The 113,880-nt window shown below is 64.3% G+C and carries 106 protein-coding genes and 1 tRNA gene (1 of these 107 only partly in view); 51 read left to right on the top strand and 56 right to left on the bottom strand.

Going from position 1 to position 113,880, the window contains the following annotated elements; all coding sequences use genetic code 11:
* From JW897_RS20835 to JW897_RS20820, 4 genes are all read right to left on the bottom strand, one after another.
* Positions 1-768, bottom strand: partial view of an ATP-binding cassette domain-containing protein gene (locus tag JW897_RS20835; protein ID WP_205467484.1) — the 5' portion only. The gene continues 27 nt to the left of window position 1, outside the view; 768 of the gene's 795 nt are visible here — the first part of the coding sequence; the start codon lies at positions 766-768; its stop codon lies off the left edge, out of view.
* Positions 755-904, bottom strand: a complete 150-nt coding sequence (locus JW897_RS20830) for a hypothetical protein (RefSeq protein ID WP_205467483.1) — start codon at positions 902-904, stop codon at positions 755-757. The genes JW897_RS20835 and JW897_RS20830 overlap by 14 nt, the downstream gene beginning before the upstream one ends.
* Positions 901-2,046 carry an ABC transporter permease gene (locus tag JW897_RS20825; RefSeq protein ID WP_240352314.1) on the bottom strand — a complete coding sequence of 382 codons (1,146 nt, stop codon included), beginning with the start codon at positions 2,044-2,046 and terminating at the stop codon, positions 901-903. The genes JW897_RS20830 and JW897_RS20825 overlap by 4 nt, the downstream gene beginning before the upstream one ends.
* Before the next feature lie 68 nt (positions 2,047-2,114).
* Positions 2,115-3,158 (bottom strand): sugar ABC transporter substrate-binding protein, encoded by a 1,044-nt coding sequence (locus tag JW897_RS20820; RefSeq protein ID WP_205467482.1) that lies wholly within the window; start codon positions 3,156-3,158, stop codon positions 2,115-2,117.
* Positions 3,159-3,361: 203 nt separating this feature from the next.
* Between JW897_RS20820 and JW897_RS20815 the strand changes: the two genes are divergently transcribed.
* From JW897_RS20815 to glpQ, 4 genes are all read left to right on the top strand, one after another.
* Entirely contained in the window at positions 3,362-4,228 is an 867-nt protein-coding gene (locus tag JW897_RS20815) for a MurR/RpiR family transcriptional regulator (RefSeq protein WP_205467481.1), read from the top strand.
* On the top strand, positions 4,221-5,210 hold the full coding sequence (gene iolG, locus JW897_RS20810; RefSeq protein ID WP_205467480.1) for an inositol 2-dehydrogenase: 990 nt from the start codon (positions 4,221-4,223) through the stop codon (positions 5,208-5,210). The genes JW897_RS20815 and iolG overlap by 8 nt, the downstream gene beginning before the upstream one ends.
* 402 nt (positions 5,211-5,612) lie before the next feature.
* A complete protein-coding gene (locus tag JW897_RS20805; protein WP_205467479.1) occupies positions 5,613-6,629 on the top strand; it encodes a Gfo/Idh/MocA family oxidoreductase in 1,017 nt (338 codons plus the stop codon).
* A gap of 419 nt (positions 6,630-7,048) precedes the next feature.
* On the top strand, positions 7,049-8,125 hold the full coding sequence (glpQ, locus tag JW897_RS20800; RefSeq protein WP_205467478.1) for a glycerophosphodiester phosphodiesterase: 1,077 nt from the start codon (positions 7,049-7,051) through the stop codon (positions 8,123-8,125).
* A gap of 23 nt (positions 8,126-8,148) precedes the next feature.
* Here glpQ and JW897_RS20795 read toward each other — a convergent pair whose 3' ends face one another.
* On the bottom strand, positions 8,149-8,598 hold the full coding sequence (locus JW897_RS20795; RefSeq protein ID WP_205467477.1) for a GFA family protein: 450 nt from the start codon (positions 8,596-8,598) through the stop codon (positions 8,149-8,151).
* Positions 8,599-8,743: 145 nt separating this feature from the next.
* Between JW897_RS20795 and JW897_RS20790 the strand changes: the two genes are divergently transcribed.
* From JW897_RS20790 to dcuC, 3 genes are all read left to right on the top strand, one after another.
* Positions 8,744-9,370, top strand: coding sequence for a DUF5610 domain-containing protein (locus JW897_RS20790; protein ID WP_205467476.1), 627 nt, complete (start codon positions 8,744-8,746; stop codon positions 9,368-9,370).
* Between the two features lie 178 nt (positions 9,371-9,548).
* On the top strand, positions 9,549-10,070 hold the full coding sequence (locus JW897_RS20785; protein WP_048415731.1) for a DUF5610 domain-containing protein: 522 nt from the start codon (positions 9,549-9,551) through the stop codon (positions 10,068-10,070).
* A gap of 178 nt (positions 10,071-10,248) precedes the next feature.
* Positions 10,249-11,598, top strand: a complete 1,350-nt coding sequence (gene dcuC, locus JW897_RS20780) for an anaerobic C4-dicarboxylate transporter DcuC (protein ID WP_048415730.1) — start codon at positions 10,249-10,251, stop codon at positions 11,596-11,598.
* Positions 11,599-11,718: 120 nt separating this feature from the next.
* On the opposite strand, the gene JW897_RS20775 is transcribed toward dcuC, so the two are convergent.
* Positions 11,719-12,831: a M35 family metalloendopeptidase gene (locus JW897_RS20775; RefSeq protein WP_205467475.1), complete on the bottom strand. Its 1,113-nt coding sequence runs from the start codon at positions 12,829-12,831 to the stop codon at positions 11,719-11,721.
* Positions 12,832-13,195: 364 nt separating this feature from the next.
* Here JW897_RS20775 and queC point away from each other — a divergent pair, with 364 nt between their 5' ends.
* The 10 genes from queC to JW897_RS20725 all read left to right on the top strand — a co-directional run bounded on the left by queC (position 13,196) and on the right by JW897_RS20725 (position 20,367).
* Positions 13,196-13,894 carry a 7-cyano-7-deazaguanine synthase QueC gene (queC, locus tag JW897_RS20770; RefSeq protein ID WP_048415729.1) on the top strand — a complete coding sequence of 233 codons (699 nt, stop codon included), beginning with the start codon at positions 13,196-13,198 and terminating at the stop codon, positions 13,892-13,894.
* A 1-nt stretch (position 13,895) separates the two neighbouring features.
* Positions 13,896-14,915: a 6-carboxytetrahydropterin synthase gene (locus JW897_RS24720; RefSeq protein ID WP_205467474.1), complete on the top strand. Its 1,020-nt coding sequence runs from the start codon at positions 13,896-13,898 to the stop codon at positions 14,913-14,915.
* A gap of 52 nt (positions 14,916-14,967) precedes the next feature.
* A complete protein-coding gene (queE, locus tag JW897_RS20760) occupies positions 14,968-15,603 on the top strand; it encodes a 7-carboxy-7-deazaguanine synthase (protein ID WP_205467473.1) in 636 nt (211 codons plus the stop codon).
* A gap of 309 nt (positions 15,604-15,912) precedes the next feature.
* Positions 15,913-16,173: a BufA1 family periplasmic bufferin-type metallophore gene (locus JW897_RS20755; protein ID WP_043590359.1), complete on the top strand. Its 261-nt coding sequence runs from the start codon at positions 15,913-15,915 to the stop codon at positions 16,171-16,173.
* A 151-nt stretch (positions 16,174-16,324) separates the two neighbouring features.
* Positions 16,325-16,600 carry a BufA1 family periplasmic bufferin-type metallophore gene (locus JW897_RS20750; RefSeq protein WP_048415726.1) on the top strand — a complete coding sequence of 92 codons (276 nt, stop codon included), beginning with the start codon at positions 16,325-16,327 and terminating at the stop codon, positions 16,598-16,600.
* 45 nt (positions 16,601-16,645) lie between these two features.
* Complete coding sequence (gene bufB, locus JW897_RS20745) at positions 16,646-17,473, top strand: MNIO family bufferin maturase (protein ID WP_240352313.1); 828 nt, start codon at positions 16,646-16,648, stop codon at positions 17,471-17,473.
* Positions 17,460-18,200 carry an HvfC/BufC N-terminal domain-containing protein gene (locus JW897_RS20740; RefSeq protein ID WP_205467471.1) on the top strand — a complete coding sequence of 247 codons (741 nt, stop codon included), beginning with the start codon at positions 17,460-17,462 and terminating at the stop codon, positions 18,198-18,200. Before bufB ends, JW897_RS20740 begins: the two co-directional genes overlap by 14 nt.
* A gap of 249 nt (positions 18,201-18,449) precedes the next feature.
* Complete coding sequence (locus JW897_RS20735) at positions 18,450-18,920, top strand: DoxX family membrane protein (RefSeq protein WP_205467470.1); 471 nt, start codon at positions 18,450-18,452, stop codon at positions 18,918-18,920.
* Between the two features lie 60 nt (positions 18,921-18,980).
* The gene (gene serB, locus JW897_RS20730) at positions 18,981-19,829 is read left to right on the top strand and encodes a phosphoserine phosphatase SerB (RefSeq protein ID WP_205467469.1); all 849 of its coding nucleotides are present in this window, start codon (positions 18,981-18,983) and stop codon (positions 19,827-19,829) included.
* A 25-nt stretch (positions 19,830-19,854) separates the two neighbouring features.
* Entirely contained in the window at positions 19,855-20,367 is a 513-nt protein-coding gene (locus JW897_RS20725; RefSeq protein ID WP_048415723.1) for a hypothetical protein, read from the top strand.
* 365 nt (positions 20,368-20,732) lie between these two features.
* Here the strand turns inward: JW897_RS20725 and JW897_RS20720 are convergent, their stop codons facing one another.
* The 4 genes from JW897_RS20720 to phhA form a co-directional block, all read right to left on the bottom strand.
* Entirely contained in the window at positions 20,733-21,797 is a 1,065-nt protein-coding gene (locus JW897_RS20720) for an ABC transporter ATP-binding protein (protein WP_231589333.1), read from the bottom strand.
* Between the two features lies 1 nt (position 21,798).
* Positions 21,799-23,409, bottom strand: coding sequence for an ABC transporter permease (locus JW897_RS20715; protein ID WP_205467468.1), 1,611 nt, complete (start codon positions 23,407-23,409; stop codon positions 21,799-21,801).
* Positions 23,410-23,520: 111 nt separating this feature from the next.
* Positions 23,521-24,513 (bottom strand): extracellular solute-binding protein, encoded by a 993-nt coding sequence (locus tag JW897_RS20710; RefSeq protein WP_048415721.1) that lies wholly within the window; start codon positions 24,511-24,513, stop codon positions 23,521-23,523.
* A gap of 313 nt (positions 24,514-24,826) precedes the next feature.
* Positions 24,827-25,720, bottom strand: a complete 894-nt coding sequence (gene phhA, locus JW897_RS20705; protein WP_205467467.1) for a phenylalanine 4-monooxygenase — start codon at positions 25,718-25,720, stop codon at positions 24,827-24,829.
* A gap of 131 nt (positions 25,721-25,851) precedes the next feature.
* On the opposite strand from phhA, the gene JW897_RS20700 reads away from it, so the two are divergent.
* The gene (locus JW897_RS20700) at positions 25,852-26,334 is read left to right on the top strand and encodes an Lrp/AsnC family transcriptional regulator (protein ID WP_231589332.1); all 483 of its coding nucleotides are present in this window, start codon (positions 25,852-25,854) and stop codon (positions 26,332-26,334) included.
* Positions 26,335-26,376: 42 nt separating this feature from the next.
* On the opposite strand, the gene JW897_RS20695 is transcribed toward JW897_RS20700, so the two are convergent.
* The 7 genes from JW897_RS20695 to JW897_RS20665 all read right to left on the bottom strand — a co-directional run bounded on the left by JW897_RS20695 (position 26,377) and on the right by JW897_RS20665 (position 33,409).
* Complete coding sequence (locus JW897_RS20695; protein ID WP_205467466.1) at positions 26,377-28,689, bottom strand: Tex family protein; 2,313 nt, start codon at positions 28,687-28,689, stop codon at positions 26,377-26,379.
* A 123-nt stretch (positions 28,690-28,812) separates the two neighbouring features.
* Positions 28,813-29,175, bottom strand: coding sequence for a SpoIIAA family protein (locus JW897_RS20690; protein ID WP_048415463.1), 363 nt, complete (start codon positions 29,173-29,175; stop codon positions 28,813-28,815).
* A gap of 67 nt (positions 29,176-29,242) precedes the next feature.
* Positions 29,243-29,770, bottom strand: a complete 528-nt coding sequence (locus tag JW897_RS20685) for a ClbS/DfsB family four-helix bundle protein (RefSeq protein ID WP_205467465.1) — start codon at positions 29,768-29,770, stop codon at positions 29,243-29,245.
* A gap of 36 nt (positions 29,771-29,806) precedes the next feature.
* A complete protein-coding gene (locus JW897_RS20680; protein WP_048415455.1) occupies positions 29,807-30,619 on the bottom strand; it encodes a DMT family transporter in 813 nt (270 codons plus the stop codon).
* Positions 30,620-30,764: 145 nt separating this feature from the next.
* A complete protein-coding gene (locus JW897_RS20675; RefSeq protein WP_048415454.1) occupies positions 30,765-31,655 on the bottom strand; it encodes a DMT family transporter in 891 nt (296 codons plus the stop codon).
* On the bottom strand, positions 31,652-32,179 hold the full coding sequence (locus JW897_RS20670) for a hypothetical protein (RefSeq protein WP_048415453.1): 528 nt from the start codon (positions 32,177-32,179) through the stop codon (positions 31,652-31,654). The genes JW897_RS20675 and JW897_RS20670 overlap by 4 nt, the downstream gene beginning before the upstream one ends.
* Before the next feature lie 120 nt (positions 32,180-32,299).
* A complete protein-coding gene (locus JW897_RS20665; RefSeq protein ID WP_205467464.1) occupies positions 32,300-33,409 on the bottom strand; it encodes an aromatic ring-hydroxylating oxygenase subunit alpha in 1,110 nt (369 codons plus the stop codon).
* 671 nt (positions 33,410-34,080) lie between these two features.
* Between JW897_RS20665 and pta the strand changes: the two genes are divergently transcribed.
* Positions 34,081-36,174, top strand: a complete 2,094-nt coding sequence (gene pta / locus JW897_RS20660; protein ID WP_019100264.1) for a phosphate acetyltransferase — start codon at positions 34,081-34,083, stop codon at positions 36,172-36,174.
* A 343-nt stretch (positions 36,175-36,517) separates the two neighbouring features.
* The gene (locus JW897_RS20655; RefSeq protein ID WP_205467463.1) at positions 36,518-38,002 is read left to right on the top strand and encodes a methyl-accepting chemotaxis protein; all 1,485 of its coding nucleotides are present in this window, start codon (positions 36,518-36,520) and stop codon (positions 38,000-38,002) included.
* A 58-nt stretch (positions 38,003-38,060) separates the two neighbouring features.
* On the opposite strand, the gene JW897_RS20650 is transcribed toward JW897_RS20655, so the two are convergent.
* The 3 genes from JW897_RS20650 to JW897_RS20640 form a co-directional block, all read right to left on the bottom strand.
* The gene (locus JW897_RS20650; protein WP_019100266.1) at positions 38,061-38,531 is read right to left on the bottom strand and encodes a hypothetical protein; all 471 of its coding nucleotides are present in this window, start codon (positions 38,529-38,531) and stop codon (positions 38,061-38,063) included.
* Positions 38,532-38,533: 2 nt separating this feature from the next.
* Positions 38,534-40,324, bottom strand: a complete 1,791-nt coding sequence (locus JW897_RS20645; protein WP_205467462.1) for a S8 family peptidase — start codon at positions 40,322-40,324, stop codon at positions 38,534-38,536.
* A gap of 603 nt (positions 40,325-40,927) precedes the next feature.
* On the bottom strand, positions 40,928-41,617 hold the full coding sequence (locus JW897_RS20640) for a Bax inhibitor-1/YccA family protein (protein WP_048407763.1): 690 nt from the start codon (positions 41,615-41,617) through the stop codon (positions 40,928-40,930).
* A 166-nt stretch (positions 41,618-41,783) separates the two neighbouring features.
* Here JW897_RS20640 and JW897_RS20635 point away from each other — a divergent pair.
* A tRNA-Leu gene (locus tag JW897_RS20635) sits at positions 41,784-41,868 on the top strand.
* Positions 41,869-42,074: 206 nt separating this feature from the next.
* Here the strand turns inward: JW897_RS20635 and JW897_RS20630 are convergent.
* The 4 genes from JW897_RS20630 to JW897_RS20615 all read right to left on the bottom strand — a co-directional run bounded on the left by JW897_RS20630 (position 42,075) and on the right by JW897_RS20615 (position 46,298).
* Entirely contained in the window at positions 42,075-43,391 is a 1,317-nt protein-coding gene (locus JW897_RS20630; RefSeq protein ID WP_205467461.1) for an L-cysteine desulfidase family protein, read from the bottom strand.
* Positions 43,392-43,457: 66 nt separating this feature from the next.
* Positions 43,458-44,774 (bottom strand): SLC5/6 family protein, encoded by a 1,317-nt coding sequence (locus JW897_RS20625; protein ID WP_156187953.1) that lies wholly within the window; start codon positions 44,772-44,774, stop codon positions 43,458-43,460.
* Positions 44,775-44,900: 126 nt separating this feature from the next.
* Positions 44,901-45,533: a helix-turn-helix transcriptional regulator gene (locus tag JW897_RS20620; RefSeq protein ID WP_205467460.1), complete on the bottom strand. Its 633-nt coding sequence runs from the start codon at positions 45,531-45,533 to the stop codon at positions 44,901-44,903.
* A 231-nt stretch (positions 45,534-45,764) separates the two neighbouring features.
* A complete protein-coding gene (locus tag JW897_RS20615; protein ID WP_205467459.1) occupies positions 45,765-46,298 on the bottom strand; it encodes a GNAT family N-acetyltransferase in 534 nt (177 codons plus the stop codon).
* Between the two features lie 162 nt (positions 46,299-46,460).
* On the opposite strand from JW897_RS20615, the gene JW897_RS20610 reads away from it, so the two are divergent.
* The gene (locus JW897_RS20610; RefSeq protein WP_048415444.1) at positions 46,461-47,777 is read left to right on the top strand and encodes a replication-associated recombination protein A; all 1,317 of its coding nucleotides are present in this window, start codon (positions 46,461-46,463) and stop codon (positions 47,775-47,777) included.
* A 26-nt stretch (positions 47,778-47,803) separates the two neighbouring features.
* Positions 47,804-49,090: a serine--tRNA ligase gene (gene serS / locus JW897_RS20605; RefSeq protein WP_048415443.1), complete on the top strand. Its 1,287-nt coding sequence runs from the start codon at positions 47,804-47,806 to the stop codon at positions 49,088-49,090.
* A 57-nt stretch (positions 49,091-49,147) separates the two neighbouring features.
* Here serS and JW897_RS20600 read toward each other — a convergent pair whose 3' ends face one another.
* Complete coding sequence (locus JW897_RS20600) at positions 49,148-51,643, bottom strand: EAL domain-containing protein (protein ID WP_205467458.1); 2,496 nt, start codon at positions 51,641-51,643, stop codon at positions 49,148-49,150.
* 366 nt (positions 51,644-52,009) lie between these two features.
* On the opposite strand from JW897_RS20600, the gene hypF reads away from it, so the two are divergent.
* Positions 52,010-54,301: a carbamoyltransferase HypF gene (hypF, locus tag JW897_RS20595; RefSeq protein WP_205467457.1), complete on the top strand. Its 2,292-nt coding sequence runs from the start codon at positions 52,010-52,012 to the stop codon at positions 54,299-54,301.
* A gap of 58 nt (positions 54,302-54,359) precedes the next feature.
* On the opposite strand, the gene rimO is transcribed toward hypF, so the two are convergent.
* A complete protein-coding gene (gene rimO, locus JW897_RS20590; RefSeq protein WP_048415460.1) occupies positions 54,360-55,685 on the bottom strand; it encodes a 30S ribosomal protein S12 methylthiotransferase RimO in 1,326 nt (441 codons plus the stop codon).
* Between rimO and JW897_RS20585 the strand changes: the two genes are divergently transcribed.
* Positions 55,684-55,860, top strand: coding sequence for a hypothetical protein (locus JW897_RS20585; protein WP_205467456.1), 177 nt, complete (start codon positions 55,684-55,686; stop codon positions 55,858-55,860). The two genes, rimO and JW897_RS20585, sit on opposite strands and share 2 nt — an antisense overlap.
* Positions 55,861-56,031: 171 nt before the next feature.
* Here the strand turns inward: JW897_RS20585 and JW897_RS20580 are convergent, their stop codons facing one another.
* Complete coding sequence (locus JW897_RS20580) at positions 56,032-57,345, bottom strand: tetratricopeptide repeat protein (protein WP_205467455.1); 1,314 nt, start codon at positions 57,343-57,345, stop codon at positions 56,032-56,034.
* 369 nt (positions 57,346-57,714) lie between these two features.
* Positions 57,715-58,281: a polyhydroxyalkanoate synthesis repressor PhaR gene (phaR, locus tag JW897_RS20575; RefSeq protein ID WP_048415441.1), complete on the bottom strand. Its 567-nt coding sequence runs from the start codon at positions 58,279-58,281 to the stop codon at positions 57,715-57,717.
* A gap of 199 nt (positions 58,282-58,480) precedes the next feature.
* Between phaR and JW897_RS20570 the strand changes: the two genes are divergently transcribed.
* Positions 58,481-59,035: a phasin family protein gene (locus JW897_RS20570; RefSeq protein WP_019101299.1), complete on the top strand. Its 555-nt coding sequence runs from the start codon at positions 58,481-58,483 to the stop codon at positions 59,033-59,035.
* Positions 59,036-59,174: 139 nt separating this feature from the next.
* The gene (locus JW897_RS20565) at positions 59,175-60,305 is read left to right on the top strand and encodes a M14 family metallopeptidase (RefSeq protein ID WP_205467454.1); all 1,131 of its coding nucleotides are present in this window, start codon (positions 59,175-59,177) and stop codon (positions 60,303-60,305) included.
* A gap of 66 nt (positions 60,306-60,371) precedes the next feature.
* Here JW897_RS20565 and JW897_RS20560 read toward each other — a convergent pair whose 3' ends face one another.
* A complete protein-coding gene (locus tag JW897_RS20560; RefSeq protein ID WP_205467453.1) occupies positions 60,372-61,019 on the bottom strand; it encodes an HAD family hydrolase in 648 nt (215 codons plus the stop codon).
* A 63-nt stretch (positions 61,020-61,082) separates the two neighbouring features.
* Complete coding sequence (ilvA, locus tag JW897_RS20555) at positions 61,083-62,612, bottom strand: threonine ammonia-lyase, biosynthetic (RefSeq protein WP_048415458.1); 1,530 nt, start codon at positions 62,610-62,612, stop codon at positions 61,083-61,085.
* 228 nt (positions 62,613-62,840) lie between these two features.
* Here ilvA and JW897_RS20550 point away from each other — a divergent pair, with 228 nt between their 5' ends.
* From JW897_RS20550 to JW897_RS20525, 6 genes are all read left to right on the top strand, one after another.
* Positions 62,841-63,986 (top strand): D-alanyl-D-alanine carboxypeptidase family protein, encoded by a 1,146-nt coding sequence (locus JW897_RS20550; protein WP_048415438.1) that lies wholly within the window; start codon positions 62,841-62,843, stop codon positions 63,984-63,986.
* Positions 63,987-64,170: 184 nt separating this feature from the next.
* A complete protein-coding gene (locus tag JW897_RS20545; RefSeq protein ID WP_019101294.1) occupies positions 64,171-64,437 on the top strand; it encodes an HP0495 family protein in 267 nt (88 codons plus the stop codon).
* 16 nt (positions 64,438-64,453) lie between these two features.
* Positions 64,454-65,077, top strand: a complete 624-nt coding sequence (lipB, locus tag JW897_RS20540; protein ID WP_019101293.1) for a lipoyl(octanoyl) transferase LipB — start codon at positions 64,454-64,456, stop codon at positions 65,075-65,077.
* Positions 65,074-66,021 (top strand): lipoyl synthase, encoded by a 948-nt coding sequence (gene lipA / locus JW897_RS20535; RefSeq protein ID WP_019101292.1) that lies wholly within the window; start codon positions 65,074-65,076, stop codon positions 66,019-66,021. The genes lipB and lipA overlap by 4 nt, the downstream gene beginning before the upstream one ends.
* Positions 66,022-66,207: 186 nt before the next feature.
* Positions 66,208-67,077, top strand: a complete 870-nt coding sequence (locus JW897_RS20530; protein ID WP_205467452.1) for a hypothetical protein — start codon at positions 66,208-66,210, stop codon at positions 67,075-67,077.
* A 12-nt stretch (positions 67,078-67,089) separates the two neighbouring features.
* Positions 67,090-67,395, top strand: a complete 306-nt coding sequence (locus tag JW897_RS20525; RefSeq protein ID WP_048415436.1) for a hypothetical protein — start codon at positions 67,090-67,092, stop codon at positions 67,393-67,395.
* Between the two features lie 93 nt (positions 67,396-67,488).
* On the opposite strand, the gene speB is transcribed toward JW897_RS20525, so the two are convergent.
* Positions 67,489-68,439, bottom strand: a complete 951-nt coding sequence (speB, locus tag JW897_RS20520; RefSeq protein WP_205467451.1) for an agmatinase — start codon at positions 68,437-68,439, stop codon at positions 67,489-67,491.
* A gap of 299 nt (positions 68,440-68,738) precedes the next feature.
* Between speB and JW897_RS20515 the strand changes: the two genes are divergently transcribed.
* A complete protein-coding gene (locus tag JW897_RS20515) occupies positions 68,739-69,635 on the top strand; it encodes a LysR family transcriptional regulator (protein WP_205467450.1) in 897 nt (298 codons plus the stop codon).
* Between the two features lie 91 nt (positions 69,636-69,726).
* Here the strand turns inward: JW897_RS20515 and JW897_RS20510 are convergent, their stop codons facing one another.
* The 5 genes from JW897_RS20510 to htpX all read right to left on the bottom strand — a co-directional run bounded on the left by JW897_RS20510 (position 69,727) and on the right by htpX (position 75,751).
* On the bottom strand, positions 69,727-70,818 hold the full coding sequence (locus JW897_RS20510; protein ID WP_205467449.1) for a porin: 1,092 nt from the start codon (positions 70,816-70,818) through the stop codon (positions 69,727-69,729).
* 494 nt (positions 70,819-71,312) lie between these two features.
* Positions 71,313-72,764: an ATP-binding protein gene (locus JW897_RS20505; RefSeq protein WP_048414929.1), complete on the bottom strand. Its 1,452-nt coding sequence runs from the start codon at positions 72,762-72,764 to the stop codon at positions 71,313-71,315.
* Complete coding sequence (locus JW897_RS20500; RefSeq protein WP_107732453.1) at positions 72,761-73,480, bottom strand: response regulator; 720 nt, start codon at positions 73,478-73,480, stop codon at positions 72,761-72,763. The genes JW897_RS20505 and JW897_RS20500 overlap by 4 nt, the downstream gene beginning before the upstream one ends.
* 301 nt (positions 73,481-73,781) lie before the next feature.
* Entirely contained in the window at positions 73,782-74,768 is a 987-nt protein-coding gene (locus tag JW897_RS20495) for a TerC family protein (RefSeq protein WP_048414927.1), read from the bottom strand.
* A gap of 101 nt (positions 74,769-74,869) precedes the next feature.
* Complete coding sequence (htpX, locus tag JW897_RS20490) at positions 74,870-75,751, bottom strand: protease HtpX (protein ID WP_048414926.1); 882 nt, start codon at positions 75,749-75,751, stop codon at positions 74,870-74,872.
* Positions 75,752-75,878: 127 nt separating this feature from the next.
* Here htpX and JW897_RS20485 point away from each other — a divergent pair, with 127 nt between their 5' ends.
* Complete coding sequence (locus JW897_RS20485; RefSeq protein ID WP_019101281.1) at positions 75,879-76,769, top strand: LysR family transcriptional regulator; 891 nt, start codon at positions 75,879-75,881, stop codon at positions 76,767-76,769.
* Positions 76,770-76,817: 48 nt separating this feature from the next.
* Here the strand turns inward: JW897_RS20485 and JW897_RS20480 are convergent, their stop codons facing one another.
* From JW897_RS20480 to JW897_RS20465, 4 genes are read right to left on the bottom strand one after another with little or no spacing between them, the layout of a single operon-like run.
* Entirely contained in the window at positions 76,818-77,528 is a 711-nt protein-coding gene (locus JW897_RS20480) for an ABC transporter ATP-binding protein (RefSeq protein ID WP_019101280.1), read from the bottom strand.
* The gene (locus tag JW897_RS20475; RefSeq protein WP_019101279.1) at positions 77,525-78,295 is read right to left on the bottom strand and encodes an ABC transporter ATP-binding protein; all 771 of its coding nucleotides are present in this window, start codon (positions 78,293-78,295) and stop codon (positions 77,525-77,527) included. Before JW897_RS20475 ends, JW897_RS20480 begins: the two co-directional genes overlap by 4 nt.
* A 2-nt stretch (positions 78,296-78,297) precedes the next feature.
* On the bottom strand, positions 78,298-79,398 hold the full coding sequence (locus tag JW897_RS20470; RefSeq protein ID WP_019101278.1) for an ABC transporter permease subunit: 1,101 nt from the start codon (positions 79,396-79,398) through the stop codon (positions 78,298-78,300).
* An 18-nt stretch (positions 79,399-79,416) separates the two neighbouring features.
* Entirely contained in the window at positions 79,417-80,340 is a 924-nt protein-coding gene (locus tag JW897_RS20465) for a branched-chain amino acid ABC transporter permease (RefSeq protein WP_043594245.1), read from the bottom strand.
* A 222-nt stretch (positions 80,341-80,562) separates the two neighbouring features.
* On the opposite strand from JW897_RS20465, the gene JW897_RS20460 reads away from it, so the two are divergent.
* From JW897_RS20460 to JW897_RS20445, 4 genes are all read left to right on the top strand, one after another.
* A complete protein-coding gene (locus JW897_RS20460; RefSeq protein WP_205467448.1) occupies positions 80,563-80,886 on the top strand; it encodes a hypothetical protein in 324 nt (107 codons plus the stop codon).
* Between the two features lie 257 nt (positions 80,887-81,143).
* Positions 81,144-82,010 carry an MBL fold metallo-hydrolase gene (locus JW897_RS20455; protein ID WP_205467447.1) on the top strand — a complete coding sequence of 289 codons (867 nt, stop codon included), beginning with the start codon at positions 81,144-81,146 and terminating at the stop codon, positions 82,008-82,010.
* The gene (locus tag JW897_RS20450) at positions 82,004-82,702 is read left to right on the top strand and encodes a DsbA family protein (protein WP_205467446.1); all 699 of its coding nucleotides are present in this window, start codon (positions 82,004-82,006) and stop codon (positions 82,700-82,702) included. The genes JW897_RS20455 and JW897_RS20450 overlap by 7 nt, the downstream gene beginning before the upstream one ends.
* A gap of 179 nt (positions 82,703-82,881) precedes the next feature.
* Entirely contained in the window at positions 82,882-84,957 is a 2,076-nt protein-coding gene (locus JW897_RS20445) for a prolyl oligopeptidase family serine peptidase (protein ID WP_205467445.1), read from the top strand.
* Between the two features lie 248 nt (positions 84,958-85,205).
* Here the strand turns inward: JW897_RS20445 and JW897_RS20440 are convergent, their stop codons facing one another.
* Complete coding sequence (locus tag JW897_RS20440) at positions 85,206-85,991, bottom strand: enoyl-CoA hydratase (RefSeq protein ID WP_048414922.1); 786 nt, start codon at positions 85,989-85,991, stop codon at positions 85,206-85,208.
* Positions 85,992-86,299: 308 nt separating this feature from the next.
* Here JW897_RS20440 and JW897_RS20435 point away from each other — a divergent pair, with 308 nt between their 5' ends.
* On the top strand, positions 86,300-86,965 hold the full coding sequence (locus tag JW897_RS20435) for a sulfite exporter TauE/SafE family protein (RefSeq protein ID WP_205467444.1): 666 nt from the start codon (positions 86,300-86,302) through the stop codon (positions 86,963-86,965).
* Here the strand turns inward: JW897_RS20435 and JW897_RS20430 are convergent.
* Genes JW897_RS20430 through JW897_RS20405 form a run of 6 tightly spaced genes read right to left on the bottom strand, consistent with a single transcriptional unit; the run spans position 86,958 to position 91,040 of the window.
* Entirely contained in the window at positions 86,958-87,863 is a 906-nt protein-coding gene (locus JW897_RS20430; protein WP_205467443.1) for a metal ABC transporter solute-binding protein, Zn/Mn family, read from the bottom strand. The two genes, JW897_RS20435 and JW897_RS20430, sit on opposite strands and share 8 nt — an antisense overlap.
* 22 nt (positions 87,864-87,885) lie before the next feature.
* A complete protein-coding gene (locus JW897_RS20425; RefSeq protein WP_197083069.1) occupies positions 87,886-88,758 on the bottom strand; it encodes a metal ABC transporter permease in 873 nt (290 codons plus the stop codon).
* A gap of 2 nt (positions 88,759-88,760) precedes the next feature.
* Positions 88,761-89,504, bottom strand: coding sequence for a metal ABC transporter ATP-binding protein (locus tag JW897_RS20420; RefSeq protein ID WP_048414918.1), 744 nt, complete (start codon positions 89,502-89,504; stop codon positions 88,761-88,763).
* Positions 89,501-89,671 carry a hypothetical protein gene (locus tag JW897_RS20415; RefSeq protein WP_205467442.1) on the bottom strand — a complete coding sequence of 57 codons (171 nt, stop codon included), beginning with the start codon at positions 89,669-89,671 and terminating at the stop codon, positions 89,501-89,503. The genes JW897_RS20420 and JW897_RS20415 overlap by 4 nt, the downstream gene beginning before the upstream one ends.
* A complete protein-coding gene (locus JW897_RS20410; RefSeq protein ID WP_205467441.1) occupies positions 89,668-90,585 on the bottom strand; it encodes a CobW family GTP-binding protein in 918 nt (305 codons plus the stop codon). Before JW897_RS20410 ends, JW897_RS20415 begins: the two co-directional genes overlap by 4 nt.
* A gap of 20 nt (positions 90,586-90,605) precedes the next feature.
* Positions 90,606-91,040 (bottom strand): Fur family transcriptional regulator, encoded by a 435-nt coding sequence (locus JW897_RS20405; RefSeq protein WP_205467440.1) that lies wholly within the window; start codon positions 91,038-91,040, stop codon positions 90,606-90,608.
* Between the two features lie 172 nt (positions 91,041-91,212).
* Here JW897_RS20405 and JW897_RS20400 point away from each other — a divergent pair, with 172 nt between their 5' ends.
* The gene (locus JW897_RS20400) at positions 91,213-91,641 is read left to right on the top strand and encodes a c-type cytochrome (protein WP_205467439.1); all 429 of its coding nucleotides are present in this window, start codon (positions 91,213-91,215) and stop codon (positions 91,639-91,641) included.
* Between the two features lie 91 nt (positions 91,642-91,732).
* Positions 91,733-92,170 carry a c-type cytochrome gene (locus JW897_RS20395; protein WP_048414915.1) on the top strand — a complete coding sequence of 146 codons (438 nt, stop codon included), beginning with the start codon at positions 91,733-91,735 and terminating at the stop codon, positions 92,168-92,170.
* Between the two features lie 80 nt (positions 92,171-92,250).
* On the opposite strand, the gene JW897_RS20390 is transcribed toward JW897_RS20395, so the two are convergent.
* A complete protein-coding gene (locus tag JW897_RS20390) occupies positions 92,251-92,910 on the bottom strand; it encodes a cytochrome b/b6 domain-containing protein (protein ID WP_205467438.1) in 660 nt (219 codons plus the stop codon).
* A gap of 287 nt (positions 92,911-93,197) precedes the next feature.
* Between JW897_RS20390 and tyrS the strand changes: the two genes are divergently transcribed.
* A complete protein-coding gene (gene tyrS, locus JW897_RS20385; RefSeq protein ID WP_205467437.1) occupies positions 93,198-94,472 on the top strand; it encodes a tyrosine--tRNA ligase in 1,275 nt (424 codons plus the stop codon).
* A 58-nt stretch (positions 94,473-94,530) separates the two neighbouring features.
* On the opposite strand, the gene JW897_RS20380 is transcribed toward tyrS, so the two are convergent.
* From JW897_RS20380 to radC, 6 genes are all read right to left on the bottom strand, one after another.
* Positions 94,531-95,094: a flavin reductase family protein gene (locus JW897_RS20380; protein ID WP_205467436.1), complete on the bottom strand. Its 564-nt coding sequence runs from the start codon at positions 95,092-95,094 to the stop codon at positions 94,531-94,533.
* Positions 95,095-95,284: 190 nt separating this feature from the next.
* Positions 95,285-96,517 carry a DUF3443 domain-containing protein gene (locus JW897_RS20375; protein WP_205467435.1) on the bottom strand — a complete coding sequence of 411 codons (1,233 nt, stop codon included), beginning with the start codon at positions 96,515-96,517 and terminating at the stop codon, positions 95,285-95,287.
* Positions 96,518-96,534: 17 nt separating this feature from the next.
* Positions 96,535-96,984 carry a DUF2844 domain-containing protein gene (locus tag JW897_RS20370; protein WP_205467434.1) on the bottom strand — a complete coding sequence of 150 codons (450 nt, stop codon included), beginning with the start codon at positions 96,982-96,984 and terminating at the stop codon, positions 96,535-96,537.
* A 254-nt stretch (positions 96,985-97,238) separates the two neighbouring features.
* Positions 97,239-97,616 carry an oxidoreductase gene (locus JW897_RS20365; RefSeq protein ID WP_019101158.1) on the bottom strand — a complete coding sequence of 126 codons (378 nt, stop codon included), beginning with the start codon at positions 97,614-97,616 and terminating at the stop codon, positions 97,239-97,241.
* A gap of 156 nt (positions 97,617-97,772) precedes the next feature.
* Positions 97,773-98,024, bottom strand: a complete 252-nt coding sequence (locus JW897_RS20360; protein ID WP_019101157.1) for a hypothetical protein — start codon at positions 98,022-98,024, stop codon at positions 97,773-97,775.
* 100 nt (positions 98,025-98,124) lie between these two features.
* Positions 98,125-98,799 (bottom strand): RadC family protein, encoded by a 675-nt coding sequence (radC, locus tag JW897_RS20355; protein WP_048414911.1) that lies wholly within the window; start codon positions 98,797-98,799, stop codon positions 98,125-98,127.
* Between the two features lie 157 nt (positions 98,800-98,956).
* Here radC and coaBC point away from each other — a divergent pair, with 157 nt between their 5' ends.
* The 3 genes from coaBC to JW897_RS20340 all read left to right on the top strand — a co-directional run bounded on the left by coaBC (position 98,957) and on the right by JW897_RS20340 (position 101,808).
* Positions 98,957-100,141: a bifunctional phosphopantothenoylcysteine decarboxylase/phosphopantothenate--cysteine ligase CoaBC gene (gene coaBC, locus JW897_RS20350; RefSeq protein ID WP_048414910.1), complete on the top strand. Its 1,185-nt coding sequence runs from the start codon at positions 98,957-98,959 to the stop codon at positions 100,139-100,141.
* A gap of 48 nt (positions 100,142-100,189) precedes the next feature.
* Positions 100,190-100,645 (top strand): dUTP diphosphatase, encoded by a 456-nt coding sequence (gene dut / locus JW897_RS20345; protein ID WP_019101154.1) that lies wholly within the window; start codon positions 100,190-100,192, stop codon positions 100,643-100,645.
* Positions 100,646-100,794: 149 nt separating this feature from the next.
* Positions 100,795-101,808, top strand: coding sequence for a GGDEF domain-containing protein (locus tag JW897_RS20340; RefSeq protein ID WP_205467433.1), 1,014 nt, complete (start codon positions 100,795-100,797; stop codon positions 101,806-101,808).
* A gap of 79 nt (positions 101,809-101,887) precedes the next feature.
* On the opposite strand, the gene JW897_RS20335 is transcribed toward JW897_RS20340, so the two are convergent.
* Positions 101,888-106,699, bottom strand: coding sequence for an NAD-glutamate dehydrogenase (locus JW897_RS20335; RefSeq protein ID WP_205467432.1), 4,812 nt, complete (start codon positions 106,697-106,699; stop codon positions 101,888-101,890).
* Between the two features lie 515 nt (positions 106,700-107,214).
* On the opposite strand from JW897_RS20335, the gene JW897_RS20330 reads away from it, so the two are divergent.
* The 5 genes from JW897_RS20330 to JW897_RS20310 all read left to right on the top strand — a co-directional run bounded on the left by JW897_RS20330 (position 107,215) and on the right by JW897_RS20310 (position 111,471).
* A complete protein-coding gene (locus JW897_RS20330) occupies positions 107,215-107,979 on the top strand; it encodes an ABC transporter substrate-binding protein (protein WP_205467431.1) in 765 nt (254 codons plus the stop codon).
* A 163-nt stretch (positions 107,980-108,142) separates the two neighbouring features.
* Complete coding sequence (locus tag JW897_RS20325; protein WP_205467430.1) at positions 108,143-108,832, top strand: ABC transporter permease; 690 nt, start codon at positions 108,143-108,145, stop codon at positions 108,830-108,832.
* The gene (locus JW897_RS20320) at positions 108,829-109,560 is read left to right on the top strand and encodes an ABC transporter permease (RefSeq protein ID WP_259042472.1); all 732 of its coding nucleotides are present in this window, start codon (positions 108,829-108,831) and stop codon (positions 109,558-109,560) included. The genes JW897_RS20325 and JW897_RS20320 overlap by 4 nt, the downstream gene beginning before the upstream one ends.
* Positions 109,561-109,587: 27 nt before the next feature.
* Entirely contained in the window at positions 109,588-110,376 is a 789-nt protein-coding gene (locus JW897_RS20315) for an ABC transporter ATP-binding protein (RefSeq protein WP_205467429.1), read from the top strand.
* A gap of 90 nt (positions 110,377-110,466) precedes the next feature.
* The gene (locus JW897_RS20310; RefSeq protein WP_205467428.1) at positions 110,467-111,471 is read left to right on the top strand and encodes a GlxA family transcriptional regulator; all 1,005 of its coding nucleotides are present in this window, start codon (positions 110,467-110,469) and stop codon (positions 111,469-111,471) included.
* 4 nt (positions 111,472-111,475) lie between these two features.
* Here the strand turns inward: JW897_RS20310 and JW897_RS20305 are convergent, their stop codons facing one another.
* The gene (locus JW897_RS20305) at positions 111,476-113,671 is read right to left on the bottom strand and encodes an ATP-binding protein (protein ID WP_205467427.1); all 2,196 of its coding nucleotides are present in this window, start codon (positions 113,669-113,671) and stop codon (positions 111,476-111,478) included.
* Positions 113,672-113,880: the final 209 nt, after the last annotated feature.

The raw sequence follows: 113,880 nt of genomic DNA, 5'->3' as shown, positions 1-113,880 counted from the left end.
CATCAGTTTCTGCATTTCCGCGCCGCCGGCCATCATGTCCAGCACCTCCTCCTTGCTGACCGCGTCCTTGGCGTAGGTGCCGAGCGAACGGCCGCGATTGAGCAAGGTGAAGCGGTCGCCTATCGGATAGGCGTGGTTGACGTTGTGGGTGATGAAGATCACCGAGATGCCCTTGTCGCGCGCCTTGGAAATCAGCTTGAGCACATTGACGCTCTGCTTGACGCCCAGCGCGGCGGTGGGTTCGTCCAGGATCAGCACCCGCGCGCCGAAGTAAATGGCGCGGGCGATGGCCAGACACTGCTTCTCGCCGCCGGACAGCGTGCCTATCGCCTGATGCGGATCGCGGATGTGGATGCCCATTTCCGCCAGCTTGTCGCGCGCCACCTCGCCGGCCAGCTCCAGGTCCAGCACCGGCAGCAGGCCCAACCATTTCTTCATCGGCTCGCGGCCCAGGAAGAAATTGCGCGCCACCGACATCAACGGCACCAGGGCCAGGTCCTGGTAGACGGTGGCGATGCCCAGATCCAGCGCCTGGCGCGGCGAGTCGAAACGCACCAGCTGTCCGTCCACCCGGTATTCGCCGCCGCTGGGCCGGTGCACGCCGGCCAGGGTCTTGATCAGCGTCGATTTGCCGGCGCCGTTGTCGCCCAGCAGGCAATGCACCTCGCCGCGGCGCAATTGCAGGTCCACCTTCTGCAAGGCGATCACCGAGCCGAAGGTCTTGCTGACCTGGTCCAGCTCCAGGATGTAGTCGTCACGCGATTTCATATTCGACTCCTTGCGGCCCGCGGCCGGGCTTGTTCGGCGCAGCGGCCGCGGCAAAACGCGCCGACGCGGACAATGCATTGAGTACGGCAAGGAGGCGCAACGCGGCCGCAGGGATTTTGCCGGTCGTGACCATCATTTGGCCTCCGTGACGCGGCGTCTGACATAGTGATTGAACAACACCGCCATCAGCAGCATCAGGCCGAGGAAGACGCGGAACCAGTCGGAGTTGATATTGGTGTAGGTGATGCCGATCTGCACCACGCCGAAGATCAGCGCGCCGACGCAGGCGCCCACCACCGAGCCGTAGCCGCCGGTGAGCAGACAGCCGCCTATCACCGCGGCGATGATGGCCTCGAACTCCTTTTGCAGGCCGCGGTCGGCGGCGGCGGAGCCCACGTCGCACACTTGCAGCACCGCGAACAGGCAGGCGCAGAAGGCGGTGAACATGAACAGGCCTATCTTCACCTGCTTGACCGGCACCCCCACGTTCTTGGCGGCGTTGGCGTCGCCGCCGGCGGCGAAGATCCAGTTGCCGATCCGGGTGCGCGCCAGCACGAAGGCCGCGATCCCCGCCAGCGCCAGCCACCACAGCAGCACCTTGGGCACGCCGGCCGCCGCCGCGCCGCCGTCCGGCAGGGAGGCGATGGCGCCGATGCCGGCCAGCCAGTGGAACAGGCCGCCGCCGACGTGGCCGACGAACAGCCATTGCGCCAGCGGGTCCGCCGCCGCCAGGTCGCCGACGCCGCTGACGATGGTGCGGTTGGCGAACAGGATGGACAAAGCCAGCGTCAGGCCGCGCAGGATGAACAGAAAGGCCAGGGTGACGATGAAGGACGGCAGCCGGGTCTTGAGCACCAGGTAGCCGTTGAGCCAGCCCACCGCCAGCGAGCCGGCGAAGGCGAACAGGATGGCCAGCCAGAACGGCCAACCGAAATACAGCGGCGGGATCGCCACCATCATGCCGGCGAAGCCTATCATCGAGCCCAGGCTCAGATCGAACTCGCCGGCTATCATCAGCAGGCAGGCGCCGATGGCGATGATGCCGAGATAGGCCGCCACCTGCGACCAGTTGACGATGCCGTCCACCGCGAACATGCCGGAACCGCCGGCGCCGACGCCGAACACCGCGAACACCAAAACCGCGCCGGCGACGGCGGCGAATTCCGGCCGTCCCATTAGCCGGTCGAACAGCGACAGCCGCCGTACTCTTTCATCGTCGCCGGGCGGCGCCATGCGGATGCCCGCGGCCTTGCCCGGACTGGCCTTGCTCATGCTCATTGCTCTGCTCCTCGCCCCGGGCGGCCGATAATTCCGCGCCGGGCGTCAGATCCATCGGAAAACGGCGGCTAGCGGTACTGCCCGGCGTATTTCTCCACCTTGGCGATATTGTCCTTGGTGACGAAGCCGGGGCCGGAGTTGATGTGGCGGCCCTTGTAGAGGGGCGCCAGCCCGTACTCCTTCAGCCTGGCCTGGAATTTGGGATTGGCCTTGAGCGCGGCCTCCACCTTGACCGGGTCCGTGGTCTTGTCGCGCTTCATGATGGCCAGCGCCGCCACCGGGATATAGCCCTGCAGATAGGGCTGCTGGTCGATGGCGAACTTGACGGTGCCGTCCTTGATCGCCTTGGAAATGTCCTCGGACAGATCGAAGGTGGCGAAGTAGAGCTTGCCGGCCAGGCCCATCTTCTTCACCGCCTTGATCGTCGGGCTGGCCGAAGTCGGCCCCAGCGTCAGCAGCGCCTGGGTGCCGGGGTTGTTGCGCAGATAGGCGCTGACCTTGCTTTCGATGCCGGTGGGGTCGTCGCCGGCGTCCAGCGTGGACTTGCGCACATCGGCGCCGATGGCGTCGGCGAAACCCTTGCAGCGCTCGAAGGAGGCCGGATTGGTGGCGTAGTGGTTGACGCAGAGGAAGGTCTTGATGCCGGCGGCCTTGGCCTGCTTGCCGGAATCGAAGCCGGCGTCGTACTCCGGCTGGCCGACGTGCAAGGCCGCGCCCAGGCTCTCGCTTTGCTTGACGGTGCCGGAGTTGATGGTGATCAGCGGGATCTTCTTGGCCACCACCTGGCCCAGCGGCCGCTTCAGCACGTCGTAGTCGGCGATGCTGGCGATCACGCCGTCGTAGCGCCGCGCCGCCGCCTGCTCGATCAGCCGCGCCATGTCGGCCAGATCGCCGTTGGGCGGATTGCGGTAATCCACCTGCACGTTGAAATCCTCGCCAGCCTGCTTGATGGCGTTCTTGATGGTGTTCCACCAGGCGTCGGAATCCGGCGCGTGGCTGACCAGCACGAAACGGGCATCGGTCGCCAAGGCCGGCTGGGCCAGCGCGCAGAGCGCCAGCGCCGCCGCGGGCAATGCCCGCTTCCACTTGCACTTCCAGGATCGCTGCTGCATCTCTCTCCTCCTTATTCTCCGCCGGCCCATCGTGGAGCCCGCTATGGTGTCGACCGCGGCCGCATCGGCGCCGGGCGTGAAATCACCTTAAGAGCTTTCGCTCTACTCTGCAAATAATTTTCCAAAATTGATTTTCAATAGAAAAATATTTTCGAACATCAACACAAAACGTATACTGGCCAAAACCTTAGGAAAGCCCGCCCATGGCCAACACCGCTCCCGCCGAAGAATTGATGCAGCGCATCGCCGCCGAGTACGACACGCTGAGCAAGCAGCTGAAAGTGATTGCCGGCTATGTGGAGCGGCACCGGGGCACGCTGATGCTGCAACGCATTACCGACATCGCCCAGGCCTGCGAGGTACAGCCCTCGGCCATCGTCCGCTTCGCCCAGCGCTTCGGCTTTGCCGGCTTTTCCGAAATGCAGGCCGTGTTCCGTGACGCATTTACGCCACAGGGCGCGCCGCAGCCCAATTACCGGCAGCGCATCCAGAGCCTGATCGCCAACCGCGACGAGCAACGCTCCGCCGCCGGCATGACCCGCGACTTCATCGCCGCCTGCCAGCAAGGCCTGCAAGAGCTGGACGCCACGCTGGACGAGGCGCAGCTGGAAGCGGCGGTGGAGCTGCTGTTGAACGCCGACAACATCTACGTGGCCGGGGTGCGGCGCATGTTTCCCATCGCCTCCTACATCGCCTACGCCTTGCAGCACACCGCCAAGAAAGTGCATCTGCTGTCCGGCCTGGGCGGCATGTTTCCGCAGCAGATCCGCAGCATTGGAGAACAAGACGTGCTGATCGCCATCAGCTTCCAGCCCTACGGCAAGGAAAGCCGTTATTGCGCGCGGGTGGCGGCGCAGCACAAGGCCAAGCAACTGGTGATCACCGACAGCCAGCTCAGCCCGCTGGCGCGCGGGGCCGACGCGGTATTGACGGTCAGGGAAGGCTCCGCCTTCGCCTTCCGTTCGCTGACCAGCACCATCTGTCTGTGCCAGGCGCTGTTCATCGCGCTGGCCTGCCGGCTGGAGCTGAACATAGAAGAAACCAAGGAGACTGGAGGATACGATGATTGACACAGCGCTGTTCGGGGCCGGCCGCATCGGCAAGATCCACGCCGCCAACCTTGCCCGCCTGTCGGGCATGCGGCTCAAATACGTGGTGGACAGCCACGCGCCGGCGGCGCGGGAGCTGGCCGCCGCCCACGGCGCCGAAGCCTGCTCCGCGGAACAGGCGCTGGACGATCCGGCGGTGCGCGCCGTTGTCATCGCCGCCAGCACCGACACCCACGCCGAACTGATCCTGGCCGCCGCCGCGCGCGGCAAGGCCATCTTCTGCGAAAAGCCGGTGGACCTGGAGCTGGAACGCGCGCGCCAGTGCGCGCAAGCGGTGGCCGCGGCCGGCGTGCCTTGCCTGATCGGCTTCCAGCGCCGCTACGACCCCACTTTCGCCGCGCTCAAGGCCAGGCTGGCCACCGGCGAGATCGGCGCGCCGGAAATGCTGATCGTCACCAGTCGCGACCCCGGCGCGCCGCCGCTGGACTATATCCGCCGCTCCGGCGGCATCTTCAAGGACATGCTGATCCACGACTTCGACATCTGCCGCTGGATTCTGGACGACGAAGTCCTCAGCGTGCACGCCAGCGCCAGCGCGCTCAGCGACCCGGCCATCGCCGCCGCCGGCGACGCCGACAGCACGGCGGTGACGCTGCGCACCCGCCAGGGCCGGCTGTGCCAGATCAACACCAGCCGCCGCGCCGCCTACGGCTACGACCAGCGCTTCGAAGTGCTGGGCAGCCGCGGCATGCTGCAGGCCGGCAACCACCGCCCCACCGAGGTCACCGCCTACGGCGAGCGCGCGGTGGCCGCCGACCTGCCGGAGCCCTTCTTCCTGGAACGCTACCGCCAGGCCTACGCCGCCGAGATGGCGCACTTCCTGGAAGTCATCCGCGACGGCGCCGCGCCGCTCACCACGGTGGAGGACGGCGTGCGCGCGCTGGAGCTGGCCGACGCCGCCACCCGCTCCTGGCGGCTGGGTCAGGTCGTCGAATTGGGGTAGAGCCTGTAACGGGCTTGTTATCAGCGGGTTGCAGCATCGTTAATACAAAGGAAGCCGCGTATTCGATGCGCCCCGGGTCCCTTCAAGACTGCCGTCGGGTGGCAGGCCCGAGGTCTTAAGCGGCTGCTTGTTCGAGCAGCGCGACGTTAGCGCGCCATCACTGAGCGAATCAAAGATTCGCACGTAGAGAGTTCAGCCGCGCCTCGGGCCTGGATATTTTGAACAGGCTGTTAGAACCTGCTCAAAGTCTCGCGAGCAAGGGCGAGACAAGGCGAAAACGGCAGAGGAAGCGGAATTTACAAGTGGTAAATGAGCATTCCGAAGCCGTTTTCAACGCCGTATCGCCGAAGCGCAGCAGACTTTGAACAGATTCTTAGATCAAGCAGAGCCAGGAGGCTTTATATGTCTACATTGAACCTCGGCGTCGTCGGCCTGGGCCGGCTGGGCCGCCGCCACGCGCTCAATCTGCGCGACCGCATCGCCGGCGCGCGCGTGATCGCCGCCTGCTCGCCGCTACAGGAAGAGCGGGACTGGGCGCGGCGGGAGCTGCCCGACGCCGCCGGCCACGCCGCGCTGGAGAGTCTGCTGGCCGAACCGGGACTGGACGCGGTGCTGCTGGCCACGCCCACCGCGCTGCACGCCGATCAGATCATCGCCTGCCTGGACGCCGGCAAACACGTGTTCTGCGAAAAACCGCTGGCGCTGAACCTGGACGATTGCCTGCGGGTGGAGCGCGCCGCCGCCCGCCGCCCGGAGCTCAAGGCCATGGTGGGTTTCGTCCGCCGTTTCGACCCCAGCTACCAGGACGCCGCCGCCAAGCTGGCGCAGGGCCTGGTGGGCCAACCCTATCTGCTGCGTTCGCAAACCTGCGACCTCAACGACGACAGCGGCTTCTTCGTGCAGTTCGCGCCCGGCAGCGGCGGCATCTTCATGGATTGCAGCATCCACGACATCGACCTGGCGCGCTGGCTGCTGGGCTCGCCGCGCCCGCTGCGGGTATGGGCCAGCGGCGTCAACGCGGTGCACGGCGCGCTGGCGCAATACGGCGACGTGGACAACGGCGTGGCGATGTGCGAGTTCGAAGGCGGCAAGCTGGCCTGCTTCTACGCCTCGCGCACCCAGGCGCACGGCCATGAGACGCTGACCGAGATCTTCGCCACCCAGGGCCGGCTGAGCGTGGGCGTCAATCCGCGCGCCAACCGGGTGGAGATCAGCGACCGCCACGGCGTGCGCAATGAGTGCGTGACGGACTTCTACCAGCGCTTCGCCGAAGCCTTCGCGCTGGAGCTGCAGCACTTCGTCGACGCCGCGCGCCTGGACCAGCCGCTGGCCTTGAGCCTGGCCGACGCCCGCGAAGCCACCCGCATCGGCCTGGCCATTACCGAGGCCTTGCGGACCCGGCAGGCGGTGGAGTTGTAGAACCTGTTTACGATCTGCTGCGCGTCGGCGATACGGCGTTAAAAACAAGCTCAAAATGCTCATGTACCACGTGTACATTCCGCTTTTTCGCTCATTTTCGCCTTGTCTCGCCTTAGCTCACGAGATCGTAAACACATTCTAATACCTGTTCACGCTCTGCCGCGCGCCGGCGGGAGCAAGGAAGAAAGACGTGAAAACGGCTTGCCTCGCGGTCGCCGCAAAGGTGTGAGCACCTTCAAAACTACCGCGCCGGGGGGCTTGCCGCCGGCGCGGCGATACCCTATCGTCCTACTCCTTTCAGCCAAAACAAAACCATGGCGATGCCGATGAACTGACCGGCTTTCATCACGCCGACATCCGCGCATCCGATCATGGCGTCGCGCCAACGCCCGTTGCGAACTCATATAAAAGGAGAACCCATGTCATTCGCTTGCAAACCCCTGCTCGCCGCCGTCGCGCTGGCCATCGGCCTGGCCGCGTCCGCCCAGGCCGCCGACAAGATCGTCATCGCCCACCGCGGCGCCAGCGGCTATCTGCCGGAACACACGCTGCCGTCCAAGGCGCTGGCCTACGCCCAGGGCGCGGACTACCTGGAGCAGGACCTGGTAATGAGCAAGGACGACAGGCTGATCGTGCTGCACGACCATTACCTGGACCGCGTCACCGACGTGGCCGAACGCTTTCCCGAGCGCGCGCGCAAGGACGGCCGCTATTACGCGATCGACTTCACCCTGGCCGAGATCAAATCGCTGCGCTTCACCGAAGGCTTCGACATCGACAAGGGCGTCAAGCGTCAGAGCTACCCCGGCCGCTTCCCGATGGGCAAATCCGATTTCCGCATCCACACCTTTGAAGAGGAAATCGAATTCATCCAGGGCCTGAACCACTCCACCGGCCGCGACATCGGCATCTACCCGGAAATCAAGGCGCCGTGGTTCCACCGCCAGGAAGGCAAGGACATCACGGTGAAGGCGCTGGAAGTGCTCAAGCGCTACGGCTACACCGGCAAGAACGACAAGGTCTATCTGCAGTGCTTCGACTTCAACGAACTGAAGCGCATCAAGACCGAGCTGATGCCCAAGGCCGGCATGGACCTCAAGCTGGTGCAGCTGATCGCCTACACCGACTGGCAGGAAACCTTCGAGCAGAACGCCGCCGGCCAATGGGTGAACTACAGCTATGACTGGATGTTCCGTCCGGAAGGCATGAAGGAGATCGCCAAGTACGCCGACGGCATCGGCCCGCAGTACCCGATGCTGATAGACAAGACCTCGACGCCGGGCAAGATCAAGCTCACCGGCATGAGCCGCGCCGCGCACGCCAACGGCCTGGTGATCCACCCCTACACCTTGCGCAAGGACGCGCTGCCGGCCTACGCCAAGAATATGGACCAGCTGCTGGACGCGGTGTACAACCGCGCCCAGGTGGACGGCGCCTTCAGCGACTTCCCGGACCTGGCGGTGAACTTCCTGCGCACTCAGAAGCAGCACCGCTAAGCCCGCCGTCGGGCCGGCGCGGGCTAGTCTTGCCCGGAGCCGGCCTCATCCACTTGCTCCCGCCACCACGCCGGCTTGCCGTCCGCGAAAGCATGGGCGGCTGGCGCCAGCTCGGGCGGGTGGCAATCGTCCAGCCCGCCCAACAGCAAGGCTATCGTCGGCGCGTCGTCAACCGCGCCGACGGAGCTGCCGCAACGCGCGCAGAAGGCCCGGCTGGAATACGCCGACGAACGATACACGGCGGGCGCGCCCCCCGGCCCGGTCCACTCGACGCGATCGCGCGGGAACTCCAGCCAGACCGCGCTCAGCGCCCCGGTGTGCCGCTGGCAGTTCTTGCAAGAACAGGCATGCGGATTGTCCGCCGGCGCGGCCGCCCGAAACCGGATCCAGCCGCACAGGCATCCCCCCTGATAATGCTTTGTCGTCACCGCCACCCCCATCTCCTCGCTCATTTCGCGCCAGCGCGGAATCAAGCCTCAAGTTTCCGCCGAGCGCGCCGAAAATATGGCCATACTGAGGGACTGGCATCCCTCCGCATTGTTGCGCCCATAGGCGCGACCAACCACAAGCATGCATGGCTTCCGTGCCTACACGCCCTTTATCGCTTAGGAGCGCAACATGTCCGTCAATCCCGTGAATAGCCAGGTCGGCGCCGACCTTCCGCTGAAACAAAGCGGCCAGAGCGGCGCCGCCGCGCAAACCGGCAGCAGCACCGTCACCGCGCGCAATCAATTGAACGCGCAGCTGGTGGCCAATCTGGACGTCTCCACCAACACCGACGGCAAATCGCTGTCCCTGCTCTACCGCACCGCGATCGACAGCATCAATCAGATCCTGTCCGACCAGCTGAACGCCAGCGGCGGCGGCGCCGCCGACGACGCGCAAGGCGCCCAGGGCGCGCAGCAAACGCCCAATATCCTGCAGCAGAAGTTGAGCGAGGACAATTCGCCGGAAGGCACCTCCCAGCGCATCCTGTCCGGCGCGCTCAGCTTCTTCAGCACCTACGCCAAGCAGCACCCGGAGCTGAGCCAGGAAGATCAGGCCAAGAATTTCGTCGACATCGTGCGCGGCGGCTTCGAAAAAGGCTATGCCGAGGCCGTGGACATCCTCAACGGCCTCAAGGTGTTCAACGGCAATATCGCCGACGAAATCAAGAAGACCCGAGATCTGGTCAACAAGGGCTTCGACGATTTCGTCGCCAGCATGAAGCCCCAGCAGCAGAGCGACGCCGCCGCCGCCAGTTGACGGCTATCGGCCCTTGCATCAAATTTTGTTTAAACTTCATAAAACGATAAATTAAAAATAAAGTTTCCGCCGGCCGTGCCGAAAATAGGGCATGGCCGGGGAAGCGAAACCGATACAGACCGCGTTTCCGGCCGAACGCCGCCAGCCAGACCGGCGGCACGCTCGCAAGGAGACCGTCATGCCCATCCTGCCCGTTACCCTGACCCAGGCCGGCCGCGCCGCCGGACACCAGCTCTCGCATCAGGAGCGCGGCGGCAAACAAGACCGCCAGCGCGAGCCCGCCGCCGCCGCCGTCCAACCCGCCGCCGACAGCCGCTTTTCCGCCGACAAGCAATTCCTGGACCTGTTCCACCACGCGGTGATGGACCCGCTCAGCTGCGCGCTGGACCTGCCGCTGATGGGCAAGGACCCGCTGACCGGCCTGGGCCTGGAACACAATCCCGGCTACGCGGCGGAACGGATCGTGCGCGACTTCTACCAGCTGTTCGCCCTCTACCGCCAGCAACACCCCAAGCAATCGCCGATGCAGCAGCTGTTCATCTTCCTGGCCGTCGCGCGGCAAAGCCTGGACTGCGGCTTCAATGAAACCCACCAGGTGCTGGAAAGCCTGAACATGCTGCACCTCGCCTACCACGAGCTGGTCTCGGCCAAGGAACAGGTGACGGTGGCGCTGATCAACTTCGGCCAGCCGCCGGCCTAGCCAAACGCTCGCGCTCTTGCCCGCGAGACGGCGCGGCTTCCCCGCTGCGCCCTTCCCCCGCTTTCCAAACGCGGCCGCGCGCCGCGTTCTTGCCCCATATCAATTTTGATTCATCTAAAAATATGCTCATTCGTATTTTTTAGTAAATTATAATTTCATTATTTACATTGAGCTGGATATGGAATTACTGATAGGCACGATAATCACGCTGCTGGTGGGCCGGGCTATCTTCAAAGGCTACTCCGCCACCGGCGTGCTGATGCTGGGCGGGCTGGCCCTGCTGATCGCCACCGCCTTGCAAGGCTTGCCGGTGCTGCCCAAGAACGTGGCCGCCACCGGCCACGCGGCCACCGACATCGCCGAGTTCGTCAAATCGCTGCTCAGCAGCCGCGCCGCGGACCTGGGCCTGATGGTGATGGCGCTGTGCGGCTTCGCCGGCTACATGACCCACATCGGCGCCAACGACATGGTGGTCAAACTGGCCTCCAAGCCGCTCAGCCGCATCAAATCGCCGTATGTGCTGATGGTGGCGGCTTATTTCGTCGCCTGTCTGCTGTCGCTGGCGGTGTCCTCCGCCACCGGCCTGGGCGTGCTGCTGATGGCCACGCTGTTCCCGCTGATGGTGAATATGGGCATCAGCCGCGGCGCGGCGGCGGCCATCTGCGCGTCGCCGGCGGCGCTGATCCTGTCGCCCACCTCCGGCGACGTGGTGATCGCCGCCCAGGCCTCGGGCATGCCGCTGATCGACTTCGCCTTCAAGACCACGCTGCCCATCTCGCTGCTGGCCATCGCCGGCATCGGCTGCGCCCACTTCTTCTGGCAGCGCTACCTGGACCGCAAGGAAAACCTGCCGCTGACGCGCCAGGACGTGCACGAGATCGTCACCGACGCGCCGGCCTTGTACTGCCTGCTGCCCTTCACCCCGATCGCCGGCGTGCTGGTGTTCAACGGCAAGCTGGCGCCGGAACTGCACATCGTCACCGTGCTGATCCTGTGCATCGCGCTGGCCGCGGTGGTGGAATTCCTGCGCCATCGCCGCGCCGCGCCGGTGTTCGCCGGCCTGGAAGTGGCCTACAAGGGCATGGGCGACGCCTTCAGCAGCGTGGTGATGCTGATCGTGGCCGCCGGCGTGTTCGCCCACGGCCTGTCCGCGCTGGGCTTCATCAACCAGCTGATCGGCCTGGCGCAGTCCTTCGGCTCCGGCGCCATGGTGCTGATGCTGGTGCTGGTGGCGATCACCACGCTGGCGGCGCTGACCACCGGTTCCGGCAACGCGCCCTTCTACGCCTTCGTGGAGCTGATCCCCAAGCTGGCGGCCGAAGCCGGCATCAACCCGGCCTTCCTCGCCATCCCCATGCTGCAGGCGTCCAACCTGGGCCGCACCGTGTCGCCGGTGTCCGGCGTGGTGGTGGCCTGCGCCGGCATGGGCCAGGTGTCGCCGTTCGAGATCGTCAAGCGCACCTCGGTGCCGGTGATCGTCGGCCTGGTGATTGTGGTGCTGGGCACGCTGGCGCTGGTGCCGGCCTGAGAACCCGTTCGATATCTGCCGCGCGTCGGCGGAATGGATGGAAACGCCGCTAAACCCGGCTTCCACCGAAGAGAAAACGGCCGCCCTCCGGCGGCCGTTTCTCATGGCTAGGGGAAGCGCTCACTGCTGCGCCGGGGTGTTCTCGGCGAAGTATTCGTGGTTGTCGGCGTTGTTCAAAGCCTGGGCGGGATTGGTTTTCGCCAGGTTCTTGGCGCCGGCCTGACCATAAACGTGGTCGTCGGTGCCCGCCACCACGGTGAAGTGGGACAGCTCATGCACCAGGGTGCCGCCCTTGGAGTCGGTGCCGCTGGTCGGCGCGTTCCAGAAAGCGCCGCACAGATAGATCTTGTACGGCTGCGCCGGGTAGACGTAGGCGTAGGTGCCGGCCTGGGTGCAACCGCAATCGATGCTGATCGGCTTGGTGTCCAGCGCGTCCTTGATGCTGACGTAGTGGGATTTGGCGGTGTTCCAGTTGGCCAGCGCGTACTTGCCGAACCAAGTGGTGTAGCGCGGAGTGCCGGACGGCGAGCCGGACAGATAGCTGACCGAATCGTTGGTCATATTGATGGCCGCGCTGACGCCGCCGTTGGTCTGGCTTTGCTGGGTCACCGAGCAATTGGCCGCGTAAGTGACGCTGGAAGCGGCGGCCTTGCGGCTGAGGATGGACCATTCGCGCTGCGCGTCCAAAGACTGCTTCAACAGCTTGCTGCTGCGGCCGGCCACCGACACGCTGGCGGTGTTGGAGCTCAGCACCTCGTCGGCGGCGACGGCGGCGTCCGCGCCGGAGGCGATCTTGGCGTTCAGCTGCGGCGCGGCGCGGTTCAGCACGCGGGAGCTGGCCGCCTGGAAGCGCACGTCGAAACGGCCGCTCTTCGACATATCGTAGTAGTCGGACACCTTGACCTTGACGCTCAGCGAAGCCCCCGGCGCCAGCGCCACGGTGTCCTTGATGGTGGGCACCGCGCGCTTGTAGCGCGGCCCCAGATAGCTGACCGGCTTGCCGTCGCGGCTGACCTCGAAAATCTGTTCCTGCAAATCCTGACCCGGCACATACCACTTGTAGATGTGCAGCGTCTCCTTGCCGGTATTGCGGTAATTCAGCACCACCTCGACGTCCTGATCCGCCGCCACCGCGGCCTGCTGCTTGGCCACGCTCACTTGCAGATCATGCGCCTGGGCGAAACCGCCCCCCAAAGCCATCACCAACAACGGAATCGGCAACAATTTTTTCATTGATCTTCTCCTGGTGGAAACACCGGCCAGTCCCGCCGCGCTTGTGGCCCGGCAAGGCTGTCCCAGCCCTTCCAACCCCTTTGTCATCACGTGTTTATTAAAATGGATCGCAAACATATTTCGAATGCGAAAGTCATTAATTACATGACGAAGACATGATTTCAATCAAGAAAAGCGCCCTTGCCGACACGAAATCGGCGGCTGTCTGTTTTTTGGCACGCTTCATCAAACAGCCTGTTCTAGGTTAAAGTGTCGGGTTGCCCTGCTTGGTGAGACCGATCCAGGCAGGCGACATGCCGGCAGGCCCGCGCCGCGCCCGGCTCCGCATCCACAACCTTCGACTGTTTATCGAATGGCGAACACAATGAATCAGACTCCTGAAAAGGCTCTGGTCGTCCTTTCCGGCGGCCAGGACTCCACCACCTGCCTGTATTGGGCCTTGCAAACCTTCGGCCGCGGCAATGTCGAGGCGGTGACCTTCGACTACGGCCAGCGCCACCGCGTGGAGCTGGACTGCGCGCGCAAGATCGCCCAACTGGCGGGCGTGCGCCAGACGGTGCTGCCCATCGACACCTTCGCCGCCATCGGCGGCAACGCGCTGACCGACGCCGACATCGCGCCGGAAGACGGCGCCCGCGACGACGACGCGCTGCCCAACACCTTCGTGCCGGGCCGCAACCTGATCTTCCTGACCTTCGCCGCCGCGCTGGCCTACACCCGCGGCGCGCGCCACCTGGTCGCCGGCGTCGCCCAGACCGACTATTCCGGCTACCCCGACTGCCGCGAAAACACCCTCAAGGCGCTGGAAGTGGCGCTGCGGCTGGGCATGGACAGCCGGGTGGAGCTGCACGCGCCGCTGATGTATTTGTCTAAGGCGGAAACCGTGGCTTTGGCACAACAAGTTGGCGCCATGGACGCATTATCCTGGAGCCACACCTGTTATAACGGACAGGTGCCGCCTTGCGGCCATTGCGCGTCCTGCGAGTTGCGCGCCAAGGGTTTCGCCGAAGCCGGCGTGCCCGACCCGCTGATCGTCCGCTGCCAAACCCGCCGGGAGGACTGAGATGCACAGCTCCAACCTGATCGCCGGCGCCCGCTTCGAAGCCGCCCGGCAGGTGAGCGGCGCGTCCGATCTCACCGCCCGCCCCCACGGCCACAGCTTCCGCGTCATCGCCCGCGCCGACGCCCAATATCCCGGCCACGAGCGGCTGCAAACGGCGCTGGACGCCGCCGTCGCGCCGCTGGACTACGCCGACCTGAGCCGGCAACTGGCCCAATGCGACGACCTGGCGCTGGCCGCCCACCTCGCCGCCGCCCTGCCCTGCCCGGCGGCGCTGAGCCTGCAAAGCTCGCCGCAGCGCGGCGTGACCCTGGATGGCGAGCTCGCCCTCAACTGGATACAGGTGCAGTTCGAAGCCGCCCATCAACTGCCCCATGTGCCGGCTGGCCACAAATGCGGCCGTCTGCACGGCCACGGTTTCGGCGTGCGCCTGGCCGCCGACGCCAGACTCAGCGGCCACCCTGAGCTGGAAGCCGCCTGGCGGCCGCTGTTCCTCGCGCTCAACCACCGCTACCTCAACGACATCGCCGGCCTGGACAACCCCACCAGCGAAGTGCTGGCGCAGTGGCTGCACCAGAAGCTGGCCGACGCGCTGCCGGGCCTGGCCTGGGTGGAAGTGCGCGAAACCCATAGCGCCGGCAGCCAGTTCGACGGCCGGCGCTTCCGCATCTGGAAGGAGCAGCGCTTCGAAAGCGCCCGGCCCTTCGACGATCAGGGCGGCTACACCGGCCACAGCTATCTGGTGCGGCTGATGCTCAGCGGCGAACTGGATCAGGCCATGGGCTGGCTGCTGGACTTCGGCGACGTCAAGGACCGCTTCAAGCCCATCTACCGCCAGCTGGACCACAATCCGCTGGACCAGCTCAGCGGCGTGCGCGGCGGCGACAGCGCCTCGGTGGCGGAATGGGTGCACGCCCACCTGTCCCCGCTGGTGCCGGAACTGGCGCGCATCGATCTGATGGAGCAGGAACAGCGCGGCGTGTCGCTGATGTTCCGCGACGATATGCGCTGGCCGCTGTTGTGAGCCGCCGGAACATCGCCCCCGCCTCCCCCGCCATTTACTTAGAGAACGCGCTGTGACGACTTACACGGTCAAGGAAATCTTCTACACGCTGCAGGGCGAGGGCCGCCAGGCCGGCCGCGCCGCGGTGTTCTGCCGCTTCGCCGGCTGCAATCTGTGGTCCGGCCGCGAGGAGGACCGCGCCAAGGCGGTCTGCCAGTTCTGCGACACCGACTTCGTCGGCGTCGGTCCGGACGGCGGCAAATTCAAGAGCGCGGCGGCGCTGGCCGAGCGCATCGCCGCCGAATGGCCAGCCGGCGCCGGCGGCACGCCCTATGTGGTGTGCACCGGCGGCGAGCCGCTGCTGCAGCTGGACGCCGAGTTGATCGCCGCGCTGCACCGGCTCGGTTTCGAAGTGGCGGTGGAAACCAACGGCACCGTGGCCGCGCCGCCGGGGCTGGACTGGATCTGCGTCAGCCCCAAGGCCGGAGCGGAGCTGCTGCTGCGCAGCGGCGACGAGCTGAAGCTGGTCTATCCGCAGGCGACGCAGCTGCCGGAAACCGTCGAGCAGCTGGACTTCGACACTTTCTATCTGCAACCGATGGACGGCCCGGACCTTGCCGCCAACACCCGCGCCGCCATCGCCTACTGCATGGCGCATCCGCGCTGGCGGCTGTCGGTGCAGACACATAAAGTTACCAATATCCGCTGAACTTGCCGGGCCCCGCGGGGCCCAATCCTTATCCGCCCCCTCGCTCCCCCTTCTTCCCTCCCCAAAAAAAATCGCATCTCGCCGTAATGAGGCCGCCTTGCCGCCGACTCATGGGCAGCAAGGACTGTCGAGCACATCCGGCGCCGCAATCAAAAAAATCGCGGCTACAGTGTAAGAAGCCGGAAACCGCCGCGACTCAATGGATGTCCGGCCCGGCAAACTTTCGCAATGCGGAAGTCCGGCAGACTGGCTCGTTTATAATCCCCCTCATCATGATTCGGCCACCGGCCGTTAAACAGGAGAAACACCATGAGCACCAGCAAAACCCTGATCGCCTCCGCCCTCGGCGCCGTCGTAGCCCTCGGCGCGCTGGCCTCCGCTCCGGCAGCCGCCGCCGACAAAGAGAAGTGCTACGGCATCGCCCAGGCCGGCAAGAACGACTGCGCGTCCGCCACCGGCGCCCATTCCTGCGCCGGCCAGGCCAAGATGGACAAGGACCCGGGCGACTGGAAATACGTGGCCAAGGGCAGCTGCGAGAAAATGGGCGGCAGCACCGCGCCCAAGAAGTAAGCCGGACCCGGCCGGAGCGCGGCCGTCGCCGTCGCGCTCCGGCTGAAGTCTGAACGAAATCTGAAAGAACGAATTTCAAATCCATGTAGTCTCAGCGGGGTTCGCCAAACCGCCCGTCCGAGGGCGGTCGCACATCCCACAGGAGACTGATATGAACGCCACTCGCAAACTGCTTGCCACCGCCGTCGGCGCCGCCATCGCGCTGGGCGTGGCCGCCTCGGCCCAGGCCGAAGACGCGCCGCAGCCCAAGGAAAAATGCTATGGCGCCACCCCGGCCGGCAAGAACGACTGCGCGTCCGCCGACGGCGCCCATTACTGCGCCGGCGAGGCCAAGGTGGACAACGATCCCAACGAGTGGCACTACGTGCCCAAGGGCACTTGCGAGAAACTGGGCGGCCGCACCGCGCCGCCGCCCAAACAATCCTGATCGCGCCGCCGGGCAGCCCGGCCGGGCGACCCGAGGTGAATGACGATGGAAACCAAGCTTCCCGCGGTCTGCGGCATCGGCCTGCGCGCCCCGCATTACCGCGAAGCGCTGGACAGCCGCCCGGACCTGGGCTGGGTGGAAGTGCACAGCGAGAACTTCTTCGACGGCGGCATGCCCTGGAGCATGCTGCAGGAAGTGGCCGCCTGTTGGCCGCTGTCCCTGCACGGCGTCGGCCTGGGCCTGGGCTCGGCCGCGCGCCCGGACCCGGCCCATCTGGCCTCGCTCAAGCGGCTGGTGGACGCGCTGCAGCCGGCGGCGGTGTCGGAGCACCTGTCCTTCAACCATTCCGAGCGCCGCTTCGTCAACGATCTGCTGCCCATCCCCTACACCCGCGAATCGCTGGCGGTGATCGCCGGCCACGTCGCGGAGACCCAGGACGCGCTGGGCCGCCCCATCCTGCTGGAAAACCTGTCCAGCTATCTGGAGTTTCCCGGCAACGAGATGCACGAGGGCGAGTTCCTGGCCGAACTGGCGCGCCGCACCGGCTGCGGCATCCTGCTGGACATCAATAATCTCTACGTCAACCGCGTCAATCTGGGCGTGGACACCGACGCGGTGCTGGACGCGCTGCCGGCGGCGGCGATAGGCGAAATCCACCTGGCCGGCTATAGCGAACGCGAAGGCATGCTGGTGGACACCCACAGCCAGCCGGTGCACGACGGCGTCTGGCAGTTGTACCGCGAGGCCATCGCCCGGCTGGGCCCGCGCCCCACGCTGATCGAATGGGACCTGGAGATTCCGCCGCTGGCCACCCTGCGCGGCGAGGCCGCCAAGGCCCAAGCCATTCTGGAGGCCGCGCATGAACTGGTCTGATTGGCAGGCGGAGCTGCTGGAGCAGATCGCCGACCCGGCGCGCGCGGCGGCGGCGCTGGACCCGGCCGGACTCGCGGTCTACCGCAACAACTACCGGGTGGGCTTGATCGACACCCTGGCCTTCATCTATCCGGTCTGCCGCCAACTGGTGGGCGAAGACTTCTTCACCGGCCTGGCTCGCGTCTTCATCGGCGGCCATCCGTCGCAAAGCGGCAATCTGCACCTGTACGGCGCCGGCTTCGGCGACTTCGTCGCCGGCTTCGAACACGCGCGCGAACTGCCCTATCTGGCCGACGTCGCGCGGCTGGAATGGCGGGTCCACCGCGCCTACTACGCCGCCGATGCCGCGCCCGCCGACAGCGCGGCGCTGGCCGCCTTCCCGCAAGCGCGCTGGGGCGAACTCAGGCTGCGGCCGCTGCCCGATGTCGCCGCCCTGCTCAGCCCCTGGCCGGCGGCGTCGATCTGGCTGGCCCACCAGCGCCAGCCGGTGGAGCTGAACGTGGACCTGCACCGGCAGCCGGAGGCGATGCTGGTCCGCCGCCTCCAGGGCCGGGTTGAGGTCGACATCGTCGGCGCCGGCCTGGCCGCGCTGCTGCGGGCCTTCCTCGACGGCGCGACGCTGGAAGCCGCGGTGGAACAGGCCTTGGCCGCCGAAGCGGGCTTCGACCTGCAGGCCGGCCTGCTGCGGCTGTTCCAGCAGAGGCTGATCCAGAACATCAAACTTTAAGCCCTTATTAAACCCTGACCTCAAAAACACGACTCACGATCTCGCGAGCTAAAGCGAGACAAGGCGAAAACCGCTGAGAAAGCGGAATGTACATACGGTACATGAGCATTTCGAAGCGGATTTCAACACCGTATCGCTGACGCGCAGCAGATCGTGCTCGGGCCCGCGCGCGCCCGGCGGGGATCCGTACGCCCTCGATTTGCCATCCGTCGCCGCTGAACCATACTCAACACACAGGAGACACCCGCCATGAACCCCTTGACCTGCTCTCGCTTCACCGCGCCCTACCGCTGGCTGATCCGCGGCGGCGACCTGCTGCAGCCGCTGCTCTTGCTGCTGTTCCGGCTGTGGATCGCCAATGTGTTCTTCAAGTCCGGCCTGACCAAGATAGACGACTGGGACACCACCCTCCTGCTGTTCACCGAGGAATACCACGTGCCGCTGCTGCCGCCCGCCGTCGCCGCGGCCCTGGCCGCCGCCGGCGAACTGGGCCTGTCCGCGCTGCTGGCGCTGGGCCTGGGCGGGCGCTTCGCCGCCGCCGGCCTGTTCATCCTCAACGCGGTGGCGGTGATCAGCTATCCGGGCCTGACCGAGGCCACCCGCGAATTCCATTACTACTGGGGCATGCTGATCGCCGTGGTGCTCGCCTTCGGCCCCGGCCTGCTGTCCGTGGACGCGCTGCTGCGGCGCTGGGCCCGGCGCTGCGCGGCAAGGGACTGAGCCGGCCGCCGACGCGGCGTGGCATAATGCCGGTTCCGACACGCATTGACCCGCCACGCCATGAGCCTCGCCTACACCCTGGTGATCCAAGCCGACGCGCTGGACCCGCACCATCTGCATGAACTGGCCCACCTCGTCGAGGCCACCCATATGGACCATCCCAGCCCCAGCGTGGCGCGGCTGCGCGGCGCGGCGCCAACGCAACGGACCGCGGCGCTGGCGCTGTGCGAGCAATGGGGCTACGACGGCGCCTATGTCGAAGCCGGCCGCAGCTTCGCCGATTTCGGCCTGCTGGTGTCGGACATGGACTCCACGCTGATCACCATCGAGTGCATAGACGAAATCGCCGACATGAACGGCCTCAAGCCGCAGGTGGCGGCCATCACCGAGCGCTCGATGCGCGGCGAGCTGGATTTCGCCGCCTCGCTGGCCGAGCGGGTGGCGCTGCTGCGCGGCTTGCCGGAAAGCGCGCTGGAACAGGTCTATCGTGAGAGAGTCAGGCTGATGCCGGGCGCCGAGGCGCTGCTGGCCGCCTGCAAGCGCCACGGCGTCAAGTTCATGCTGGTGTCCGGCGGCTTCACTTTCTTCACCGAAAGGCTGAAAGCCGAGCTGGGCCTGGACTTCGCCTACGCCAATCAGCTGGAGATCGAAAACGGCGCCTTGACCGGCCGGGTGCGCGGCCCCATCGTCGACGCCGCCGCCAAGAAGCGCTTGCTGATCCAGCAACGCGAGGCGCTGGGACTGAAGCCGGAACAAGTGCTGGCGATGGGCGACGGCGCCAACGATTTGCAGATGCTGGCCGAGGCCGGCGTCGGCGTCGCCGTGCACGCCAAGCCGGTGGTGCGCGCCCAGGCCGACATCGCCGTCAACCACGGCGGCCTGGACCGCATCCTGAACCTGTATCACTGAACGGCCACACCGCGGGAGCCGACCGATGAGCTTATTTCCCGAACTGGGCAGCGCCAGCTTCGACGCCGAACTGCCGTTCTCGGTCCAGCCCCTGCCGGGCGGGATCTGTCCGGCGCGCCAGGAGCGCGAAACCCGGCTGGCGCTGCGGGTGCTGGCCGCGCCCACCGAAACCCTGGCCGAAGCCGACCCGATGCTGGTCAGGCTGGAGGCCAAGCTGGACCTGGCGCTGGAGGTGTCGCTGCTGTCGCGCCATCCGGAGCGCCCGCCGCTGACGCCGTGCCGGCTGGGCCTGGATTGCATCGCCTGGATTTCGGACCACGCCAACCACGGCAGCGAACCGGTGCTGGTGGCCTTGTGCCCCAATCCCGATTCCGCGCTGCTGCTCTTCCTCGCCGCCCGCATCACCACGGTGACGCCGGGCGAAAACGGCAATTACCTGATCTGCGCCGACATCGGCTGCGCCTTCGACGACGCCACCCGCCAGCTGTGGGAGAAATGGGTGTTCCGCCGCCACCGCAAGGCGATACTGGAACGCTAAGAGCGTGTTCATCATCTTTCCGAGTGATGGCTCCAAGCCATGGAATCCGCTGCGCGGATAATGACTTTCATTGCCGGGGCTGCCCGGCGAGCAGGGAGGGGATATTTGCTTGGCCAAATATCCCCTCCACCCCTAAAGGCCACCCTGCAAGCCAGGCCTACGGCTTCCCGCCGGTTCCCGCCAGGTCCGAGGCGCGGCTGAACTCGCAGCGCGCTACCGTCGCGCTGCTCGAACAGGCAGCCGCTTAAGACCTCGGACCTGCCACCCGACGGCTGGCCTGAAGGGACCCAGGGCGCGTCGGATACGCAGCTTCCTGTGCGCAAAACCATGTTTCAAAGCACAGACAAAAGATCGTAAACAGGTTCTTAGCCCTGACGCGGAAAGGCGATCAAATGATCCAGCTCCAGCCGGATGCCTATCGCCTCGCCCACCGCGTGGTCGTGATGGCTGGGCACCTGGGCCAGCACCCGCTGGCCGGACGGCAGCGCCAGCGTGTAATGGAACTCCGCGCCGCGGAACACCTTGGCGCAGACCAGCGCCCGCGTCGGGCTGGCGTCGTCGTGCTGCACATCGTCGGGCCGCACCAGCACGTCCACCTCGTCCCCGGTCTCGAACTGCAGGGGCACGATGCCGCAGAATTCGCCTATCTCCAGCGCCACGCAGCGCGGCCCGGTCACCTTGCCGGCCAGGAACACGCCCTGGCCGATGAAGTCGGCGATATAGCGAGTGGCCGGCTCGTGATAAAGCCGGTACGGCGTGTCCCACTGCAATAGCCGGCCCTGCTGCATCACCCCGACGCGGTCGGCGATAGCGAAGGCCTCGTGCTGATCGTGGGTCACCATGATGGCGGTGGCGCCCTGGCTTTTCAGGATCTCGCGCACCTCGCGCGACAGGCGCTCGCGCAAATCCACGTCCAGATTGGAAAACGGCTCGTCCAGCAACAACAGGCTGGGCTTGGGCGCCAGCGCGCGCGCCAGCGCCACTCGCTGCTGCTGGCCGCCGGACAACTCGTGCGGATAACGCCGCGCCCACTCCGCCAGCCCCACCACCTCCAGCATCTCGGCCACCCGCGCCGCGCGCTGGCCCTTGGGCAGGGCGTCCAGGCCGAAGCCGACGTTGCCGGCCACGGTCAGGTGCGGAAACAGCGCGTAGTCCTGGAACACCATGCCGATGCGGCGCTGGTGCGCCGGCGTCTGCTCGCGAATGGAGCTGATCACCTGGCCGTTGAGCCGGATCTCGCCGCCCAGCAGACTCTCGAAACCGGCGATGCAGCGCAACACCGTGGTCTTGCCGCAGCCGGAGCTGCCCAACAGGCAGGCGATCTCGCCCGCCTGCAACTCGAAACTCATATTGTCGACCACGCGGGTCTCGCCGTACTTCTGGCTGACCAGGTCGAACTCCAGCAAAGCTTGCATATCCATCCGCTTCATCTCAGGCCGCATCCTTCTGCCGCGACAACACCCATACCGGCAGCAGGCCGGCCAGCACGATGGCCACCGCCGGCAAGGCCGCGCGCTCCCATTCGCCCTCGGTGGTCAAATTGAAAATCCTCACCGCCAGCGTGTCCCAACCGTATGGCCGGGTCATCAGCGTGATCGGCATTTCCTTCATCACGTCGACGAACACCATCAGCGCCGCGGTGAACAAGCCGCCGCGCAGCAGCGGCAGATGCAGCCGCGCCAGCAGCCGCAGGCCGCTATAGCCCATATTGCGCGCCGCCTCCTCCTGGCTGCGGCTGATGCGGTGCATGGCCGCGTCCACCGCGGAGTGGCCCACCGCCAGGAAGCGCGCCACATAGGCCAGCATCAGCACCAGCAAAGTGCCCTTGATCACCGCGCTGGCGTCCGGCGCCAGCCAGGGCCGCAGCCAGTCCAGCAACAGATTGTCGAACCAGGCCACCGGCACGAACACCCCCACCGCCAGCACCGTGCCCGGCACCGCGTAGCCCAGCGTCGCCAGCCGGCTCCACAGCCGGGTCCAGCGCGTCGGATCGCGCCGCGTCGCGTAGCTGAGCAGCAAGGCGGTCAAGGCCACCAGCACGGCGGCCAGCGAGGCCAGCAGCAGCGAGTTGGCCACATGGCCGAGGAAATCCGCGTCCAGGTCCTCGGCCAGGTGCGCGCCGGCCCAGACCAGCAGCTGGCCGAAGGGCAGCGCGAAGGCCAGGATCAGCACCAGCGAGCAGGCGGCGGCGGCCAGCCAGCCGGCCGCTCCGCCCAGCCGCAAGCGCGGCTGCGGCGCCGCCTTGCCGGCCTGGGTATAAGCGCGGCGGCCGCGCGAGCGCTGTTCCAGCCACAGCAGCAGCAGCACCATCAACACCAGCAAGGACGCCAGCTGCTTGGCCGCCGGCAAGGAGAACAGGCTGAACCAGGCCTTGTAGATGGCCGAGGTGAAGGCGTCGAAATTGAAAATGGCCACGGTGCCGAAATCCGCCAGCGTCTCCATCAGCGCCAGCATCAGGCCGCCGGCGATCCACGGCCGCGCCATCGGCAAGGCCACGCGGCGGAAGCCCTGCCAGCGCGACAGGCCCAGCGACTGCCCCACTTCCAGCGCGCGCCGGCCCATGGTGGCGAAGGCGTTGCGCGCCAGCAGATAGACATAGGGATAGAAGGCCAGCGACATCACCAGGATCACGCCCGGCGTGGAACGGATATTGGGCACCCAGGACGAATCGCCGAAACGCTCGCGCAGCCAGGTCTGCACCGGCCCGGTGAAGTCGAACAGGCCCAGTTGCGAAAACGCCAGCACATAGGCCGGCATCGCCAGCGGCAGCATCAGCGCCCAGTGGAAGAAGCGGCGGCCGGGAAAGTCGTGCACCGCGGTCAGCCAGGCCAGCGGCACGCCCAGCAGCAGCACGCCGGCGCCGACGCCCAGCGTCAGATACGCGGTGTTGAGCAACAGCTCCGGCAGCGTGTAATCGTACAGATGCCGCCACACCTCCCAGTCCGGCGCCAGCAGCGACCACAAAATCACCAGCAAGGGCGCGACGGTGAGCAGGCTGACGCCAAAGGCCAGGCCGCGCCAGGGCGACAGAGAACGGATCATCGGCGGAGAAACCATGTCAAAAACGCGGGGAAACAAGCAAAGACAGCCTGCCGGGGCTTTGGTGCCCGACAGGCTGTAAAAAAATGCGGGCCGTCGCCGGCCCGTCGCGGTTTATTTGTAACCGACGCGGTCCATCAGCTTCACCGCCTCCGCCTGGCGCGAACCGGCGTTGGCCACATTGATGTAGCTGTGCTTGAAATCGCCCCAGGCGGCCACGCGCGCGTCAGGCTTGACCTTGGGGTTGACCGGGAATTCCATGTTCACGTCGGCGAACATATTCTGCGCCTTGGCGCTGGACAGCCATTCCAGGAACTTCAGCGCGCCCTTCTCGTTCTTGGCGTGCTTGACCACGCCGGCGCCGGAAATGTTCACATGGGTGCCCTTGCCCGCCTGATCCGCCCAGAAAATGCCCACCGGCAGGTTCGGCGATTTTTCCATCAGCCGGCCGTAGTAATAGGTGTTGGCGATGCCCACCTCGCACTGGCCGGCGGCGATGGCCTCCAGCATCTTGGTGTCGTCCGGGAATTCGCGGGTGGCCAGATTATCCACCCAGCCCTTGACCACTTTCTCGGTCTTCACCGGGCCCAGATCGGACAACATCATCGCCACCAGCGACTGGTTGTAGACCTTCTTGGAGGTGCGCAGACACAGCTTGCCCTTCCACTTGGGATCGGCCAGGTCGGCGTAGCTGGACAGCTGGCCCGGCTTCACTTTCTGGGTGTTGTAGAAAATGGTGCGCGCGCGGATGGACAGGCCGTACCACTCATTGCCCGGGTCGCGCAGATAGGACGGGATGTTGGCGTCCAGCAACGGCGACTTCACCGGCTTGAACAGGCCCATCTTGGCCGCCTGCCACAGATTGCCGGCGTCCACGGTCAGCAGCAGATCGGCCGGGCTGTTGCTGCCTTCGGCGCGCAGGCGCTCCATCAGCGGACCTTCCTTGTCCGACACCAGCTTGATGTTGACGCCGGTTTCCTTCTTGTAAACCTCGATGATGGGCTTGAGCAGTTGCTCGGCGCGCGCGCTGTAAACCACTACGTCTTCCGCCATGGCGTGGCCGGCGAAACCCGCCAGGACGGCGGCAAGCATCAGGTGCGTTTTCAAGGTGTGTCCCCTGTTGGGTGAGCGATCAGAATCGGAGTCTCAATCTAAGAACCTGTTTACGATCTGCTGCGCTGCGTGGAGCGTTACACGGTGAGTACGGCGTCGAAATGCTCATGTACCGTGTGTACATTCCGCTTTCTCAGCCGTTTTCGCCTTGTCTCGCTCTTGCTCGCGAGATCGTAAACGGACTCTAACAAAAATGAGAATGCTTATCAATCTAGTAAACACTCGTATATTTGTTTTAATCGGAACAAATAAAACGACCCGCCGCGGCGGGTCGTTTTACGGCATCCAGACGCGATCCGCCCTGGCCTCACACATCCTCGGAATCGCCCCAGCCGCTGCGGTCGCCGACATTGAACACCTTGTCGTCCGGGGCCACGTCGCCGGCGCCCAGCGTCGGCGCCGCCGCCAGCCGCGCGTAGATGGGCGCGAAGTCCGGCGCGGTGGCGTCGAACAGCTGCTGGAAGCTGTCGATGACGAAATAGGTTTTCTGGAAGGTGTCGATGCGGTAGCGGGTGCGCATGATGCGCTCCAGATCGAAACCGACGTGGTTGGGGCTGGCGCTGTCCAGGCAGTACACCGACTCGCCCTTGCTGGACACGATGCCGGCGCCGTAGATGCGCATGCCCTTGGGGGTGTTGATCAGGCCGAACTCCACCGTGTACCAGTACAGACGCGCCAGCATCGGCAAGGCGCCCAGCGCCTTGGCCTTCATGCCGCCCTTGCCGTAAGCCTCCAGGTAGTCGGCGAACACCGGATTGATCAGCAGCGGCACGTGGCCGAACAAATCATGGAACACGTCCGGCTCTTGCAGATAGTCCAGCTGATGCGGCTCGCGCAGCCACCAGGTGACTGGGAAGCGGCGGTTGGCCAGGTGTTCGAAGAACACGTCGTCCGGAATCAGGCCCGGCACCGCCACGATTTTCCAGCCGGTGGCGGCCATCAGCTGTTCGTTCAGCTTGGCGAAGTCCGGCACCCGGTCCGCGTCCACGCCCAGGCGCTCCAGGCCTTCCAGGAACTCGTCGCAGGCGCGGCCCGGCAGCATCTCGCTCTGGCGGCGATACAGCGTGGCCCAGGTGGCGTGGTCGGCGGCGGTGTAGCGTTCCAGCGGCTGCGGCAGGGTGAAGTCCGCGCTGTCGTGGCTGAGTCCGACATTCTTGCGGGTGGTGATGTCGGGCACGACGAAATCGGCTCGGTCGTTCATGGCGGTGGGTCCGGATATTTAGATGGATAACTCTAGTTTAGGCCCGTAGCCATGCGGGAAGACCGCAAAATTTGCCTGTCAGCGATTTTTTTTGCACACTTGCCGCATATAAACCCATCCGAATGCTCATCATGCGCAAAATTGAATTGGACCGCTTCGATTACCAGATTCTGGACGCGCTGCAGCACGACGCCCGCAGCACCCATCAGAAGTTGGCGCAGCAAGTGGCCTTGTCCGCGTCGCAGATCGGCCGCCGCATCCAGCGCATGGAGGACGTCGGCGTGATCCAGGGCTATCAGGTGGCGCTGAAGCCGGAACAGGTGGGACTGTCGGTGATGGCTTTCGCCCACGTCAGCCTGGAGCGCCACAGCGAAAGCGCCTTGCAGGAATTCGCCCAGGCCATCAACGAGCTGCCGGAGGTGCTGGAATGCTACGCCGCCGCCGGCGAGGCGGACTATCTGCTGCGCATCGTGGTGCCGGACCTGCCCTCGCTGTCCACCTTCGTGATGAACCGGCTGATGCGGCTGTCCCTGGTGCGCAGCGTCAAATCCACCATCGCCTTGAACGCGATCAAACAGACGATGAAACTGCCGCTGTCCTCGGTGCCGGAATGAAAAACGGCGGGGAATCCCCCGCCGTTTTTGACTTCAGCCCCCTCAGCGCTTGAGCTTGGCGAAGGCCGCCGCCATCGCGGTATCGCCGGCCGGCTGCTGGCCGCGCTGGCGGTCGCCGCCGCGCCGGTCCTGGCCGCGCGGGCCGTCGTTGCGCGGGCCGCGGCTGTTGCCGGCGCCCGGCGCGTCGTCCAGCCGCATGGTCAGCGCGATGCGCTTGCGCGCCGCGTCCACTTCCATCACCTTGACCTTGACCACGTCGCCGGCCTTGACCACCTTGCGCGGGTCGTCGACGAATTTATTGGACAGCGCCGAGATGTGGACCAGGCCGTCCTGATGCACGCCGATGTCGACGAAGGCGCCGAAGTTGGCGACATTGGTGACCACGCCCTCCAGCACCATGCCCGGCTGCAAGTCCTTGATGTCCTCGACCCCGTCCTGGAAGGTGGCGGTCTTGAACTCCGGACGCGGGTCGCGGCCCGGCTTGTCCAGCTCGCGCAGGATGTCCATCACCGTGGGCAGGCCGAAGCGCTCGTCGGTGTAATCCACCGCCTTCACCGTTTTCAGGAAGCCGGAATCGCCCAGCAGCGACTTCATCTCGCGGCCGCTCTTGAGCACGATCTGCTCCACCACCGGATAGGCTTCCGGGTGCACGGCGGAGCCGTCCAGCGGATGGTCGCCGTCGCGGATGCGCAGGAAGCCGGCAGCCTGTTCGAAGGTCTTGTCGCCCAGCCGCGGCACTTTCAGCAATTGCTTGCGGTTGCGGAAGGCGCCGTTCTGATCGCGGTAGGACACGATATTGGCCGCCAGCGTGGCGTTGAGGCCGGAGATGCGGGTCAGCAGCGGCGCCGAGGCGGTGTTGACGTCGACGCCGACGGCGTTGACGCAATCCTCCACCACCGCGTCCAGCGCGCGCGCCAGCTGGCTTTGGTTGACGTCGTGCTGGTACTGGCCGACGCCGATGGACTTGGGATCGATCTTCACCAACTCGGCCAGCGGGTCCTGCAGACGGCGGGCGATGGACACCGCGCCGCGCAGCGACACGTCCAGCTCCGGGAATTCCCGCGCCGCCAGTTCCGAGGCCGAGTACACCGAGGCGCCGGCTTCGGACACCACGATCTTGGTCATGCCCAGTTGCGGATAGGCGCGGATCAGCTCCTGCGCCAGCTTGTCGGTTTCGCGGCTGGCGGTGCCGTTGCCGATGGCGATCAGATCGACATGGTGGCGCGCGCACAAGGCGCCCAGCACCGCCAGCGAACGGTCCCAGTCGCGGCGCGGCTCGTGCGGATAAATGGTGGCGGTGTCCAGCAGCTTGCCGGTGCCGTCCACCACCGCCACCTTGCAGCCGGTGCGCAGGCCCGGGTCCAGGCCCAGGGTGGCGCGCTGGCCGGCCGGGGCCGCCAGCAGCAGGTCGTGCAGATTGTCGGCGAACACCTTGATCGCCTCGGCGTCGGCGGCGTCCTTGAGCCGCGACACCAGCTCCAGCTCCAGCGACAGGAAGATCTTGGCGCGCCAGCACAGGCGCACGCCGTCCAGCAGCCATTTGTCGGCCGGGCGGCCGGCGTCGCGCACGTCGAAGCGCGCGGCGATCAGCTGCTCGTAGGCGGAGCGTTCGGTGATCGGGGTTTCGTCCGGCTGATACTTCAGCGTCAGGCTGAGCACGCCCTCGTTGCGGCCGCGCAACAGCGCCAGCGCGCGGTGCGAGGGCGTGGAGCGGATGGCTTCGCGGTGTTCGAAATAATCGGAGAACTTGGCGCCCTCGCTCTCCTTGCCGGCCACCACCTGGCCGGCCAGCTCGCCCTCGTTCCACAGCTTTTCGCGCAACTGGCCCAAGAGTTCGGCGTCTTCGGCGAAGCGCTCGATCAGGATGGCGCGCGCGCCGTCCAGCGCCGCCTTGGCGTCGGCCACGCCGGCCTCGGCGTCGACATAGGCCGCGGCGGCGGCGTTGGGGTCCTGGCTAGGATCGGACAGCAGGCTGTCGGCCAGCGGCTCCAGCCCGGCTTCGCGCGCGATCTGCGCCTTGGTCCGGCGCTTGGGCTTGTAGGGGAGGTAGAGGTCTTCAAGCGTGGTCTTGTTGTCGGCGGCGTAGAGCGCGGCCTCCAGTTCCGGACTCAGCTTGCCTTGCTCGGCAATGCTGCCGAGGATGCTGACGCGGCGCTCGTCCAGCTCGCGCAGATAGACCAGGCGCTCGGCCAGGGTGCGCAATTGGGTGTCGTCCAGACCGCCGGTGGCTTCCTTGCGGTAGCGGGCGATGAAGGGAACGGTGGCGCCGCCGTCTATCAGGTCGATGGTGGCGGCCACTTGCGCCTCGCGGACGGAGAGTTCGGCCGCCAGGCGGCTGGAAATGCTTTTCAACATCGGTTTTTATTCTTTCGAGTTGAACAAAAACCGCTACTGTACCGCCATCGCCGACAAAATCAACCGGGACGCCGCATTGGGCGTCCCGGAGGGCACGGCGCAACGGCGGTGCAGGAGGGCAAGCTAGGTACCCGCCGCCACCGGGCTTTCCAGCCAGGCCTGGGCCTCTTCGGCGGTGTCGAAATACTGGGTGCGGGTATTGGACAGCAGGCCGGCGATGTGTGCCGCCAGCTTGATCCAGACGTCGCTGACCACCAGCGCCACGCGGCCGACGTGGTTTTCGTGGGCGCGCATGAATTTGACCTCTTCCACCGCCATGTCCAGCGTGAAGTCCTTCAACTCGGTCAGGTCCAGCAGCAGGTCGGGCTTGGCGCATTCGGACTGGCGCTTGAGCAAGGCCTCCTCCAGCAGTTTGAAGTCCGCCAGCGTGAATTCGTTGTACAGGGCCACGTCCAGGCCATAGTGTTGTTCGCGTATCGAGATCATGCCCTTCTCCATTTAACGGCGGTTTGCTTCATTGTAAATCCAGCCTGTCCGGCGCCGGCAAGCTTTTTCAGCCCTCCGCCCGAACCTGGCCCTGAGTCTTGAGCCAGGCGGCAAGCCGCCCGCGGGCATTGCGGCAGGGCGAGGCGGTGTTGAACTGTATCATCCGCCCGCGCGTCCATTTGTCGTACCAGGGCCGGCCGTACAACGCCTGGTCGGAAAAACCCTCCACCAACGCTTCCACCTGGCGCTGGCTGTCGTCCAGCATCGCGCACAGCCGGGCCCAGTCGCCGATCTCGCGGTAGTCGCGGTAGAACTTCTGCGCCAGCAGGCCCAGCTGGTTCCAGCGGTAGCCGGCGTCGGGGAAATCGATGGCCGCGCCCTCCCGCTCCAGCCGGTGCCACTTCAGCACCAGCGCCTGCCAGCCCAGCAGATAGGCCAACAGGTCCGCCGCGCTCATGCGGCTGCCCTTGGCGTGCCCATCCAGTTCCTGGGCGAAGGCGCGCTCCGGCGGCACCCGCGCCAGCACCGCGCGCAAGCGCCGGTATTCGTCCCTCATCGCCGCCAATAAAGCGGCCTTGTCCGTCGGCACCGCCATGTTCGCCTCCCCCGCTCGCCGGGCATTGGCTACAGCTTAACGCCGGCTGGCCAGCATGCCGCTGACGATTATCAAACCCATCGCCGCCAGACCGCCGGCGCTGAGCGGGTCGCCCCACAGGCCAACGCCCAGCAGCGTGGAGAACACCACGGTCAGGTAGGACAGATTGGCGGCCAAGAGCTTGCGGCCCACCTTGTAGGCGCGGGTCATCGCCAATTGGGCGATGGTGGCGGTGGCGCCCAGGCCCAGCAGCAGCCAGACGTTTTCCAGCGTCACCGGATGCCAGGTTTCGAACAGCATCAGCAGCAGGCCGCCCAGCGTGGAGATCAGCGCGAAATAAAACACCACCTTCCATTCCGGCTCGCCCTGGCGGCCCAGTTCGCGCACGTGCAGATAGGACCAGCCGGCCAGCAGGCCGGAACCGACGCCGAGCAGGCCGGCCAGCCAGGCCTCGCTGGACAGCGTGGGCCGCAGCAGCAACACCACGCCGACGAAGCCCAGCGCCAGGCCGGCCAGCGCCTGCTTGGGCAGGCGTTCGCGCAGCAGAACCACGGACAGCAGCGCCAGGAACATCGGCGAGGTGTAGTTGAGCGTCACCGCGGTGGACAAGGGCAGATGGGCGATGGCGTAGAAATACAGCAGCAGCGAGGCGTAGCCGATCAGGCCGCGCTGCACGTGGTAGCGCAGCAGGGGGGTGGCGAAGCGCTCGCGCCGCCACAGGGCCGCCGCGCCCAGCGTGACCGCGCCCACCAGGGTGCGCCAGAACACCAGCTCGGTGGAGGAGAAATACTCGGCCCCCAATTTGACGAACACCCCCATCAGGCCGAAAAACACCGCCGCCACCACCATCCAGCCCGAACCCAGGCGCCACTTTCCACTAGTCAAACCACGTTATCCTTATTCATTGTCGTTCAATCATCAGGCTCCGCCTCGGAACCGGTTCCAAGCCTCGCGAGCCAAGGCGAGACCAAGCGCAGCAAACTTTGGAAGCGGCTCAGCGCAAGGCCGCCATCAGGCCGGACCCCACAATCAAGGCCATCGCCGCCAGCGACCACCCGCTCAAAGAATCGCCCCACAGCAAGACGCCCAGCAACACGGAAAACAGCACGGTCAGATAGCCGAAACTGGCCACCAGGTATTTGCGCCCGTCCTTGTAGGCGCGAGTCATCGCCAGCTGCCCCAACATGCCGCAGACGCCGACGCCGAGCAGCGGCAGGACATTGTCCGCCGTCACCGCGCTGAAGCCCGGCCCCAAGACCAGCCAGACGCCGCCCAGCACGCTGGAAACGGTGAAGAACCAGAACACCACCTTCCAGGACGGCTCGCCCATCCGTCCCAGTTCCCGCACTTGGAACACCGCGTAGCCGGCGCTGACGCCGGACAGCAGGCCGATCAGGCCGGCCAGCCACTGCGCCGAGCTGAAAGTGGGCCGCAGCAGGATGACGATGCCGACGAAGCCCAACAGCAAGGCCAGGCCGGTGCGCGGCGTCAGCCGGTCTTTCAGCTTGACCACGCACAGCAGGGCGAAGAACAGCGAGGAGGTGTAGTTCAGCGTCACCGCGGTGGACAGCGGCAGCCGGGTCAGCGCGTAGAACAGCGCCACCATGGACGCGTAGCCGACGAAGCTGCGCTTGATGTGGCCGCGCCAATGCGGCGTCAGCGGCGATTGCCGCTTCCAGCCCATCGCCGCGCCCAGCGCCAGCGCGCCGATGGCGGTGCGCCAGAACAGCAGCTCGGTGGAGCCGAAGGCGTCGGCGCCCAGCTTGACGAACATGCTCATCAAGGCGAAACACAGCGCCGCCACCACCATCCAGCCGGAGCCCAGGCGCCCCTGGCGCAAGCGCAGTCCCAAGGCCCGCGCGCCGTCGCTCAGCGCCGGCGTCATCGCTTCAACAATTCCAGCGACAGGCAGATGGCCTCCATCTGCCGACGGTAGGTCTTGAATTCCGACGCGTTGGCGGCGCAGCGCGCCTCGGCCATGCGTTTCTTGTCCCCCAGCTGGAACACGTGCAGATTGTGCCGGACGATCCACAGCCGGTTGGAGACGAAGCGGCCGTCGCGGTATTCGGTGACCAAGCGGCCGCTGCGGCTGTTGCCGCGGGCGAAATTGGCGGCCTCGCGGTTGTCGCCCTCGCGGCGGTATTTCTGCGCCAGCCGCGCCAGGGTGTCGCCGCGTCCCGGCTTGCGCGAGAACACCTGCACATCGATGGCGGCGCGTTCGCGCTGATCGGCCTTGGGCGGCACCACGCGCAGCACGCGCTGGCCGTCCACCACGCTGGGGCGAACCTTCCAGCCCGGCGGCACATTAAAGCGCACCCGGCTGGCGGCATCGGTATAGACGGCGGCCTGGGCCAGCGGAGCCAGCAGCGCCAGCGACAAGGGCAAACAGCGGAAAAGCGTTTTGAGCATGGAATCGGGCAAACCGGAAGATAAGAGCCCGCTCAAAGTCTGCGGCAAACTTTGAACAGGCTCGTAAAAAAGGCGCGGACCTCGTCCGCGCCTTTGCATTATGACACCGCAAGCCGTCGCTTAACCAGCCAGCGCCGCGCCCATCTTGCGCCGGTAGAACTCGTGGAAGTGCAGCATGCCCTCCTCGGTGGGCGATTGGTACGGCCCCACCTCGTTCTCGCCGCGCAGCCACAAGGCGCGTCGGCCTTCGTGCATCCGGTAGCAGATTTCGTCGTCTTCCTTGGCGGTCTCGAAGTAAGCCGCCTGCTCCGCCTCGATGAACTCCGGCTCGAACCACACCACGTCCTCCGGGTAGTAGAACTCGGTCAGCACCGTGCACTGCTCCGGCCCGCGCGGCATCACCACGCTGACCACCAGCACGTGCGGATACCACTCCACCATGATGTTGGGGTAGTAGGTCAGCCAGATGGCGCCGAACTCCGGCTGCTGGTCGGCGTAGCGGCGGCGCACTTCCTCGTGCCATTTGCCGTAGACGCGGGAGCCCGAGGTGGCCAGCTGGTTTTTCACGCCCACGGTCTGCACATGGTATTGCGCGCCCCACTCCCACTTCAGATCGTCGCAATCAACGAAATTGCCGAGGCCGGGGTGGAAGGGATCGACGTGGTAGTCCTCGGAATACACTTCGATGAAGGTCTTCCAGTTGAAGGCGTACTCCGTCAGATGGCTGGAATGGTAGGCGTAACCGTCAAAGCTCATGTGCTTGGCCACGCCCAGGTTTTCCAGGTCGCGCGCCACATTGCGGCGCGCGTCGAACAACAGGCCGTTCCAACGCGTCAGTTCGGTCTGGCTCAGGTTCAAGCACGGCGTCTCCGGGAAATGCGGCGCGCCCAGCAAAGAGCCTTCGGCGTCGTAAGTCCAGCCATGCAAATTGCAGACGATATGATTGCCGTTGCCGCGACCCTTATAAATGATGGCCTGGCGGTGACGGCATACATTGGAGATCAGCTTGATCCGGCCATCCACATTCTTGAGCATCTTGCCGTGCCCCATCCATTCCAGAGTCTGATAATCGCCGGCGTTGGGCGTCATCAGCTCATGGCCATAGTAGATGGGCGCGTCTCCAAACAGCAGCCGCTGTTCCTGAGCGTAATAGGCAGGATCAAAATAGGTATAGACGGGTAGCTGGGCAGCAGATGCTTGAAGCAACTGCGCGGAAGCCAGATCAGACATTATTCCCACACCTCCGGTAGAAGATATAAGACCAGCCGAATCTCGCTTAAAACGAGTTTGCGGGACTATCAAAAACAATCAACAAAAACAAGGCCGAACCTTGCAACAGAGGGGCGGATTATGCCCCCGCCCCCCCACCGGGGCAAGCCTTTCCTCTCTACCGGAACCGGGTTTTTGGCGTAAAAACATCAGCTTGCCGTACCCAAATCATACTTAGAATAATATTTTTGATAGGAATCAAAGATTTAGCATTCACGCTGCAATGCAATATTAGAGTCGCTTAATTCATGATGTTATAATCGCCGTCATCGCCTCCGTCCGGCTTTGAGCCACGACCCCTTCTGGACTGTAGCCGATATGCCGCCAGTTACAATGCCTGCCGCGTAAATACAGGCGCAGCCATGCTTTCGCTGGTGGCGCGGCAGCGCTGACGCCAGCTTCCGGCAATGCTATACCGATTGAAAAGCCGTGCCCGCCACAGCGAGAACCCACCCTCGCCGCCGCGGCCGCAAGCTTGGGATCCATGGCGACAAAACCGCTGATTTTTGCCTAAATGCCAAATCTTACGACTCATCGCGCCACGCGCCTGCAGCCTGCGACACCGCTCGGTCGGTGCCGGACCGTCGTTCGCGCCCATTCCCCCCGCGCGTCACAGGAAAGCCTCTGAAAACATGCAAACCTTTTTCCTCGCTCCCATCGGCTTCAACGCCGGCCTGACCTCGGTGGCGCTGGGCGCCATCCACAGCCTGGAGCAAGCCGGCCTGCGCGTCGGCTTCGTCAAACCCATCGCTCAGGGCGCGGACCCCAAGGAGCCGGAACGCTCCACTCACTTCGCCCGCGCCATCTGCCGGCTCAATCCGCCGGAGCCGATTCCGATGGAGCGGGTGGAACGCCTGCTGTCCAAAGGCCAGGTGGATCAATTGATGGAAGAAGTGGTCAGCCTGTATCAACAGGCGGCCAATCAGGTGGACGTGGTGCTGGTGGAGGGCCTGGTACCGGACCAGAAACAGGTGTTCTCCACCTTTCTAAACACCAAGATCGCGCGCAATCTGCAAGCGCAGACCATCCTGGTCAGCGCGGCCGACAACCTGGCCAGCCACGAGATCGCCGAGCAGCTGGAAATGAGCATTCAGGCCTTTGGCGGCGGCCAGGGCGGCCAGATCGCCGGCTACATCCTCAACCGGGTGCCCAAGGACCAAAACGCTCAGGACATCGCCACCGAGGTGCTGGAAAGCGGCAGCTTGATGAAAAAGGCGCGGCTGCCGATGCTGGGCGCCATCCCGCACGAGCCGGAACTGCTGGCGCCGCGCACCCTGGACGTGGCCAATCATCTGAAGGCGCGGCTGTTGCACGCCGGCCAACTGACCAGCCGCCGCGTGCGCACCATGGTGGTGACCGCTCGCACCGTTCCTAATATCGTGCACCTGCTCAAGCCCGGCGCGCTGATCATCACTCCCGGCGACCGCGAGGACATCGTGCTGGCCACCGCGATGGCGGCGATGAACGGGGTGCCGCTGGCCGGGCTGTTGCTGACCTGCGATTCGATGCCGGACCCGCGCATCATGCTGCTGTGCCAGCAGGCCTTTACCGGCGGCATGCCGGTGATGGCCAGCGAATCCAACACCTTCGACACCAGCAGCGCGCTCAACAATATGAGCTTGCAAGTGCCGTCCGACGACCGCGAGCGCATGGAGCGCGTGATCGAATTCGTCGCCGAGCACCTAAACGTGGCGCCGCTGAAACAATACATCGGCACGCCTCAGGAACTGCGCCTGCCGCCGCCTGCCTTCCGTTACCAGCTGATGGAAAAGGCGCGCAAGGCCAATAAACGCATCGTGCTGCCGGAAGGCAACGAGCCGCGCACCATCCAGGCCGCCGCCATCTGCCACGAGAAGGGCATCGCCCGCTGCGTGCTGATCGGCCAGCGCGCCGAAATCCTGCAAGTGGCGGAAGCCCAGGGCGTGACGCTGCCGGAGTCGGTGGAAATCATTGATCCCAACGAGGTGCGCAGCCGCTATGTGCCGCCCATGGTGGAGCTGCGCAAGAGCAAGGGTCTGAACGCGCCGATGGCCGAACAGCAATTGGAAGACAATGTGGTGATGGGCACCATGATGCTGGCGCTGGACGAAGTGGACGGCCTGGTGTCCGGCGCGGTGCACACCACCGCCAACACCATCCGCCCCGCCCTGCAGCTGATCAAGACCGCGCCGGGCGCCAGCATCGTGTCCAGCGTGTTCTTCATGCTGATGCCGGAGCAGGTGCTGGTCTACGGCGACTGCGCGGTGAACCCCGATCCTGACGCCGAACAGTTGGCCGACATCGCCATACAGTCGGCGGACTCCGCCGCCGCTTTCGGCATTCCGCCGCGTGTGGCGATGATCTCCTACTCCACCGGCTCCTCCGGCAGCGGATCGGATGTGGAGAAAGTTAGGGAAGCCACCCGCATCGCCAAGGAAAAGCGCCCGGATCTGATGATAGACGGCCCGATGCAGTACGACGCCGCCAGCGTGGAATCGGTAGGCCGCCAGAAGGCGCCGGACAGCGAAGTGGCCGGCCGCGCCACCGTGTTCGTATTCCCGGACCTCAACACCGGCAACACCACTTACAAGGCCGTTCAGCGCTCAGCCAATGTGGTGTCGGTGGGCCCGATGCTGCAAGGCCTGCGCAAGCCGGTCAACGATCTGTCGCGCGGCGCGCTGGTGGACGACATTGTCTACACCATCGCCTTGACCGCGCTGCAGGCGGAGCAAGGCGAGTCCATCTAAGAACCTGTTTACGATCTGCTGCACGTCGGCGATACGGCGTTGAAAACGGCTTCGAAATGCTCATGTACCGCACGTACATTCCGCTTTCTCAGCCATTTTCGCCTTGTCTCGCCTTAGCTCGCGAGATCGTAAACACGTTCTAAGCCCAGCCCCCTATCCAACCGCCCGCCTCCCGGCAGGCGGTTTCGCCATTCCACGCAACAGTTCCCCTCTCCTATTCCGCCCTGCCCGGCTATGCCATTGCGTTAATTCAAACAATTGTTTTACATTGGAGCGCCATAAAAGCCGCACAACAACAAGCTGCGTCCGCAGCCGCGTCTACAACGCATCAGAGGGGCACTCCATGTCGATTCAAACCATCACCGAATGGTTCATTCCGGACCGCGTACGCCAATCTCCGGAACAGGCTATCCGCGGCCGCACCGTCGTCGGGGTCGGCCTGCTGGCCGGCCTGGTGGCGCCGCTGTTCGCCATCGAATACCTGCAACTGGGCCACCGTGCGATGGCCGCCGGCATCGCGCTGGGCGGCCTGGGCCTGCTGCTGGGGCCGCTGCTGCTCAAACTGAGCGGCGCGGTGCGCTTCAGCGCTGAATTCATCACCAGCTGCATGTACGCGATGGTGTGCTGGATGGTCTACGTCAACGGCGGCATCCAGTCCACCAGCATCGTTTGGTTCGCCGCCATTCCCTTCACCGCCGTCTTCGTCGCCACCCGTGTCTCCGGCATGGTCTGGCTGGGGCTGACCGCGGCCGCCATCGGCCTGTTCTTGTGGATGAGCGCTCAGGGACTGCTGCCCGCCAACCCGATTCCCCACGCCGAAATTCCCAAGCTGCAGGCCAAATCGCTGGCAGGCTTGTCGCTGGTGGTGCTGGCCCTGGCGCTGGCCTTCGACAAGGCCAAGGTCAAAAGCTTTGAGAAACTGGAAGGCGCGCGGCGCGAGGCGGAACAAGCTCAACAGGCGATGCGGCAGCTGATGGCTCAGTTGACCGAGTCCATCCAGGCCGCTTCCAGCGCCAGCCGCGATATCGCCGGCAGCACCGGCAATATGGCCGAAACCATGGCCAGCCAGCGCGAACGCTCCGAAGACATGGTAGTGATCGCCCAACAAATGGCGGTGGTCACCAGCCAGAACGCCGAGCAATCGGTGACGGCCACTCAGCTGGCGCACACCGCCGGCCAAGCCGCCTTGGGCGGCGGCGAAGCAATGGACCAGGCGGTCAGACAGTTGAGCAAGGCCGGCGAAGTGATCGCGCTGGCCTCCAGCCGGCTGGAACAGCTGGGCGAGCGCAGTGCCGAAGTCAGCGGCATCGTGCAACTGATCCGCGACATCGCCGACCAGACCAACCTCCTGGCGCTCAACGCCGCCATCGAGGCGGCGCGCGCCGGAGAGCTGGGCCGCGGCTTCGCGGTGGTGGCCGACGAGGTGCGCAAACTAGCCGAGCGCACCCAGAACGCCACTCTGGACATAGAACAGAAAATCCGGCTGATCGTCGACGGCACCAACCAAGCACTCGTCGCGATGCGGGACGGCAATCAGCAGATGCAGGCGGGCCGCGACAACTCGCTGGACGCCCAACGCAAGCTGTCCGGCATCATAGGCGAAACCGGCGAGCTGGCCAGCTTGCTCAGCCAGATGTCGCAGGCGGAAGCCAATCAAAACCGCGGCTTCGCCCAGTTCGCCAACGACATCACCGCGGTGGGCGAATCCACCCGCAGCCTGTCCGGCGAAACCCAGGCCATCGCGGACGCCATCGCCCGGCTGGACCGCTTGTTGGTGGATCTGGGCCAAAACACCCGCCACCTTCAGTCGCAAAACGCCACGGCATGAAAAACGCCGGCCCTGGGCCGGCGTCGTCCTTTGAACAGGCTCTCGCCCGCGAACGCCCTTATTGCGGCAACTCGCTATTGCTGAACACCTCCAACTGCACTTGCTTCACCCGCTTGTCCGCGGACAGACGCTGTTGCAAGGACAGCAACTCGACCTGGGCCGGCGCGTCGAACACCACCACGCTCTGAGTGCGGTAACGAACGCTCAGGCTATGGTCGCGCGCCACCGCGGCCTCGTCTCGCGGCGAAGCCAGCTTCACCATCACCACGCCGCTGACCCTGGACGGAGCCAGCTCGCCTTCGGAACGCAGCACGTCGCCACGCTTCAGCGTCACACCGCCCTCGCTCGCCGCCGAGCGGGCGCTGACGCCCTGCGGCAGCTTGCCGGCCGGAGCCGCTTGCTTGTAATAGGTCTTGCCGTTGATCACCAGCGGCTGGCCGCCCGGCTTCTGCTTGAAGGACGGAACGTCGGCGGCCTGAGCGCCGGCGGCCAAGGCCAGCAGGCCGGCCAGAATCAGGGAATGTTTCATCGTTATGCTCCTTTGTGGCCGATGAAGCGGATGGACCAAGACCGCAGGGTGCCGGTGGCGTTGGGCAGGCTCAGCGTGCTCTGACCCTGGCCGTCCCGGTAGTCGTAATAGTACTCGGTGCCGTTGGTGTCGATCACGCGCAGCCGCCATTGGCCGCGCGCCGATTCGCCGTAGAAATGGTTGGACAGCAGGCGCTGCTGGTTCAGGCCGTAGCTCTCATTCACCAGGCCGGTGCGCGGCGACAGCAATACCGAGCGGGTGCCGGCCGGCGAAATCAACTCCACCGCCAGGTCGTTGGCGCGGCCGTGCTTGGCGTCCACCAGCACTTGCACCGCTTCCACCGTCAAATCCTCGGCGTGGGTGTACGCGCTGTCCAGCCCGGCTTCGTTGGCGTCCGGAATCGCCTTCATCACCGACACCGTCTGCCAGCGGGTCTTCTCCAGCGCCGCCAGCGGCTTGTGAGTGCGGCCCAGTTCCACCGCCTTGTCCACGTCGATCAGGCCGAAACCGTAGAACGGGTGGAAGGCGAGACCGGCGGCGTTGTTCTGCCAACCCGGCAAGGCCTGGTAGCTGTGCGCGCCGCCCTTGGCGTCCTTGAAGGCCAGGGTCACGCCGGCATGGTTGGCGTCCACTTTGCGCGCCGACTTGATCAGCAGGTGACGCACGTCGCGCGCGCTCAGATTGGGGTAAGCCGACATCAGCAGCGCGAACGAGCCGGAAGCCGCCGGCGCCGCGGCGGAAGTGCCGTTCATGGTGCCGCGGTAATCGCAGTTCGGGTCCAGCGCGGTGCCGCCGTGCAGCTGGTTGGTGGACGGACGCAGCGTGGAGTTGGAGCCGCGGTCGCAACCCACCAGGTCGGTGGTCACCATCGCCGGGCTGGCGGTGCCGTACTCGCCGCCCGGGGAGGTCAGCAACACGTTGGCGCCCACCGAGGAGTAAGACGAGCGCACGCCGTCGGCGTTCAAGGCCGACACCACCACGTTCCAGTAATTGCTGTTGTCGGTGGTCAGGTTGGAGTCCTGCATCGGCAGGCCGTCGTTGCCGGCCTTGGCCGAGACATAGGTGGGCTTGCCTTCGCTGTCCGCACCGGACTGGAAGAGGACGTAGGCGTTGCCCGCCGATTTGACGAACACCGCGCCCTTGCCGCCGTTGCTGCGCAGGCTGACGTCCTCGTGCGCTTCGTCGCGCACCCGCAGCGTCATATCGGTGTCCGGGTTGCCCGGAATCGAGCGGATCGCCGAGCTGCCGTAGCTCTGGTTGAACACGCGGGAGCTGGTCGACGACTGGCCGGCGCCGTCGCTCGGCGATTTGCCGTGCGACAGCATCCAACCGGCGGTGGTTTGCGCCTTCAGCCAGTTGAAGCCGTTCAGGCTGGCCGCCGGCGCCACGCCGCGGCCGCCCAGATTGTTGAAGCCCACCGCGGCGGCGATGCCGGACACGGCGGTGCCGTGGCTGTCGGTGGCCGAGCTGGGGGTCGGGTCGTCGCTATTGTTGGCCAGGTTCTTGGAGCCCGGCACCACATTGCCCGCCAGGTCGGGATGGCGAATCTCCAGGCCGTCGTCGATGACGGTCACCGTCACGCCGCGGCCCTGGATATTGCGCGAATGGCTAAGCGCCAGGTTCAGATCGATGCCGGCCACGCCGCCGCGCTGCGAGAACGCGTTCTGCCCCGTGTTTTGCAGGAACCATTGCTGGGACACCAGCGGATCTCCCGCTTGCAAGGGCGTTGCGGCCTGACCGGCCAGGGACGCCAGGGCCAGCGAAACCGCGCCCACCGTGATATGGATACGCATTGCATCTCCTAAGTGTCGAAACTGCTGTCGATAGGGAACAACCGCCGCGAGTCCGGGGCTGCCACCCCATCGCTCCCGGCCATTCGCCGCCGCCTGCCAGCGACGGCGAAATCCTCGGTCCTCCGCGCCGGCGTCCGGCTCGGAAAACCAAGCCCTCCTCATCCGGACGCCCTGCGGCGAACCTGCGTCGGCGCTCGCGCCGGGCCGCCGAAGCGGCTTTCCTCGCCGCGCTCCGGCCGGCCCCGCCGGCGTCTGCCTAAGCAGTGAACCATCAAAATCGAAAATGCCAAAGTCCTATTTATTTTTATCGTATATAAAAACTTCATAATACAAAATGCAATAATTCCCATTCGCAAATATGGCGTTAGAAAGAAACAAGACAGGGAAAATCTTGTCAAAATCAACCGCTTAGCATGACAAGGCCCTCGAACCGCACAGCCGCCCGCGCGACGAGCCGCCGGCGGCAAGCGCCGTCGGGGCGGCGCGCGGACGTCAGGATTTGTCAGACAGAAGGGCGAAGGAAGGGAACAAAAAGGAACAAAGACACAAATAAAAAACGCCCCGGACGGGGCGTTTCGATGGGTAGCGAGCTTGCCGCGACGTTTAGTCGCGTTCGCCGGCAAAGGCCAGCAGCAGTTGCAGCAGGCTGGTGAACAGATTGTAGATGCTGATGTAGATAGACAGCGCGGCGGAGATATAGCTGTCCTCGCCGCCGTCCACCACCACCTTGACCTGCCACAGAATCATCAGCGAGCTGAACAGCGCGAAAGCCGCGGAGATCATCAGCTGGAAAGCCGGCATGCGCAGGAAGATGTTGGCCACCACCGCCACCATCAGCACGATGGCGCCCACGGTCAGGAAGTTGCCCAGGCCGCTCAGATCGCGCTTGGTGGTGGTGGCGATGCCCGCCATCACGAAGAACACCAGCGCGGTGGCCGCGCCCGCGGTCATGATCAACTGGCCGCCGTTGGAAAACTTGAACGCCAGTTGCAGCAAGGGCCCCAACAGCAAGCCCATCAGGAAGGTGAAACCCAGCATCAGGAACACGCCGGCCGAGCTGTAGCGGTTCTTCTCGATGGCGAACACCAGGCCGTAAAACACGGCCAGGATCGCCAGCATGCCGATGATGGGGCTGCCGGCCAGGAAGCCGAAATTCATATTGGTGCCGACGATGGCGCCCATCACCGTGGGAATCATCGACAGGCCCAGCAAACCATAAGTATTGCGAAGAACCTTATGGCGTACCTCGGCCATACCGGTCGTCTGATAAGCCGTCTCAAGGTTCGGGTGCATAATTAAGCCTTTCTCCAAAGGGATTTTTATCAAATTGTACCGACAGTGACAGCCGCCGTGGCAATAAGTTTCCAGGCGGCCCGGCTTGCGCCTCGCAAACGCTTCGGGTATTCTTGCACTCCCTTGCAAATGCGGGCTTCCGGCCGAATTTGCAAGCGGCATCGAAGCGAAAGTGGCGGAATTGGTAGACGCACTGGATTTAGGTTCCAGCGCCGCAAGGCGTGAGAGTTCGAGTCTCTCCTTTCGCACCACCCCTGCAGTGATCTCCTGACCCTTCCCCCTTTAAAGCCCGCCCCGCGATGACTTCTGCCGTCCGGAATCATCAGGCCGGTCCCAAGCAAACCCCGTCGCTTACGCAACAACTTGCCCCACCCGCGTCCCGCAGCCTGCCGCGCCATGAAAAACGCCCCCGAAACCGTTCCGCTTCGAGGGCGACAAGCCGGGCTTCGGCTTCGAATCAGCTCGCGGCGGCCGCCTGCTTGTCCATCATGATTTTCAGGATCTGCGCATCGGTCTGCACCATGCCCTGGCTGGCCAGTTTGCCGAGGTTGGCGATGGAGGCGTCCAGCTCGCATTCGACGATGCCGTCGCTGCCGGCCACGCACACGCCGTCCAGCGCCATCAGCACCGCCTTGTAGGCTGAGCCGGCCGAGGTGGACACCTTCATCGCGCAACTATTGGACGCGCCGTCGCAAATCATGCCGGCCAGGTCGCCTATCATGCTGGAAATGGCCATGCCCGCCACCGCGTAGCCGCCGCCCAGCAGTTGGGCCATCCCCGCCGCCGCGCCCATGGACGCGGTGGTGACCGCGCACAGCGCGGACAGCTTGGGCAAGCGGGCGTGGATGTAAATCGCCATCAGGTGCGACAGCATCAGCGCCCGCGTCAGCGCCTCGCGGTCGGCGCCGACATGCTCGGCCACCACCACCACCGGCATGGTGGCGGCGATGCCCTGATTGCCGGAGCCGGAGTTGCTCATCGCCGGCAGGGTGGCGCCGCCCATGCGGGCGTCGGACGCCGCCGTGGTGCGGGTGAGGATGCGGGTCAACAGATTGTCCGACAGCAGGCCGGCGCTCACCTGCTTGTGCAGGGTCGCGCCGATGTGCAGGCCGAACTGCCCTCCCATGCCCGCCCGCGACAGCGCCTCGTTCAGCGTGGCCGCCTCGTGGATGAAGTCCATCATTTCCAGCGGCGCCTGGGCGGCGAAGTCGTAGACATCCCGCGCCGTCGCGTCGGAAAAGTCGTATCCGGCGCCGGCCTGGCCCGCGGTTTCGGCTTCGGCGCGGAACAGCGCCGCGCCGTTGCGCTCGATCAGCACCACGTGGGTGTGCGAATCGGCGATGCAGACGCGGGCCGTCTCGTCGCCGGCGAACACCCGGGCTTCCGAATACAGGATATTGGGCACGTCCGCGATGTGCAGCGTCACGCGCTGCTCGGCCAGCATGCGCTTGGCCGCTTCCACCACTTCGCCGCTCAAACCCTTGAGCACCTCCAGCTTGCCGTCCGGGTCGCCGCCCAGCGCGCCCACCGCGGCGGCGATCTGCAGGCCCACGGCGCCGGTGCCCGGCACGGTCACGCCCATGCCGTTCTTCATCAGATTGGGCGACACCCGCGCCTCGATGCGCTCAGGCGCGCGGCCCAGGGTCTTGGCGGCGATGGCACAGGCCAGCGCCAGGGAAATCGGCTCGGTGCAGCCCAGCGCCGGCGCCACTTCCGCGCGCGCCGCCTTGACGAACTGCGGCCACAAATCGGTGTTGAGAGTTGCTGTACACATGATGATTACGCTTTCAAATCAAATAAATGCCTTGCCGCCGCCCGCAAGAGCGGCCGGCGACGGAAATCAGGAAAAGGCCAGGAAGGGCGACACGCAGAGCAGCAGGCCGGTGGCGATGATGATCTTGAGCGCGGTTCCCTTGTATTTGTGCAGGAAGGGCACCTGGTAAACCAGATAGGCCGGGATCAAGCAGCCCACCAGACCAAAGACCGGGCTGCAGATCGAGGTGAAGCTCAGCACCGGGGCGTTCAGCACGATGGCGCCCCAGGACAGCAGGACGGTGAACGCCATGATGCCCTTGGCCACCCACTCCGGCCGGATGCTCTCCTCCGGCATCACCCGGCGCAGCAGATTCATCGCCAGGCCCTGGCAGGCCTCGCGGAAGCCCAGGTAGACGCCAAAGTAAGCCGTCATCACCGCGAAAATATTCAGGATCAGGCTGAACAGCTTGACGATATCGCCCGGCATGCTGCTGGCCACCATGGCCAGCGCCGAGATGTTTTCATGCGAGGCCTTGACCGCCTGCTCGTGTCCCATCGCCAGGGTGAAGGACACCGCGTAGAAGAACACCGTGACGAAGAGGATGCCGAAAGCGATGTTCATCGCCCGCATCGCCTTGTACTGCGCCACCTTGCGCGACTTCTCCCGCGCGCGGTAGGAGATCACCATCGGGCTCAGGCTCTGGATGAACAGGATGGAGGTCAGCGTGAACGGCAGCATGATGATGGCGTCCTTGATCAGGCTGCCCAGCGACGGAAAGGCGCCGACATTGACCATCCGCCATTCGGACACCATGGCCAGGCCCAGCACCGCCACCACGCCCAGCTTGGTCAGCACCATGCCGGTGGAAATCTTGAACAGCAGCTGCTCGCCGCGGGAGGCCAGCGCCACCAGCAGGCAGATCAGGCCCAGGCCATAGAAGGGATTGGCGGACAGCAAGGTCTTGGTGACGCCGAAGCTGTGCAGAAAGGAGGCGCTGTCGTTGGTGATGGCCGTGGAGTACACAAAGACCCAGATCACCAGCATGATGAAGTACAAGGCCCCCAGCAAAATGCCCCAGTTTTTGCCCAGATAGCCGCTGATCACGCTGGGATAGTCCTTGCACTCGGGCGACTCCGCCAGGGTGTTGATGAACAGGCGCTGGAACAGATACATCGCCGGATAGCCGATGACGGACGACAGCAGGAACACCCACAGCCCCATCAGCCCCACCTGCACCGGCAGAAACACAATGCCGGCGCCTATCGCCATGCCTATGCTCATCACGACCCAACCGCGGTCGACGCCGTCGAAACGCACCGCCTCCCGCCACTCCGCTTCGCTCATGCCCGCGCGTTCGGCAGCGCTTGCCCTGGGCTTGACGCCCACCTGGGTGATGTCCATACTCTTTGTTCCTTTAGTGGTTCATCTGCTGTCTCAAGCCCTCCGGCGCCAACCGGAAGCTTGGGTGTCCCCGCCGCGCTGCGCCAACAGCGCGGGAAGGGATTCTCGGACGCGTATCGGAAGCCCTCAGTCGCGGCACTGCTTCAGATAGCGGTAAAGCGTGGGTTCGGAAATCTCCAGCGCCTGCGAAGCCTTGCCGACGAAGCCGCGGATAGAAAACAAGCCGCGCTGGTTCAACTCCCTGATCACCTCCAGTTTTTCATCGCCGGACAAGCGCGCCGGATCGATAGCGTACTGCTCCAGCACGCCTTGCATGATGCCCACGCCGACGTCGTCTATGCCCAATGACAAGGTTTCCTGATGCGGATCGTGAGACAGCTCCGCCGGCAGCAGCGCCTGCACCGCCTCCAGCGCGCGCTTGTAGCGGCTGTCATCGGAATTGACGCAGAACATGGCCTGCGCACGGCCGGCCTCGTCCTTGATCACCAGGGTGGACGAGCGCAGCGACACGCCGCCTCGGGTCTTGCTGCGGTAGTTCAGCCGGTAGTCCTCGCCGCCCTTGCCGGAACACTCCCGCGCCATGCTCAAGGCGAGATCGGTGGCCGGCGCGCCGACGCTGCGGCCGGACACATACCCGTTGCGGATGATTTTGAGCGAGGCGCTGGGATCGGACAGATCGTGCACCGCCACCTCGCTGTCCGGCCCCAACAGGGCCGACACGAAATCGGCGAGCACTTCGGCGTCTAGTTGCAGTTTCATGGCGATGACAAAAAAATTATCACGGCGAGATTCTATGCATCACCTCTCCGCCATGTCATGCGCAACCACGAGCGCATTTGACGCGCGTCAAATCCGTCCAGACCGGCGCCCGCCGCAAGCGCGGCGCCCAATGAAAAAAACCCGCCAAAATAGCGGGTTAGACAGGAAAGAAACGGCCGGCACGGCCCGGCGAACTTGAGCGGCGGGCTCAGAAACCCGTGTCTTTCCTTCTTACCAAGCCTCGTCCGCCGGCAAACGCCTGGCGAACAGATCCACCGGCGTGTCCGGGATGAAATCCAGGCTCACCCGCCCCTCCACCACGAAGCCCAGCTTGCCCAGCACCCGCGCGGACCCGGCGTTGTCGGGGTGCACCAGGCCCACCAGCCTGTCCAGCGCGTAAACGTCCCGCGCCAGGCGCAGACAGGCGCGGCCGGACTCGGTGGCGAGACCCAGGCCCCAGTACTCGGGCAGAAAGCGGTAACCCAGCTCCACCGCGTCCACCGCCGCCATGTATTTCAAGCCGCTGAAGCCTATCACCTCGCCGCTGTCCTTCCACACGCAGGCCAGCCGGCCGAAGCCGTAGCGCTCGTAGTCCGCCAGCGGTCCGTCGCGCATCGCCTGCAAAGCCTGTTCGCGCGAGCCGAACGGCGTGTTGCCGACGTAACGGATCGCCTCGGCCACGGTGCCCAGCCGGTAAAAGGCGTCCAGATCGTTCTCGTTGAAAGGCCGCAGCAATAGGCGGCCGGCATCCACGGCTTGCATCATCGTTTTCCGTCCGTTCGCAAAATCATGACAATGGAAACAATTTGCCAGCATTCCTCCGTCCGCGCCATGGTTTTTGCACCGCAACAAATCCGCCGGGCAAACGCGCCGGGCGGATCAGCTGATATACTGTCGCTTTGATTTTCCCCGCCGCAGAACCCCGCCATGAACGATCTGTTTGCCAATGAACCGAAGAAACCGCTGGCTGAAGCGCTGCGTCCCGGCCGCCTCGACGAGGTGATCGGCCAACGGCACCTGATCGGCCCCGGCAAGCCGCTGCGGCTGGCGGTGGAGGCGAGCACCCCGCACTCGATGATTCTGTGGGGCCCGCCAGGCGTCGGCAAGACCACGCTGGCGCGCATCCTCGCCGCCAGTTTCGACGCCGAATTCATCCCGCTGTCGGCGGTGTTCTCCGGCGTCAAGGACATCCGCGAGGCGGTGGAGCGCGCTCACGCCGCGCTGCAACGCTCCGGCCGCCACACCATCTTGTTCGTCGACGAGGTGCACCGCTTCAACAAGAGCCAGCAGGACGCCTTTCTGCCCTTCGTCGAATCCGGCCTGCTGACCTTCATCGGCGCCACCACGGAAAACCCCTCCTTCGAGGTCAATTCCGCGCTGCTGTCGCGCGCCCAGGTCTATGTGCTCAACAGCCTGGACGAGGAGGAACTGCGCCAGCTGTTCGAGCGCGCCGCCGCCAACGGCGCGCTGGACGGGCTGAGCTTCGACGACGCCGCCGTCGACACCCTGACCGGCTACGCCGACGGCGACGCCCGCCGCTTCCTCAACCTGCTGGAGCAGACCCGCACCGCCGCCTACGCGCGCAAGACCGGCCAGATCGACCGCGATTTTCTGTCCGAGGTGCTGACCGTCAACGCGCGCCGCTTCGACAAGGGCGGCGACGATTTCTACGACCAGATCTCCGCGCTGCACAAATCGGTGCGCGGCTCCAATCCGGACGCGGCGCTGTACTGGCTGACGCGGATGCTGGACGGCGGCGCCGACGCGCGCTACCTGGCGCGCCGGCTGGTGCGCATGGCCTGGGAGGACATCGGCCTGGCCGACCCGCGCGCGATGCAGATCGCCAACGAAGCGGCCGCCACCTATGAGCGGCTGGGCAGCCCGGAAGGCGAACTTGCGCTGGCTCAAGCCGCGCTGTATTTGGCCATCGCCGCCAAGAGCAACGCCGGCTACAAGGCGTATAATGAGGCCCGCGCCTTCATCAAGCAGGACAAGTCCCGGCCGGTGCCGGTACACTTGCGCAACGCGCCCACCCGGCTGATGAAGGAGTTGGGCTACGGCCACGAATACCGCTACGCCCACGACGAACCCCATGCCTACGCCGCCGGCGAGACCTATCTGCCGGAAGGGCTGGAGGATATGCGCTGGTATCAGCCGACTCCGCGCGGACTGGAAAGCAAAATACGGGACAAGCTGGATTTCCTGCGTCAGCTCGACGACGACGCCCGGCAAGACTCCGAATAAGTGAAAGAAACAGGACCAACCTAACCATGCTCGACATCAATCTGCTTCGCAACGACATCGAAGCCGTCGCCGCCCGTCTGGCCGGCCGCGGCTATGCCCTGGACACCGCAGCCTTCAACCAGCTGGAGTCCGAACGCAAATCCCTGCAGACCCGCATGCAGGAACTGCAAGCCAAACGCAACGCCTCCTCCAAGCAGATCGGCGTGGCCAAGGGCAAGGGCGAAGACGTGTCAGCCATCCTGGCCGAAGTGGCGACGCTGGGCGATGAGCTGAAAGCCGCCGAACAAGGCTTCGACGCGGTGCAAAAGCAGCTGGACGCCTGGCTGATGTCCATCCCCAACCTGCCGCACGAATCGGTGCCGGCGGGCAAGGACGAAAACGACAATGTGGAAGTGCGCCGCGTCGGCGTGCCGCGTCAGTTCGACTTCGAAGCCAAAGACCATGTCGACGTCGGCGCGCCGCTGGGCCTGGACTTCGACACCGGCGCCAAGCTGTCCGGCGCTCGCTTCACCGTGCTCAAGGGCGACATCGCCCGGCTGCACCGCGCCATCGCCCAATTCATGCTGAACACCCATACCGGCGATCACGGCTACGTCGAGCACTACACCCCCTACATCGTCAACGACAGCGCGCTGCTGGGCACCGGCCAACTGCCCAAGTTCGCCGAAGACATGTTCAAGGTCAGCAAGGGCGGCGAAGAAGGCAATGTGGACCAGTACCTGATCTCCACCTCGGAAATCACCCTGACCAACACCGTCAGCAACAGCATCCTCAAGGCCGAGGAACTGCCGCTGAAACTGACCGCGCATTCGCCCTGCTTCCGTTCCGAAGCCGGCAGCTACGGCCGCGACACCCGCGGCATGATCCGCCAGCATCAGTTCGACAAGGTGGAGATGGTGCGCATCGAAAAGCCGGAAGACTCCTACGCCGCGCTGGAAGAGATGGTCGGCCACGCCGAAAACATCCTCAAGGCGCTGGAGCTGCCCTACCGCGTGATCACGCTGTGCACCGGCGACATGGGCTTCGGCGCCGCCAAGACTTACGATCTGGAAGTCTGGCTGCCGGCGCAGAACACCTATCGCGAAATCTCCAGCTGCTCCAACTGCGAGGCCTTCCAGTCGCGCCGCATGATGGCGCGCTACAAGGACGAAAACGGCAAGAACCAGCTGGTGCACACGCTGAACGGCTCCGGCCTGGCGGTGGGCCGCACCCTGGTGGCGGTGCTGGAAAACTACCAGAACGCCGACGGCAGCGTGACCATCCCGGCCGTGCTGCGGCCTTACTTCGGCGGCCGCGACAAGATCGGCGGCTAAGCTCGAGCCGGGCTTGCGCCCGGCCCGCGACAACGGCGCTCCGAGGAGCGCCGTTTTTCACATCCGCGCCGCCAGCAGCGCTTCGAAGTCTGCGCGCGGCAACGGCTTGCTGAACAGATAGCCCTGGCCCAGCCGGCAACCCTGCTGCAACAGGAAATCCCGCTGCGCCTCCAGCTCCACCCCCTCGGCCACCAATTCCAGCCCCAGGCTGCGGCCTATCGAAATGATGGCGCGGGTGATGGCGGCGTCGTCGCCGTCATGGTGCAGGTCCATGATGAAGGAACGGTCTATCTTCAAGCCCTTGACCGGCAGCCGCTTCAAATAGGACAGCGAAGAGTAGCCGGTGCCGAAATCGTCGATGGACAGATAGACGCCCAGCTCGCGCAGCCGCTGCAGCGCCTCCACCATGCCGCAGTCCTCGTCCATCGCCACGCTCTCGGTGATCTCCAGCTCCAGCGCCCCGCTGTCCAGCCCATGCCGGCTCAGCGCGCGCGCCACCGTGTCGGCGAAGCTGCCGTACTTGAGCTGGCGGCCGGACACATTGACCGCGATGCGGCCGGGCCCCAGCCCCATGCCTTGCCACTGGGCCCAATCGCGGCAGGCGGTGTCCAGCACCCACTCGCCCATCGGCACCATCAGCGAACCATCCTCGGCGATGGGTATGAATTTGCTCGGCGCCATCAGCCCCAGCTCGGGATGGCGCCAGCGCAGCAGGGCCTCGGCGCCGACGATGCGCCGCGTGGCCAGCTCCACCTTGGGCTGATACCAGACTTCCAGCTCTTCCTGCGCCAAGGCGCGATGCAGGCTGTACTCCAGCTTCAGCCGCTCCATCGCCCGCGCGTTCATGTCCGAGGTGTAGAACTGGAAGTTGTTCTTGCCGCGCTCCTTGGCCTGGTACATCGCGGAGTCCGCGTTCACCAGCAGCGCGTCGGCGCTGAGCCCGTCTTCCGGGTACATGCTGATGCCTATGCTGGCGGAGATGAACAGCTCGTGGCCGGTCAGGCCGGACTGTTCGGTGACGCCGTCCAGCAATTGCTGCGCCAGCGCCGCCACCTGGGTGACCCGCTCCACCACCGGCAGCAGCAGGATGAATTCGTCGCCGGACAGCCTGGCCACGGTGGAATGCGGCGGCGCGTACTGCAACAGCACCGAGGCGATGCGCACCAGCAATTCGTCGCCGGCGTGGTGGCCCAGGGTGTCGTTGACCAGCTTGAAGCGGTCCAGGTCGACGAACAGCAAGGCGAACTGCGAGCGCGCCGGCTGCGCGCGCTCTATCGCCTCCTGCAGCCGCTCCAGGAACAGGGTCCGGTTGGGCAAGCCGGTCAAGGCGTCGTGGTTGGCCAGGAAGTGCAGCCGCTCCTCGGACTGCTTGCGCTGGGTGATGTCGGAGAACACCGCCACGTAATGCAGGCATTCGCCGTCCGCGTCGCGGATGGCGGTAATGCTCAGGTGCTCGGTGTACAACAGGCCGCCCTTGCGGCGGTTGACCACCTCGCCCTGCCACACCCCGCTCTCTTTCAGGCTTTGCCACAGTTTCTGGTAGAAATCCGCCGGCTGCCGGCCGGACTTGAGCAAGGCCGGCGTGCGGCCCAGCGCTTCCTGGCTGCTGTAGCCGGTGATGCGGCTGAACGCCGGATTCACCATCTGGATCACCCCGTTGCCGTCGGTGATCAGAATCCCCTCCAGCGTCGATTCGAACACCTTGTCCGCCAGCAACAGGCTGCGCCGCGAATGCAGCAAGGCGTCGTCGCGCTCGCGCAAGGCGGAGTGCAGCTCCTGCAGAAACTCCTGCTCCACCATCTGGATGATGTCGCGGAACCCCAGCAGCTGCAGCAAGACGCCGTCGGCGTCGTAGACCGCCAGATGGCGGATCTTGTGCTGCAGGATCAATTGCCGCGCTTGCAACAGGCTGCTGCCGTCGCGCACGCCCAAGAGCGGCCAGGAGCAGGCTTCGGCCAGCGTCGCCGGCGCGCGCCCCTCGGCCAGCAGCCGCAATAGATCGCGCAGGGTCAGAATGCCGTAGTCGCCGTTGTCGAAGTTCACCGCCAGCGCGGTGGCGCCTTGGCGCCGCATCAAGGCCAGCGCCTCCTCCGGCGAGTCCTGGGCGCCCAGCAGACACAGCGGCGCCGCGCGGTCCGCCACCACCCGCCGCACGCTGAGAAAGGATTCGCTGCCCTGGCTCAACACGATGTCGGTCAGCGACACCACGCCGCACAACTTGCCGGCCTGCTCCACCAGCGCATGACGGATGCCGCGTTCGCGAAACAGCGCCACCGCCTCGCTCACCGGCAGATCGTGCGGCAGCGCCACCAGGGGCGCGCTCATCGCGCCGCCCACCGGCCGCATGCCGGCCGCGCCGTCCAGCCGGTCCAGCGCCAGCGCGTCGGCTTCAGTCCAAATCCCCAAGGGCCGGCCCGTCTCGTCCTGCACCACGATGGAACCGCAGCCCGCCAGCAACATGCGCCGCGCCGCTTCCGCCAGCGGCGTATCCGCCGCGCACGCCAGGATATCCGGGGTAGAGATTTCTTTTATACACTGTTTTAAGTAATACATTAACAATCCAACCCGGGCTATTCACGGAAAAATTCCAAATGGCATTATAACGATGCAAACCGCCGTCATGTAGTCGGATTGCAACAGCCCCGCCCCGCAGCGGCGTCGAGACGCTCGGCCGCCGCCTCCTCGCCGCGGTTTCCCCGCGCAAGCCATTCCTTTTGCATTCAGTAAATCGTCAAATACTCATATACATGATCTAGGACAAAGCGCGGCGCCGGCAGCGCCTGCTAGGCTGCGAACAGAATCGGCGAATTTACATTCGCCACGGAAATGACAAAGGTATTGCGCGGCGCAGCATACGCCTATCGGACTCACTGCCTTGCGCATGGTCAGCCCAACCATCCACACAGCGACACAAGCACCATGAGCCAACAACGCATCCACCTATCGGTTCAGGGCCGGGTTCAAGGCGTCGGCTTCCGTCCCTTCATCTGGCGCACGGCCAGCGAGTGCGGCCTCACCGGCTTTGTCCGCAACAGCGGCGAAGGCGTCACGCTGGAACTGCAGGGCGAGCCGCAGGCGCTGAGCGCCTTCCGCCAGGCGCTGAAAACCCGGCTGCCGCCGCTGGCGCACATCGACGCGCTGCAGGAACGCGACATCCCGCTGCAGAACGCCGAACAGCGCTTTCAAATAGAAGAAAGCAGCGGCGCGATCACCCATGCCCGGCTGCCGGCCGACGTGGCCACCTGTCCGCGCTGCGTGGAGGAACTGTTCACTCCCGGCGACCGCCGCTACCGCTTCCCCTTCATCAACTGCACCGATTGCGGCCCGCGCTACACCGTCACCCACCGGCTGCCCTACGACCGCGCCAACACCAGCATGCTGGCCTTTCCGCTGTGCCCGGTGTGCCGCCAGGAATACCTGGACCCGGCCAGCCGCCGCTTTCACGCCGAGCCCACCGCCTGCCCGGTGTGCGGCCCCAAGCTGCAGCTGACCGACCGCTTCGGCCAGAACCTGAACGGCGATCCCATCGTCGGCGCGGTGCAGATCCTCAATATGGGCCGCTGCATCGCGATGAAAGGCCTGGGCGGCTTCCACCTGGTCTGCGACGCGGCCAGCCCGGCGGCGGTGGCGCGGCTGCGCCAGCTCAAGCACCGCCCCGGCAAACCGCTGGCCATCATGGCGCTGAACGTGGAGTCCATCCGCGCGCTCTGCCACGTCAGCGAAGAAGAAGCCGCCTGGCTGCAGCGCCCGGAACGCCCGATAGTGCTGCTGAACAAGAAGCCCGAAGCCGACCAGTTGCTGCCGGACATCGCCCCCGGCCTGTCCGCGCTGGGCGTGATGCTGCCCTACACGCCGCTGCAATGGCTGCTGTTCCACGAAGCGCTGGGCCGCCCGCCCGGAACCAGCTGGCTGCGCCAGCCCTGCTCGCGGCTGTGGGTGATGAGCAGCGCCAACCTGTCCGGCGAGCCCATCGTCACCGGCAACCAGGAGGCGCGCGAGCGGCTGAATCAGGTGGCCGACGTCTTCCTGCTGCACAACCGCGCCATCGTCACCCGTTGCGACGACAGCGTGGTGTCGCTGGAGCGGCGGCGGCCGCTGCTGTTCCGCCGCGCGCGCGGCTTCGTGCCGGATCCGGTGCCGCTGGCGGAGGACGGCCCGCCGGTGCTGGCGCTGGGCGCCTATATGAAGGCCACCGCCACCGTGTTGCGCGGCAAGGACGCCTTCGTGTCGCAATACATCGGCGCGCTCAACCACCCGCTGACCTGCGAAGCGCTGCAACAGGCGGCCGACCATTTGCTCGACCTCACCGGCGTCGCCCCGCAGGCGGTGGCCTGCGACCTGGAAACCGGCACCTACTCCAGCCTGCTGGCCGAACACCTGTCCAAGCAATGGGAGGTGCCGCTGATCCGGGTCCAGCACCACCACGCCCACCTGGGCGCGGTGCTGGCCGAACACGGCGTTGCGGAGCCGGCGCTGGGCCTGGCGCTGGACGGCTACGGCCTGGGCCACAACAACGGGGCCTGGGGCGGAGAGATGATGCTGGTGGACGGCGACAGCTGCGAACGCATCGGCCACATCTCGCCGCTGCCGCTGCCCGGCGTGGGACGCAGCCGGCTGCCGCCGTGGAAGCTGGCCGTGGCCTTGTGGCAAACCCTGGAGCTGGGACCGCTGCCGCCGCGGCTGGCGGCCCAGCCCGGCGCCCAGCAATTGGAGAAACAGCTCGCGGCCCGCCGCGACTGCCAGGACAGCACCAGCCTGGGCCGCTGGTTCGGCGCCGTCGCCGGCCTGACCCGCCAATGCGGGGTGGAAACCTTCGAAAGCGAAGCCGCGCAGAGGCTGGAGGCCCAGGCCGGGCCGGCCGAACCGCTGACCGGCGGCTGGCGCACCCAGGCCAATCTGCTGGACCTGACGCCGCTGGCGCGCCATCTGTGCCAGCTGGACGACGACCAGGCCATCGCCAGCCTGTGGCACGCCACCCTGGCCGCCGCGCTGGCGGACTGGGCGATCAAGGCGGCGCGCACCACCGGCACCCGCATCGTGGCGCTGGCCGGCGGCTGCTGCGGCAATCGCCAGCTGATGGCGCAACTGCTGCCGCGGCTGGAGCAGGCCGGCCTGCGCCCGCTGACCGCGGAACAGCTGCCGCCCAACGACGGCGGCCTGAGCCTGGGCCAGGCCTGGGTGGCGCGCCAGCGCCTGCTGCGCCGGAGCTGAAACGAAAACGGCGCGTCGCCCAAGGGCGACGCGCCGTCTCTTGAGGCTGAATCCCGGATCAGGACGGCAGACGCTCGCCCCACAAGTCGTGCTCGCTGCAGTCGACGATCTTCACCGAATAGAACTCGCCCGCGCGCATGCCGGCGGCGTCTTCGACGAACACCAGGCCGTCGATCTCCGGCGCGTCCGCGTAGCTGCGGCAAATCGCCGTGCCTTCGTCGTCGATCTCGTCCACCAACACCTGCATGGTCTGGCCGACGCGGCGCTCCAGACGGCGCGCGCTGATCTCTTCCTGCACCGCCATGAAACGCTCCTTGCGCGCTTCCTTCACCTCTTCCGGCACCGGATTCGGCAAATCGTTGGCGGTGGCGCCTTCCACCGGCGAATAGGTGAAACAGCCGACGCGGTCCAGCTCCGCCTCGCGGATGAAGCTCAGCAGCTCTTCGAAATCCTCCTCGGTCTCGCCGGGGAAGCCGACGATGAAGGTGGAGCGAATCACCAGCTCCGGACAGATCTCGCGCCACTTCTTGATGCGCGCCAGCACATTGCCGCTATTGGCCGGACGCTTCATCAGCTTCAGCACTTTCTGGCTGGCGTGCTGGAACGGGATGTCCAGATAGGGCAGGATCTTGCCGTCGCGCATCAGCGGAATCACCTCGTCCACGTGCGGATACGGGTAGACGTAATGCAGACGCACCCAGATGCCGTGGCGGCCCAGCTCCTCGCACAGCTCGGTCATCCGGGTCTTCACCGGACGGCCGTTGTGGAAGCCCAGCTTGTACTTGGTGTCCACGCCGTAGGCCGAGGTGTCCTGCGAGATCACCAGGATTTCCTTGACCCCGGCCTTGGCCAGGTTCTCGGCCTCGCGCAGCACGTCATGGATGGGACGGCTTTCCAGATCGCCGCGCATCGACGGAATGATGCAGAAGGTGCAACGGTGGTTGCAGCCTTCGGAAATCTTCAGATAAGCGTAATGCTTGGGCGTCAGCCGCACGCCGATGTCCGGCACCAGATCGACGAAGGGATCGTGCGGCTTGGGCAGGTGGGCATGCACCGCGCTCATCACCTCGTCGGTGGCGTGCGGGCCGGTCACGGCCAAGACCGACGGATGCGCGTCGCGCACCACGTCGCCCTTGGCCCCCAGACAGCCGGTGACGATGACCTTGCCGTTCTCGTTCAAGGCTTCGCCGATCGCGTCCAGGGACTCGGCCACCGCGGAATCGATGAAGCCGCAGGTGTTGACCACCACCAGGTCGGCGCCGGCGTAGCTGCCGGAAATATCGTAGCCTTCGGCGCGAAGGCGGGTCAGGATCTGCTCGGAGTCGCTGGAGGCTTTGGGACAGCCCAGCGACACGAAGCCGATGCTTGGAATCTTGTCTGCCATGATGATGGCCTTGCTGAAGAAAAACGCGAGAGTATACAACGATTTGACAGGCGATGCGCGGCGTTGCGAGGGCTTGGGCCGCAGGCTTGCCGATTCGTTTTCGCCAGCCGCCGCGCTCGCGCCGGGCCGGATGCGAGCGCCGATGCGCGGCGCTCTCCTTTCCGATCTCACTTGATAGTAAATTCCGACGCCACCATCTAGGCCTGAGAGCCTGTTTACGATCTGCTGCGCGTCGGCGATACGGCGTTAAAAACCAGCTCAAAATGCTCATGTACCGCTCGTACATTCCGCTTTTTCGCTCGTTTTCGCCTTGTCTCGCCTTAGCTCGCGAGATCGTAAACACGCTCTAAGAACCGGACCAGTCCAGACGCTCGGCGCAGTAAAAAGCGCCGGGCACCGGACAACCCGCCTCCTCCCGCAACATCATGTCCCGGCGCTCCCGCACCTTCAGCCCGCTTGCCGCCAGTTGCGCCTCCACCCCGTCCGCATCGTGCAGATAGCGCCCGCAGGGCTGCAGCCGGTGGCCGTCGGGCAAGGCCCGCGGCGCGCGCTCTATGCTGAACAACAGCAGGCCGCCCGGCTTGAGCGCGCGCGCCATCCAGCTCAAGGCCGGCTCCAGATCGCCGAAATAGCTGAGCGTGTCCAGGCAGCAGATCAGATCGACGGGCGACGGCGCCGCCGTCAGGAATTCGATGATATCGCCTTGGGTCAAGGCATCGTACACGCCCTTGTCCGCGGCGCGCGCCAGCATTTCGCCGCTGAGATCCACGCCGCGCAGGCTGCGCGCGTAAGGCCGCAGCGCCGTGCCGGCCAGGCCGGTGCCGCAGCCCAGATCGAGCGCGTCCAGCGCGGCGGCCGGCAGCGCCAGCCGCCGCAGGCATTGCGCCAACCACTGCGGCCCCTGGTAGCGCAGGCTGGCCAGGGTCGCGTCGAAGGCCGCGGCGTTGGCGTCGAAAGTCCGCCGGATGAAGTCGGCGCTGCACTGTGGCGGCGGTTCCGCGCCGCCGCAGGCGGCCAGCAAGTGCAAGGCCACCGGGTCGTCCGGCGCCTGCGCCAGCCAGCCATGCAACAGCGCCAAGGCTTCGTCGCGCCGGTCCAGCTCGCAGAGCGCCTCGATGCGCGCGATCGGCCCATGCGCGGCCGGCTGCGCCACGATGCCCTGCGCGTTGTGGCGCCGCGCCTCGACGTGGCGTTCCTGGCGCAAGCACAGCCCGGCCAGCAGGAAGTGCGCGTCGGCGCAGGCCGCGTCCACGGCCAGCGCTTGCCGGCACGCCTGTTCCGCGGCGGCGAAATCGCCGTCCTGCTCGCAAGCGGCGGCCAGATTGGTCCAATACATGGGCTGGCCGCCGTCCAGCGCCGCCGCCGCGGCGAAAGCCCGCCGCGCGTCACCAGAGCGGCCTTGGCGCGCCTGCGCCATGCCCAGGCTGAAATGCCAGTCCGCGTGATCCGTCTCCGCGGCGATCGCCTCGCGCAACCAGGACTCGGCCTCCGCCGGACGCTGCGTCTGCAACAACAGAAAAGCCAGGAAGGATTTGGCCGCGACGCACGCCGGCCAGTCCCGCAAGCAAGACCGGTAACGCCGCTCCGCCTCGGCCCAGTCGCCGTCCAGATGGCTGCGCTGCGCCGCGCGCAAACGGGCACTCAAGGCCTCGGCGGACATGTCGCGGCGCCTTGCCGGCCCGGCCGGCTTGAATCTTCAATGGAAAACGGAAAAAAACGGAAGGCGGCGAACGCCGCGAGGGAAAAGCGGGCGCCGCGAACGGCGACCAGCATCCGGCATGCGGGGGTAGGCATGGCAAGCCCTCCAGGGGCGAGCGGCGGATGGAAACGGACAGGCGGCCGTTCCAGCCGGCCGCCTGCGCCTTATCTTAAGAACCTGTTCAATGTCTGCTGCGCTTCGTGAAGCCTTGCACGGGGAGTACCAGCTCAAAATGCTCATGTACCACGAGTACATTCCGCTTTCTCAGCTGTTTTCGCCTTGTCTCGCTCTTGCTCGCGAGATTTTGAACAGACTCTAAGAATCAAACTGTCAGGACGGATCCTTGTCGTTCTCGCCGTCCTGCTTGTACGCCGGAAAGCCGAAGCCGCCGAACAGCTGCTTGGTCTGTTCCTGCATCCGGTTCTGCATGTCCAGGAACATGCTGGTGCTCTGTTCCATGTAGTTGGCCATCATGTTCTGCACCGCCGGCCCCTGAAACTTCATGAACTCGCCCCACAGATTGGCGTTCAACATGGTGTTGTCGCCGTAGATCGCGCGGGTTTGTTCCTGCATTTTCTGCTGCAGCTGGGCGAACAGTTGCAGATTGTTCTCTAGGAAGGGTCCCATCATGCCCTGCATGGCCTGGCCGTAGGAGCGGATGAACTGAGTCAGCACTTCGTAGCTGAACATCGGCATGCCGCCGTTCTCCTCCTCCAGGATGATCTGCAACAGCACACTGCGGGTGATGTCCTCTTGGCTCTTGGCGTCGACGACTTGAATGTCCACATTATCTAGCACCAATTGCTTCACATCCCCCAAGGTGATGTAGGAACTGGTGGCGGTATCGTACAGCCGGCGGTTCGGGTACTTTTTGATGACCCGCTTTTCAACACTCATGTAACGCTCCCGGTTTATTTTGTTACGGTGTGCCGTGTGCCGGCAATTTATCATAAATACAACACGCTAGAGTAAATCTTCAGTCAGCGCTCCCAATTTTGCTGCAATGCATGATACATTTAGTCGTCATTGTGCAGTGCAAAATTTTTGATTCAGACTATCTCCTTTAAGGTCTCACCCCACAGCGGAGGAATACATTATGTCCATCAGCAATGAGCAACTGAACAAGCTGTCCCTCAACGGTCTGGAAACCATTTTCCGCTTTTCGCAAATCACTCTGGATAGCGCCGAGCGCCTGGTCAAGCTGAACCTGGAAATCTCCAAGCAGTCGCTGGAAGAAAACGTCAAAATCGCCAAGCAGCTGAGCGGCGTGACCGACCCGCAAGAAGCGGTCAGCCACCTGAACAAGCTGGCGACCCAGAACATCGACACCGCTCTGGCCAACTCCCGCAATCTGTACGACATCGTTTCCTCCGCTCAAAGCGAACTGACCAAGCTGGCCGAAGAAAACCTGGGCAGCTTCAACAAGTCGCTGATCGGCGCGATCGAGTCCGCGGCCAAGAACGCCCCGGCCGGCTCCGACGCCGCGCTGAACGCGGTCAAGAGCTCGGTGGCCGCCGCCGCCGCCGCGGTCAACACCTTCAGCAAAGCCGCCCAGCAAGTGGTGGAATTCACCGACAGCAGCGTCAAGGCCGCCACCAGCGCCACCGCCGACGCCGTGAAGACCGCCAGCAAGCGCGCGCCCACTGCTTAAGAACAGTTTCAGGCTAAAGCACAACCCCGTCCAGCCGGCGGGGTTTTTCTTTGCCTTGCGCCGGAGGATGGCATGTCGGCGGCGACAGGTTTACAATCTCCGCCTTAAGCACGTTTCAGGAAACCAATAGGTTCAGCGCATGAAAATCAGCAGCAATTTTGACGCCGGCAGCATCGAGATCGTCTCCGCCGACAACTACGAAGACATCCAACTGCGCATCCGCCGCGACAATGCGGCCGAATTCGCCCAGTGGTTTTACTTCCGCGTGCAAGGCGCCGCTTATCAGCACTGCACCTTCAATTTCCTGAACGCCAGCGAAAGCGCGTACCCGGACGGCTGGATCGACTATCAGGCGGTGGCCTCCTACGACCGCATCAACTGGTTCCGCGTGCCCACCCATTATGAAAACGGCGTGATGACGATAGATCACGTGCCGCTGTCCGGCAGCATCTACTACGCCTATTTCGAACCCTACTCCTACGATCAGCACCTGAATCTGATCGGCCAGGCGCAAGGCTCCGGCCTGTGCCAGGTCAGCGATCTGGGCTTTACCGTGCAGCAGCGCGACATCAATCTGCTGACCATAGGCCACGAGGTGGAATCGGACCTGAAGATCTGGATCATCGCCCGTCAGCATCCGGGCGAAACCATGGCGGAATGGTTCATCGAGGGCCTGCTCAACCGCCTGCTGGACCCGCAGGACCCCACCAGCCGCGCGCTGCTGGACCGCGCCACTTTCTACGTAGTGCCTAACATGAACCCGGACGGCTCGGTGCTGGGCAATCTGCGCACCAACGCCGCCGGCGCCAACCTCAACCGCGAATGGGCCGATCCCAGCGCGGAGACCAGCCCGGAAGTGCTGGCGGTGCGCAACAAGATGCAGGAAACCGGCGTGGACCTGTTCCTGGACATCCACGGCGACGAGAACATCCCCTATGTGTTCCTGGCCGGCACCGAGGGCGTGCCGTCGTGGAACGAACGCCTGGAATCGCTGGCCGACCAGTTCCGCCACCACCTGCTGCTGGCCAGCCCGGACTACCAGACCGAGCACGGCTATCCGCGCAACGCGCCGGGCAAGGCCAATATGACCATCGCCACCAACTGGGTGTGCGAAAACTTCGGCTGTCTCGCCTTCACGCTGGAAATGCCGTTCAAGGACAACGCCAATCTGCCGGACGACGACTTCGGCTGGAGCGGCCAGCGCAGCCTGCGCCTGGGCGAGGCGGCCTTGTCGCCCATCTATGCGATAGCGCAAAACCTGCGCGCCTGAGCACCAAATCAGGCTGAAACCAAAAAAGCCACGGAGATCCGTGGCTTTTTTCATTTCCATTGCCGCTTAAACGTGATCCAGCAATTGCAGCGGATGATCGATGGCGATGTCGGCGCCCCACTCCGCCGGCCGGTCGCTGTCGGCGATATAGCCCCAATTGGCCAACACCGTTTTCATGCCCACGCTGCGGCCGGCGGCGATGTCGCGCTCGGCGTCGCCCACATACAGGCAATGCTCGGGGGCGATGCCGATCCGCTCGGCGGCGTAGCGCATCGGCCGCGGGTCAGGCTTGGGCACGCCCACGGTGTCGCCGCTGACCGTCACCGCCGGCGCAGCGATGAAGGGCAGCGACGGCACCAGCCTGTCGGTGAAGCGCATCGGCTTGTTGGTGATGATGCCCCAGGTCAGCCCCTTGTCCATCAAGCCCTGGATCAGGCCGTTGACGCCGTCGAACAACACGGTCTCGTCGGCGAAGCTGTGCTCGTAGTGGTCCAGGAAGCGCAAGCGATACTCCTCGAAACGCGGATGCTCGCGGTCGATGCCGAAGCCCAGGCTGACCAGCCCGCGCGCGCCGTGGCTGGCGATGGGCCTCACCGCCGCGTACGGCTGCGGCGGCAGGCCTTCCTCGGCCAGCAGACGGTTGAGCGCGGCGCCCAGATCGCGCGCGGTGTCGGCCAGAGTGCCGTCCAGATCGAATAGAACTGCCTTGATCATGATTCGCTTCAATGAGGGAGCGCGGCGTCAGGCTGCCGACCACGAGCAGCCCGCCGGCCCGGTTCAACGTATGGTCTTGCCCAGGAACAGCTTGTAGGCCGGATTCTGGGTCTCCTCGACACAGGGGTAGCCCAGATTGTCGAGGAAGCGCTGGAACTCGGCGTCGTCGCTGGCCGGCACCTGTATGCCCACCAGCACGCGACCGTAATCGGCGCCGTGGTTGCGATAATGGAACAGGCTGATGTTCCAGTCCACGCTCATCGCCTCCAGGAAGCGCATCAGCGCGCCGGGGCGGTCCGGAAACTCGAAGCGCAACACCCGCTCGTCCTTCAGTTGCGGCGCGTGGCCGCCCACCAGGTGACGGATGTGCAGCTTGGCCAGTTCGTTGTCGGTCAGATCGATGCTGTCCAGCTCATGGGCGTTCAGACTGGCGAGTATGCCCTCCAGGTCCTGCTTGCCGCTGATCTGCACGCCGACGAAGACATGGGCGGTGCCCGGATCGGCGAAGCGGTAATTGAACTCGGTGATGTTGCGGCCGCCGATCACGGTACAGAAGCGCTTGAAGCTGCCCGGCTTTTCCGGAATGGTCACCGCGATGATGGCCTCGCGCCGCTCGCCCAGCTCGGAACGCTCGGACACATGGCGCAGGCGGTCGAAATTCATATTGGCGCCGCAGGAAATCGCCACCAGGGTCTGATTCTCGCAGCCCTCGCGCTCCACATAGGCCTTGGCGCCGGCCACCGCCAGAGCGCCCGCCGGCTCCACGATGGAGCGGGTGTCTTCGAAAATATCCTTGATCGCCGCGCAGATGGCGTCGGTGTCCACCAGGATGATCTCGTCCAGCAGTTCCCGGCAGATGCGGAAGGTCTCCTCGCCCACCAGCTTCACCGCCACCCCGTCGGCGAACAGGCCCACGTCCTTCAATTCCACGCGCTCGCCCTTGGCGATGGATTGGCGCATCGCGTCGGAGTCCACCGGCTGCACCCCTATCACCTTGATCTCCGGCTTCAGCCGCTTGATGAAGCTGGCGATGCCGGCGGCCAGGCCGCCGCCGCCGATGGCGACGAAGATCGCGTTCAAGCCGTCCGGATGCTGGCGCAGAATCTCCATGCCTATGGTGCCCTGGCCGGCGATCACGTCCGGATCGTCGAACGGCGGGATGTAAGTCAGGCCGCTTTGCGCCGCCAACTCGCTAGCGTGCAGAAAAGCTTCATTGAAGGAGTCGCCGTGCAACACCACCTGGCCGCCGTATTGCTTGACCGCGTCGATCTTGATCTGCGGCGTGGTCACCGGCATCACGATGGTGGCCGCGCAGCCCAGCCGGCTGGCGGACAGCGCCACGCCCTGCGCGTGGTTGCCGGCGCTGGCGGTGATCACGCCGCGCTCGCGCTGCTCCGCGCTGAGCTTGGCCATCTTGTTGTAGGCGCCGCGCAGCTTGAAGGAGAACACCGGCTGCAGATCCTCGCGCTTGAGCAGAATCGTGTTGCGATAGCGGCGCGACAGATTGGGCGCCAGCTCCAGCGGCGTTTCGATGGCGACGTCGTAAACCCGCGACGTCAGGATGCGTTCCAGATAGTCTTGCTTCTCTTGCATGGCAAAGCCTTTGTCCCGATCATTATTTTCCTTGAACTGCCAGAGTAGCAGGAACTCCAACCATACGGGAAGCCTTGATAATATTGGATTGTTGCATTGCGGTATCGCTATGGCTCCGCCCGCCCCGCCCGCAGAAAATCGCCACTTCGCGGCAACCGGACGGCAATCCGCGTGTATAATCAACGGCTACTATTTGGACCTCAACCCCCAGCGTTGCCCATAGGAACGATGAAAACATTCACCAGCATTCTCACGGCAGCGGCGATCGCGCTGCCGTCCGTCTCTTTCGCCTCCGCCGCCTTCCTGCCGCCCGCGCCCGAGATCGCCGGCAAGGCCTATTACCTGACCGACTTCAACAGCGGGCAAGTGCTGGCCGAGCGCGACCCGGACTCCCGCGTGGAGCCGGCCTCGCTGACCAAGCTGATGACCGCCTACCTGACCTTCAAGGCGCTGAAGGAAAAGCGGCTGACCCTGGAGCAGACGCTGACGGTGTCGCAAAAGGGCTGGAAGACCGAAGGCTCACGCATGTTCCTGGACCCCAAGGTGCCGGCCAAGGTCGACGACCTGATCAAGGGCATGATCGTGCAGTCCGGCAACGACGCCTGCGTGACGTTGGCCGAAGCCATCGCCGGCAGCGAGGAAGTGTTCGCCCAGGTGATGACCCAGCAGGCGCAGAAACTGGGCATGAAGAACACCCAGTTCCGCAACGCCACCGGCCTGCCCAATCCGGAGCACTACACCACCGTGCATGATCTGGGCATCCTGGCCGGCGCGCTGATCCGCGACTTCCCGGAGTTCTACCCGATCTACTCGATCAAGTCCTTCACCTACAACAACATCAAGCAGCCCAACCGCAACCTGCTGCTCTACCGCGACCCCAACGTCGACGGCATGAAGACCGGCTACACCGACAGCGCCGGCTACAATATGATCACCACCAGCCATCGCGACGGTCGTCGCGTGATTTCGGTGGTGGTGGGCACCGCCAGCCCGGAAGCGCGCGCGGTGGAAAGCTCCAAGCTGCTCAACTACGGCTTGCAGTTTTACGATACGCCCAAACTGTATAGCGGAGCCAAGCCGGTGTCCGAGCTGCCGATCTACAAGGGCGCGGCCAAAACCGTGGCCGTCGGCTTCGCCGGCGACGTCTACGCCACCGTGGCCAAGGGCCAGGCCGCCAAGCTCAAGGCCGATCTGACCACGATGCAGCCGCTGATCGCCCCGGTCAAAGCCGGCCAGGTGGTGGGCAAGCTGGTGGTGTCGCTGGACGGCAAGCCGCTGTTCGAGCGCCCAGTGGTGGCCTTGAAGGCCGTGGAAGAAGGCGGCTTCTTCAGCCGGCTGTGGGACAGCATCAAGCTGATGCTGGGCTGGAAATAAACGGCGTCCGCCGTTGATCGCGGCGCCGGGCATCGCCCGGACGCCGCGACTGTATTATGATGTGACGTTTTAGTAATAAAGACGACCGTAAAATGTATTGGCGCGGATGGCCCGGTTTGCAGTACAACTGGCCGCTGCGCCTTTGCCCGTTTCGGGCGCGGCGTCTTTGCGGATTTGATTGAATATGTCTGAAAAACAGGAACTCATGGAATTCCCCTGTCGCTTTCCCATCAAGGTGATGGGCGAGCGTCATGAGGATTTCGTCCTCACCATCACCGAGGTCGTGCGCGTCAACGCGCCGGACCTGGCCGACCACGACGTAACGCTGCGCGAAAGCTCCAACGGCCGCTTCTACGCGCTGACCGTCACCGTCACCGCCACTTCGCGTCAACAGCTGGACAACATCTATCTGTCGCTGACCGGCCATCCGATGGTCAAAATGGTGCTCTAAGCGCCAGGAGATTGCCGTGCCGCGCATCGTCAAACATCTGGGCCGGGTGGATTACGAACCCACCTGGCGCGCCATGCAGGCGTTCACCGACGCCCGCAACGCCGACACCCCCGATGAACTGTGGGTGGTCGAACACCCGCCCGTCTACACCCAGGGCCTGGCCGGCAAGCCGGAGCACCTGCTGCACGCCACCGCCATCCCGGTGGTGAAAACCGACCGCGGCGGCCAGATCACCTATCACGGCCCCGGCCAGTTGGTGGTTTACCTGCTGGTGGACTTCAAGCGCATGGGCATAGGCGTGCGCGAGCTGGTGCGCCGCATCGAACAGGCGGTGATAGACGCGCTGGCGGAACTGGGCATCCACGGCAACGGCGATGTGGACGCTCCCGGCGTATACGTCGCCGGCGCCAAGATCGCCTCGCTGGGCCTGCGCATCAAGAACCACGCGGTCTACCATGGCCTCAGCTTCAATGTGGACATGGACCTGGCACCGTTCGATTCCATCAATCCTTGCGGTTACGCCAACCTCAAGGTGACCGATCTGAAACAACTGGGAGTGGAGCTGAGCCTTGCCGCCGCCGCCGATACGCTGCTGCCGCATCTGGAGCGCCTCCTGAACAGCACCGAGGAACTGACATGAAGCCGGAAAACCAGGCTGGGGTCAAACACAAGGGCGCGGCCAAAACCGCCCGCATCCCCATCAAGATCGTCCCGCTGGACGAAAAGCTGAAAAAACCGGAATGGATCCGCGCCAAGCTGCCCAACGGCCAGCGCTTCCACGAGATCAAGCAGATCCTGCGCGAGCAAAAGCTGCACACCGTCTGTGAGGAAGCCACCTGCCCGAACATCGGCGAATGTTTCAGCAAGGGCACCGCCACCTTCATGATCATGGGCGACATCTGCACCCGTCGCTGCCCGTTCTGCGACGTGGGCCACGGCCGCCCCAACCCGCTGGACCCGGACGAGCCGCGCCACCTGGCGGAGAGCGTCGCCGCGATGAAACTGAAATACGTGGTGGTCACCTCGGTGGACCGCGACGACTTGCGCGACGGCGGCGCCCAACACTTCGCCGACTGCATCAACTCGGTGCGCGAAATGTCGCCCAACACCCAGATCGAGACCCTGGTGCCGGACTTCCGCGGCCGCCTGGACGTGGCCGTCGACATCCTGAGCCAGACGCCGCCGGATGTGATGAACCACAATCTGGAAACCGTGCCGCGGCTGTACAAGCAGGCGCGCCCGGGCTCGGATTACGCGCACTCGCTGCAATTGCTGAAGGATTACAAGGCCAAGAACCCCGAGGTTCGCACCAAGTCCGGCCTGATGGTGGGCCTGGGCGAAACCGACGAGGAAATCCTGGAAGTGATGCGCGACCTGCGCGCCCACAATGTGGACATGCTGACCATAGGCCAGTACCTGCAGCCGTCCGACGGCCACTTGCCGGTGCTGCGCTACGTGCACCCGGACGTGTTCAAGATGTTCGAGAAAAAAGCCTATGAAATGGGCTTCGTCCACGCCGCCGTGGGCGCGATGGTGCGCTCCAGCTACCACGCCGACGTGCAGGCGCACGAGGCCGGCGTGTAAACGGCCAAGCCGCCCAGACGCAAGGGAGCCCCAGGGCTCCCTTTTTCATTGCCCTGTCTTTGGTACAGGCTCGCAACGACGACGGAGCGTCTATACTACGACATGCGCCCGCCATAGCGTCCGCGCAAGTTTCATCCCGCAAACCGCGCGGTCGCGCCAGCGCCCGCCTGCCGATGGAGCCGCGCCATGTCCGTCAGTCCCGCCTTTCGCCTGCTGCCCTTGCTGCCGCTGTTGCTGGCCGCCTGCGCCAACAACGCCCCGGACAAACCGTTCGCCGATTTCGACGACGCCGCCCGCAGCGTCACGCAAAGCTCCGCCGGCACCTTGGCGCGCATCCAGCAGAACACCCGCCTCAACGCGGTGCTCACCGCGCCCAACGCCCCCTTGCGCGCGGACACCTTCAGGCCTCAAGCCGGCAACGGCGCCAGCTACGATCTCGGCCCCGCGCTGGGACAGCTGCAAGCCACGCTGGACGCGCTGGAAAAATACGCCCGGGCCCTGCGCAGCCTGGCCGGCGACCGCGAGGCCGAAGCCCGGGTCGACGCCGCCGCCCAGGACTTGTCCGACAGCGTCCAGGACCTGAAACTGCGCGGCGGCGACGAAACCGCCGCCAAGATTCTGGCCACCGCTGCCGACGCGCTGGGCCGCCAACTCACGACGGCGCAACGCAAGAACGCGCTGCGCAACACCATGGCCACCGCCCAGCCCGGGCTGGAATTGCTGGCCGCCAGCAGCCACCGCGCCTTGAGCGCGCTGCCCGGCTACCTGAGCGTGCTCAGGGACAGCCTGCTGCGCCACGCCAACTTCAGCCGGCCGCGCTACGGCAGCTGGGAGCGCTATCAGTTCGACCTCGCCATCGCCGACCGGCTGCGCGAATTCGAACAGATCGAAGCCGCGCTGCAGGCCAGCGACAAAGCGATTCAGGCCTTCCCCGACACCAACCGCCAGTTGCTGCAAAGCCTGGACGCGCCTCAATCCAAACTGCAAGCGCTGCGCGACTTCGCCGCCGAAGCCAGGCGGCTGCGCAATTTTTATCGCGATCTGCCCGCCCAATAAAGGAGGCAGCATATGGACAGCCACCGAGTGACCGAGCTTGCCAGCGGCCTGGCATCCCGCATCAACAATCTGGCGGTCGCCAGCCTGGGCGCGGACAGCCGAGCCCTGCTGGCGCAGCAGGATGAATTGGCCAATCAGACCCTGGCGCTGATCGCGCGGGACTTGAACGCCGACACCGAAGACTTTCAACACGCCGTCGCCGCGCTGCAGGCGGCGACGGATGCTGCCGAACACGCCGGACGGCAGCTGCAACGCGTGGGCGACGCCATCAAGCTGACCGCCAAGGCGATCAGCGCGGTGGCCAAGCTGCTGGCCTGAACGGCCGCGCCGGACGCGGCTGCAAACGGAAGCAAGCCGGCGCGTCTGCGCCCAGACCGCCCGCGCCCACGCTCTTGCAACCGTCCGCGCCGGCTAACGCGCCGGCGCGGGCAAGACGCACAACATCTCGAACAATAGATTGGCGCCCAGCAAGGCGGTGTTGCCGCTGCCGTCATACGGCGGCGACACCTCGACCAGATCGCCGCCGACCAGGTCCAGCCCCCGGCAGCCGCGCACGATTTCCAGCGCCTGCATCGAACTCAGGCCGCCCACTTCCGGCGTGCCGGTGCCGGGCGCGAACGCCGGATCGATGCCGTCGATATCGAAGCTCAGATACGCCGGCGCCGCCCCCATCTGCGCGCGCACCTCGGCCATCAACGGCGCCAGCGAGCGATGCCAGCACTGCTCCGCCGTCACCACCCTGAAACCGCGCTGCCGCGACCAGTCGAAGTCCGCCGCCGAATAGCCGCTGCCGCGCAGGCCGATCTGAACCACCCTCCCCTCGGCCAGCAAACCCTCCTCCCAGGCGCGGCGAAAGGTGGTGCCGTGCGCGATCCTCTCGCCGAACATCTCGTCGTTGACGTCGGCGTGGGCGTCCACGTGCACCAAGCCCAACGGACCGTGCTTGCGCGCCAGCGCGCGCAGCGCCGGCAAGGTGACGGTGTGGTCGCCGCCTATGCCCAGCAGACGCACCGGGTGCAGCAAGGCCTGCTCGTAGGCGGCCTCGATCCGCGCCACGCTGTCCGTCAGGCTATAGGGATTGGTGGCGACATCGCCGAGGTCCGCCACTTGCAGCCGTTCGAACGGCGCCGCGCCGCTGCCCAGATTGTATGGACGCAGCAACGCCGATTGGCTGCGGATTTCACGCGGCCCGAAGCGGGCGCCGCTGCGGTTGGAAGTGCCGATATCCAGCGGCAGGCCGATGAAGGCGGCGTCCAGACCGGCGGCGCTGTCGCGCAGCGGCAAGCGCATCATGCTGGCGACGCCGCCGAAACGCGGCATCGCGTTGCCGCTCAGCGGCTGGTTGAGCAAAGTGGCGGACATAGGGCCTCCTGCATCCTTTAGATGCCTGTTTACGATCTCGCGAGCCAAGGCGAGACAAGGCGAAAACGGCTGAGAAAGCGGAATGGACTCGTAGTACATGAGCGTTTCTAAGCTGTACCCGCCGCGCCACGTGTCACGACGCGCAGCAGATCGTAAGCAGGTTTTTAGTTGATCGGGTCGAAGCAGTCTATGCGGCCGCCGCCCCGGCTAACATCATCAAGCGCCACGGTTTACATGAATGAAAATGAATGTATTAATCAGCCTGTTTCCACGCATAGCGCCTACCGGCGCGGAGGCCCATGATCAATACCTTGAGCGATATGGATTTGCGGCTGATCCGAGTGTTCCAAGCCGTGGTCGAAGCCGGCGGCGTCTCCGCCGCGCAAGGCGCGCTGAACACCAGCCAATCCACCATCAGCAATCAGCTGGCGGCGCTGGAAACCCGGCTCGGCTATCGACTGTGCGAGCGCGGCCGCGGCGGATTCGCGCTGACGGCCAAGGGCGAACGTCTGCTGGCCGCCAGCCGGCAACTGCTGGAGTCGATTGAAATGTTCTGCCAGGAAGCCCGACAGCTGGACCGGCAATTGGTCGGGCAATTGCGCATCGGCGTGATCGGCCATACCGCGCTGGGCGCCAACGCGCGGCTGTCGACGGCGATCCGGCGCTTTCGCGCGCGGCCGCAAGCGGTGGAATTGATTCTGTCCATGCTGCCGCCGGGCGGCCTGGAGGAGGCCTTGCTGTCGGGCGGCATTCATCTGGGCATAGGCTATTGCTGGCAGCGCGCGCCGCAGCTGGATTACCAGCCGCTATTCGTCGAACGGCAACTGGCCTACTGCGGCCAAGACCATGCGCTGTTCCCCCAGGCCGGAGCGCTCGGCCCCGCCGAGCTGGCCGCCCACGACTGGGCCTGGCGCAGCTATCCGCTGCCGGATACCGGGCTGCCGGCGGCGGATTGGCGCATCAGCGCCCGCGCCGACAATATGGAGGCGATCGCCGCCCTGATTCTGTCCGGCCGACATCTGGGCTTTTTGCCGGAACACTATGCCGCGCCGCTGGCGGAGCGTGACTTGTTGCGAGCGCTGGATCCGCGGCGCTGGCGTTATCTGGCCGAGTTCCATCTGCTCACCCGCAAGCGCGCTCGGCCCAACCCTACGCTGCAGGCTTTCGCCTCCGACCTCGTCGCCGCCTACGCCTAGCCATGCCGCGCGCCGGACATGAAAAATGCCGCCCCTGTTGCCAGGGGCGGCATCCAAAACTGTTCGCAGCTTTACGTCTAGCCCGTAACGCTTAGAACTTGTGTACGACGTTCAGACCGAAGGCCTTGATCTTGTCGGTGGACTGACCATTGCTCTTCAGGTAAGCGCTGTCAGCCTTGATTTCGCCGTACTGAGCGCCAACGGTGGTGCGCTTGGACAGGCTGTAGTCAACGCCCAGCAGGAACTGCTTGTAGCCGCTGTCGTCTTTCTTCACGCCGTCAATCTTCATGTCGCGAGCTTGGGCGTAGGTGAACTTAGGCATGAAGGCGCCGATCTGGTAGCCGGCGGTCAGCGCGTACTCTTGCGATTCGTACTTGCGGCCATCAGTACCCAGGGCAGCATCAGCCAGGAAGTACTGCGGGGTCACGGTGGCGTCGCCCTTGTCATTGCGATAGCCCAGCGCCACGAAGATGTTGTTGGCGTTATAGCCGGCTTCGATGCGGTGCTTGTTGTTGGCCTTGCTGCTCAGGTTCAGGCCGGCAACGATCGGGCTTTCGTGGATGTACTGGTACTTGCCGAAGAAGCCGCTGTTCTCGTAGGACAGGCCCAGGTTGTAGGTTTCGCGATCGGTGTTTTGAGCAACGTTCGGGTTGGTGGGATCAACGATGAAACCACGCTTGTCTTCCTTGGTGCCGTACAGGAAGGCGGCTTGGAAGCCAGCGAATTCCGGGGTGTCGAAACGCACGGCGTTCTTAACATAGCCGTCGCCGCGGGTGAAGGCGTTCAGTTGCAGCGCGTTGCTGCTGCTTTCCCACGGGTTAACCTGAGCCATGTCGGACTCGCCGTAGTTGGCCAGGTGACCCAGGCGGAAGGTACCGAAGTTGGAGGACAGACCAACGAAGGATTCGCGGCTAGCGAAAGTACCGCTGCTTTCGCCGGTGCGGCTCTGGCCGTCGATGCCGAAGCCGGTTTCAACTTGCCAGATGGCCTTCAGACCGTTGCCCAGATCTTCATTGCCTTTGAAACCAATACGGGAACCCAGGTCGTCGATATTGGTTTGCTTGGTGCCCTTGCTGCTGTCGACGTATTCAACGCCGCCCTTGATGGTACCGAACACGGTTACGTCGGCGAAAGCGGCTGCCGGCAGGGTGGCAACCATCAAAGCGATCAGACTTTTTTTCATGATGTGGCTATCCTTCTTGTTTACTTAGGAAGTGAGCGAATACTAGTTGTTGTGTTTCACATTTGCAACTAGCCATGCAAACTTGTGGTCATTAAACAACAGTAGTGTCAAAAAAACAACATCAGACTTCAGGCAATCAGACTGAAACGCTCAAGCTAAGTTTCACTCTCAACTTGTTAAAATTCATTAACCACAAGCATTTGAGCAAAAAAATGCCCGCACGCGGCGGGCAGAAGATTGGATAGACTTGACTCGAACTCAAAGAATCGAAAAAGAATCTGTATCAGTGAATTCTGACACTGATTGTAATCAATCACTTTGTAAATGTCCATTTACAATACGGCTTTAATGTAAATAGAGTGTGAATACATCGTAAATTTTGAGAATTGCGCGGATACAAAGACGCCGGCGGCTCATGCCGCGTTCTCAACACTGCAAAACACGCAGACAAGAAAAAAGCCGCGCAAACGCGGCTGGAGGCAAGATCTGCGCCGTCAATGCCCGGCGGGCAAGGTCAGCCGCACGCACAAACCGCCTTGCGGCCGGTTGCTCAGCTTGAGGTCTCCGCCGTGGTCCCGCGCAATCGCCCGCGCGATCGCCAGACCCAGACCGCTGCCTCCGGTATGGCGCGCCCTGGAGTCCTCCAAGCGCACATAAGGCTCCATCACCCGCTCCAGATCGGCCTCGGCGATGCCCGGCCCCTGATCCTGAATGCACACCTCCACCCAGTCCTCCCGCTGCCGCAGGCTGACCTCGATTCCCGCGCCGCCGTAACGGCGCGCGTTCTCCAGCAGATTGCCCAGGCAACGGCGCAAGGCGCCGACCTTGCCGGCCACCGGCGCCACCGGCTCTCCGTGCAGCTGGATGTCGGCGCCGAAAGCCTCCATATCCTCCGCCACGCTTTCCAGCAAGGCGTTGAGGTTGAGCTTCACCACCTGCTCGCTGCCGCAACCGCCGCGCAGATAGGTCAGCGAATCATTGATCAGTTGGTCCATCTCCAGCAGGTCGCGCTCGATCGCCTGTTTTTCCGACGACTCGGCCAGCCCCTCCAGACGCAGGCGGATGCGGGTGATCGGCAAGCGCAGGTCGTGCGAGACGCCGGCCAGCATCTGATTGCGGGTTTTCAGCAGGCGCTGCAGCTCGGTCTGCATCCGGTTGAAGGTTCTGGCGGCTTCCGCCACCTCCTCGGAACCGGTCTCCGGCAGGGGCGCCTGGTTAAGGTTGCTGGCCAGGCCCCGGGCCGCGCGCGCGAACAGGTCCAGCGGCCGGATCAGCTGCCGCACCGCCCAAGCGCCCAGAATCGAGGCCGTCAAGGCCACCAACAGCAGCCAGGCCAGAATGCGGATGGGTTGATCGGCCAGCGAAATCGGCCGCGAAGCGTTGAAGGTCAACACCGTGCCATCGCTCAGCCTGGCCTGCACCGTGGCCAGATGGGTCTTGAATTCGGCCAGCGGGCCCAGCGCGGTCAACTCCTCGCTGACAATGGAGCCGGCGACGCCGGCGTCCCGCGTGGGCGTGAAGTTTTTCAAGCCCAGCCCTCCCACCCTATCGATCAAGGCCGCGCGGCCGCCCGCCGACGAGTCCTGCTGCTTGGACAGCACTTGCAGCGGGTAAGGCTTGATCAGATCGCGCTTGATCAATTGCTGAAACGAGCGGCCATGCAGACTCAGCTGATGCTCCGGCCGTTCCCAGAAGCGGTCCATGCGCACCAGCAGCGTGGGCTGGTTCAAGGCGGAGATCACCTGCTCCCGGTATTTGCTTGGGCACTCGTCCAATAGATTGACGATGTCGGCGATGTGTTGCGCGGTGTACTGCACGCGCAAGGAATTGCTCAAACGATCGCGGTCGCTGAGAATGAAATAGATACCCAAGGCGTTGGCCAGCAGCAGCCCGCCCACCAGCGTCAGCAAAATCTGGCCGTACAGCGTGCGCGGCAACCACTTCATCGCAGCGCTTCCACCTCGCAGGCCAGCATATAGCCGCCGCTGCGTATGGTCTTGAGCAGCACCGGTTCGCGCGCGTCCTCGCCCAGCCGGCGGCGCACCCGCCCTATCATCACGTCCACGGTGCGGTCGAAGGGGCCGGCTTCCTTGCCGTTCATCGCTTCCATCAGTTGATCTCGCGACATCACCGCGTTGGCGTTTTCCGCCAGGGCCTGCAGCAGCTTGAACTCGCCGCCGGACAACGGGGTGACCACGCCGGCCTCATCCAGCAGGTGCTGGGCGTTCAGGTCCAGCGTCCAGCCGGCGAAGCTCAGCCGGCGCACGCTGGCCGCATTCGCCGGCTGATCCGACACCCGGCGCAGAATGCTCTTGATCCGCGCCAGCAGCTCGCGCGGGCTGAACGGCTTGGTCAGATAATCGTCGGCGCCCATCTCCAGGCCTATGATGCGGTCCAGCTCGTCGCCGCGCGCGGTCAGCATCAGGATGGGCATGCAGGAACGTTCGCGCAGGTTGCGGCACAGCGTCAGCCCGTCCTCGCCCGGCAGCATCAGATCCAGGATCAACATATTGTAGTTCTGCGCGGCGATTGCCTGATGCATGGCCTGGCCGTCGCCGACGGCGTCGACGGCGAAGCCCTGCTTGCCCAGATAGTCGCGCAGCAGATCGCGCAGATCGGGGTCGTCATCCACCACCAACAATCTTGGCAAATCGACAGTCATAACAGCTCATCTCCATTACGGCTTTATTATAAGACCCGCTAACAAAACCCCTGATCCTGGGTTGCGCCTCCTGGTCGCACTACTTGTACTGCCTGCGTCGGCGCGCCTTGGCTCAGCTTCTCTACGTGGTTTGGTTAGCGGCTCTAAGGATACCGCGCCCGCCCGCCGGGCTGAGGGAGAAATCGTGGGCAAATGAGAAAGGTTTACACAAGGTTTACAAAAAACCGGCCAAGCGCAATGCGCGTGGCCGGTTTCTCTTTCCCCGCCGGAGCCATGCTCCGGCGCTGGCTATGCGTCCGCCTCAATCATTGGGGTTCTGATCGCGCGTCTTGTGCAGCGAATACAGCACGCCGGCCAGCAGCAGACCCAGCGTCGCCGCCAAGGACCAGGCGGTGGGAATCTTGAACGTCACCCAACCCACGTCGTTGAAGAACACCAAGCCCACCTTGACGCCTATCATCACCAAGACCAGCGACAAGGCATACTTCAGATAATGGAAGCGATGCACCATCGCTGCCAGCGCGAAATACAGCGCCCGCAGGCCCAGGATCGCGAAGATGTTGGAGGTGTAGACCAGGAACGGGTCCTGGGTGATGGCGAAGATGGCCGGAATGCTGTCCACCGCGAACACCAGATCGGCGCTCTCCACCATGATCAGCGCCAGCAACAGCGGCGTCGCCCACCAGCCGCGCGCCAGGCCATGCGCCTCGCCGCGCACCAGGAATTGCTTGCCGTGCAAGTCCGGCGTCAGCCGCAGATGACCGCGCAGCCACTGATACATGCGGTTTTCCTGGATAGGCGCGTGTTCGTCGTCGGAAAACAGCATCTTGATCCCGGTGGCGATCAGGAACAGGCCGAACAGGACCAGCACCCACTGGAACTGCGCCACCAGCGCCGCGCCCAGGCCTATCATCACGGCCCGCATCACGATCACGCCGAGGATGCCCCAGAACAGCACCCGGTGCTGATACAAGCGCGGCACCGCCAGGCTGGAGAAGATCAGCGACATCACGAAGACGTTGTCCATGGACAGCGACTTCTCCACCACATAGCCGGTCAGATACTGCATGCCGGCGTCCGCGCCCTGATACCACCAGATCCAGCCGCCGAAGGCCAGGCCGACGCCGATGTAGAAAGCCGACAACAGCAGGCTTTCCTTGACCCCGATCTCTTTTTCCTCCTTGTGCAGCACGCCCAGATCAAAAGCCAGCAGCGCCAGCACGATGGCCATGAACATCAACCACACCCACAAGGGATAGCCGGCAAAACCGGCGTTCAACCATTCCATAAGCATTCCTTTCGGCAATAGAAAGGCCCCGGGCCGAGCGAGCCGCCCCGGGGCCTGAATTCACACACGCCGCCCCCGCTGCCGCGGAGGCGGGTCAAGATTTAACGACCGTGTTCCAGCGCGCCGATGCGCTCCTCGATGCTGGGGTGGCTGGAGAACAGTGCCATCAGGCCGCCGCGCCCGCCGGAGATGCCGGAGGCGGCCATGTTCTGCGGCAGATCGCCGGCGGCGACGCCGCCCAGGCGGCGCAGGGCGTTGACCATCGGACGCGCGCCGCCCAGCAGCGTGGCCGCGCCGGCGTCGGCGCGGAATTCGCGCTGACGCGAGAAATACATCACGATGGCGGAGGCCAGGATGCCGAACACGATCTCACAGACGATCACGGTAACCATGTAGCCGATGCCCGGGCCGCTGGACTCTTCGTCGTTGCGGCGCAGGAAGTTGTCCACCAGGTAGCCGACCACGCGCGCCAGGAAAAACACGAAGGTGTTGACCACGCCCTGGATCAGCGTCAGCGTCACCATGTCGCCGTTCTGGATGTGGGCGACCTCATGGGCCAGCACCGCCTCCACTTCTTCTTCCGTCATCGAGGCCAGCAGGCCGGTGGACACCGCCACCAGGGAATTGGACTTGCTCGGGCCGGTGGCGAAGGCGTTGGGCTCGCCCTCGTACACCGCCACCTCGGGCATCGGCAGATTGGCGCGGCTGGCCAGCTTCTGCACGGTGTGCACCAGCCAGCGCTCGGTGTCGTTGCTCGGCGTTTCGATCACGCGCGCGCCGGTGCTCCACTTGGCCATGGTCTTGGACAGCATCAGCGAGATGAAGGCGCCGCCGAAGCCCATCACCGCGGCGAAGCCCAGCAAGGTGCCCAGGTTCAGGCCGTTGCCCGTCATGTAGCGGTTCAGCCCCAACAAGCTGGCCACGATGCTCAGCACCACCATCACGGCGATGTTGGTGGCGATTAATAGGATGACTCGTTTCATGGTGTTGGCCCTTGCGTTGAATTCGACGGCATTCCGCGGAACGCCCGACACAGTGCATTCTAGACGCTGCGTCCCTCGGAAAAAATCAAATATAATCAGAAAATACATCAAGTTTTTTCGAACCATTATGTCCGAACGGATCAACTTCAAGCATCTGCATTACTTCTGGGCGGTCGCCCACGCCGGCGGCGTCACCCGCGCGGCGGAACAATTGGGCGTCAGCGCCCAAACCGTCAGCGGCCAGATTTCGCGGCTGGAGCAGAGCCTGGAGCGAACCTTGTTCCGACAACAGGGACGCCAGCTGGTTCTGACCGAAGCCGGCCATGTGACGCTGCGCTACGCCGACCAGATTTTCATGCTGGGTGAGGAATTGCAGGAAACGCTGGAAGACGCGCAGCTGGACAAGACCATACGCCTGGCCGCTGGCATCTCGGACGTCTTGCCCAAGGCCATCGCGCTCAAGCTGCTGGAACCGGCGCTGCGGCTGGACGCCAAGGTCAGGCTGCAATGCGGCGAAGGCGATTTCGACGAGCTGCTGGCCGACCTGACCCGCCACCGGCTGGACGTGGTATTGGCGGACCGGCCGATGACGGCCGGCGGATCCCAGCCCTTCCAATCCTGGCTGCTGATGCGCTGCCCGGTGATGATAGCCGGCGCGGCAGGGCTGTGGCGGCGCTACGCCGAAGGCTTCCCCGCCAGCCTGAACCAGGCGCCCATGCTCTTGCCCAGCCGCCACCATGTGCTGCGCAGCCAGCTGGACCAGTGGTTTGAAGAGCGCCGGATCAAGCCGGACATCGTAGCGGAGTTCGACGATGGCGCCTTGCTGGACGCCTTCGGCCGCCAGGGCTTCGGCCTGTTTCCCAGCACGGCGCCCAGCGGCGGCGACGCGAACGCGCCGCAGGCTCTGGGTGAGGTCGACGGCGTCTGGGAGCACTATTACGCCATCGCCAACCGCCGCCGGCTGCAACATCCGGGCGTGCAGGCCATGCTGCAAGCCGCCATCGAAGCCGCGTCCTGAAAGCAAAAAACCCCGGACGGGTCCGGGGTTTGACGGTGCGGCGCGGACTTACTCGCCCAGGTAGGCGTTGCGCACGCGTTCGTCGTTGAGCAGGTCCTTGGCCGGACCGCTCATGGTGATGCGGCCGCTTTCCATCACGTAGCCGCGCTGCGACACTTCCAGCGCCAGCTTGGCGTTCTGTTCCACCAGCAGCATGGTCACGCCTTCCTTGGCCACCATCTGGATGATCTCGAAGATCTTTTCCACGATGATGGGCGCCAGGCCCATGGACGGTTCGTCCAGCAGCAGCAGCTTGGGCTTGGACAGCATCGCGCGGCCCATGGCCACCATCTGCTGCTCGCCGCCGGACAGGGTGCCGGCCAGTTGCTTCTGCCTCTCCTTCAGCCGCGGGAACAGCTCGTACACCCGTTCGGCCTCGCTCAGGATCGCGGCCTTGTCGTCGCGATAGTAAGCGCCCATCAACAGGTTCTCTTCCACCGTCAGCTTGGCGAACACCCCACGGCCTTCCGGCACCATGGCCAGGCCGTGACGCACGAAGTTGTGCGGCGCGATGGTGGAAATCTCCTTGCCGTCGTAGTGAATGCTGCCGCCGGATTTCTTCACCATGCCCACCAGGGTTTTCAGCGTGGTGGTCTTGCCGGCGCCGTTGGCGCCGATCAGGGTCACCAGCTCGCCCTGATTGATGTGAAAATCGATGCCCTTGACCGCCTGAATGCCGCCATAGGCCACTTGCAGGTCTTTGACTTCCAAAATGCTCATGCGTGTGCCGCTCCCAGGTAAGCCTCGATCACTTTCGGGTTCTTGCGCACCTCTTCGGGAACGCCTTCGGCAATCTTCTTGCCGTAATCCAGCACCGCGATCCGGTCGCACAGGCCCATCATCAATTTGACGTCGTGCTCGATCAGCAGCACGGTCACGCCTCCGGCGCGGATTTTGGACATCAGGGCCTTCAGCTCCTCGGTTTCGCGCGGGTTCATGCCGGCGGCCGGTTCGTCCAGCGCCAACAGCTTGGGCTCGGTGGCCAGCGCGCGCGCGATTTCCAAGCGTCGCTGGTGGCCGTAGGACAGATTGCGGGCGCGCTCATGCGCGACGTCGGCGATGCCCACGTACTCCAGCAGCTCCCAAGCCTTGTCGGTGATCGCCTTTTCTTCGGCCATGGTGCGCCTGTCGCGCAGCACCGCGCCCAAAGCGCCGGCCTTGGAACGAATGTGGCGGCCCACCATCACGTTTTCCAGCGCCGTCATTTCGGCGAACAGACGGATGTTCTGAAAGGTGCGCGCGATGCCGGCGGCCACCACCACGTGCGGCTTCTGCTGGAACAGATTGTGGCCGTCGAACTCGAACGCGCCCTCGTCCGGCACGTACAGGCCGGTCAGCACGTTGAACAGCGTGGTCTTGCCCGCGCCGTTGGGGCCGATCAGGCCGTAAATCTCGCCCTTGTTGATGGTCAGCGCCACATTGTTGAGCGCGTGCAGGCCGCCAAAGCGTTTATGGATGCCTTCTATCTTCAGCAAAACTTCAGCCATGCTCAACCTTTCTGCCCTGCGGCTTCTCTATCGTCACGGAACTCGGCCTTGCGGCGCTTGGACGGCCACATGCCCTCCGGCCGCACCAGCATCATCACCACCATCGCCAAGCCGAACAACAGCATGCGGGCGTTTTCCGGATCGATCAGCATTTTGCCGAAGGTTTTCATCTGCAGCGGGCCAATCACTTCGCGCAGGATCTCCGGCGCGATGGTCAGCACCACGGCGCCGAGAATCACGCCCGGGATGTGCCCCATGCCGCCCAGCACGATCATCGCCAGAATCATGATGGACTCCAGCAAGCTGAACGATTCCGGCGACACAAAGCCCTGGAAGGACGCGAACAGGCCGCCCGCCACGCCGCCGGACAGCGCGCCCAAGGCGAAGGCCAGCAGCTTGATGTTGCGGATGTTGATGCCCATCGCCGCGGCGGCGATGTCGTCCTCGCGCAGCGCCACCCAGGCGCGGCCGATGCGCGAATGCTGCAGGCGCCAGGCCATGATCACCACGCCCACGGTCAGGGCCAGGAACAGATAGTAGTAGAGGTAGACGCTGTGGAAGCTCAGGCCGAACACATTCATCGTCTCGCCCAGCGACACGCCGCCCACCTTGATCGGATCGATCAGGTTGATGCCTTGCGGGCCGTTGGTGATGTTGACCGGGGTGTTCAGGTTGTTCATGAAGATGCGCACGATCTCCCCGAAGCCCAGCGTCACGATGGCCAGATAGTCGCCCTTGAGCCGCAATACCGGCGTGCCCAGCAAAATGCCGCAGAAAGCCGCCAGCACCGCGCCCAGCGGGATGGTGATGTAGAACGGCAGATGCAGGCCGAAATGCGGCGAGCCCAGCAAGGCGAAGGTGTAGGCGCCGACGGCGTAGAAGGCGATGAAGCCCAGGTCCAGCAAGCCGGCGAAGCCCACCACGATGTTCAGGCCCAGCGCCAGCATCACGTAGAGCAAGGCGAAGTCGACGATGCGGACCCAGGAATTGCCCAGCAGGCCGCCCACCAGGAAGGGCAGAACCGCCATCGCCACCGCGGACAGCATGAACAGGCCGACTTTCTTGCCGGTGTCCATCTTGTTGATATTGAGTGCCATGGTCATGATATGTCGTCTCCAGGATCAGGCACGGTCGGCCATCTTTTCGCCCAGCAGGCCGGACGGACGGAAAATCAGCACCATGATCAACACCATGAAGGCGATGATGTCCTGATAGTTGGAGCCGAGGAAGCCGCCGGTCAGCGTGCCGATGTAGCCGGCGCCCAGGCTTTCGATGATGCCCAGCAGCAAGCCGCCGGCCACCGCGCCGCCCAGATTGCCGATGCCGCCCAGCACCGCGGCGGTGAAGGCCTTCAGACCGATCATGAAGCCCATGTAGTAATGAGCCTGCTCGTAGTTGGTGGCCACCATCACGCCGGCCACCGCGCCCAGGCTGGAACCGATGACGAAGGTGGCGGAAATGATGGTGTTGACGTTGACGCCCATCAGGCCGGCCACCGCCGGGTTCTGGCTGGTGGCGCGCATCGCGCGGCCCAGTTTGGTGCGTTCCACCATCAGCAACAGGCCGGCCATGATCACCAGACACAGCACGATGATGGTGATCTGCAGCTTGGTGATGCTGGCGCCGAAGAAGGACACCACGTCATGGTCGAGGATTTGCGGGAAGGGGATGTAGTTGCGTCCCCAGATCAGGATGGCCACCTGCTGCAGCACGATGGACAGGCCGATCGCGGTGATCAGCGGCGCCAGTCTTTGCTTGCCGCGCAGCGGACGGTAAGCGATGCGCTCCACGGTGAAGCCCAGCAGCATGCAGGCCGCAATCGCCACCAGCAGGCCGATCAGCACCAGGGCGGGACCGGGCAGGCCGGAACCGGACAAGGCGTTGATGACGGAGATGGTGACCATGGCGCCGAACATCACCACTTCGCCGTGGGCGAAGTTGATGAGCCCCATGATCCCGTACACCATGGTGTAGCCCAATGCGATCAACGCATAAATGCTACCCAGAACGAGACCGTTCAGGATTTGTTGCAGAAAAATGTCCACGTTGGGAGATCTCCTTTGTATTGACGACCGGCAGCTTGCGGGGCTTCCCCTCTTATTGGCTGCTGCCTGTTCTTGAGTGCCCGGACGAGCCTTGATTATTTGGATTCTGTCAGACAGGCGAACGGATTATGTAGGCGGATTCCAGCGACTGTCAATCTTAAAGATTGGTTAAAACGGCACCAAATCAAGCCCATTTAAAAACAATATAACACACTGTTTTTCATGCGTTTTTTTGAAAAACAAGACGAAACCGGCCAAAGAAGTTTTGAATTTCTCCGGATAAAGGAAAACCCTAGGCCAGCCGGTCGTTTTTCAGATTTTGATCATGCTTCGGCGCAAAATATGTTCGCTTTCGAAAAGACTTCCATCAAAGAGTTCGCATTACAACATTCGATCGCTTTCGCGATTCGAATGGATACAATCTCCCAAAAATACGCCTCAAGCCGACAAAAATTGCATGCCGCGGCGCACCAAACATCAAGCAAGAACAAGGCCACCACAGCCAGCGCCCATCCGACATTCCAGCCCTCGCGCTTTTATGGCTGAAACATAGCCCATCCAGTCCGTCTTGGCAGCAACTGTCTTAAGAGCGGACAACGCGTTCCGCTGCCGCGGCGCGCGGGCGGGCTGCGCCTACGCGCGGCAGGGCCAACACGGTCCCGGCTCCAATTGAATCGAAACAAGCAACAATTTAGTGCGATTTAGATGGTTTATTCCCATTAAGCGCGCGTTTTATAGTGAGCGTCGCCATCCAACCGACCCACCGCCGGCGATAGACGCCGGGCCCCATGGAGAATGAATCGATGTTTCGCCAAACCCTGATCGCCGGCGCCTTGACCCTGGCCGCGACGGCCGCTCTCGCCGCAGAACCGCTGAAGCTGTCCATCTACAACGCCGACGGCAATAGCTTCAACGTCAGCTCGGTGCTGGTCAGCGGCGAAAAAGACGCCATCCTGATCGACACCGGCTTCACCCGCGCCGACGCCCACCGCATCGCCGCCAAGGTGTTGGACAGCGGCAAGCAGCTGAAAGCCATCTATATCAGCCAGGCCGATCCCGACTACTACTTCGGCGCCGCCGAACTGAAGAAAATCTTCCCGCAGGCCCAAGTGCTCAGCAACGGCCCCACCCTGGCCAAGATCAAGGCCAATATCCAGGGCAAGATCGCCTACTGGGGCCCGCAGATGGGCGCGAACGCGCCCAGCGCGCCGCTGCTGCCCGATGAACTGAAAGGCGAACGCCTGGAACTGGAAGGCAAGACGCTTGAAATCAAGGGCGCGCGCGGCGTGCTGGCTCACCGCGGCTATGTGTGGATTCCGTCCATCCGCGCGATTGTCGGCAATGTCGGCGTCACCGCCCCCAGCATGCACGTCTGGACCGCGGACACCCAGAGCCGGAGCGAACGCCAGGCCTGGATCAAGCAACTGGATGAAATGGAAGCGCTGCAACCGGCGATCGTGGTGCCCGGCCATATGCACGCGGGCGACAAAACCGATCTGAGCGCCGTGCGCTTCACCCGTCTGTATTTGCAGCGCTTCGAACAAAATCTGGCCAAGTCGGCCGATAGCGCTCAATTGATCCAGGCGATGAAGCAAGCCTTCCCGCAAGCGGGCGAAGACATGTCGCTGGAGATCGGCGCCAAGGTCAACAAGGGCGAGATGAAATGGTAAGCGCCCCCGCGATCCGGCTGCACTACTTTTACGACCCGCTGTGCGGCTGGTGCTACGGCGCCTCGCCGCTGCTGCTGGCGGCCGCCGCGCGGCCGGAAGTCGAACTGGCGCTGCACGGCGGCGGCATGCTCAGCGCGCCGCACAACCGCCGCGTGAACCTGGAATGGCGCGGCTATGTGATGCCGCACGATCATCGCATCGCCGCCCTCAGCGGCCAGCCCTTCGGCGACGCCTACTTCGACGGCCTGCTGCTCAGCGACGCGCGTTTGGACTCGACGCCGCCGATCGCCGCCGTGCTGGCCGCGCAGGAATTGGGCATCCCGCCGCAGGCCATGCTGGCCAGCGCGCAGGCGGCTCATTACCTGCACGGGCTTGAGATCGCCGACGTCGCCGTGCTCGCCCGGCTGGCCGCCGATTTGGGCGCGCCCGCCGACCGCTTCGCCGACGCCTACGCCGGCGGCCTGGCTCGCGGCGTCGAACATATCGACCACAGCCGCCGGCTGATGAACCGGCTGGGCTTGCACGGCTTCCCGTCCGCGGCGCTGGAAGTGGACGGCCGCTTCGAAGCGCTGGACCTGGGCTCCTATCTGGGCAAACCGGAGATGTTCAGCCAGCACCTGGCCCAGCTCGGCGCCGCCCCCCGCTCCGACGCCGTCGGCCTGCCGCCGATGTGCGGGCTGGACGGCTGCTAAGCGCCGCGCCTAGCCCCCTCCTCGCCAACGGCGGCCCTGTCCCATCAAGGCCGCCGTTTGCCTTGTCCGTCCGCGCGACGGTTGATGACAAACAAATTCTCGAACGCTACAGTATTCGGACACATCAAAAACAATCCACTGTCTACAGCCATTGGCTGAAATAAGGGAAACCCGTCCGGATGAAAACCTTAGGCACCACCCTGTCCTTCGCCCTGCTCGCGCTCTGCGCCACGGCGAGCGCCGCTCAAGACCCGTATCTGTGGCTGGAGGAGATTCAAGGCAAAGAAGCGCTGGCCTGGGTCGGCCGGCAAAACGCGAACACGCGCCAGGACATCGGCCGGCAAGCCGATTACCCGGCGCTGCGCCGCGAACTGCTGACCATCCTGGATTCCACCGACCGCATCCCTTCCGTAGAGAAGATAGGCGAGCTCTACTACAACTTCTGGCGCGACAAAGACCATCCGCGCGGGCTGTGGCGGCGCGCCACGCTGGACGAATACCGCAAGGCCGCGCCGCAATGGGAAACCGTGCTGGACCTGGACGGCCTGGCCAAGGACGAAGGGGAAAACTGGGTCTGGCAAGGGGCCGACTGCCTGCGTCCCAATCAAGAGCGCTGCCTACTGCGGCTCAGCCGCGGCGGCGGCGACGCCGCGGTGGTGCGCGAATTCGACCCGGCCGCCAAGGCCTTCGTCAAGGACGGCTTCCATCTGCCGGAAGCCAAGAGCGAAGTCAGCTGGCAGGACCTCGATACCCTGTATGTGATGAGCGACTTCGGCCCCGGATCGCTGACCGACTCCGGCTACCCCCGCGTCGTCAAGACCTGGCGCCGCGGCCAGCCGCTGGCCCAGGCGCAAACCGTGTTCGAAGGTCGGCAAGCCGACGTCGCCGTGCACGCGGCCAGGATAGACGCTCAAGGCCGCCGCTACGACGTGATCACCCGCGCGCCCAGCTTCTTCACCACGGAAACCCGGCTGCTGGTGGGTGGAGAATGGCGCAAGCTGGACAAACCCGAGCACGCCGGCGTCGATTTCTTCGACAACTGGCTGCTGCTGACGCCCAAGCAGGACTGGAAGATCGGCGCAAAAACCTGGCGCGGCGGCTCCCTGCTGGCCATCGATGTCGACGCCTACCTGGCCGGCGCGCGCGACTTCACCCCCTTGTTCGAACCCAGCGTCGCCGTCTCGCTGGCGGAACAAACGCCCACCCGCGACAGCCTGCTCTTGACCACGCTGGACAATGTCGGCAGCCGCCTGCGGGAATGGAAGGTCGTGGCCGGCCAATGGCAATCGCGGCCGGTGGCCACGCCCAGCTTCGGCAGCATCAGCGTACGCGCGGTCGATCCCGATCGCGACAACCGCTATTTCTACAGCTACACCGACTTTCTGACCCCGCCGACGCTGGCGCTGGCCGAGACCGGCGGCGATGAACGCCAGACGCTGAAACAACAGCCCGGCTTTTTCGACGCCAGCCCCTACCGCATCCAGCAGTGGTTCGCCAGCTCGCGCGACGGCACCCAAGTGCCCTACTTCCTGGTCAGCCGCAAGGACATCAAGCTGGACGGCAGCAATCCGACGCTGCTGTACGGCTACGGCGGCTTCGAAGTGTCGCTGACGCCGCGCTACAGCGGCGCGCTGGGCAAGGCCTGGCTGGATCGCGGCGGCGTCTACGCGCTGGCCAATATCCGCGGCGGCGGCGAATACGGTCCGGCCTGGCACGAGGCGGCGCGCAAACACCTGCGCCAGAACGCCTACGACGACTTCGCCGCCATCGCCGAAGACCTGGCCAAGCGCGGCGTGGCCGACGCCCGCCATCTGGGCATCAAGGGCGGCAGCAACGGCGGCCTGCTGATGGGGGTGATGCTGACTCAGCGCCCGGAGCTGTTCAACGCCGTGGTCTGCCAGGTGCCGCTGCTGGACATGCGCCGCTTCAATCGCTTGCTGGCCGGCGCCAGTTGGATGGACGAATACGGCAACCCGGATCTGCCGGAAGACTGGGCCTATATCCGCCGTTACTCGCCCTATCAGAATCTGAAGCCTGACGCGCGCTACCCGGCCACCCTGTTCATGACTTCGACGCTGGACGACAGGGTTCATCCCGGTCATGCCCGCAAGATGTTCGCGGCCATGCAGGCGATGGGCGCCCCGGTGCAGTATTTCGAGCGCACCGAGGGCGGGCACGGCGCCGCCGCCAATCATCAGCAAGAGGCCGACATCGCGGCGATGGAATACGCCTTCCTGCTGCGTCAACTGCGCTGACGGCCCCGCCAGACAGGGGGCGCGCCAATGCGGCCGCAACCGTTAGCAGGCCCTGTTGGCTCAGGACCCGCCTGACGGCGGCCAGGCGAGAGACACGCCGGAATTGAGCGAGCGCTCGGCGTTCCGCTTCGACGACGGCAAGATCAGCGATCTCGCCGGCTACGGCTGGAGCCGCGCGAGCGGAGCGTCAAAACAAACCGCCTGCGGCCGAAACGGCGACAGGCGGCTTTGCATGGGACGCGGGATGTTCAATCATCGCCGGATTCGACCCAGCTGGGGCTGCGCTTGGCGATGAAGGCGCTGACGCCCTCGATCTGCTCCGCGCTGCCCATCAGCTGGCGCACCGCGGCGCGCTCGCGCTCCAGATGCTGGGCCAGCGTCAGGTTGCCGCTTTCCTCAATCAGACGACGCGCGGCGGCCACCGCGCCCGGCGCTTGGTTCGCCACCTTGTTGGCCAGGCTGATCGCCACGATCTTGGCGAAGCCCTGGTCCACCACTTCCTCGATCAGACCTATGGTCAAGGCCTTTTCCGCCGTCACCACTTCGCCGCCCAGAATGATGCGCTTGGCCCAGGAAACGCCCACCTTGTCCGCCAGCGTCTTGGTGCCGCCCGCCGCCGGGATGATGCCCACCTTGGCCTCCGGCAGCCCGAGCTTGGCTCCGCGCTCGGCCACCATGTAATCACAGCCCAGCGCCAGTTCCAGGCCGCCGCCCAAGGCGTAGCCGTTGATCGCGGCCACCGTGACGCCGCGGTATTGCTGCAAACTGCGCAAAGCCTCGGCGAAGGCGTCGAACACCTTGTCGGCCTCGGCCGCGTCGCCGGACGCGAATTGCTTCAAATCGGCGCCGGCGGAAAAAAACGCGTCGCCCGCGCCGGTCAACACCACCGAACGCACGGCCGGATCCGCATCCAGCGACCGCATCGTCGTAGCCAGCTCATTCAGGCTCTCCGTGGTCAGCAAATTTGCCGGCGCGTTTTTGAGAGTCACGATCGCTGACTGGCCCAGCCGCTCAAGTGTCAGATACTTGGCCATATTTTCCTCACTCTATCCCCATGGATTACATCGCTGATGCATATGTTTTGACCAGGTCGAGCGCCTGGATCCTCAGCGCGGGACCCATTGCGCATAGGTCCGAAGCCAAAGCAGCATTCTCATTGCAAACTGACCTTTTGACCAGTAGTCGGCTGGCAAGACCATCATTTTTTTTATAACTTTCTTTAAGGAGATGCCAAGTAAAATTTTGATAAAGGCAATAAATGCCAAAAGCAAATATGACCGCCGCGCGCGCAAGCGCGGGCCGCCACTCTGTTACCATAGAGCTTTCTGAGACAGGTTGCGGCATGATTGAAACGAGCGGGTGGATATTGTTTCTGGCGGGCTTGCTGGGCGGCGGCCACTGCATGGGCATGTGCGGCGGCATCGTCGCCGCGCTGACCTTGAATCTGCCCCCCGAAACCGGCCGCTGGCGCATCATGCTGGCCTACAATCTGGGACGCGTCGGCAGCTACGCGCTGATAGGCGCGCTGTTGGGCGGCCTGGCCGCCACCGGCCTCGCCCTGCTGGACATCCGCGGCCTGCAACTGGCGCTGGCGCTGTTGGCCAACCTGATGCTGGTGGCCATGGGCCTGTACCTGGCCGGCCTGTCCGGCGCGGTCAATCTGATCGAGCGCCTGGGCGTGCCGATCTGGCGGCGCTTGCAGCCGCTGCTGGGCCCCCTGCTGCCGGTCCGTTCGCCTCAGTCCGCCCTGCTGGCCGGCATGATCTGGGGCTGGCTGCCCTGTGGCCTGGTCTACAGCGCCTCGCTGTCGGCGCTGGCCACCGGCAGCGCGTCCGGCGGCGCGCTGGCCATGCTGGCCTTCGGGCTCGGCACCTTGCCCAATCTCTTGCTGATGGGCGCTTTCGCCGACAGCCTGCGCCGCTGGATGCAACAACGACCAGTCCGCCTGACGGCGGGACTGGTCGTTGCGGGCATCGGCGCCTGGCAGTTGCTGCGGGCGCTTATTTGAACGATTTCAGAATGGTGTCCACGTTGTAGCGGAACATCGCCAGATAGCTGGGCGCCGGGCCGGACGGGCCGGACAGCGCGTCGGCGTACAGCTTGCCGCCTATCGTCACCTTGGCCTCGCGCGACAGCTGCTCCAGCAGACGCTTGTCGGTCATATTCTCCATGAACACCGCCGACACTTTCTCTTGCCGCACCTGGCGCACCAGCCGGGCCACCGCCTTGGCCGACGCCTCGGACTCGGTGCTGACGCCCTGGATGGCCAGCACTTGCAGCTGGTAACGCTCGCCCAGATAGCCGAAGGCGTCGTGCGACGTCAGCATCTTGCGCTTGGCGACGGGCACGGCGGCGAAGGCCTTGGCCGCCCAGGCGTCCAGCTCCTTCACCTTGGCCGCGTAGTCGGCGGCGCGGCGGGCGTACTCCTGCTTGCCGGCCGGATCCGCCTGGCTCAGGCCGGCTTCGATGTTGCGGATATAGGTCAGCACGCGCTTGGGATCGTGCCAGGCGTGCGGATCGATGGCCCCGTGGTCATGCCCGGCATGGCCGTGATCGTGCCCGTGGTGATCTTCGTCTTCCGCTTCGCGGGTCTTGATGCCCTTGCCCGCCTCCACTTGCACGCCCTTGAAATGAGCGGCCTTGCTCAAGCGCACCATCCAGCCCTCCATGCCCAGGCCGTTGGTGACCAACAGCTTGGCCGCGGCCACTTTCTTGACGTCGGCCGGCGACGGCTGGAACACGTGGGCGTCCTGGTCCGGCCCCACCAGCGAGGACACTTCGACGCGATCGCCGCCGATCTCGCGCGTCATGTCGGCCACGATGCTGAAGCTGGCGACCACCGGCAGCTTGGCCCAGGCGGACAAGGGCAGGCCCAGCAACAACAGGGCCATGATTGATTTCTTCATCGGCGACTTCCTTATCAAGGGTTCAGGATTCCAGATGCCGGGCGCGGATGTAGCGCGGCAAAGCCCCGCCCACCGGCGCCAACAGCAGCGACAGCAGATAGACCAGGCCCGCCAGCAAAATGATGGCCGGTCCGGAGGGCAATTCGAAGTGATAGGACAGCAAGAGACCGCCCAGGCCGGCCAGGAAGGCGATGGCCACCGACAGGCCGAGCAGGGCTTCGATGCGCTCGGTCCACAGGCGGGCGGTGATCGCCGGCAACATCATCAGGCCCACCGCCATCAAGGTGCCCAGCGCCTGGAAGCCGGCCACCAGGTTCAGCACCACCAGCATCAGGAACAGCATGTGCCACAGCCCGCCGCGCGCGCCCACCGCGCGCAGGTAGACCGGGTCCAGGCTTTCCAGCAACAGGGGGCGGTAGATCAAGGCCAGCGCCAGCAGGGTGAAGGAAGCGACGCCGGCCACCAGGAACAGGGCCGCGTCGTCCACCGCCAGCACCGAGCCGAACAGGATGTGCATCAAGTCCACATTGCTGCCGCCGCGCGACACCAGCAAGACGCCGATGGACAGGGACAACAGGTAGAAAGCGGCGAAGCTGGCGTCTTCCTTGATGCTGGTGAAACGCGTGGCCAGGCCGGCCAGCAGCGCCACCAGCACGCCGGCGAAGAAACCGCCCAGGCTCATCGCCGGCAGGCTGAGGCCGGCCATCATGAAGCCCACCGCGGCGCCGGGCAGCACCGCGTGGCTCATCGCGTCGCCCATCAGGCTCATGCGCCGCATCACCAGGAACAGGCCGATCGGCCCGCTGCCCAAGGCCAGGGCCAGGCAGCCGACCAGCGCCCGGCGCATGAAGGCGAATTCGGCGAACGGGGCCACCAGTAAATCGTATAAGTGCAGCATCAGGCTTGCGCTCCATCCACTTCGCAGACCGCGGCCTGGGATTGCCAATGCGCGGCGGTGTCCACCGCGCGTTTCAGATTGGCGTCGCACAGTACTTCGGCGGTATCGCCCCAGGCCACCACTTCGCGCGCCAGCAACAAGGTGTGCGGGAAATAGGCCCGCACCTGCTCGTAATCGTGCAGCACCGCCACCACGGTGCGGCCCTCCTCGCGCCAATGGCGCACCAGCTCCAGCAGGTCGTAGGTGGTCTTGGCGTCCACCGCGTTGAACGGTTCGTCCAGCAGGATCAGGCGGGCGTCCTGCACTAGGATGCGGGCGAACAGCACGCGCTGGAACTGGCCGCTGGACAGCGCCGAGATCGGCCGCAGCGCGAAGTCGGCCAGGCCCACCTGCTCCAGGGCCAGCAGAGCCTGGTCGCGGCCGCGGCGGCTAACGCCGCCGAACACGCCGGTGTCGTGCCACAAGCCGGTGCACACCAGGTCCAGCACGCTGACCGGCAAGGAGCGGTCGATTTCGGACTGCTGCGGCAAATAGGCGATGTCCCGGCGCTTAAAACCATCCAGCTGCACCGAGCCGGAGTCCGGCTTCAAAGCACCTATCATGGTTTTGAGCAAGGTGCTCTTGCCGGCGCCGTTGGGGCCGAAAATCGCGGTGGCGTCGCCGGCGGCGAAGCAGCCGCTGACATGGTGCACCGCCGGATGGCGCTGATAGGAAACCGTCAGGTTCCGCAGGCTGACGCTCATGCGACCTCCTGCAGGGCCCAGGCCACCAGAACCCACAGCACCGCCAGCGCGGCGCAGGCCAGGCCCAGTCGTTGCCAGGCCGACATCGCCAGCAGACTGAACGGCGCCTTGAAATTGGCCGGCGTCAGATGCAGGTGCCCATGCTGATGTGAAGGTTTTGGCGTCATTCGAAACACCTCCGCAAGGTGTCCTCGACCGCGGCGGCGTCGAAATCCTCGGCGATCAGTTCAAAGCGGCTGTCGCGTCGCCAGGACACCTGGGCCGCGCCCCACTGCCCGGCCGCCCAGTTCAGCCACACCCAGCTGTCCAGCACTTTGAACACGCCTTTGGCGCGCACCAGGCCCGGCACCAGGGTGGGCAGCGCATCGAAGAAACGGGTCAGCCGCTCGCCGTCAAAGGCCTGCTCCGGTTCGAAAGTCCAGCCCATCGAGCGCCATTGCGCGGCGGCGTCGTCCGGCACCGACGGCCGATAACGCGGCTTGGGCGCGACGGCGGCGTCCAGCCAGGCCGGGTCCAGCTCGCCGTTGCGCACTTCGCCCACCAGCGACTTGGGCGGGAACAAAGCCGCCGCCTGTTGACGGAAAGCGTCCATCGTCGGCACGTCGGCGGTGTCTATCTTGTTGGCCACCAGCACGTCGGCGATGGAAATCTGGTCGCGGTACAGCGGCTGGCGATGATAATCCGGCTGAATGAACTGGCGCGGATCCACCAGGGTCAACACCGCGCCCACTTCCAGCGCCTCGCCCAAGGGCTTGGCGCGCAGTTCGTCGATGACGCCGGCCGCGTGCGCCAGGCCGCTGGCCTCGATCAGCAAACGGTCCGGGCGTTCGCGGCGCAACAGGGTCGCCACCGTGGCGGTCATCTGCGGTCCGGCCACGCAACACAGGCAGCCGCCGGCGATTTCCGCCACCGCCAGCTCGTCCTGGCTCAGGGCCGCGCCGTCGATGCCGACCTCGCCGAACTCATTGACGATGATCGCCCACTTTTCATGCGCGGGGCGGCGTTCGATCAAATGGCGCAACGCCGTGGTCTTGCCCACCCCGAGAAAGCCGGTGAACAAGTTGACTATGGTTTTTTTCATGGATCAGGGAATTCGTGGATTCAGGTGCTGCAGGACTGGCAACGCCCCGTCAATACCAGGTTTTGCGGACACAGGGAAAAAGCCACCGCCTGCGCGGCCTGGCGCAGCGCGCTCAAGGCCGGCGCGGCGTCGATCTCCTGCACCTGGCCGCAATCTCCGCAGACCAGGATCAGCCCTTCGTGCTGGCATTCGAAGTGATCGCAGACAATGAAGCCGTTCAAGGCGTCCACCTTGTGCAGCAGGCCGTGCTCCACCAGAAAATCCAGCGCTCGATATACGGTGGGCGGCGCGGCGGCGCCGCGCTCCTGCTGCAGATCCGCCAGGACCTGGTAAGCCTTGACCACCCCGCTGTAGCGCAGCACCAGCTCCAGCACCTGACGGCGCAATGCGGTCAGCTTGCTGCCGCGCCGTTCGCAATGCCGCTCCGCCGCGGCCAGATAGGCTTGATGGTCCATGCCGGACACCCGCTTGTTTAATCAGGACGCAATGTTACTGTATAACATCTCAAATTCACAAGGATTAATCATTCATCGGTTTATCATGATCCATCGTCGTGGTAGCTTTGTGCACCGAAATGTCCATGATAGTCTTATGGCCTATCACCCATCGCTCATATAAGGAAATGACATGAAAAAGCTGTTGATGCTAGCCGTTGCCGCCACACTCGCCGGCCAGGCTTTTGCCGCCGATCCGATCGCTCAGCGCCAAGACGTCTTCAAGCAATACAAGCCGGTGGTTGGCGGCATGGGCAAGATGGTCAAGGGCGAAACCCCTTACAACAAGGACGAGTTCGCCAAGCTGGCCGGCGAGCTGGAGGCTCTGTCCCAGAAACCGTGGCAGCACTTCCCGGCCGGCAGCACCGCCGGCAAAACCGACGCCAAACCGGAAATCTGGAGCAAGCCCGCCGACTGGCAAAAAGCCATCGACAACCACAAGGCCGCCACCGCCAAACTGAAGCAAGTGGCCGCCGGCGGCGACCTGGGCGCGATCAAGGTGCAGTTCGGCGCCACCCAGAAAACCTGTAAGGCCTGTCACGACGCCTTCCGCAAGGATTGAGCCCCGTCGCGCCGCGACCTTAACAGCCCGCTAGTCAGCGGGCTGTTTGCTTGCATCGGCGCCGCCAGACCCCAGCCCCGAAGATCCCTGAATGAAAAAACTGCTGACCGTATTGCTGTTGGGCGCCGTCGCGGCGCCACTGGCGCTGGCCGACACGCCGGCCGAAACCCGCGCCAAATCCTTCAAAAAAGTATTGCTGGCCTTTGAGCCGATGGGCGCTGCGGTGCGCGGCCGCGACCCGTATCGCAAGGACGCCTTCATTCGTCAGGCCGACGCCTTGAAACAGATCGCCGCCGAGCCCTTCAATCACTTTCCCGCCAACAGCATCAGCGGCAAGAGCCGCGCCAAGCCGGAAATCTGGAGCCAGCCGGCCAAGTTCCAGGCCGACAAGGACGCCTTCCTGAAATCGGTGGCCGACCTGGACCAGGCTGCCCGCGGCGGCGATCTCGCCGCCATCAAGAAAAGCTACGGCGCGGTGGCGCAGAGCTGCAAGGTCTGCCACGACGCCTTCCGCGGCCCGGAGAAGTAAATCGCGGCCACGAAAAAGGGCGGCTCGCGCCGCCCTTCTGCTTGCCCCTCGCGGCGCGAACAACGCGCCGCGTTCTGCGCTCACAAACGCGTCAACAGCACATAGACGCCGCCGCTGGACACCAGCAAGGCCACCAGCGCGATGATGACGGGCGCGAACTCCAAGCGCGGCACATCGCCGGCGATGGCCTTGTTGCCGGTTATCATCGCCTTCACCAGATTGTTCTTCTTGAACACCCGATAAGCGACGATGGCCAGCAAGTGCAGGCCGACCAGGCCCAGGATCACATTGAAGAAGCCCTTGTGGAACGAGGTGGCGGCTTCAGCCGCATCGCCGCTCAGCAGCTTGGCCAACGGGCCGTCGTACAGATAGCTGTCGACGTCGGCGGCGAACAGACCGGTGCTCACCTGGGCCAGCAAGGCCAGCAGCATCGCCAACACCATCAAGCCGCCCAGCGGATTGTGGCCCGGCTGCTCGTTCTCGCTCAATTCGCCGCGCAGATAGCGGACAATGCTGCGCGGCCCCTTGATGAAATTGCTGAAGCGCGCGGTCTGGCTGCCGATCACGCCCCAGATCAGGCGGAACAGCAACAGGCTGGCGAGGCCGGAGCCGCACCAGATATGGTATTGCAGCCAATCGCCGCCCTGCTCGCCGCTATACCACATGCCGGCGAACAGAATCACCAGCGCCCAGTGAAACAAGCGGGTGGGCGCATCCCACACTTTTACCATTTGCGTCATCGCGTTTTCACTCCTTGATCCAAAAACTCACCCGCTCAGGCGTACCCGAATTCATGCACTGCAACATGATAATACCGTGCCGAGCCGACAAACCCTAATCCAAATGGGGTTTTGCCCGGATTCTACCGACAAAAAGGGGGCAAAAACCACCGGTTTTCGGTTAATATCCTTGATTGGGCTCGCTTGGCGAGTCCGGCTACGCCGCCCGCCAACGGGCGGCCTAACTTTTTGCGGCGGCGCCTTCATCCCGCCATTGCCGCGCATCACCTTAGTTGGAGACCCGATAAATGAACCATGCCCCCCTGATTCAGGATCTGCAGGCCCGCGGCCTGATTGCGCAAACCACGGACGCCGTTGCGCTGGAAGAACTTCTGAGCAAGGAGCAGGTGACCCTTTATTGCGGCTTCGACCCCACCGCCGACAGCCTGCACCTGGGCCATCTGGTGCCGGTGCTGATGTTGCGGCGCTTCCAGCAGGCCGGCCACCGTCCGGTGGCGCTGGTGGGCGGCGCCACCGGCATGATAGGCGACCCCAGCTTCAAGGCCGCCGAGCGCAAGCTGAACACCCCGGACGTGATCCAGGGCTGGGTGGAGAAGATCCGCGGCCAGGTCGAGCCCTTCCTCAACTTCGAAGGCGACAACGCCGCCTTGATGGCCAATAACTACGACTGGTTCGGCCAGATGAACACGCTGGACTTCCTGCGCGACATCGGCAAGCACTTCTCGGTCAACGCGATGATCAAGAAGGAGTCGGTCCAGCAACGCATCAACCGCGAGGACCAGGGCATTTCCTTCACCGAGTTCTCCTACAGCCTGCTGCAAGGCTACGACTTCTCCGAGCTGAACCGTCGCTTCGGCTGCAAGCTGCAGATCGGCGGCTCCGACCAGTGGGGCAACATCACCGCCGGCATCGACCTCACCCGCCGCCTGCAACAGCAGCAGGTGTTCGGCCTGACCGTGCCGCTGGTGACCAAGTCCGACGGCACCAAGTTCGGCAAGACCGAATCCGGCGCCATCTGGCTGGACGCCAAAAAGACGTCGCCTTACGCCTTCTATCAGTTCTGGCTGGGCACCGCCGACGCCGACGTGTACAAATTCCTGCGCTACTTCACCTTCCTGTCGCTGGAAGAGATCGCCGAGATCGAGGCCGCCGACCAGGCCCGCGACGGCAAACCAGAGGCGCAGCGCATCCTGGGCGAGCAGATGACGGCCATGGTGCACGGCGCGGCCGCGCTGGAGGCGGCGCAGCGCATCACTCAAAGCCTGTTCAACAACGACCTGAGCAGCCTCACCGCCGACGACTTCGCCCAATTGGCCCAGGACGGCCTGCCCAGCATCCAGCTGGAACGCGATGCCGACAGCCTGATCGACGCGCTGGCCGCCGGCGGCCTGGCCAAGTCCAAGAGCGAGGCGCGCACCTTCATCCAGAGCGGCGCGGTCAGCGTCAACGGCGACAAGGCCGATAGCCTGGAGCAGCGCTTCGGCGACGCCGAACGCCTGTTCGGCCGCTACACCCTGCTCAAGCGCGGCAAGAAGAATTACGCGCTGGTGGAATGGCGCTAAGCGCTGCGCCTCTCAAACCAAAGCGGCCGTCACGGCCGCTTTTTTTATCGCCTGCGCCTCACGTCTCCACCTCGAAAGCCTCCCCCGTCGCGAAGAAGGCGCCGCCGGCAATATAGTGCAAGCTGCGCTTGGCGTCGCCGTCGAAACGCCAGTGGCCGTCGGCGAACACCTCCGCGTCCGCCTCCGCCGCCACCACCTCGCCGATAAACAGATCGTAGCTTTGCTGATTCCGCGGCTCGCTGATCACCTTGCACTCCAGATAGGCGATGCAGCCGTCCACGCGCGGCGCGGCCACCCGCTGCGACGGAAGCCCGCTCAAGCCGCTGTGCGCGAATTTGTCCACCTGCCTGCCGTCGGTGCCGCCGGCGCGCAGCACCGCCTCGGCCTGGGCGCGGCAGGGCACGTTGAGCACAAACTCGCCCGAGGCCTCGATCAACGCCCGGGTATGGGTGGCCTTGTCGATGACCACCGCCACCTTGGGCGGATCGAAATCCAGCGGCATCGCCCAGGCCGCCGCCATCACATTGCTGCGCTGCCCGGCCGCGCTGGACACCAGCACCGTGGGACCATGATTCAATAAACGATAGGATTTCGCCAGATCGACTGCGAGCAAACGGGACATGGGCAAACTCGAGAACACATGAAGCGAACATTCTAGCCGGAGACGCGGGGAGCCATCCGGCGCGGATAAAAAAAAGCCCGGCGCTCGCCGGGCGTATAGATTGCTAATTTCAACAAAGGAGAAGTCATCGAGATGACTATCCAGATATAGGACGCTTTATATTGCGTTGCAAGAAACCCGCAAGGTCCTCTCAAAACAGGAACATCGGCCCGCTGCCCTGCGGATTGCTCCTCCCCTCCAGGCCGATATACACATTGCGGCCATAAAAGAACGGCAAGCCCCAGTCAAAGTAACTGCTAAGAAGCAGACCGCTGGCCGGCGCGCCCACGCCGGGCAAGGCGGAATAGCCCTGTAGCAACAGCGAGCCGGCATTGCCCAGGCTGAACGCCACCGCGCTGTTGTTGCCGCCGCCGCTCAAGGTGGCGTTGAGATTCAGGATGCCGCCGGGGCAAAACCAAGTGCTGCTGCCCACCACGCAGGTGGCTATCGTCGCGTCGGGGAAAAACAAGCCATTGGAGCCGCTGTCCAGAAAGCTGCCGTAACTGAGCGATTTATAGCTGGTCGAGATCACGTCAACGCCGTTGCCGTCCAGCGTGGTGGGGAAGGCCTTGGCCGCACCCAGCGCGTTGTTGCTCTGCGTGCCCACGCCGAAATACAGCGTTCCGGCGGCGCTGGGCGCGCCGCTGATCGCCACCGCGGGCAATTGCAGCATCACGCCGTTATTGTCGCTGGCGAAACCCACCAACGGGTTGGACACCTGCAAGGACGCGGCCGCCTGGGCCGGCTGGCAGCTCAGGGCGGTCGGGCAGGCATAGTAATAGCTGTTATTGCTAAAGTTGACGCAAGTGCTGCCGCAATCCTGCTGCCGCAGGCCGACGCCCAGTATGCCGTTAGCTTTCAAAGTCGACAGGCTACCCAAATTACTCCCCGTCCCGCTGCAGGCGGCCGGGATAAAACTGTAGGCAGGGTCGCTGATGATCTGGATAGGCAGGGAGGACGCCGTCTTGCCCGCCATTTTGACGTCGGCGTAGCGGACGCTGCCCCAGGTGAAGCCGCTGGCGAACTGCATGCACTCCGCCAATTGCCGGCTGTTCGTCGTCGCCCCGGGCAAGCTGCCCAGCGTCGAGCCGCTCAAAGCACTGGCCAGCAAGCGCAAGCCGCTGGAACCAGTGTCCACCAGCACCCGGCTGATCGTCTGGCATGGGCTGCCGCCGGGCGCGCACACCGTCACCGACACATAGGGCATATTGATCTGATAGACATTGGCCACCGGGCCGCTGTCCACCGTCATCGTCACCGAATTGGCCGTCGACCCGCCATTGTCCGGCGGCGAGACGCTGCCTATCCCGCCGCCCCCTCCTCCTCCGCACGCCGTCAGCAATAGCGCGCACGTTAGCGCCAGCCCAAAGATAGCCTGTTTCATCTCGCACCCCGCCCGGATTATTTGAGTTGATCGATGTCGAGACCCGCCGGCACCAGCGCGGGCACATAGGCCAAACCGAAGAAGGCGCGAGCGCGCCCGGCGGAAATCACCGTCAGCCCCGGTCCTCGCCCCTCCAGGCGATTCAAGCCGGCGCGATTGGACTGTTGCGAGGACACATAGCTGGAGAAGTAATCGCCAAGCAGCTGCCTCATGTCCGGCAGCGCCGGCCCCTGCCACGCCACCGCGAACACCACGCCGTCCGCCTGCCGGGCGAACTCGCGGATAACGCGGCCGGTCTCGTCCCGGCTCTGCGCCACGGAATAGAGCGCCGGCGGCGCGGCCTTCAAGGCCAGCGCTTGCGGAGCGACGAGCTCGCGACCGGCCGGCAAGGGCTGCCCCAAGGTGGCCGACACGGGACTGGAAAACAAGCTGAAGCTGAGGCCGAACATCAAGGTTCGTCTCGCCATGAAAGACGTCTGCATGAATACCCCCGTCGAATGGAAACTACAGCCGCACCCGGATGCGTTGCCCGGGAATCAGGATATGTGTATCGCCATACCTAAATAAAGATATAGCACTATGGCATGCACAATAGGGATGGATTAGCGGTCTGATCAAACGGAGGGAAGGATGGCCAATGATAAAAAAAAGGGGGGCGAAAGCCCCCCAGCGTCCTCAAAATTCAACCAGCTGCCCGCCAGTCAAATCCTGGATTTCTCAATCAATACGCCAGCGAATCGTCATGCCGGGTCGTCACCAGCTTGCCCGCGCCCAGAGACAGCATCAGCAAGGCGACGCGCTCGTGAACGATCACCGTATGGGTATTGCCGGAAAACTGCATGTAGCGACGCAAATCCTCGCGTACTTTGCGCGAGCCGGTCACGTCGATGATGATGTCGATGCTGCTGCCCTGCTCGGCCAGCTCGATGAAATTGTCGGTGACGGAAATGCCTCGCTGCTGCGCCAGCAGAATGCCCGGGGAATCCAGGTTCAAATCCGCGACGCCCACCATCCCGACGAACGGCGCGTCCAACAGCTGCCGCAACAGCGGCGTTCCGGTTTCGCCCGCGCCTATCATGCCTACTTTGATCTGTTCCATGCGGCCACCCGAATATGACTATCAAATAAACACCGCACTGTAACAGCTTTAACCCCGGTCGCTATTTGAGCCAAATCAAGCGGAATCGCGGGAAGGTCCAACAATGCGACAGGCCCGGACATCGCCGGGCCTGCGGTCACCACGCCTCGGAGAGGCTCAATGCAGATTCTGCTGCGACAGGAAACGCAAATAGCCAACGCCTTCCAACCAGAAACCGCCATCGGCCAGCGGCGTCGCCTCCTCCAGATCCGCCACGGTCAACACCAGCTCCTGGCCGTCCAGATTGGCTTCCAGCACCACATCGTCGTCATCGGAAAACTCTTCGGAAGCCGTATGGAAATCCGGCTTCACGAACTGATTGTTAACCTGAATATAGTCGGACTCATTCAGCAGACGCAGGATGTTCATGGCGACCTCCTAATGATGCGGTGAGAGACAAGGTCCAACAAGACAGCAAACGCGGTGCCGGTTACGAACGTCGCGAGCGCTCCTTGCAACGTCTCGACGCCTACAGCCAGCCGCGCTCGGCAAACGACTCCGCGCGCGCGCCGGTCACGACGAAATGATCCAGCAACCTTATATCGACCAACTGCAGCGCGGCTTTTAATGTATTGGTTAGAGAATGATCGGCGGCGGATGGTTCGCACACGCCGGATGGATGGTTATGGGCAATGATCACCCCCGCCGCGTTATTGGCCAGAGCCCGCCGCACCAACTCGCGCGGATAGACCCGGGTTTCGGTCAGGGTGCCGCGAAACAGCTCTTCTACCGCAATGACCCGATTTTGCACGGTCAGGAATACCGCGACGAACACCTCCACGTCCTTGCCCGCAATCGCCAGCCTCAGGAAATCGCGCACCTGCCGCGGGTTGCGCAAGGCGTCGGTCAGGCTCATGTCCTCCGCCAAGGCGCGCTGCGCCAATTCCTTGCAAGCCATCAACTGCGCGTACTTGGCCGCGCCCAGCCCCCGGCGCGCGCGAAATTCATCGAAACTGGCGTTGAGCAAGCCGGACAGCGAGCCGAAGTCCAGCATCAATTGCCTGGCCATCTCCACCGCGCTCAAGCCCTGCATGCCGGTGCGCAGAAAGATGGCCAGCAATTCGGAGTCCGACAAGGCCGCCGCTCCCTGGGCCAACAGCTTTTCACGGGGACGCTCGGCCTCCGGCCAACGGGCGATAGACATCTGCACGCTCCTTCTCTGGCTATAGCACTGTTTTCAGGGTCAGACCAAACGCGATGAAGCATGGCCTACCATATCATCGAAGCCGCATGCCGGCCAGCGCGCCCAGTCCGTGGAAATCCGCTAAAATTGGACATTTACCGCCTGTTGCGACAAGTCCATGACAAGCAAGAAAATCCTGCTAGGCATTACCGGCGGCGTCGCCGCCTACAAGGCGGCGGAGCTGACCCGCCTTCTCGTCAAAGCCGGCCACAGCGTGGAAGTGGTGATGACGGAAGCGGCCGCGCGCTTCGTGACTCCGGCCACCTTCCAGGCCTTGTCCGGCCACGCGGTGTACACCGATCTATGGGACGAGCGCCCCAGCAACGCGATGGCCCATATCGACCTGTCGCGCCGCGCCGATGTGTTCCTGATCGCGCCCGCCACCGCCAACACCCTGTTCAAGCTGGCGCACGGCGCTTGCGACGATCTGCTGTCCACGCTGGCCGCCGCCCGCGCCTGCCCGCTGATCGTGGCGCCGGCGATGAACCGGCAAATGTGGGACAATCCGCCCAATCAGCGCAATGTGGCGCAGTTGCGCGCCGACGGCGTCGCCGTCTTCGGCCCGGCCAACGGCGCCCAGGCCTGCGGCGAGACCGGCGAAGGCCGCATGCTGGAGCCGGAAGAGATCGCGGAACTGCTGGAAGGGTTTTTCCGCGCCAAGGTGCTGGCCGGGAAGAAGGTGCTGCTCACCGCCGGCCCCAGCTACGAGGCCATAGACACCGTGCGCGGCATCACCAACATCAGCTCCGGCAAGATGGGCTACGCGCTGGCGCGCGCCTGCCGCGACGCCGGCGCCGAGGTCACGCTGATCTCCGGCCCCACCGGCATGGAGGCTCCGCTGGGCATGCGCCGCATCGACGCGGCCAGCGCCCGGCAAATGCACGACGCGGTGATGGCCGAGGTGGGCCGCAGCGATATTTTCATTTCCGTCGCGGCGGTGGCCGATTACCGGGTCAAGAACCCGTCCGTCCACAAAATCAAGAAAGGCGCGGCGCCGCCCACCCTGGAGCTGGAGGAAAACCCGGACATCCTCGCCACCGTCGCCGCCCTGCCCGCCGCCCCGTTCTGCGTCGGCTTCGCGGCGGAAAGCCAGAACCTGCTGGAGTTCGCCGAAGCCAAGCGCCAGCGCAAGAAACTGCCGCTGCTGGTGGCCAATCTGGCGCAGCAAGCCATGGGCGCCGACGACAATCAGGTGGTGCTGCTGGACCGGGACGGCCCCCATCCGCTGCCCAGCATGCCCAAGCCGGAGGTGGCCAAGGCCATCGTCGAGCACCTGGGCAAGCTGTTGCCGCAAAACCGATAAGCAACCGACACCGCGGCCGCCCCGCGCGGCCGCCAAGAAAGGACTCTCATGAAAAAACCCGTCATTGACGTCAAGATTCTGGACCCGCGCCTGAAACAAAACTTGCCCAATTACGCGACTCCGGGTTCCGCCGGGCTCGACTTGCGCGCCGCCATCGAACAGGACATCACCATCGCCCCGGGCGAAACCCAGTTGATCCCCACCGGCATGGCCATCCACATCGCCAACCCCAACCTGGCCGCCATGCTGCTGCCGCGCTCCGGCCTGGGCCACAAGCACGGCATCGTGTTGGGCAATCTGGTGGGGCTGATCGATTCCGACTACCAGGGCCAGTTGTTCGTATCGGTATGGAACCGCGGCCACGAGCCGTTCCGGCTGACGCCGCTGGAACGCATCGCGCAGATGATCATCGTGCCCATCGTCCAGGTGGGCTTCAACATCGTCGACGACTTCGAAAGCTCGGAACGCGGCGACGGCGGCTTCGGCAGCACCGGACGCAACTGAGGCCGGCCGCCGCGCGATTGCCTATACTCACACCGTAAGGGGAGCGATCCCGCGCGGCCGCGACGGCCGCGCGCGGCTCCCGCCGGGCCCCGGACCCTGCCGGAAGCGCCACGCTGTCTCCCACCGCTCGCAAAGAAGGATGCGCCGGCATGAAGCAAAGCCCCAATGAGGACGACAGCAAGCGGATTCTCGACAATCTCGTCGAACTCACCTCCCAGCGCGAACAGGACATGCTGGAAAGCAGCCTCGCCTCGACCCTGGTCGAGGTGATGCGCGTGGACAAAGTGGAGTTGTTCGCCTGTCGCTGGGTCAACGGCGTGCCCTACACCCGCCGGCGGCTGAGCGCCGCCAGCGTCGACTGCAAGACCCAGATTACCGAAACCGCCAACGACAGCTGGCTGCCGCCTCCGATCTTCCTCTACGACCTGCTCAACGCGCTGGACAGGGACGACGGCATTTTCCGCATTCCTCACGGCCTCTGCCTGCCCTTGCGCTGCATGGGCAGCATTGTCTCCCTGCTGGTCATTCACGTGACCGCCGAACAGAAAGTCAACAAGGCCATGCTGAAGGCCATGGCCAGGATTCACGAGAACTTCCTGCGCCTGCTGTTCGAGGCGGACCGCGACATGCTCACCGCGCTGAACAATCGCCGCAAATTCGATTTGCGGCTGTTCAATCTAATGGCGGCGCAATTGCAATCGCCAGGCGAACACCACGCCTGCACGCTGGCGCTGCTGGACGTAGACCATTTCAAGCAGGTCAACGACCAGTTCGGCCACATGGTGGGCGACGAGGTGCTGCTCTTGCTGGCGCAGCTGATGCAGCAGTCATTTCGCGAAGACGACAGCCTGTTCCGCTACGGCGGCGAGGAGTTCGCCATCATCTTCCAGGGCCTGCCGCCGGCTGAAGCGGCGGTGGCGCTGGAACGCTTCCGCCAACGGGTCGAACAATACTCGTTTCCCCAAGTGGGCCGCCTGACCGTCAGCCTGGGCTTCACCCGCATCCTGCCGCAATTGCTGCCGGGGCAGTTGGTGGAACAGGCGGACCGGGCCTTGTATTACGCCAAGACGCATGGCCGCAACCTGGTATGCGGTTACGAGGAACTGGTCGCCGGCGGCCAGCTCGACAGCGCGCAACGCTTTGGCGAAATCGACCTGTTCTAAGCCCCGGACCGTATGCCCGACGTAAAAAAACCGGCTCCAAGGAGCCGGTTTTCGATTGACGCGATCCGCAGGCGGCCGCTTACGACAGCAGGTGGTTGCTCAGCTCGCGCATGCCGGCCGACAACATCGCCAGGTCCAGCACGCTGAACGACTGCAGTTCGGCGAACATCTGCGCGCATACCTCCACTTCGTGATGGCGCTTCTCCATCCACTGCTGCGCAAAGGCTTCCGCGCCGGCGGCGTCCTGCAAGGCCTGCCCCGCCAGATTGCGATGCACGCGGTACAGATCGTCGCGCAGCGCCGAGCGCGCCAGCGACTGCCAGCGGTTGTCGCGCGGCAGGCTGGTGATCGCGTCGCGCAGCCAATCCAGCTGCATCGCGTGGCCTAACTGGAAGTAGTTCTTGGCCAGCAGTTCCAGCGGCAGCTTGCTGCCTTCGCTGATCTCGATGATGTCCATCAGCGGCACCGCGAACTCCAGGCGCGCCAGCACTTGCGCCAGCGGCTGCGGCATGCCCGGCTGGCTCAGCCGCGCTTCCAGCGCCGCCACCGCCGGGTAGCTGTCGGAGGAGATCAGCTGGGGCAGCTGCGCCAACAGCGCCTGCACCTTGGCGGCGTACTGCTTGATCACCGCGTTCACCGAGGTGAACGGACGCTTGTTGCGCAACACCCAACGCGTCACGCGCTCCACCAGCGTACGCACCAGCACCATCATTTCCACCTGACGATCCGCCGGCACCTTGTTGTCCAACGCTTCGATCTCGCTCCACAGACGCTCGCCATCGAACACGCGGCTGGCGATCCACCAGGCGCGGGCGATGTCGCCGGCGGAGAACGGAGACTCTTCCTGCATGCGGAACACGAAGGTGGTGCCCATGCGGTTGATGATCTGGTTGGCCAACTGGTTGGCGATGATCTCGCGCTTCAGCTGATGCTGCTGCATCTGCGCGCCAAAACGCTGTTGCAGCGGTTTCGGGAAGTAGTTGGTCAGGATGGACAGGAAGTCCGCGTCGTCCGGCACATCGGTGGCCAGGATGGCCTGATCCAGCGAAATCTTGCTGTAGGACAGCAGCACCGCGATTTCCGGCACGGTCAGACCCTGACGCGCCAGGCGGCGCTCATTGATCTGGGTTTCGGACGGCAGGTACTCGATTTCACGGTTCAGCTCGCCGGTTTTTTCCATGTGCGCGATCATGCGCGCATGGGTGGTCAGCATCGCGGCGGCTTCCTGGCGCTTGATCGCCAGGATCTGGGTCTGCTGGATATTGTTGCGCAACACCAGCTGCGCCACCTCGTCGGTCATTTCCGCCAGCAGCTGATTGCGCTGCTTCAAGGTCATGTCGCCGGCCTGCATCACGCCGCCCAACAGAATCTTGATGTTGACCTCGTGGTCGGAGCAATCCACGCCGGCGGAGTTGTCGATGGCGTCGGTGGCGATGCGGCCGCCGTTCAGCGCGAACTCCACGCGTCCCAGTTGGGTGCACGTCAAGTTGCCGCCCTCGGCCACCACGCGGGCCTGCAATTCGCGGCCGTCGACACGCACCGGGTCGTTGGCGCGGTCGCGCGCGTCGGCGTGGCTCTGGGTCGACGCCTTGACGTAGGTGCCGATGCCGCCGTTGTACAGCAGGTCGATCTTGGCCTTGAGGATCTCGTGGATCAGCTCGTTCGGCGCCATGCTGTCCTTATCGGTCTCCAGCCAGGCCTTCACTTCCGGAGACAGCGGGATGGACTTGGCGGAGCGCTCGAAAATGCCGCCGCCCTTGGAGATCAGCTCGCGCTTGTAATCGGTCCAGCTGGAGCGCGGCAGCTGGAACAGACGCGCGCGTTCGGCGTAGCTCTTGGCCGCGTCCGGCGTCGGGTCCAGGAAGATGTGCAAGTGGTTGAACGCCGCTTTCAGGCAGATGTGCTCGGACAGCAGCATGCCGTTGCCGAACACGTCGCCGGCCATGTCGCCGATGCCGATCACGCTGAAGTCCTGCTCCTGGGTGTTGACGCCCAGATGGCGGAAATGGCGCTTGACCGACTCCCAGGCGCCGCGAGCGGTAATGCCCATGCCTTTGTGGTCGTAACCGGCGGAGCCGCCGGAAGCGAAGGCGTCGCCCAACCAGAAGCCGTAATCGGCGGAAATGCCGTTGGCGATGTCGGAGAAAGTGGCCGTGCCCTTGTCGGCCGCCACCACCAGATAAGGATCGTCCGGATCCAGGCGGCGCACATCCTTCGGCGGCACGATCTGGCCGTTCACCAGATTGTCGGTGACGTCCAGCAAGGCGGAGATGAAGATTTTGTAGCAGGCGACGCCTTCGGCCAGGAAGGCCTCGCGGTCGCTAGGCGCCGGCAATTGCTTGCCGACGAAGCCGCCCTTGGAGCCCATGGGCACGATCACCGAGTTCTTCACCATCTGCGCCTTCACCAGGCCCAGCACTTCGGTGCGGAAATCTTCCATGCGATCGGACCAGCGCAAGCCGCCGCGCGCCACTTTGGAGCCGCGCAGATGCACGCCCTCCACGCGCGGGCTGTACACCCAGATTTCGAACATCGGGCGCGGCTGCGGCAGGAAGGGAACCAGATTGGATTCCAGCTTGAACGAGATATAGGACTTGAACTCGCCGTCGGCGCCCTTCTGCCAGAAGTTGGTGCGGCGGGTGGCCAGGATCACCGACAGGAAGCCGTTCAGGATGCGGTCTTCGTCCAGATTGGCCACGCCGTCCAGCTGCTCGCGCAGCTTGGCCAGCAAGGCGTCGGCGCGCGCGTCGTCGGCATGCGCCGGGTCCAGACGCACGGCGAACAGCTCGACCAGCAAGCGGGTGATGGCCGGGTAGTTGGCCACGCACTGCTCGATATAAGCCTGGCTGAAGGTCAGACCGCCCTGGCGCAAGTACTTGGCCAAGGCGCGCACCAGCGAAATCTCACGCCAGTCCAGCCCGGCCACCAGCGCCAGGCGGTTGAAACCATCGTTTTCGCAGCGCTTGGCGAATACCTGGGTCAGCAGCTCCTGGAAGTCCTGCTGCACTTCCTCGCTGGCGATCTGCTCGTCCGCGGAGCCCACGTCCAGGCCGAAATCGCTGATCCACACCTGTCTGCCGTCGGCGCGCAGCACGCAGTACGGATGCTCGTCGCGAACCTTGACGCCCATATTCTCCAGAATCGGCAGGCTGGCGGACAGGCCCAGCGCCTCGCCTTCGCGGAACAGCTTCAGATTGAAGGCCGAAGCGCCGCGGTGGAACGGCCGATACAGCTTCATCGCCAGCGGGGAGTCGGCGTTGACCGATTCGATGTGCTGGATGTCCAGCACCGCGTTGCGCACCGCGAACTCTTCGCGGTAGGCCACCGGGAAGGCGCCCTTGTAGCGGTTGAACAGCGCGTTGCCCAATTCCTCGCCGTGGGTCTCCACCAGCAGTTGGTGCAACTCCTCCACCCAGCCGCGCACCAGGCGAGCGATTTCAGCCTCGATGTCGGCCTCGTGGAATTCCGGCAGCTTGGCGGCGTTGGTGCGGATGATGTAGTGCACGCGGGCCAGCGAGCCGTCGCTGATCTGCACGCTGAACTCGGCGCTGGTGCCGTTGAAGGCGTTCATCAGCACTTTTTCTATTTTCAGACGCACTTCGGTGTTGAAGCTGTCGCGCGGCACGTACACCAGGCAGCTGACGTAGCGGTGGTAACGGTCCTTGCGCACGAACAGGCGCACGCGCGGGCGTTCCTGCAGGCTGACGATGCCTTCGGAGATCGGCCCCAGCACCTCGGCCGGAATTTCGAACAATTCGTCGCGCGGATAGGCTTCCAGCACAAAGCTCAAGGTCTTGGACTTGTAGCTGTCGTCCACGTAGTCGCAGTTGCTGACCACGGTGGCCACTTTCTGACGCAGGATGGGCACGTCCTTCGGCGAATCCTGATAGGCGCTGGCGGTGTACAGGCCCAGGAAGCGGCGCTCGCCGATCACCTCGCCCTTGTCGTTGAAGCGCTTGATGCCGACGAAGTCGATATAGGCCGGTCTGTGGATGATGGAGCGGGTCTGCGACTTGTTCAGGATGATCAGCTGCGGCAGGTGCGCCAGTTCGCGCAGTTCCTGCGGCAGCTGTTCGAAGCTGGCGGAGTATTCCTTGTCGCCCTGGTCCTGCAAAATGCCCAGGCCGGAATGCTTGACGATGCGCAGGCTGTCCTTGCCGTCGCGGCGCACTAGGTCGTAATCGCAATAGCCCATGAACAGGAAGTTGCGCTTGGACATCCAGGCCAGGAAATCCACCGCTTCCTTGGCTTCGCCCGCGCGTTTGCCCTTGACCTGGGACAGGTCCTTGCTGATCACCGCCAACACTTCGCGCATCTTGGGTTCGTCGCTCACCACCAGACGAATATCGGCGATCACGCGGTTCAAATCCGTTTCCAGCTGCTTCAGCACCGCCGGATCGGTAACCCGGTCAATCTGCACGTGAATGAAGGACTCCAGCGGCAGGCTGCGGTCCTCGGTGCGCTTGACCTCCTGAATCACGCCGTTCTTGTCGCGGCCCACCGACAGCACCGGGTGCACCAGCAGGTGCAGGTTCAGGCTATGGCGCGACAGCAGCATGGTGATGGAGTCGATCAGGAACGGCATGTCGTCGTTGACCACTTCAATCACGGTATGGGTGCTTTGCCAGCCATCGCGCTCGAAATCGGGGTTGTAAATGCGCGCCTTGTGCTGGCCGCCCGCGCGCTTGGCGCCGAACGCGTAATGCGCCGACGCGGCGCCGAACAAATCCAGCGACGAAAACTGTCTAAGGTCGGCGTGCTCGGCCTCTTCGAAGTAGATCGGGAAGAAAGGCTCGAGTTGGTGTTTCTCCTTTTCGGAAAGCTTGGTCTCTGCTACGGCCTGAATATCGGCGATCAGGCTCGCGAGTTCGGTCTTATTGGTAAGCGACATGTTGCTTCTCTTGTTGTGTGCACGGAGTGTGTCGAGGCATTGTAGATACCCCCATCATGCCGGGATTTCCTTAATGCGACGTGGACGTACATTTTCATGGAAAAGCCCGCTCGCCCCCACCGAATGCCACAAGAATAAATCGTGGCGAACGCCACTTTTAGCCTTATAGCAATGCGACGGCGGCTTACAAGTTTCTCTCCCAGGCCCACATTGTACACAAGTCCAAAAACGAAATATAAGTTATTGATTTTTATGACATTTCACATGAAGAGGAAATATCGGTTAAAATACGAACACTTGCTCACACCGATTGCCAGACAATGGCCCCATCTTGCGCACGACGGATAACCGTTGCAAGCTGCGGCCAACTACTGGCAAAAGTAGAAATAACTACAATGGTTCCGGCTTGGGCGAGACACCGTGAGCAGCCTCGTTCCAAGCGCCGGGTTTACAAGCTTGGGTTCGCGTTGGTCCAAACGACGCGAACACCCGATAGAGAAGTAGAAATCCACGCCATGAAAAAAGTCCTGATCGCCTCCGCAGCGGCAGCTCTGCTGTCCGGTTTTTCCGTCCAAGCAGAGACACTGCGTTTTGGGGTTGACCTCAACTACCCGCCGTTCTCCAAACAAGGCGCCGATGGCAAGCCGCAAGGCTTCGACATCGACATGGCCAATGCCCTTTGCGCCGCCATGAAAGTCAGCTGTCAGATCGTTCCGCAAGACTGGGACGGCCTGATTCCCGCCCTCAACGCCAACAAATTCGACGCCATCCTGTCCTCGATGCAGATCACCGAGGAACGCAAGAAAGCCGTCGACTTCAGCCGCAAGTACTACAACATCGCCAGCCGCATCGTCGCCAAATCCGGCACCGCCGTCGATCAGAACAGCTTCAAGGGCAAGAAGATCGGCGTGCTGCGCGCGTCCACCCAAGAGAAGTTCGCCAAGGACTACTGGGGCAAATCCGGCGCCGCCATCGTGCCTTACGCCAAGTCGCCCGAATCCTTCCTGGATCTGAAGTCCGGCCGCGTTGACGCCGTCTTCGTCGACGGCGCCGTCGGCGACCAGGAATTCCTGAAGACCGCCAACGGCAAGGGCTACGCCTTTGTCGGCCCGAACTACGCCGACGTCAAATACTTCGGCCTGGGCGCGGGCATCGCCGTCAAGAAAGGCAACAAAGCGCTGGCCGAACGCCTGAACAAGGCGATAGACCAGGTACGCAAGGACGGCAGCTACAAGAAAGTCCAGGACAAGTACTTCAGCTTCGACGTCTACGGCGGCTAAGCTCCTCAGCTATCGCATCCGTCCCGGCCGAGCGCCCCACGGCGCTGGGCGGCTCGCTGCCGCCCGCTCCGCGCGCCTCGCCGGGACTTTTTTGTTTGGCCGCTCACCCGGCCGAGCAAGGACCGGCCTTGCGCGCAAGGCTGATGAATGAGGCAGTAACACCATGTTTTTGCAAGGTTACCTTCCCAGCATATTGCAAGGAGCGGTGCTCACATTGCAGCTGGCCGGCTCAGCACTGCTGGTATCCATCGTGCTGGGCCTGATTGGCGCGCTGTTCAAGTCCGCCCACTCCAAACCGTTGATCTGGCTGGCGGAGCTCTATTCCACCGTGGTCCGGGGCGTGCCCGATCTGGTCTGGATGTTCCTGCTGTTCTTCGGCGTCCAGATGATGATCAACGACTTCTGCGGCCGCATGGGCTGGGAAAGCCCCAATATCGACCCCTTCGTCGCCGGCGTGCTGACCCTGGGCTTCATCTTCGGCGCCTATATGACGGAAACCTTCCGCGGCGCGATGATGGCGGTGCCCAAAGGGCAGATGGAAGCCGGCATGGCTTACGGCATGACGCCGCTGCGCGTCTTCTTCCGCATCACCGTTCCGCAGATGGTCCGCTTCGCCCTGCCCAGCTTCTCCAATAACTGGCTGGTGCTGGTCAAATCCACCGCGCTGGTTTCGGTCATCGGCCTGAACGACGTGATGTACCGCGCCGACGCGGCCAAATCCACCACCCAGGAACCCTTCACCGTCTATCTGATCGTGGGCCTGCTGTTCCTGGCGATCACCGGCGTCTCCAACCTCTTGCTGGGCCAACTGGAAAAACGCTATTCGCTGGGCGTCAAGGAGAGCGGACTGTGATCGACTTCCAACTGATTCTGGAAAAACTGCCCGCCTTCTTCGGCGGCGGCGACGGCCAGGCCGTCATGAGCACCCGCGACGGCCTGATGATGACGCTGGAGCTGCTGTTCATCTCCCTGGCCCTGGGCATGGCGATGGCCGTCCCGATGGCGCTGATGCAGGTCTCCAAAAACCGGCTGGCCTCCGGCGCGGTCCGCGTCTACGGCTACGTCTTCCGCGGCACGCCGCTGCTAGTGCAGCTGTTCATCATCTACTACGGGCTGGCCCAATTCGGCTGGGTCCGCGACAGCTGGGCCTGGCACTACCTGCAGGAGGCCTATTTCTGCGCCATCCTCGCCTTCACCCTGAACACGGCGGCCTACACCACGGAAATCATCGCCGGCCAGATCCGCAACACGCACTGGGGCGAGATCGAAGCCGCCCAGGCCATGGGCATGAGCAAGTGGCTGATGATGCGGCGCATCGTGCTTCCCTCGGCGCTGCGCCGCGCGCTGCCGGCCTACAGCAATGAAGTCATCATGATGCTGCAGAGCACCGCGATCGCCGGCTTGGTGACGCTGGCGGACATCACCGGCGTGGCCCGTCGCATCTACGCGGACAGTTACATGGCCTTCGAGCCTTTCCTCACCGCAGGCGCCATTTACCTCGCGCTCACCTTCCTGCTGGTCTGGTTGATGAAGCAGGCGGAAAAACGCTGGCTGGCCTATCTGGCGCCACGCAAGCACTAATGCGGATAGCGATACAGGAACATCATCATGCATACCCCCACCGACAAGAATCTGAAGCTGCAAGTCAGCGATCTGCATAAGAGCTACGGCTCGCACGAGGTGCTTAAAGGCGTGTCGCTGACCGCTCACGCCGGCGACGTGATCAGCATCATCGGCTCCTCCGGCTCCGGCAAAAGCACCTTCCTGCGCTGCATCAACATGCTGGAACAGCCGAACAGCGGCCGCATCCTCGCCGCCGGCGAAGAGCTGAAACTGGTCTCCGACCGCAAAAACGGCGCGCTCAAGGCCGCCGACGCCCAACAACTGGCCCGCATCCGCACCAAGCTGGCCATGGTGTTCCAGCACTTCAACCTGTGGGCGCACATGACGGTGCTGGAAAACATCGTCGAAGCCCCGATTCACGTGCTGGGGCTCAGCCGCGACGAAGCCTGCGCCCGTGCGCGCAAATATCTGGACAAGGTCGGTCTGCGCGGCGTCGAGGACAAATACCCGGCCCATATGTCCGGCGGCCAGCAGCAACGCGTCGCCATCGCCCGCGCGCTGGCGATGGAGCCGGAAGTGATGCTGTTCGACGAGCCCACCTCGGCGCTGGACCCGGAACTGGTCGGCGAAGTGCTGCGGGTGATGAAGGACCTGGCCGGCGAAGGCCGCACCATGGTGGTGGTCACCCACGAAATGGGCTTCGCCCGCGAAGTGTCCAACCACGTCATTTTCCTGCACCAGGGCAAGATAGAAGAGCAAGGCCACCCCAAGGAAGTGCTGATCCGCCCGCAAAGCGAGCGATTGGTACAATTCCTCTCCGGCAGCCTGAAATAAATCGTACAATAGGAAAATGTCGCACACCATGCCGGCCTCATGCCCGGCATGGTGTGTTTTTGTAATCTCCACCCTTCGCCGCGAAAACCAATGGGTCAGCATCCGTCCCACCCCGCCAAGCCACTGCGCTACGGCTTCCTGCTCTTGCCCCATGCCTCGATGGCGGACTACGCCATCGCCTCCGAGGTTCTGCTGCACGCCAATTGGCTGGCGGAGAAAAAACTCTACGAAACCCTGCTGCTGTCGTTGGACGGACAAGCGGTGCCGCTCTCCAACGGTACACGAGTGGCGGTTGACCTGCCGCTGGACGGCGCGCCCAAACTGGACTGCCTGCTGATTCTGGCGGACGACATCAATCCCGACTTCAGCCTGGACGCCCTAAGCAAAGGACTCTCCGCCTGCGGCTCCGACAAAATCCAATTGGGCGGCATCGGCTGCGGCAGCTACTGGCTGGCCCGCACCGGGCACTTCAACGGCCTGCGCGCCACCATACACTGGCGCGAGATCAGCCGTTTCACCGAAGAGTTTCCGGACATCATCACCTCGTCCAACCTGTTTGAAATCGACGGCAAACGCCTCAGCTGCGCGGGCGGAGCCGCCACCTTCGACTTCATGCTGACCCTGGTCGGCAATCTGCACGGCCACGAGTTTATCGCCCAGCTGTCGGAACTGTTCAGCATGGAGCGCATCCGCCCAGGCAATGAACGTCAGCGCATCCCCCTGGCCACCCGCATCGGCGGCAGCCAACCGAAGCTGACCGAGGCGGTCAGCCTGATGGAAGCCAATATCGAGGAACCGCTGAGCACCGACGACATCGCTTACTATGTCGGCGTCTCCCGCCGGCAACTGGAGCGCCTGTTCAAGCAATACCTGAGCACGGTGCCGTCCAAATACTATCTGGAGCTACGCCTGAGCCGCGCGCGCCAACTGCTGCAACAAACCAGCAAATCCATCGTGCAGATCGGACTTGCCTGCGGCTTTTCCAGCGGCCCGCATTTCTCCAGCACCTACCGCAACCATTTCGGCATCACCCCCCGCGAGGAACGCTCACACCGCACCCAGACCGCGGCGCCCGCGCCTGCCGCCAAGAGCTAGACGCTCAAACTCCCGCGCCGCAACCATCCGGCGAAGGCACCGCGGAGCGATCCGGCTCGCCTTGCCGCGACAGCGGCAACTCGATCCGGAAACAAGCGCCGCTGGCCGGGATGTTCTCCGCCGAAATCAAGCCCCCGTACTGCTCCACAATCGTCTGGCAGATCGACAGACCAAGCCCCATGCCGTTCGGCTTGGTCGAAAAGAACGGGTGAAACAGCACCTCCAATGAGTTCGGCGTGATGCCGCGGCCGGTGTCGCGCACCTCCAGAATCGCTTTCTTGCCTTCCCGCCGGGTGTGCACGATCACATGGCGCTTCATCATCGGCTCGTCGCGCAGAGCGTCCATCGCGTTCGACAACAGGTTCAACACCACCTGCTCCAGCTGGATGCTGTCGGCCAGCACCGCCACCGGATAACCCGACAACAACTGCACCACCTCGATGCCGCGTTCCTTCAGATCGTACTCGGCCAGGAACATGCAATTGCCGACCACCTGGTTCAGGTCGATCAGCCGCGTCTCGATCGCGCGCTTGCTGACCAAGGCGCGCAAGCGCTTGATGATCTCCCCTGCCCGCTCCGCCTGCGCCACCGCCAGGCGCAACGCCGCGTTCACCTGGGCCGGGGCCTCCTCCACGCCCTCCAGCAACTGGATGCTGGCCTGACAATAATTGGCGATCGCCGTCAACGGCTGGTTCAGCTCGTGCGCGATGCCGGACGCCATTTCACCCATGGTATGCAGCCTAGCCACATGGGACAGCTTCTCTAGGTGCTCCTTGACCTTGCTCTCGCTGGCCTCCAACGCCGCCACCGTGCGCTGTCGCAAAGGCCCCAGATCGCGCAAGGCGCACACCACGCCTATCAAGCGCCCCTCCCGCGAGAACAGCGGCGACACGCCCCCCTCCACCGATCGGATCTGACCCCGCGCCGACGTCAGCTGCATCCTCTCCGCCAACACCACCGGCTGCGCGGTCCGGAAACACTCGCGGATCGGATCCTCCGCCAACTCCGCGGCCAACTCGGCCTGCAAATGGAACACCTCGTGGCAGACGCGGCCAACCACCTCCTCCGCCGCCATCCCCATCAACTCCAGGGCCATCGGATTCGCCAGCTCGATCGCATGGTCCTGGCGCAGAATGATCACCCCATCGTGAATCGCGCTCAGCGTGACGGAAGCCCGCTCGCTTTGCAGAAAGATCGCCTCGTCCGACTGCTGACGCTCATGCCGCAAGGCCATGCGCTGCAAGTGAACCAAACCGGCGAACACGAAAAAGGCCAACAGCAAAGACTGTTGCCACAACCACGGCAACAGCGCCAAGTCCGTCACCCGGACATCCCTGGCCACCCCCAGCACAAAAGGCTGCGCCACGCTGGACAGAGGAAGGCGGGCCTCCAGCCGGCGCAACACCGGCCACCAGTCGCGCTCGGACGAAGTATGCAGGCGCTGAAACAACGGCGCTCCGGGCGCAAGGACCCCATCCTGATACAACGTCAGGTCCAGCCCGGGCAACAAGCTCTCCAGGGCCGGCGCCTGCAGCAGGCGGTCGCAAAACACGACCAGGCCCACCACCCCCACCAGCTTGCCAGGCGCCTTCTCGCGATCTTCGAACAAGGGCTGGAACAATAAATAAGCCCGCCCCCCGCCCTCGTGCAACTCGAAAGCGCCGCTGGCCATCCTTTGCCCGGTCTCCAGAGCCCTGCTCAATGCCGGCCGGAAATAAGCATCGCCCCAAATATCGTAACCAAACATCGGGCCGGCCTCAGGTCGATCCGGCTCCAGCATGGAAATCACCAGCGACTGCGAACGCGCGGCGGCTGGCCGCCACGCGCGGCTTCCCGCCACGTCGAAATCGCGAATGTAAAAAGTTTCGCCGAACTTGCTGCTCATCTGGCGCAAAAAGAGCGGCCGCTCAGCCAAGGGCACGCTTTGAAAAAAGATAAAGGAATGAAGCTGCGGATAGTGAGGCAACAATTCGCGCGCAAAGGTGGACAGCTCGGATGCCTCAAACGGCCGGCTCGCCGCCATCAGCGCATCCACGGAGGACAGCACCGACTCGTTCTGATCCAGCTTGCGCGCCACCATGGCGTGAGCCCGCTGCGCCACCGACTCGAACTCGTCCCTCAAACGCTGCAGCTCGCCCATTCCCCACAGCACCGTCACCAACAACGCGCAGAGAGCCCAGGCCAATACAAATAAATGCACGCCGTCCCGCCTGAAATTTCTCAAAATTCCCGCCTCGATTCCCAATCTTGATGCTGGAATTCTATTCATTACCAATAGGTTTTGCTGAGTAATTAACCGAAATTTCAGTAAAAATAAGTGAGCTGACAGAACAAAAAAGAACAATGGCTTAAGAATCAAGGAGAAAGCCCAAGAGGCCGGGAAAGGGGGGAAGAGAGCTTCACTGCGCG

The organism is Chromobacterium alkanivorans, assembly GCF_016937655.1.
Lineage (GTDB): Bacteria > Pseudomonadota > Gammaproteobacteria > Burkholderiales > Chromobacteriaceae > Chromobacterium > Chromobacterium alkanivorans.
This window is presented reverse-complemented; position numbering and strand designations above follow the sequence as displayed.

Bases quoted from the DNA above. Each gene is read 5' to 3' on its own strand.
- JW897_RS20830 (WP_205467483.1), bottom strand. From the start codon at position 904: ATGATGGTCACGACCGGCAAAATCCCTGCGGCCGCGTTGCGCCTCCTT.
- JW897_RS20825 (WP_240352314.1), bottom strand. From the start codon at position 2,046: ATGAGCATGAGCAAGGCCAGTCCGGGCAAGGCCGCGGGCATCCGCATG.
- JW897_RS20820 (WP_205467482.1), bottom strand. From the start codon at position 3,158: ATGCAGCAGCGATCCTGGAAGTGCAAGTGGAAGCGGGCATTGCCCGCG.
- JW897_RS20815 (WP_205467481.1), top strand. From the start codon at position 3,362: ATGGCCAACACCGCTCCCGCCGAAGAATTGATGCAGCGCATCGCCGCC.
- iolG (WP_205467480.1), top strand. From the start codon at position 4,221: ATGATTGACACAGCGCTGTTCGGGGCCGGCCGCATCGGCAAGATCCAC.
- JW897_RS20805 (WP_205467479.1), top strand. From the start codon at position 5,613: ATGTCTACATTGAACCTCGGCGTCGTCGGCCTGGGCCGGCTGGGCCGC.
- glpQ (WP_205467478.1), top strand. From the start codon at position 7,049: ATGTCATTCGCTTGCAAACCCCTGCTCGCCGCCGTCGCGCTGGCCATC.
- JW897_RS20790 (WP_205467476.1), top strand. From the start codon at position 8,744: ATGTCCGTCAATCCCGTGAATAGCCAGGTCGGCGCCGACCTTCCGCTG.
- JW897_RS20785 (WP_048415731.1), top strand. From the start codon at position 9,549: ATGCCCATCCTGCCCGTTACCCTGACCCAGGCCGGCCGCGCCGCCGGA.
- dcuC (WP_048415730.1), top strand. From the start codon at position 10,249: ATGGAATTACTGATAGGCACGATAATCACGCTGCTGGTGGGCCGGGCT.
- JW897_RS20775 (WP_205467475.1), bottom strand. From the start codon at position 12,831: ATGAAAAAATTGTTGCCGATTCCGTTGTTGGTGATGGCTTTGGGGGGC.
- queC (WP_048415729.1), top strand. From the start codon at position 13,196: ATGAATCAGACTCCTGAAAAGGCTCTGGTCGTCCTTTCCGGCGGCCAG.
- JW897_RS24720 (WP_205467474.1), top strand. From the start codon at position 13,896: ATGCACAGCTCCAACCTGATCGCCGGCGCCCGCTTCGAAGCCGCCCGG.
- JW897_RS20755 (WP_043590359.1), top strand. From the start codon at position 15,913: ATGAGCACCAGCAAAACCCTGATCGCCTCCGCCCTCGGCGCCGTCGTA.
- JW897_RS20750 (WP_048415726.1), top strand. From the start codon at position 16,325: ATGAACGCCACTCGCAAACTGCTTGCCACCGCCGTCGGCGCCGCCATC.
- bufB (WP_240352313.1), top strand. From the start codon at position 16,646: ATGGAAACCAAGCTTCCCGCGGTCTGCGGCATCGGCCTGCGCGCCCCG.
- JW897_RS20740 (WP_205467471.1), top strand. From the start codon at position 17,460: ATGAACTGGTCTGATTGGCAGGCGGAGCTGCTGGAGCAGATCGCCGAC.
- JW897_RS20735 (WP_205467470.1), top strand. From the start codon at position 18,450: ATGAACCCCTTGACCTGCTCTCGCTTCACCGCGCCCTACCGCTGGCTG.
- serB (WP_205467469.1), top strand. From the start codon at position 18,981: ATGAGCCTCGCCTACACCCTGGTGATCCAAGCCGACGCGCTGGACCCG.
- JW897_RS20725 (WP_048415723.1), top strand. From the start codon at position 19,855: ATGAGCTTATTTCCCGAACTGGGCAGCGCCAGCTTCGACGCCGAACTG.
- JW897_RS20720 (WP_231589333.1), bottom strand. From the start codon at position 21,797: ATGAAGCGGATGGATATGCAAGCTTTGCTGGAGTTCGACCTGGTCAGC.
- JW897_RS20715 (WP_205467468.1), bottom strand. From the start codon at position 23,409: ATGATCCGTTCTCTGTCGCCCTGGCGCGGCCTGGCCTTTGGCGTCAGC.
- phhA (WP_205467467.1), bottom strand. From the start codon at position 25,720: ATGAACGACCGAGCCGATTTCGTCGTGCCCGACATCACCACCCGCAAG.
- JW897_RS20700 (WP_231589332.1), top strand. From the start codon at position 25,852: ATGCGCAAAATTGAATTGGACCGCTTCGATTACCAGATTCTGGACGCG.
- JW897_RS20695 (WP_205467466.1), bottom strand. From the start codon at position 28,689: ATGTTGAAAAGCATTTCCAGCCGCCTGGCGGCCGAACTCTCCGTCCGC.
- JW897_RS20690 (WP_048415463.1), bottom strand. From the start codon at position 29,175: ATGATCTCGATACGCGAACAACACTATGGCCTGGACGTGGCCCTGTAC.
- JW897_RS20685 (WP_205467465.1), bottom strand. From the start codon at position 29,770: ATGGCGGTGCCGACGGACAAGGCCGCTTTATTGGCGGCGATGAGGGAC.
- JW897_RS20680 (WP_048415455.1), bottom strand. From the start codon at position 30,619: ATGGTGGTGGCGGCGGTGTTTTTCGGCCTGATGGGGGTGTTCGTCAAA.
- JW897_RS20675 (WP_048415454.1), bottom strand. From the start codon at position 31,655: ATGACGCCGGCGCTGAGCGACGGCGCGCGGGCCTTGGGACTGCGCTTG.
- JW897_RS20670 (WP_048415453.1), bottom strand. From the start codon at position 32,179: ATGCTCAAAACGCTTTTCCGCTGTTTGCCCTTGTCGCTGGCGCTGCTG.
- JW897_RS20665 (WP_205467464.1), bottom strand. From the start codon at position 33,409: ATGTCTGATCTGGCTTCCGCGCAGTTGCTTCAAGCATCTGCTGCCCAG.
- pta (WP_019100264.1), top strand. From the start codon at position 34,081: ATGCAAACCTTTTTCCTCGCTCCCATCGGCTTCAACGCCGGCCTGACC.
- JW897_RS20655 (WP_205467463.1), top strand. From the start codon at position 36,518: ATGTCGATTCAAACCATCACCGAATGGTTCATTCCGGACCGCGTACGC.
- JW897_RS20650 (WP_019100266.1), bottom strand. From the start codon at position 38,531: ATGAAACATTCCCTGATTCTGGCCGGCCTGCTGGCCTTGGCCGCCGGC.
- JW897_RS20645 (WP_205467462.1), bottom strand. From the start codon at position 40,324: ATGCGTATCCATATCACGGTGGGCGCGGTTTCGCTGGCCCTGGCGTCC.
- JW897_RS20640 (WP_048407763.1), bottom strand. From the start codon at position 41,617: ATGCACCCGAACCTTGAGACGGCTTATCAGACGACCGGTATGGCCGAG.
- JW897_RS20630 (WP_205467461.1), bottom strand. From the start codon at position 43,391: ATGTGTACAGCAACTCTCAACACCGATTTGTGGCCGCAGTTCGTCAAG.
- JW897_RS20625 (WP_156187953.1), bottom strand. From the start codon at position 44,774: ATGGACATCACCCAGGTGGGCGTCAAGCCCAGGGCAAGCGCTGCCGAA.
- JW897_RS20620 (WP_205467460.1), bottom strand. From the start codon at position 45,533: ATGAAACTGCAACTAGACGCCGAAGTGCTCGCCGATTTCGTGTCGGCC.
- JW897_RS20615 (WP_205467459.1), bottom strand. From the start codon at position 46,298: ATGATGCAAGCCGTGGATGCCGGCCGCCTATTGCTGCGGCCTTTCAAC.
- JW897_RS20610 (WP_048415444.1), top strand. From the start codon at position 46,461: ATGAACGATCTGTTTGCCAATGAACCGAAGAAACCGCTGGCTGAAGCG.
- serS (WP_048415443.1), top strand. From the start codon at position 47,804: ATGCTCGACATCAATCTGCTTCGCAACGACATCGAAGCCGTCGCCGCC.
- JW897_RS20600 (WP_205467458.1), bottom strand. From the start codon at position 51,643: ATGTATTACTTAAAACAGTGTATAAAAGAAATCTCTACCCCGGATATC.
- hypF (WP_205467457.1), top strand. From the start codon at position 52,010: ATGAGCCAACAACGCATCCACCTATCGGTTCAGGGCCGGGTTCAAGGC.
- JW897_RS20585 (WP_205467456.1), top strand. From the start codon at position 55,684: ATGATGATGGCCTTGCTGAAGAAAAACGCGAGAGTATACAACGATTTG.
- rimO (WP_048415460.1), bottom strand. From the start codon at position 55,685: ATGGCAGACAAGATTCCAAGCATCGGCTTCGTGTCGCTGGGCTGTCCC.
- JW897_RS20580 (WP_205467455.1), bottom strand. From the start codon at position 57,345: ATGTCCGCCGAGGCCTTGAGTGCCCGTTTGCGCGCGGCGCAGCGCAGC.
- phaR (WP_048415441.1), bottom strand. From the start codon at position 58,281: ATGAGTGTTGAAAAGCGGGTCATCAAAAAGTACCCGAACCGCCGGCTG.
- JW897_RS20570 (WP_019101299.1), top strand. From the start codon at position 58,481: ATGTCCATCAGCAATGAGCAACTGAACAAGCTGTCCCTCAACGGTCTG.
- JW897_RS20565 (WP_205467454.1), top strand. From the start codon at position 59,175: ATGAAAATCAGCAGCAATTTTGACGCCGGCAGCATCGAGATCGTCTCC.
- JW897_RS20560 (WP_205467453.1), bottom strand. From the start codon at position 61,019: ATGATCAAGGCAGTTCTATTCGATCTGGACGGCACTCTGGCCGACACC.
- ilvA (WP_048415458.1), bottom strand. From the start codon at position 62,612: ATGCAAGAGAAGCAAGACTATCTGGAACGCATCCTGACGTCGCGGGTT.
- JW897_RS20550 (WP_048415438.1), top strand. From the start codon at position 62,841: ATGAAAACATTCACCAGCATTCTCACGGCAGCGGCGATCGCGCTGCCG.
- JW897_RS20545 (WP_019101294.1), top strand. From the start codon at position 64,171: ATGTCTGAAAAACAGGAACTCATGGAATTCCCCTGTCGCTTTCCCATC.
- lipA (WP_019101292.1), top strand. From the start codon at position 65,074: ATGAAGCCGGAAAACCAGGCTGGGGTCAAACACAAGGGCGCGGCCAAA.
- JW897_RS20530 (WP_205467452.1), top strand. From the start codon at position 66,208: ATGTCCGTCAGTCCCGCCTTTCGCCTGCTGCCCTTGCTGCCGCTGTTG.
- JW897_RS20525 (WP_048415436.1), top strand. From the start codon at position 67,090: ATGGACAGCCACCGAGTGACCGAGCTTGCCAGCGGCCTGGCATCCCGC.
- speB (WP_205467451.1), bottom strand. From the start codon at position 68,439: ATGTCCGCCACTTTGCTCAACCAGCCGCTGAGCGGCAACGCGATGCCG.
- JW897_RS20515 (WP_205467450.1), top strand. From the start codon at position 68,739: ATGATCAATACCTTGAGCGATATGGATTTGCGGCTGATCCGAGTGTTC.
- JW897_RS20510 (WP_205467449.1), bottom strand. From the start codon at position 70,818: ATGAAAAAAAGTCTGATCGCTTTGATGGTTGCCACCCTGCCGGCAGCC.
- JW897_RS20505 (WP_048414929.1), bottom strand. From the start codon at position 72,764: ATGAAGTGGTTGCCGCGCACGCTGTACGGCCAGATTTTGCTGACGCTG.
- JW897_RS20500 (WP_107732453.1), bottom strand. From the start codon at position 73,480: ATGACTGTCGATTTGCCAAGATTGTTGGTGGTGGATGACGACCCCGAT.
- JW897_RS20495 (WP_048414927.1), bottom strand. From the start codon at position 74,768: ATGGAATGGTTGAACGCCGGTTTTGCCGGCTATCCCTTGTGGGTGTGG.
- htpX (WP_048414926.1), bottom strand. From the start codon at position 75,751: ATGAAACGAGTCATCCTATTAATCGCCACCAACATCGCCGTGATGGTG.
- JW897_RS20485 (WP_019101281.1), top strand. From the start codon at position 75,879: ATGTCCGAACGGATCAACTTCAAGCATCTGCATTACTTCTGGGCGGTC.
- JW897_RS20480 (WP_019101280.1), bottom strand. From the start codon at position 77,528: ATGAGCATTTTGGAAGTCAAAGACCTGCAAGTGGCCTATGGCGGCATT.
- JW897_RS20475 (WP_019101279.1), bottom strand. From the start codon at position 78,295: ATGGCTGAAGTTTTGCTGAAGATAGAAGGCATCCATAAACGCTTTGGC.
- JW897_RS20470 (WP_019101278.1), bottom strand. From the start codon at position 79,398: ATGACCATGGCACTCAATATCAACAAGATGGACACCGGCAAGAAAGTC.
- JW897_RS20460 (WP_205467448.1), top strand. From the start codon at position 80,563: ATGCGTTTTTTTGAAAAACAAGACGAAACCGGCCAAAGAAGTTTTGAA.
- JW897_RS20455 (WP_205467447.1), top strand. From the start codon at position 81,144: ATGTTTCGCCAAACCCTGATCGCCGGCGCCTTGACCCTGGCCGCGACG.
- JW897_RS20450 (WP_205467446.1), top strand. From the start codon at position 82,004: ATGGTAAGCGCCCCCGCGATCCGGCTGCACTACTTTTACGACCCGCTG.
- JW897_RS20445 (WP_205467445.1), top strand. From the start codon at position 82,882: ATGAAAACCTTAGGCACCACCCTGTCCTTCGCCCTGCTCGCGCTCTGC.
- JW897_RS20440 (WP_048414922.1), bottom strand. From the start codon at position 85,991: ATGGCCAAGTATCTGACACTTGAGCGGCTGGGCCAGTCAGCGATCGTG.
- JW897_RS20435 (WP_205467444.1), top strand. From the start codon at position 86,300: ATGATTGAAACGAGCGGGTGGATATTGTTTCTGGCGGGCTTGCTGGGC.
- JW897_RS20430 (WP_205467443.1), bottom strand. From the start codon at position 87,863: ATGAAGAAATCAATCATGGCCCTGTTGTTGCTGGGCCTGCCCTTGTCC.
- JW897_RS20420 (WP_048414918.1), bottom strand. From the start codon at position 89,504: ATGAGCGTCAGCCTGCGGAACCTGACGGTTTCCTATCAGCGCCATCCG.
- JW897_RS20415 (WP_205467442.1), bottom strand. From the start codon at position 89,671: ATGACGCCAAAACCTTCACATCAGCATGGGCACCTGCATCTGACGCCG.
- JW897_RS20410 (WP_205467441.1), bottom strand. From the start codon at position 90,585: ATGAAAAAAACCATAGTCAACTTGTTCACCGGCTTTCTCGGGGTGGGC.
- JW897_RS20405 (WP_205467440.1), bottom strand. From the start codon at position 91,040: ATGGACCATCAAGCCTATCTGGCCGCGGCGGAGCGGCATTGCGAACGG.
- JW897_RS20400 (WP_205467439.1), top strand. From the start codon at position 91,213: ATGAAAAAGCTGTTGATGCTAGCCGTTGCCGCCACACTCGCCGGCCAG.
- JW897_RS20395 (WP_048414915.1), top strand. From the start codon at position 91,733: ATGAAAAAACTGCTGACCGTATTGCTGTTGGGCGCCGTCGCGGCGCCA.
- JW897_RS20390 (WP_205467438.1), bottom strand. From the start codon at position 92,910: ATGACGCAAATGGTAAAAGTGTGGGATGCGCCCACCCGCTTGTTTCAC.
- tyrS (WP_205467437.1), top strand. From the start codon at position 93,198: ATGAACCATGCCCCCCTGATTCAGGATCTGCAGGCCCGCGGCCTGATT.
- JW897_RS20380 (WP_205467436.1), bottom strand. From the start codon at position 95,094: ATGTCCCGTTTGCTCGCAGTCGATCTGGCGAAATCCTATCGTTTATTG.
- JW897_RS20375 (WP_205467435.1), bottom strand. From the start codon at position 96,517: ATGAAACAGGCTATCTTTGGGCTGGCGCTAACGTGCGCGCTATTGCTG.
- JW897_RS20370 (WP_205467434.1), bottom strand. From the start codon at position 96,984: ATGGCGAGACGAACCTTGATGTTCGGCCTCAGCTTCAGCTTGTTTTCC.
- JW897_RS20365 (WP_019101158.1), bottom strand. From the start codon at position 97,616: ATGGAACAGATCAAAGTAGGCATGATAGGCGCGGGCGAAACCGGAACG.
- JW897_RS20360 (WP_019101157.1), bottom strand. From the start codon at position 98,024: ATGAACATCCTGCGTCTGCTGAATGAGTCCGACTATATTCAGGTTAAC.
- radC (WP_048414911.1), bottom strand. From the start codon at position 98,799: ATGTCTATCGCCCGTTGGCCGGAGGCCGAGCGTCCCCGTGAAAAGCTG.
- coaBC (WP_048414910.1), top strand. From the start codon at position 98,957: ATGACAAGCAAGAAAATCCTGCTAGGCATTACCGGCGGCGTCGCCGCC.
- dut (WP_019101154.1), top strand. From the start codon at position 100,190: ATGAAAAAACCCGTCATTGACGTCAAGATTCTGGACCCGCGCCTGAAA.
- JW897_RS20340 (WP_205467433.1), top strand. From the start codon at position 100,795: ATGAAGCAAAGCCCCAATGAGGACGACAGCAAGCGGATTCTCGACAAT.
- JW897_RS20335 (WP_205467432.1), bottom strand. From the start codon at position 106,699: ATGTCGCTTACCAATAAGACCGAACTCGCGAGCCTGATCGCCGATATT.
- JW897_RS20330 (WP_205467431.1), top strand. From the start codon at position 107,215: ATGAAAAAAGTCCTGATCGCCTCCGCAGCGGCAGCTCTGCTGTCCGGT.
- JW897_RS20325 (WP_205467430.1), top strand. From the start codon at position 108,143: ATGTTTTTGCAAGGTTACCTTCCCAGCATATTGCAAGGAGCGGTGCTC.
- JW897_RS20315 (WP_205467429.1), top strand. From the start codon at position 109,588: ATGCATACCCCCACCGACAAGAATCTGAAGCTGCAAGTCAGCGATCTG.
- JW897_RS20310 (WP_205467428.1), top strand. From the start codon at position 110,467: ATGGGTCAGCATCCGTCCCACCCCGCCAAGCCACTGCGCTACGGCTTC.